Source organism: Anaerolinea thermolimosa (assembly GCF_001050195.2).
GTDB lineage: Bacteria > Chloroflexota > Anaerolineae > Anaerolineales > Anaerolineaceae > Anaerolinea > Anaerolinea thermolimosa.
Genome location: NZ_DF967965.1, coordinates 1296845 through 1402022 on the forward strand (window position 1 = coordinate 1296845; position 105178 = coordinate 1402022).

Genomic DNA, 105178 nt, shown 5'->3' on the forward strand with positions numbered 1-105178 from the left:
GGTGAGAGGCGGCAAGGGCAACAAGACCCGCCGGGTGCCGCTGAACTCCGAAGCCCGCCAGGCCCTCAAAGCGTGGCTGGACGAACGACCGCACGGCGCAGGTGATTGGCTGTTTCTCTCGCGCACCGGAAACCCGTTGAGCGCGCGGGACGTCCAGCGCATGGTGGCGGAGTATGCGCGCATTGCCGGGGTGGAAGCCACACCGCACACCCTGCGCCATACCTTTGCCACCCGTGCAGTTGAGAATGGGGTGGACATGGCCACCCTTGCGGCGATTCTGGGACACTCCCGGATTGAGACCACCGGACGTTACCTGCACCCGACCGCTGAACGGATGCAGGATGCGGTGGAGGGGGTGTAAATTTAAGTTATTCAAATCTCACTGAATCCCCATTTCTAATATCAGGCACCACAGCATTCAGGAACCAGGCAATACTCGCAGGTTTGTTGTGCCCCTCTTTTCCATTTTGAGCAGAAAAATACAAATCTGTTACCGCTCCATAAAAAACAACTTCTCCTCCAAATAGGAGAATAACCCGATCTGCTATTCTGGTAATATCTTCCACATCATGGGTAGTGTAAAGAATCAATCTGCCTTGTTGATTACGCCGCAACAGGGAAAACACCCTGTCCCTTTCTTTTACATCCAACCCGCGGATGGGCTCGTCCAGCAAAATTAACCGCGGTTTTCCCAAAAGAGCTTGAGCAATGCCTATCAAGCGCATCTCACCATGAGAGAGGGATGACAACGGTTTATTAGAAATCTTCTGCAATCCCAGTGTAATAAGCAAATCCTCAATCTGTTCTGCAGTGCAGGATTCTTTCAGTGCCGCAAGGTAATTGAGAATCTGTCGTCCACTCAAATAATTAGGAAAATGTAGTTCCTGTGGTAAATAACCCACCTGGCTACGTATCGATTGCATATTTCGCGCATAAGAAAGCTTATCGAACCAGAGGTGGCCGTTATCAGGGCGTAAAACGGTTGCCAGACAGCGCAATAAGGTGGTTTTCCCCGATCCGTTTGGCCCAAAAACGGCTACACAACCGGAAGTCAGTTCCAAGTTAACATTCTTGAGTGCAAAGCGAGTACCAAAGGATTTTGATAATTTCTCGATCTTTAGTTCCATGCGTATCTTTCGTCCGTAATGGTTTTCCAAACCAGCAAGAAGAGAAGCAAACCGAGCAAAATCAACACGCCCGAACCTACCAAAACCACCTTAGAAGAGGTAATCAACCAAGTCAGCCATGAAGGATTGAGTATTCCTTCAGTAGAACGCAAGAGTATCTCGCGCCAGCCCAGTATTACCATCCCACCCCACAATGAAAGGGGAAGAATAGTTCCAGGCAAAACACCCCAACGCAAGGTGATATAAAGCGCCAGACCGCTCAATGTCAACAATGGGCCCAGCCATGCCAGGGCTAACCTCCACAGCACAATCTGTGTACTCTCCAGATGAATGATTAGCATTAGAATAAAAGCAATCAGCATATTCCAGCCCAATACCATGGTTAGACGTGCGATGAGCAATTCGACGGGATGTGTTGCAGTGAGTAACTCTAATTCATGCAGCGTTCGAGTCTCAGGGCGGAAGAGATAAACTACACTGCCAACCGCCATTAGTGGACTAAGAACCAGTAGTAACAAAGGCAGTAACTCGTTTCCCTCTAGAAGGGTCATCAGCAAACCAAGCAGCAAGACGAACAAACCGGCTACCCAGAATGAGGTTTCAAACATAGACCACTGGCTCTGCATCAGGCGATACCACCAGCTCCAGTTTCGTTTTGGAAGATCTACAGAGCGGGAAAGATGGTGCTTAAGCATTTCCAGCAGACGGGCGCGCTGCTCGCTGTCTGGCTCAGGCAGGGTGTAACTTTCCAAAACCCTCACCACTTCGTTCAAATCTCCCAGCGCCTCACGCTGGCCCTCGTCCAAATCTGCTACTAGCCGCCGATTGATTTCTTTGATCATATTTTACCTCCTCTCGTTCTAAAACCTTGCGAGCCATTTGCAAGCCACGGTAGAGGCGGCTCTTGACCGTGCCAAGCGGCACACCCGTCACCCCAGCAATTTCTTCGAGCGATAAATCGTGGTAAAAACGTAAAATGATCACCTCGCGCTGAGGCAAGGGTAAGTTTTGTAAAAGGAAAATGGCTTTTGTTTTCAGATCTTCGCGAAATACAACGTTTTCAACTGTTTCTTCCTCGACTTGCCACTTTTTGTGCCGTTCTTCATCGGGGTCAAATTGCATTTCCCGCTGAATAAATGCCGAACGGAAATGGTCTCGCATCAAGTTATGGATGATCCGAAAGACCCATGGCCGGAAGGCATCCGGCACCTCACCATGGTATTTCAACAATCGTACAAATGTTTCCTGAACCAGGTCCTCAGCAATCTGTTTATCATTTGTGATCCTTACCCCAAAGGCTAACAGCAATGGGTAATAACGCTCCACCAGCAGTGTAAGTGCCTGGTGATCTCCACAAAGTACGCGCTGATAAATCATTTCATCGGGTTCGTCATCCATGCTCACTCATGCCCAACTTAACTTTCCAGTTGTACCAAAACAGGTTAAGTGTAAATGCTCCCACACCTGCTACTAAAAGCAGCATTTGATTAATTACCGCAGAGGTATCTGTTGTAGGCCAAAGCGGATAAAATAGAAACAAAACTCCGCTGAGTTTCCCGCGCGTCTGCAATTCAATGAACCACCACATCATTACCGAGGCAGCTGCCGCCCAATACGAGCGGGAAAGATGGTTAATCAGCATAGAAACTCCTGTAAGAAAGATCGTTGGGGAAATGGCAAGTATCACAAGGGGGACGGGATTGAATGTCGGTATTCCCCATAGCACAAAAAAGGTTAGTATTCCCAGCATCATCGCCAGAGTTATCAATGCTAATGCCATCAGCACACGGATAAGTGGTAGACGGAAACGCGATTCTGGGTAGCTCAGGCGCAGTTCCTCAAAGCGGTTTTCGCCTTCGATGGACATCAAACGGGCCGTCGCCAGACCAGAAAACAAGGGCAGAAGGATCACAAAAGATTCAAGAAATATTCCGGGGGAAAGTTCTTCATACCGTCCCCACAGAAGGCGCGTCATCAAAGCATATGCCGGTATACCCAGACAACTCAACAGAGCGCTCCAGTGTCCGCTGATTATAATTTCGTAACTGAGCAGTGATTTCATCGGATCGTACCTATCGAACGAATCCAGGCAGGGAGTGCATCGTAAGGAAGTTCTTCCAATTCGGCTGACTTCCGTGTCATTTCCCAAACAATGGTGGCAATGGCTGGTTCACCGCCTTGTTGGTAAATTTCCAGCAGGGCCTGGAGGTTTTCATTGACTACCATGCCACTCTCATTAATGTTTTGGAATCTGGTGAGCATCTTTTCGGCATTGCCTTGCTCAGTTCGATACAGATTCAGAAAACCGACCACTGCTTCGAAAGCCTGATCCAAACTAGTTACGGGACGATTGTAAGTATCCTCTAATCTTCCTCCTATCATAAACCATAGATCACTTGCAATGGTGCGGGTTATAAAAGACTGCCAGGTGTTAGGTGTCTTAACGTACCGCTGGGTTACAATTACAGGATAACCCTCTGCAGGAGGTGTATAAGCAGGCAGACCTCCTTCTTCTCCCAAGACCATAAGAATCAGCCCCTTAACATTGGCATTTGGGAAGAAAGGGACAATAGCGCGAAGTGCACGAGAATAATCAACAGCCATCTCCCGACCTGGCTGTAGGTCGGCACTTGCTGTGATCAACGTTACATCATCTATCTGTTCCACCACCAAGCGGGGAGAAGCCACTAGAAAGACCCAACTGACCTGTTCGGCTGCGAAATGGTTTTCCCCAACTGCAGGGATATTGGCAGCCACCGGCAGGCCAGGATTGTTTTCGATATGCAGAGAAAAGCGCGCTGGTTCATGATGATCAGCAAGTTGACCATTAGAAACAGCTAGCGGATACCATGCTACACCAGTTGTCAGCCGAATGCCTTGTGGGTCAATGAAATCCGTTGTCTCCACGACTCCATCGGAAATGTTTTCCACACGCAAAGCACCTTCATATTCCAGTATTACCAAGGTACTTTCTCCAGGGGCTAACGGGCGTGACAAATGGAGATCAATCCAATCTCCATCGTGTTTCACCTCAACATTGGAGCGGGTTACCGAAAATACAGGATTGAGTCGTAAGGTAAATTGTTCCAGGTTGTTTTCCCATAGGTTTAAGACTTCTAAAACGACATGGAAATGGGGAATCCGCGGATTGGCCAAATCCATCACCACCTGATAGCCTGTGATGCGCACATGAACTGGTTCGTTCAGGGTTAACTCATTCCTATTCTGAAAGGATGCCTTCTGAAAGCCACCCACATAACGTGTTCCTCCCCAGCCTGCCAGAATCGAAGCGATGACTATTAATCCAATTGCGATTTTTGATGTGCTGTGAAAACGGCGCACAGAAACGATTTGCATCATTCCTGCCAGACAAAAGAGGAATAATCCAAAGTAGAAGAGATTGAACCATATTGGTTGAGTGCCGTATATCAAGCGCCCCCAAACGTCAGAATAGAAGCTAACCCCTTGACGCATGAAATTCAACAAACTAGCAGGTGGGAAGTGGCTGGATAACATACTCGGACCAAGTAGAAAAGCCAGCCAAACCGCGGCTAGAATCAGATACCCCCAACGATCAATATTTCTCCTGAGCAAAAGCATCCATGCCAGCGCATTGACAAATGCAATGGTTAGCCCGGCATCAAAGAGAAAAACGGAAACACCTTCCACCCAGGATGTGAGTGGTCCTTGATAGGCAGCAATCACCAAAGGTTCAATCAGGAAAAGGATGAGCGTAACAAACACCGCCATCCAACGTCCCCCAATCACCTCAAAGCCGGTTGGATAGGTTTCTTCTATTTCCTGAAATTGAAACCGCTTCGATCGAGAAATACTGACACCAGCCATGAACAAGCCTATGAGCGATATCAACCCGATTGTCAGTCGTCCAACTGTTGTTTCGAGCAAGGCCTGCGCCGAACGGTTATCCTTCCCAATAAAAAGTTGAAAGAACAAGGCGCCCCAAAGTACATGCAGCAAAGGATATAGCCAGTTGAGCGTCAGCAGGCGTAGTTCGGTACGAAAAGAAACCAGAAAACGAGAAAACATTGCTTTAAGCATAGCTTTCCTCTCGTTGTTTTTGATGATTCTGGATCACCGCTACGTATCCGTCCTCAAGGCGGGGGGAAAGCGGTTGTGCATCCGCCAGCGGCCGGTCGCTTGCCAGCAAACGCGCCTGTACCATACCATTTGTCATTTGAGTAGCCAGTACGGTATAGCGTCTTTCCACTTCCGACCATTGCTCCATAGGAACTTTTACCTGCCACACTGCGTGACGTGCCCGATTTGCCAACTCGGATGGACTACCAATGAAAACCACCTTGCCTTGTTCCAGCACTGCCAGACCATTACAGAACTCTACATCTGCCACAATATGAGTTGAAAGCAATACTGTACTTCGTTTAGACAGGCCCACCAGCAAGTTGCGAAAACGGATGCGCTCTTCGGGGTCCAATCCAGCGGTTGGTTCATCTACAATCAGCAATTCAGGATTCCCTAACAACGCCTGAGCAATTCCTAACCGTTGACGCATACCGCCGGAAAAGGTGCCTACTTTACGTTGCGCCTGTTCGAGTAAATTCACCTCGGCCAGCACCGCCTCTACTTGCGCTTTACGTTGCTTGGGAGGGACATTTTTCAGGATGGCAATATATTCCAATAATTCAAACGCCTTCAGACCTGGATAAAAACCAAACTCCTGTGGCAAATACCCCAACCGCTGACGAATGCTGGAGCCTTGACGAAGGACGTCAAAACCACCAATCTCAACCCTTCCACTGGTTGGTAACAGTAACGTTGCCAGAATGCGCATCAGTGTGGTTTTTCCTGCGCCATTTGGCCCTAACAAGCCGAACATCCCGCCTGTGATGTGTAAAGAAATATGGTCTAGCGCTCGAAATTGGCCATAATCCTTGGTCAAATTCTCCACTATAATTTCCATTATTCACTCCATACGTCGAGAAAGCATCCTCGCATTTATTCAATAAAACGAGAAAGATGAAGAAAAAGTTTAAGATCTGATTTACCCCACATTGAATCGTGAGGCCCCTTACTTCTTTTGTTATTGTGGAAAGCACTGCGAAAAGGCGGTGAGACTAGTGAACAGGCAGAGTGCGTAACAGGTAGTGTACCAACAAGCCGAGCTCTGGTAAGCCCGGCTTGTGGTTTTGCGGTCGGCACATGCCCTTTTGGCATTTTGTAAATGATGACACCATTTGAGTTGCAGTATCTTTTATCCCGCGACAGATAGAAATTATCCCTGAATAAATACTAATCTGCCATCGTCCTTTATATTGGTGAACCACAGGGTCATTCGGCTGGCTCATGTTAGCGAGTTTTGGATTTCCCGTTTTTTACAAGGAGAAGCTAGTGCGATTGAACATCCAGGCATGCCAACTGCTCTTCTCGATACCCACACTAAAAGCGCCGTAAGGGTTATAAAAATGCAATTATTTTTTTAGTAAGAATGGGTAATTCTCTTCAGCGCAAACTTGTGATTATTCTTTACTCCTCTTTAACTTTCCAGTCTTCGGGTGTGAGTCCAGCCAGCGTGATCAAGTTTACTGCCAGACAATTGAAATGAGCATCATGAAACAATCCATTTTGGCAGGAAGTTATCCACCCCCTGGCTACTCGCGCTTTCACTCCAAATTCGCCGTTGATACTTTTTAGCAATTCGCAAAAGTGAATTTCACCGAAATAATTCTCTTTCTTCCTGTGGTGTTCCAAAACACTTATAACATTTGCATAATTTCTCAAATTTACAAAGAGCAATCGAATTAATAACCAACCTTTATTTGCTTGGGGTTCGCTTTCTTCATCGTAAACAAAAAACTCCCCATCTCGATGGACTTTTTGAACAAACAAATCTACTTCCATATGCGTCATATCTCCCCTCGAAACGCCGCCGCCAGAATAGACTGCTCCAATTGCTCAATGGCACGCAGATCGGCTTCAAGCAATTTTGGTGCGCCTGAATGCCGTCCAGATAGGCAACAATGCGGCGCTGCTCAGCGAGTGAGCGAGGTGGATCACTAAGAAACAGTATCGGAATACTTGCCTCTTTTAGCGCTTTTTTTGGACATTCTTGGCATTCTAACGCCAGTCGCAATTTTTGTTTAATGGCTCAAGAATTGTGATGAACGAAAATAAAATTCCGGTAATTTTCTCTTTAAAATATTTGGATCTGGTTTAAGAGAAACCCATTCAGTTGACCCTATCCCGCTGACTGAAGGAGATTGTCACTTAAACAGTGGGTTTAGCAGGTAACAGAGAACAGGTACCTTTCTATAATGAGATTGCGAAAACCGGTCATATTTCTTCGTCATGACACACCTCCCTTGCCATCGGTAAAAGCAAATGCCCGTGCAGTCGGTTCGCTTGCGCGGGCGGCAAAAGTTTGCTATGCTCTTTTTGCCGCAACGCACCGCAACCGCATACCCTTTCGGGGCACTATAGTTGCCATCTCAGCCTCGCCAATCTCCGCGGTGAGGCTGAAATTTAATCTGGTTTCATTGTATCCGGGCAAAGAATTGTGTCAAGCCAATTTAAGATTAGCCCAGAACTGGTGTTTTTTTAATTTGAATAAGTTCTGGATACTTTTAAAGTTGAGTGGGCTGTTATGGCCTGGAGTTTGCCATGATAATGTAAAGTGTTTTGTATTTCGCATGGTTCTGGTTTTTACCCATGAATTTACGGGTGGCTTTAGCCCTCTAGATGGGATTGTGTTAAAATATCATCAAGGATTCGGTGGTCGGAAAAGTGAAGTTTTTTCCGGCGTTGGATAGCGTTTTATCCATCGAAAAGTACCGCCCCTGAAGACCTCCATTGACTGGAGAAATTTACTGTGAGATCCACCGATCCAACGATTCAACAAGTCAACTGGGATATTGTATTTAATGTTTACCGGCGTGGTTTTTTAGACCTCGCCGGTTTGGATTCTTCGGGAGAGGAATATGTTAATTAACCATGCGAAGATTATCTCCAATACAGCCCATACCCCTATTTTGGAGGATTACAGCCTCTTGATCAGAGAGGGAATCATTCAAGAACTTGGCCCCACGAGCGACATGGCAAAACGATATGATCGTGAGGAGGTCCTTGATGCCAGGGGACAGTACGTCATGCCGGGGAATATTTGTGCTCATACCCATTTCTATGGGGCATTTTCCAGAGGCATGCCCATTCCTGGAAGTTCTCCGAAAGATTTCCCGGAAATTTTAGAGAAACTCTGGTGGAATCTCGATAAAGCATTAACGCTGGATAATGTTTACCACTCAGCCCTGGTGTGTATGCTGGAAGCCATTCGCCATGGGACTACCACATTGGTCGATCATCACGCTTCCCCAAATGCCATTCATGGGTCACTGGATAGAATTGCCCGGGCGGCTGAGGAGACAGGCTTGCGGGTGTGCCTGTGTTATGAGGTGACAGATCGAGATGGAGAAGCACGTTCCCAGGCCGGTATTGAAGAAAACATCCGGTTTATCCATCGAATCCAGTCTGGTGATGATTTGAATGGGAAATTGGCCGCTTTATTCGGCCTGCACGCCAGCCTGACATTATCGGATGAGACGTTGAAGAAATGCCGGAAGGTGACACATGATGGACAGGGTTTTCACGTGCACGTTGCTGAACACCCGGTAGATCAATACGACTCGGTAAGGAAAAGTGGAACCCGGGTGGTGGATCGCTTAAATCAATATGGGATTCTTGGAGATCGTACCATTGCCGTACATGCGGTACATGTGGATGCCAGAGAAATCGAAATTCTTTCAAGAACAGGAACGTGGGTTACTCATCAGCCCCGCTCTAATATGAATAACGGAGTGGGGCTTCCAGAAGTTGAATCGATGGTTCGCGCTGGAGTTAAGGTGTGCCTTGGTAACGATGGCTTTTCGAATGCGATGTGGGAGGAATGGAAGACTGCGTATCTGGCTCATAAACTTTACCATCGAGACCCCCAAAAAATGAATGGCGCTTTGCTGCGGGAAATTGCATTGCAAAATAACGCTCAACTGGCAAGTGCCCTGTTTGGTAAAAAAATCGGGGTTATTAATACAGGAGCTCAGGCTGATCTCATTTTTGTGGATTATCATCCCTATACGCCCCTGGATAATCAAAACCTGCCATGGCATATCGTCTTTGGCTTTCATGAGAGTATGGTTACCACAACGATGGTTCAGGGAAAGGTCTTAATGTTGAACCGTGAACTGGTAGGTATTGACGAAGAAAAGGTGAATTACCAGATTCAAAAGACCATTCCTGAGGTATGGAAAAGGTATCAGGAATATTGTAAATTGACATACAGGGAGTAAATTATGGAAGAGCATGGAATTAAGAGTTTCTCTATAGGTATCATAGGTGGAACTGGAAAAGAAGGAAAAGGCCTGGCGTATCGCTGGGCAAAAGCCGGGTACACCATTTATCTGGGATCAAGAGTGCGGGAAAAGGCGGAACAGGTAGCGTCTGACCTGAATACGTTGTTTCAGGGAAAGCTTGCAGGAACAATCCTTGGGATGGAAAATCGTGAAGCGGCCCAAAAAGCGGATATTGTTGTTCTAACCGTTCCTTACAGTGCCCACCGCGAAACCCTTATGGAATTAAAAGAAGTCATTTCAGGAAAAATTCTAATCGACGTAACTGTCCCTCTGGTACCTCCAAAAGTTACCCGGGTGCAAATGCCCCCTGAAGGAAGTGCGGCACAGGCCGCTCAGATGATCCTGGGATCCAACGTTCAGGTTGTTTCGGCCTTCCAGAATATATCTTACGAGCACTTGCTTCGTGATGAGCAAATTGATTGTGATGTCCTGATATGCGGAGGGTCGAAAGCGGCCAAACAAGCAGTGCTTGAACTGGTTCGGGCAGCGGGTTTACATGGATGGGATGCCGGGCCGATCGAAAACTCCATGGTGGTGGAAGGGCTCACTTCCATTCTCATCGGTATCAATAAACAATTTGGCACACAGTCGGCAGGTATCCGAATTACGGGTGTGCCACGGGAGTAATGTGCGAGGGATTTCATGACTTTGACGATCCATCCAATTCCGGGTATTCCAATCATCTGTCCGGGGGATTCATTACCGGAGATCATTCTGGAGCATTTAGAAAAGAACGCATTAACCTTACAGGATGGAGATATTCTTGTTCTTGCTCAAAAAATTGTCTCCAAGTCTGAAGGCCGTTTTGTCAACCTGAATACAGTGATTCCTTCTGAAAAAGCCCATGAATTAGCCCAGGTGACGAAAAAAGATCCGCGCTTTGTAGAACTGGTTTTACGGGAAAGCTCGAGCGTTTTACGGGCGCGAGAGGGAACATTAATTGTGGAACACAAACTGGGTTTTGTGTGTGCAAATGCAGGCATTGATCATTCCAATGTGCAAGGGCTCTCAGGAAATGCAGAAGATTGGGTTCTGTTGTTACCAGAAAACCCGGATCGGTCGGCAAGGTTGATTCAAAGTGAAGTTTTCTCCCGCACCGGTAAAAAAATTGGGGTTTTAATTATCGATTCCCATGGGAGAGCCTGGCGTCTGGGTACGGTAGGGGTGACGATCGGGCTGGCTGGCGTTCCTGGACTGGTGGATTTAAGAGGGAAACCCGACATTTTCGGGTATCACTTGAGAGTCACAGTAATTGGCGCAGCAGACGAACTGGCTGCTGCGGCCTCTCTGGTAATGGGGCAGGCAGATGAAAAGATTCCCGCAGTCCTGGCGCGAGGGTTCCCTTATCCGTTACGAGAGTCCAGTTTAAGCGAGATATTCAGGCCTAAGGAGCAGGACTTATTCCGATGACTCGGGTGTTGACGGTTGCTTCCATTGTAGATACTGTTGGGACTCAAACGAATGCAGTCCTTTGGGAGGTTATTGGCCGAATTTTCCATGAGGCAGAGGCGCCGTTGACTATCCTCCCACACTTATCATGGCATGTGGCGGCGCATTACGACCAGGATTTGCTCGACGAATACCTGCGCCGTCTGGCGGGCAAAATTGGCCCCATCCCATTAAAAGTAGTGGGAGTAGGAGTGTTTAGTGGGAAGAGTCCTGTCATTTATCTAACGGTCACAAAGACACCCGGTATTGCAAGGCTGCATCATCTGTTGTGGACTGAGCTGGGTGCGATATCTTCAGAGGTGAATCCTAATTATGATCCTGTGATATGGATTCCTCATGTCTCTCTTAATTTTGGAGAGGTTAACCGCGAAGTGATCTGTAAAGTGGTCGCTGAAATGGCATATCTGTCGATGGATTTTCAGTTAGTGGCGACGAATATTGCTGTTCTGTATAAAGACCCATCGGGCAGTGGTGTTTTTAACCAATATTCTCTGGAAGGTGGAGAAATGGGAATATGAAGGTTGTTGCGCTTGCCGGAGGAGTGGGGGGAGCAAAGCTTGCTGATGGCCTTGCACGGGTGTTAAAACCTGCAGAGCTTACGATTATTGTCAATACGGGAGATGATTTCTCCCATTTTGGTCTACGAATTTGCCCTGATCTGGATACGGTCTGTTATACCCTTGCAGGGATGGCTAACCCACAAACGGGATGGGGACGAAAAGACGAAACCTGGAATGTGATGGAACATTTACGGGAAATTGGCGCCCCCACGTGGTTCAACCTGGGCGATCGTGATTTAGCTACCCATCTTGAACGGACCAGGAGGCTTGCACAAGGGGAGAGACTCAGTGAAATAACCCGTCAGTTTTGCGATCTCTGGGGAATCCAGTGTTCGGTAATGCCGATGAGTGATGACCAAATGGAAACCTGGGTTGAAACTATGGAGGCGGGGTGGATACCATTTCAGGAGTATTTTGTCCTTCATCGGTGTGAATTGAAAGTAAAGGGGTTTGAGTTTCGGGGGCGTGAAAAAGCGAGGCCTGCGCCAGGGGTCATGGATGCAATTCAGAAAGCAGATAGCATCATCGTTTGTCCATCAAATCCATGGGTCTCAATTACCCCGATTGTGGAAGTTCCGGGGATCATGGAAGAAATAACCAGAAGCGATGCCATTCGCATAGCCGTTTCTCCAATTATCCAGGGTAAAACCATTAAAGGACCGGCAGCGAAAATGTATGCGGAGATGGGAATCCAACCTTCTGCAACTACTGTTGCCAGGCATTATTCTTCCTGGATTCATGGGTTCGTAATGGATGTGCTGGACCAGCAGGAAAGAGATGATGTGATGAGGTTAGGGGTTGAAGTTCTATTAACGGACACTATTATGACAGATGTTGAAAAACGTGTAGAACTGGCACAGGCTGTCCTTGAATTTTCTGAAAAACTCTCCAGGGAGATAGTGAAATCATGAGCCTCTGGGCATTGGTGCCGGTGAAACCTCTACGGAAGGGAAAATCACGTTTGGCGAACATTTTGCCTGAAGAGGAACGGGCATTATTGAATTACCAGTTACTCACTAATACCCTGACAGCGTTGAAATCAGTTCATGGAATCGATCAGGTATTAGTTGTTAGCAGAGATACGGCTGTCCTCTCATTGGCAAGGGAGTTTGGTTATAAAACCTTGCAGGAAGATGATGAAAGTTCGGACCTCAATATAGCGCTCTCTCGGGCTACTGTGGTAGCTCAGTATTATGGAGCGACTGCTTTGTTGATTATTCCGGCTGATTTACCGCTATTGAAATCGTCCCATATTCAAAGTATTCTTAGAGATGCCAGGGGTTCACCGTTAATGGTGATCGTACCAGATAGGCACCGAGAAGGGACAAATTTGATGTATATTGCACCTCCTGGATTGGTGGAATACCGTTATGGGGCCCATTCCTTCCAGGCTCATTTGGAAGAAGCCCGAAAGCATCAAATACCTGTGGTAACGATTGAAATCGAATCGGTGATGTTAGACCTTGATGTCCCTGAAGACCTTGATGAATTAAGTAAAGTGCACAATCTTGGAGCATTTTCATAAAAAGGCAGGAGGAGAAATGGCGAATCGGGTGGCTTTATACCTTCAGGATGCCCATGATTTACGAGAAGGGTTGAAATATGTGAAATACGCGGAAGAGCATGGGTTTGAGGCGGTGTGGCAGGCAGAAAGCCGGCTGGTGAGAGATGCTATTGTTCCAATGGCAGCATATGCGGCAGTTACAGAACGTATCAAGGTGGGTTCGGGTGTTATTAATAACTGGACGCGGAATATTGGATTGCTGGCTGCCACTTTTCTGACCCTGGATGATCTTGCTCCGGGTCGAATTATTTGTGGCATTGGAGCCTGGTGGGATCCACTGGCCAGAAATGTTGGGATCGAACGTAAAAAACCACTTGTAGCCATGCGAGAGACGGTTCTGGTTTTAAAACGTCTTCTGGCTATGGAGAGAGTCACTTTTCATGGAGAATTCATCCATGTGGATGGTATTGAATTGGATGTGGTTCACGGACGAAGGGAACCCCGCCACGTCCCTATCATGATTGGTGCAACCGGTGACCTGATGATGGAGTTGACCGGAGAAATAGCGGATGGGGTGGTTTTAAATTACTGTGTGGCTCCTGAATATAATCTACGAGCCCTTGAATTGCTGGATAAAGGTGCCAGAAAAGCAGGCCGTTCTCTGGATGAGATTGATCGCCCACAGCTGATTGTATGCTCGGTACATGAAGATCATGATCGGGCCATCGACACTACCCGTGAGTTATTAACCCAATATCTTGCTCAACAACCACACATTGCGAAAGCATCGGGGGTTTCAGAGGATGTTGTTCATGAGATACAGTCCATTTTGGGATGGCCAGCTACCCATGAACAGATTCAACGGGCCAAGCATCTTGTCCCGGAAGATTTAATCCATCGGATTACGGCGTCGGGAACCCCTGAAGAAGCCAGAGCAAAAGTGAAGGAGTATATTGCCAATGGTTGTACCTGCCCAATTTTGTATCCGGTTGGGGGAGATGTTCAATTGTTGATTGATACCTTTTCTCAGCCATTGGTTTGATACAGGAGCTTCTATGATTATTGAATATCATCGACCAAATGAGGTGGAAGAAGCCATACGGTTGCTCGGGCGAGAAAAACCAAAAACTATACCTTTGATAGGTAACACCAGGGTTAACCCATTGCCTGGGGAAGATATTGCGGTCGTTGATCTCCAGAATTTACCTCTTGACCAGGTTGAAATGGTCGGCAATGCCCTTGTCCTTGGCTCGATGGTTCGGCTTTCTCGTGTTATTGAGGAAAATATTGGAGGAAAAGCGCTCCAGGAGCTTATCAGGAGAGAATTTTCTCATAATATTCGAAACATGGCCACGGTTGGAGGAGTCATCCTGGGTGGAGATGGAAGATCCGAGCTGCTCGCCGGGTTGTTAGCCCTTGACGTACAATTGATCTGGTTACCGGGTTTAAATGAGAGCCATTTAGGAGATTATTTAGCCTTACGGGATCACTGGGAAATGGGGAGTCTCCTCAATGAAATTCATTTACCTGGAAATGTACAATTCCGAAGTGATTCTGTGAGAAGAACCCCCGTTGATCAACCCCTAATATCGGTTTCGGTTTGTCGTTGGCCTTCTGGAAGAACAAGGATTGTTGTTGGGGGATTTGGTAATGTGCCTCAGTTAGTGCTGGATGGGCCAACCAGCGAAGGAGCAGAAATAGCGGTCAGGAGTATTCTACGCCAGGCAAATGATGAGTGGGCTTCTGGAGAATATCGATTGGAAGTTGGGGCAATCCTTCTCAGAAGATTAATGAACTCACTCAATGAGGAATAAATCTCATGAACATTTCACTCAGAATCAATGGTGTCCTTTGTGAATTTGAGGTTTCTCCACAGACGACTTTGCTTGAGTTATTAAGAAAACAGGGCTATTTCAGCGTGAAATTTGGTGGCTGTAAAAGTGGAGAATGCGGGGCGTGTGCTGTGCTCTTAGATGGGAAACTGGTTAACTCATGCTGTATTCTTGCAGCTCAGGTAGCTGGTCATGAGGTCAGGACTACAGAATCGGTTGGAGAACACCCCCAGTTAGGCTGGAGAAAAACCGCTGGACTTCATCCTGTTCAACAAGCATTGATTGATGTAGGGGCCATTCAATGTGGCTACTGTACTCCGGCTATGGTGTTGGCAGGGATCAACCTCATTGAGAGAAACCCCAATCCAACTGAGGAACAGGTGCGAGATGCGTTGAGCGGCATTCTCTGCCGTTGTACGGGATATGTCAAGCCTGTTCAGGCCATTCTACGCGCTGCGGCGATTCTTCGAGGTGAGGTTGTCCCTCCGCTGGATGGTTTACCCGTTTTTCCATTTGAACCAACAGATATGCCAGATCATCTGGAGGGAATTTCTGAATCATCCAATCGGGTTACAGAGGTTCAGGAAAGGGTTTTACCGAAAATCTGGGTTTCTCCCGAGGTAAAGACCCGTGTAACCGTTGGAAAACCCGAGAGAAAAGTAGATGCGATTAAATTAGTTCAAGGGAAACCAGCCTTTACAGATGACATTGATTTACCCGGAATGTTAATTGCCAAAGTATTGCACAGTCCGCATCCACACGCTGTAATAAAAGAGATCGATGTATCTGAGGCGAGAGCACTTCCTGGAGTGGCGGCTGTGTTGACCTGGCAGGACCTTCCTCGAGTCATCTATTCAACAGCAGGTCAGTCTGACCCGATTCCGGGGCCACTGGATACGTTTTCTCTCGATCGCAAGGTGCGTTTTGTGGGCGATCGTGTTGCTTTCGTGGCGGCTGAAAGTGAAGAGATTGCTGAAAAAGCGCTTGGGTTAATCCGGGTGGAATATGAGTGTTTATCATCTGTTCTGGACTCGCGTTTGGCAATGTCTCCCGATGCACCAGTGATTCATGATGAACCCGAGTACCAGAACTTTGCCGGATCCGATCCTTCACGAAACTTAGCCGCCGAGATTCGTATTGATATTGGAGATGTGGAACAAGGTTTCCGGGAAGCAGATTTCATCTTTGAAGAAGAATATGAGGTTGCTAAAGTACAACAGGCGCATATTGAACCCCATGTTGTTATCACTTACTGGGACGAGGATGATCGACTCGTCATTCGTACCAGCACCCAGGTTCCCTTTCATGTGCGCAGAATACTTGCACCTGTACTGAATCTCCCCGTTAAACGGATCAGGGTCATCAAGCCGAGGATTGGCGGGGGATTTGGTGGTAAGCAAGAGGTTTTAATTGAAGATGTGGCTGCTCATCTGACCATAGCTACAGGGCGGCCGGTGAAATATGAATACACTCGCGAAGAAGAATTCATTGCAGCACGGTCACGGCATCCGATGAGAATTCGGATGAAAACAGGGGTTAAACAAGATGGCACAATTACAGCGAATGAAATGAGAGTGCTGAGCGATACGGGTGCCTATGGTTGCCATGCATTAACAGTCACTGGAAATACAGGGCATAAAGCAATGGCTCTGTATGTAGGTGATGGGAAATATCGAGAGTCGCCAAATATCAGATTTTATGCGGATGTGGTATATACCAACACTCCACCCGCGGGGGCATTTCGGGGGTACGGCGTGCCCCAGGGGTTTTGGGCGGTGGAACGCCATATGGAGAAAATCTCCCGGAAATTGGGAATCGATCCCGTTGAGTTCAGAATGAAAAATGCGATCCGGCAGGGTGAGTTACATCCTTTCAGTACTGCCTGGAGTGAAGGTAGAGAACCAAGACCAGAAATAATCCAAACCGTTGGACTGGAGGAATGTATCCGTCAGGGAAAAGCAGTTATTGGATGGGATCAAAAATTTGGAAACCCGGACTGGCATAAAGTGCCCGGAAAGCCCCATCTACGACGAGGTATTGGAATGGCGGCTGTAATGCAAGGCACAGCAATCCCTTACCTGGATATGGGCGGTGCCAGTATAAAAATGAATGATGATGGATCCTTTAACCTTCTGGTCGGTGCCACCGATTTGGGAACAGGATCCGATACAGTTCTGGCACAAATGGCGGCTGAAACCCTTGGAGTGCCTGTGGAAGATATTATTGTTTACTCCTCAGACACCGATTTTACACCTTTTGATAAAGGGGCATACGCATCGAGTACTACATATATTTCCGGGGCGGCAGTTGTGAAGGCAGCTGAACAGGTGGCGGAAAGAATTCGGATTCGGGCTGCGGCAATGTTCTCTACTGGCCAATCTGAGAGTGTAGACCCGTCGAGTATCGTGTTGAGGGAGCGAACCGCGTTTGCACCTGATGGTCGATCCATTTCTTTCAGGGACATTGCCCATAATGCTCTGCACCACGAGAACCAGGAGCAAATAATGGCGGTTGCCTCATATATGTCTCCGGTTTCTCCTCCTCCGTTTGCCGCTCAATTTGCGGAGGTTTGTGTGGATATTGAAACGGGCCAGGTGACGGTAGAACGATTGGTGATGGCAGTTGATTCTGGCGTAATTGTCAACCCATTAACGGCATCCGGCCAGGTAGAAGGGGGGATGACCCAGGCGCTGGGGTATGCAGTTTGCGAGGAAATGGTATATGATACTTATGGGAACCCTCGTGAGCGCGATCTGGTGGACTATCATATTTTCAGGGCGAATGAAATGCCTGAGTTGAAAACCATTTTCGTTGAGACCTATGAGCCTTCTCATCCGTACGGGGTTAAAGCGGTAGCTGAGATACCCATGGATGGGGTAGCTCCGGCAGTGGGAAATGCGGTGGTTGATGCCTGTGGTGCAGAAGTAAATTCTACACCTGTAACTCCTGAGAAGGTCTGGCGGGCATTGAGAGGTGCTGGGTAGAGGATAGGAAATGTCCGTATTTAAGGCGCTGGCTGAGCTTGAAGAAAAGGGGCAAGGGGGAGTTCTTTGTACGATTCTATCCAGCCAGGGGTCGACCCCACGGCACTCTGGTAGCAGGATGCTGGTATATCCGGATGGGACGATCATTGGCACAGTAGGTGGGGGTGAACTGGAAAATCGGGTTATTCAGGAAGCCATCGAAGCTTACCGGGAGGGAATTTCCAAGAGGCTGGTATATTCTATGGTCAATCCATCGGAAGGAGATCCCGGGGTATGTGGTGGGACGGTGGAAGTCTATGTGGAACCCATTTTCCCCAAGGCGAGGTTGTTAATTGTAGGCGGAGGGCATGTTGGACGGGCCGTTGCGCACCTGGGAAAGTGGCTTGGATTTCGCGTAGCCATTTCAGACGACCGCATAGAACTATGCAACTCTAAGAACATACCAGAAGCAGACGAGTTCTACCCAGTGCCAATTCGAGAACTTCCAGCAAAAACATCGATTGGTCCGGAAACCTTCTTAATCCTTGTTACAAGGGGGGTGTCCGTAGATGTTGAGGGATTACCGGCATTGTTAAAATGTAACCCGTCATACCTGGGAATCATTGGCTCGAAAAAACGCTGGCTAACGACGGTCAAAGCGCTTCAAGAGCAGGGAATTGATTCAGCGTTGTTAGAGAAAATTCGTTCTCCGATTGGTCTGGACATTGGGGCTGAGACTCCGGAAGAGATTGCCGTAAGCATTCTGGCTGAGGTTTTAATGATTAAAAATCAGGCCTCTGGAAAACCGAAACAATACAAGGATTTTTCATAAAAGCATGTGGAAAAATTATATCCTTTCACCAAGCGTTGAAGAGACCCTGGAGTTGCTGGGGAATGGTATTGGCACCAGTCGTTTAATTGCCGGGGCGACCGATCTTATCCTGGAGATCGAACGGGGGGTGCGTTCCGCAGAGACGATCATCGATGTTTCCCGAATCCCGGGTCAGAACCAGATCACTCTAGATCACGAGGGAATGATTCATCTGGGATGCCTGGTAACGCATGCCGATTGTATTGCCTCGACACTCCTTCAACAATATGCCTACCCCCTGGTTAAGGCGGCCAGCGAGGTTGGGTCTCCACAAATTCGGAATCGAGGTACCATAGCTGGCAATATTATCACTGCATCGCCGGCAAATGATACCATCACTCCTCTCATGGCGCTTGGAGCTAAAGTGCGATTAAGGTCGAGGGAGCATGAACGGATCGTCTCTTTGAGCGATTTTTATCTTGGAGTCCGTAAGACAGTCATGAATGCGGATGAAATGCTCATCGAGATCATTTTTCCTGCCATGCAAAACAATCAACGAGGAACTTTTATTAAATTAGCTTTACGGAATGCCCAGGCCATCTCTATCGTAAATATTGCTGCCATCATAACTTTCGACCAGGCGGAGGTCATTCAGAAAGCGTCGATCACTCTGGGGGCAGTTGCACCTACGATTATCCATGCGGCTGAGGCTGAGGCATTTCTTTGCGGAAAGACCCTTGACGAAGCCACCATTCAACAAGCCTCTGAATATATTGCGTCAAGTGCCATGCCCATTTCTGATGTTCGGGCCTCTGCGAGTTACAGGAAATTCATGACGCAGGTGATTGGGAAACGAGCTTTACTGGAAATTGCCAAAAATTCTACTCATAAAACAATCCAACTCCCCCTGTTGCGAGGAAAAAGTTTTCAACCGCCTGCAATTCAAAAAGTCCATGTTTTTAACAACCCATCTTCGACTATTGTGACTTCTATTAATGGGGAGATTAAAGAGTTCCGTGGAAGCCACCAAAAGTCTCTCCTGCGGTTGCTTCGAGAAGACGGCTGGCTTACTGGTACCAAGGAAGGTTGTGCAGAAGGTGAATGTGGGGCCTGCACTGTATTTTTAGATGGGATGGCGGTGATGAGCTGTATGGTTCCAGCTGGACGTGCCCATGGGGCAGAAATTATTACCATCGAGGGGATTGGTTCCAGCGATCGGCTACACCCGGTGCAAGAAGCTTTTATTGAAACAGGTGCAGTTCAATGTGGTTATTGCACTCCGGGGTTTATTATGTCAGCAGTTAAGCTTCTAGAGGAAACAGATCGACCACAGATCGACACTATAAAACAGGCAATCACAGGAAATTTATGCCGGTGTACAGGATATTATAAAATTATTGAAGCAATCGAACTGGCGGCAACCAAAAATGGTTCATAAATCAGGGAGGTGAAGGATGCCAAAATATGGTGCATACCAGAAAGAATCAAGCCGCGAGGAACGAGAAGCACGACGACAGGTACACCCAATCTGGAGGGGGGTGGGATTTGCCTTGATTATCCTGATACCGATTTTGTCGTATGCAGCAACCGAGGTTATTCTGCAACAAAATGCGATTAATCAATGGTTCCCAATGCCCTATGATCTGGTTGCGAAAAGGGGTGATTTTCTTTATAACGGGGATCCATGGTTGTATTTCAAGATCATCCTTACCATTACTCTCATGCTCATTTTTTATGCAGTGTTAACCATGGTGACATTCATTGTAAACAGCCTGTTCGCTCCACCACGATATGGGCCGCTGGATGCTCCGCCGATTAAAGCCAGGGTTCGAAAGCGCGCCCGATAACTACTCATTATCGATCGTTAAGGAGATCGGATGAAATTCGTTGGCCAATCTATTCCAAGAGTTGATGCACTCAGCAAAGTAACCGGACAGGCCCTGTACCCTGGGGATATTAACCTGCCCAATCAGGCTTACATGAAGATTCTCTTCGCTGGGCGACCTCATGCCATCATTCGTTCCATCGATACCAGTGCAGCTGAGAGTCTGGAGGGGGTGATCGCGGTTTTAACGGCCAGAGATGTGCCTAACAATGAATACGGATTGATATACCCCGATCAACCTGTTCTCTGTGGGCCGGGATCTACCAAGCCTTTTGCAGACCGGGTTCGCTTTGTCGGTGATCAGGTGGCCCTGGTAATTGCAGACACTGAAATAATCGCTGAGAAAGCCCGCGATTTAATTCGCGTGGATTATGAAGATCTGCCTGTTGTCAGTGATATTTTCGAATCTATCCAGGATAATGTTATCCTTCACCCGGACCGGGGAACGAATACTTTCTGTCATTATCGTATCCGGAAGGGGGATATTGATCGCGCATTTGAAACAGCCGATGTTATTGTAGAAGGCGAGTATCGTACTCCAGCTCAAGAGCATGCCTATTTGCAACCGGAAGCCGGTCTGGGTTTCATTGATGAAGAGGGGCGGGTTACCATTTATGTGGCTGGTCAATGGACGCATGAGGACCAGGAACAAATTGCTCATGCATTGGATCTCCCTCTTGACCGTGTACGGGTGATTTATCCAGCAATTGGTGGGGCTTTTGGCGGTCGAGAGGATATGTCGGTTCAAATTGTACTTGCTCTGGCAGCGTGGCGCTTACATCAAAAAGGGGTGGATCGTCCGGTAAAAATAATCTGGAGTCGAGAGGAATCGATCATCGGCCACCATAAACGCCATCCTTATTATTTCAAGACTCGTTGGGCGGCAACCAGAGATGGAAAAATTACCGCCGCTGAGGTTAAGTGTATTGCTGATGGCGGGGCTTATGCCTATACCTCTACGAAAGTATTGGGAAATGCAACCTTGATGTGCACCGGCCCTTATGAAATTCCCAATGTCAGGGTAGATTCCTACGCGGTTTATACCAATAACATCCCCAATGGAGCGTTTCGGGGTTTCGGTGGGCCACAGGGAGCCTTTGCGGCTGAAATGCAGATCAATAAACTAGCTCTGGCTCTGGACATGGATCCGGTAGAACTTCGAATGCGAAACTTACTCAAAGAAGGATCCTTGCTGTCGGTTGGTACACCCTTACCTCGGGGAGTGAGTATTACTCAGGTTTTGGAAAAGTGCGCTCTGGCGGCGGGTTGGAAACATACCAGGGAGGGATGGAAAAAAACCGATTTCAATACCCGAGACGAAACGAATCCTGTTATACGTAAAGGACTGGGAATCGCCTGTGCGTTTAAGAATGTGGGGTTTTCTTTCGGCGCGCCGGAACAATGCTGGGCAACGGTTGAACTTCAAGGACGGGATGAGATAGAAAGAGCCATTGTTTACCACGCGGGGGCTGATTGCGGGCAAGGGGCTCATACTGTATTCCTACAAATGGCTGCAGAGGCGCTTGACCTGCCAATTGATAAGATTTCTTTGGTCGTTTCTGACACGGCATTCACCCAGACGTCGGGCTCAGCCTCAGCTTCGAGGATGACTTTCATGGCCGGCAATGCGATTCGGGGTGCGGCACAGGCGGCCCTGGCTAAATGGAAGGACGAAGAGAGACCGGCCAGAGCTACTTATCAGTATCGGCCTCCGAAAACTACTCCCTACGACCCGGAAACGGGTAAATCGGAACCCAACTTTGCCTATGGTTATGTAGCCGAAGCGGTGGAAATAAGCATTGACATGGAAACCGGGCAAATTACACTGGATAAAGTTATTTGTGCGGATGATGTCGGAAAAGCGGTTAATCCACAACAAGTTCAAGGGCAAATAGAGGGTGCTGTAGTGCAAGCCGCAGGATATGCCCTGATGGAAAACTTTATCCAGGAAAATGCGGTGCCGAAAACAACAACCCTATCTACTTACCTGATCCCGACTGTGCTGGATATACCCAAGAAGGTGGAGTCCTTAATATTAGAATATCCTGATCCTATAGGCCCTTATGGGGCGCGGGGAATGGGTGAAATGCCTTACCTTCCATTGACTCCTGCGATCATCGATGCGATTCACCACGCCACGGGAATATGGTTTCATGAATTTCCGGTGTTGCCTGAGAAGATGATTTCGGCAATTAAAAAAAATCAGGCTTCTTGAGCGCAGTATAATATACACTCATGAAGCGGCTTCGGATCATTGTGCGCGGAGGTGGAGACCTGGCCAGCGGAGTGGCTCTACGCTGTTTCCGCGCTGGCTGGAAGGTGCTGGTTACAGAACTGGAGAAACCTCTGGCGGTGCGACGTCTGGTTTCTTTCGGCCAGGCGATTTATGACCTGGTTTCCTTTGTGGAAGAGGTACAGGGGGTTCGGGTTGAATCGATGGATGAGGTCGATCGGGTGATTGCATCTGGCAATTTACCTGTAGTCATCGATCCTGAATGTACTATGCGTCAATTCTTTCATCCAGATGTAATTGTGGACGCCAGGATGCAAAAGAAAGATCCTCTCTTCCCGTTCGACGAAGTTCCTTTGTATATTGGTCTCGGGCCAGGTTTTGTTGCGGGTAAGAATTGCCATGCTGTGATCGAAACAGTGAGAGGACCATTTCTTGGGCGGGTTATCTGGGAAGGGGCAGCAGAGGCAGATACCGGTTTACCTGACCCAGTTAATGGCATGCGAGAAACACGTGTATTACGGTCTCCCACGGATGGAATCTTGACTCCAATAGCGCGTATCGGTGATCTGGTAGATCAGGGAGACCCCATTGCTGAAGTTAATGGCCAGGTAGTATTGAGCCCATTCCCGGGAGTGTTACGAGGTTTAGTCCATGAGGGGGTACAAGTTACTCGCGGGATGAAAATTGGAGATGTCGATCCAAGAAAAGATCCTCGTTTATGTCAACTCGTCTCTGATAAAGCTCTGGCTGTGGGTGGTGGTGTTCTGGAAGCCATCCTGATGACCTTCAATCATGAGGAAAAATAACGCAAATCTTGCGGCTGTGGTAGTTGCAGCGGGTCAATCCAGGCGAATGGGAAGACCCAAATTAACCCTTCCATGGGGAAATATCACCATTATTGAACAGGTGGTTGAGGTACTGATTCAATGTAACCTCCATCCGATTGTTGTGGTAACCGGTGGCAACGATCGTGAAATTCGGGAAGTCATATCTGCCAAACCGGTTCTGTTTGTAAAGAATACTCGGTATGAAGCATCAGAAATGGTGGATTCGGTTAAGATAGGAATAAATTCTCTGCCACCTGAAACTGATGCGGTGATGATTGTCCTTGGAGATCAGCCGCAAATTCATCCGTCGGTGGTTCAAGCCATTATCGATGCATTTCACTCTACGCATTCGTCATTGGTAGTGCCGAGTTACCGGATGCGAAGAGGCCATCCCTGGTTGGTAGAAAAAAGCCTGTGGCAGGAAATTACCAGGCTCCCAGAAGAGTTTACCTTGAGAGATTTTTTAAACCAACACAACGAATTGATCCATTATATTTCTGTTGATACATCTTCTATCTTGAGCGACATTGATACCCCAGATGAATATTCCCAACAACGCCCCCAATAAAAAGAAATGGATTAGAGTTTTTCGAACCGTCCCGGGAGGACAACTGGAGGATATTACCCACCTGTTCTCTGACAAGACCTCCTTGAATGATATTCAAATGAGCCTTCCAGAAGGAGTATATACTACCTTAAGAACGTACCAGAAGACAAAGGTAATCATTTTCGAGCAACATATAAAACGTCTTGTGGATTCTGCGCAAAGATTAGGAAAGGTTGTGTCGGTTCGTGAGGGGGAGATAAGGAACGCCCTTCGGCAGATCATCCAGACTCAACAGTATGAGGGTGAATTACGATTTCGAATCTATATCGACCTGGCAGATCATTCAGGACAAACATTCCTTTTTGTGGAGCCTCTTGAGACCCCTCCGGCTGAAGCATATACCCGGGGGGTGAAAGTAAAGACTGAATCCATGAAAAGGGAACATCCCGAAGCTAAATCCACGCAATTTATTGCCGTTGCTGAAGCGCTTCGTAAAGAATGGATCAATGGTTTCAATGAGATTATCATGGTGGATGAGACCGGGGAAATGCTTGAAGGCTTGAGCAGTAATTTTTTCGCTGTTCAGAGTGGAGTAGTATGGACAGCTGGAAAAGGGGTCTTACCTGGAACGACACGCGAAATTGTGCTGGAAGTCCTGCATGAATCGGGAATCCCGATACATTTACAGGGTTTCAGTTGTCATCACCTCAGGTTTCTGGATGAAGCCTTTATTACCAGCGTCAGCCGAGGAGTACTGCCGGTTGTAGAGATTGATGGCTTAATCATTGGGAATGGACGGCCTGGAGAAATGACTCGAAAAATAATCCAGGCCTTTGAACAAAAAATATATTCTCTGGCAGAAGAGATTTAACCGGGTACTGTTCTGATCATGGTCACCCATCGTTGTCTTCAGGATGGGGTGGGGGTTCCAGATCTCCGCGTTCCATAGCAAGAATGAGCTGGCGGGCATCCTCAGCCTGGTCTTCGGCTACCATTACGGTGACTTCGCCCATTGGCCCAATTGTGAATCCATAGGCGGCCCCTGCGCTTTCTTGTAAAAGTATAGATTGGATGCCGAATGATTCCAGCATGAGTCGAATCATTTCCCCCGCCAGATTCCCCTCCGCGGTATAAACCGGTACAAATTTGGGAGTTTTCATTGACTTTCCTGTTTCCTCTTATCACAACAAAGATCGGTTCTCCTGGTTATCTTTGTGTTTAATCTGGCATTGCGATGGTTTAAATCATTCAGATACTCCTTACGCAAGTATCCTGGGAGAGAAACGTCAGATTGAACTCGCTCAATCGCACGGTTTACCCATTCCAATGCCAGAGATAAGTTTTGAGAATGATGTTCGTGAATTTTAGCGAGTTCAATATGAGCAGGAATGTATCCACGCTCGGCTGCTTTCATCCATAAAATCGATGATAGTTCAATGTGTCCCTGTTTTTTACGCATCAGAGCATAACGTTCGATGGTTTTTATATAAGCAGTTGAAGGGAGTCCTCGATCAATACAATATTCGTATAGAGAGGCTGCCTCCTCGAGCTTGCCAAGACCTTCAAACAACCGGGCTAATGCGGCAACGTCCAGAGAGGGAATATTGTATTGCAGTGGATTCTCTATAATTTGTGTGATGAAGAGGAAGAGGGCTGCCATGGAAACAATATCAATAGCATTGTGGTAGAAAATGCTCCTGAGAGGGGTTGCATTTCCGGTTTTCAAATAGTCAAAATACAATTGAGGGATGAGGTAGCCTGGAACGTCTTCTTCCTCGCGAGTAAATGCAAGGATTTCCCTTTCTAATTCTCCCAGTGAGCGATTTACCAACCGGTCTCTCCAGATTTTTCTAGCCAGCTGGAGTAAATCAAGATGAAATTTAGCTTCCAGAGGCGATGTTTTCTGGTTCAGGACATATCTGGTATTGAGCAGTGGGATATCAAAAGATTTGCCGTTAAAAGAAACCATGAGTTGAAATGGGTTGAGAAACTCGTCGAGCGCCGTCAGGAGCCCTGGCTCTTCAACCGGAGTACGCATGAATATCTGTATAACCTTAAAGCCGTTTTCTATAAAAAAACCAAGACCAATCATGAAGGCAAAAACCCCAGACCCTCCTGCAAGACCTGAGGTTTCAGTATCAAGAAAAACAATTTGCGGGTAATCCACTTCGGGGCCGATGCCAAGGTAGTGGTGAATGATTTCAAGGATTGGCCGACTGGAAAGGGTTTGAACACCATGGAGATATTCTTGAGGGAATGTCTTCTCAACAAAAAATATATTTCCGTCCTTTGTTGGATATTCGTTTCCTTCTATTACTTTGGTAATAGGAAAGGCAGGGACGGATTCTGGAACTCTCCCTTCCTGTTCTTTCAAAGGAACACCCAGGATTTTTAAACGATCCAGCAAGGAAGACATATAATCACCCGTCCTCATTATCCATCAATTTCTGGAGGATAGCCAGGGTTTCTTCTTTTCCACCCGAGCCATTCTCTCCACCTGGCCCTACACAGGATGGACACCCATTCTGGCATGGACAGGAAGTAATTAAATCTATGGCGTCTTTTATGACAAAATGATCTATCTCGAAGAGTTTTTGAGACAATCCAATCCCCCCGGGCACCTGATCATAAATGACTACAACCGGCTGATTCCCGGCAAGAGGGGATTGTGGGTCTGAACTTGCGCCAAGGTCTCCAGCATCGCACATGAGAAATAAAGGAGTCAGATGGTGGAAAAGGTAACTCATCCCGGCCAATCCGCTCTTAATGCGGAGATTCGCCTCAACCAACCGGTGGCAGTTTTTACAAAGAGTAATCAGGTTGTGTGGTCGGTTTGCTTCCTCAGCTGAAGAAAAGCTCCGAAATGGAATTTTATGATGCACATGGTGAGCCTCATTCTTCTCAACCGCGCCGCATATCTGGCAGGTGAAGTGATCCCTCGCGCGAATTTCATTCCTGATTCGGTTCCAACCGGGGCCGTAATCATTAGGATCATTGCTCCATAAGCCGGAATTACGTAAGCTATCAACAGTCTCTGTGTTGAGGCTTATCCAATAACCGGTTGTATATAGATAAGAAGGGGGTAAATTTAAAGCTCCTTCCCCAAGGTTTTCATGGGTATACCATCGAATTTGCTTGAATCCGATTACCTGAGTGGTCACTTTAATCTCTCCATAAAATTTCTGGCCACCGGTAATGGTTTCGGATTGGATTTCAGAAATTTTCTCGATTTCTGTATGGATCTGAGGCTTGGTGTAATAATCAACCTCTTTTTTCGTGAGCCAGGCAATATTCTGCTCCAGGTCAAGGGTATTTACCAGATAGGACGAACCATCATGGAGGTACACGGCTCCAGGGTGAACCATCCAAGGTGCGCTTTCACGGTCTACAATACCAATGGTTTCAACTTTACCATCTAATTCAACCTGTAATTTCACTGAGGTTGGAGAGGAATTTCGCAAAGATACCTGGCTGGCAGGGTATTGTTCTGAAACCCAAAAATATCTTCCTCCAGAAAGGTGAAGCTTTCCGGAATGGGAGAGAATTTCAAGTATCTCTTTCAATGTTTTGGAATCCAGGTTTCCAAACCTCTCATTCTCTTTGAAAGGGAGTTCAAACGCTGCGCATTCGAGCTGCTGAAAAAGGATTAATGGGTTGTTGGGATCGATCAGGGCTTGCTCTGGCGATCGGTTGAAAAGGTAATCCGGATGTCTGGCAAGGAATTGATCGATGGGATCAGAAGAAGCTACCAGCGCTGCGATGGATGGCGCGTCGGTTCTCCCGGCTCGCCCTGCCTGCTGGCGAAATGAGGCAATCGTTCCCGGGAAACCCACTATAACCGATGCGTCCATAGAGCCAATATCAATTCCGAGCTCTAAGGCATTGGTCGTAATGACAGTTTGTAGAGTTCCCGAACGGAGGCCTTTTTCGATTTTACGGCGTTCGTTGGGTAAATAACCACTACGGTACCCGGAGATTCGATTTCTGGTTTGCGGATTGAGATCAGAAATGTATTTTCTAAGAATTTCTACTAACCGGCGGGTCCGAGCAAATACGATGGTTTGAATTTCGCAGGAAAGTAGATCGCGTAACAGTCGTTGACTTTCCTGCATGGCACTGGCACGTATTCCAAGAGAAGGGTCGATGACAGGGGGGTTGTAGATGAGAAATAATTTCTCGCCCTGTGGAGCACCATCATCATCGATCATCGCTACAGGTTGTTCGGCTAAACGGCTGGCATGTTCTGCGGGATTTCCAATGGTGGCTGAAGTGAATATAAATTGGGGAGAGGAGCCGTAAAATCGGGCAATGCGTTTTAGTCGGCGTAACAGGTTTGCAAGATGAGAACCAAATACGCCCCGGTACGTATGAACCTCGTCAATCACTACAAAGCGAAGATCCCGAAACAGAGCCTCCCAGCGTGTATGGTGGGGAAGGATCCCCATGTGGAGCATATCGGGATTGGTAAGTACGATGTTTGCCCTTGAGCGAATGGCGCTCCGCTGATGGGTTGGGGTATCACCATCGTAGATTGCTGTAGTAATGGAAGACCCCTCTAGCCACTGGACGAGTTTATGATACTGGTCTTGCGCCAGGGCTTTTGTGGGATAGATATATAATGCACGGCTTTTTCCCTGGTAAAAGCAAGAATTGAGTACCGGTAGATTGAAGCATAATGTCTTTCCACTGGCTGTGCCTGTGGCAATCACAACTGATTTTCCTGCCAGGACTTCGTCCCAGGCGTGTTTTTGATGGAGATATAAAGCATGAATGCCTTCTCTCTCCAATACTTGTCTTAACTGGGGGTGTATCTCATCCGGAAGAGGTACATAGATAGCAGGCCTGGGGGGAACGCGTAACACCTTCCAGATGTTTTGTGAGATTGTCGAATCAGAATTCCATAAACGAAAGACGTGCTCAACAGGTTGCTCTATTGAATGATGTTCTAATGGCTCAGTCATAAGTGTGTTGTACCCGAACTTAGAACAAATATCAAGGTTTTAAGGATTTTTCCCTGTAAATGAGAGTGTTATACAATTAACTGGATTGATGGAGATGAACCTGAGATTTTGAAGGGACAAACCAATGATTTTACTCAGAGGAATTTTTATGTTGATTTTGGGGTGGATTACCGGGTTAATGGTCAATTACCTGGCAGATCAACTTCCCTTTTTTCGATCGCTCCATCAACCCAGATGCTGGCGCTGCAGCGGTTTACAACCCTGGTTGGGGTTCTTCTTTCGGGAAGATTGCCCAATTTGTGGTGCTACCCAGACTGGTCGATCTAAAGCGGTACAAATCGTATACCCCTTACTCTTTATTGGAAGCCTCTTCTGGATACCTGACCGCCTTTTACTTCTGGAAGCCCTCTTTATTCTTGCTTACTTTGGACTGGTTTTGATCATTGATCTTGAGCATCGTTTGATTCTCAATCCGGTGGTCTACATGGGTGTCCTTTTGGGATTATTTACAGGCTTTCGGTTACATGGCCCAGGTAGCACCTTACTGGGAGGGATCGCTGGATTTGTCATGATGTTGATTCTCTACTGGATAGGGGAATTATTTACTCGCTATCTGTCGAAACGCAGAGGTGAGCCCATTGAAGAAGTGGCTCTGGGGTTTGGTGATGTCAACCTTAGCGGGGTTCTGGGATTATTTCTGGGGTGGCCGGGAATAACCCTGGGACTTTTTGTGGCCATTTTGCTGGGGGGAATTGCCAGCGCACTCTTCCTGATCATTATGACTATTAAACGAGAATACAAAGCGTTCACCGCTTTACCGTATGCCCCGTTTCTTCTGTTCGCTACATTATTTCTGTTATTTCGCCCTTAGGTTGGAGTTTTGTTTAAATTATCCGGATGAGGGCCGGCTTTCCACACCTTTTCATCGACCATATCGGCATATTGGATGAAATTCTTTTCGAATCTACTCAATAAGAGTTGGGCTTGGGTGTGATACTCTTCCGGGTTACTCCATGTCTGGCGTGGATCGAGGATATCTGCGGGGACACCTTGACAGTGCAGGGGGATTTCAAGGCCAAAGTACGGCTCTTTACGATACTCTTCATGATCAAGAGACCCGTTAAGAGCCGCTTTGATCATGGCCCGGGTATAGCGAAGGGAAATTCGCTGGCCTACGCCGTAAGCTCCGCCAGTCCACCCGGTATTGACCAACCACACTTTAACTGAATGATCCCTGGTTTTCTGTCCTAAAAGATTGGCATATACTGTTGGACTTAAGGGAAGAAATGGCGCACCAAAACAGGCTGAGAACGTTGCTTGTGGTTCTGCCCCTAACCCTGTCTCTGTACCGGCCAGTTTTGAGGTGTATCCGGAAAGGAAATAATACATCGCCTGTTCATGGGTTAATCTCGCGATGGGTGGAAGGATGCCAAAAGCATCAGCGGTCAGGAAAAATATATGCCTGGGGTGATTGCCAATTCCGCCAGGCACGTGATTTGGAATAAATGTTATTGGATAGGCTCCACGTGTGTTTTCTGTGAGATGATCATCATCGAAATCGAGCTCTCGACTGATTGGATCACAGGTGACATTTTCGAGCACTGCACCAAACCGATGGGTGGCTGACCAGATCAGTGGTTCTAATTCCTCTCTAAGATGAATGGTTTTTGCATAACATCCACCTTCCAGGTTGAAAATCCCATCGTTATACCAGGCATGTTCGTCGTCACCAATAAGGTAACGCTCAGGGTCTGAGGAAAGAGTGGTTTTTCCTGTTCCCGACAGGCCAAAAAACAGAGCCACATCTCCATCAGAACCCTGATTGGCTGAACAATGCATGGGCAGGATCCCCAGTGGAGGATAAAAATAATTTAAAGCGGTGAATACCGCCTTTTTAATTTCCCCGGCATAGGAAGTTCCAGCGATGATTAAAGTTTTCTTTTCAAAATCCAGGGCTATTAAAATATTCGAGCGCGTTGAATCAAAAGATGGGTGGACTTGAAAATCGGGGCAATGATAAATAGTCAGTTCGGGTATATGTTGAATTAATTTATCCTGTGGTAAGCGAATAAATAAATTATGAGCAAATAACGCAGCCCAGGCTTTTTCGGTAATTATTCGAATGGGAAAACCGTAATCGGGGTGGGCTCCTGCCTGGAGGTCCTGTATATAAACCTCTCTTCCCTGAAGATATGCCCGAATTTTATGGAGAACCAGATTGAACTTTTCGGGTTGAAATGGCTGATTGACCTTGCCCCACCAAATATTATCGGTGACATGGTTTTTTACAATAAATTTGTCGTCGGGAGATCGTCCGGTAAATTTACCGGTTCGAACTACAATGGCACCGGAACTGGAAAGGACTGCTTCCTGTTTTTGTACAACTTTCTCAATTAAAGCGGATGGTTTAAGATTCCAGTAGACTCTACCTAAATTGTACAAACCGTGATGCTCAAGAGGGTATTTTCCAGGCATCCCGTCTATTTGCATGCAATGCTCCTTGTATCGCTTTTATTTTGGGTGAAACTGGTTGAACCAGAACCATAATACATCTGCCGCTGGTTTCCCGTTTATGGATACAGATTGATCGGCTATTCCTACCGGTGGATAAAAGCCTGCCGAGAAAACACCCGCAAGCCAATCGTTACGGCTGATTACGTGAAGTATGGCATTGTAAATCACAGCCTGGGTACGAATATCCGTCTCTACAGAAGGAATCTCCAGCCCTCCCTGGTAAAATACTGTAGCCGGAAGGCAGGTATCGGCAGATCGAACACAACCGCTTGCGGCTCCCCGAACAGAGGGGTAAGCAATACCAAGAATCATTGGCTTGTCAAACCGATCCCGCAGGCTACGCAAATCCGTTTCGAGGAGGCGTTCGACATTCGAAGCGATTTCTGCCTCTTCAGGAGGGTCCTGGTTACTCAAAGGTGCATCGAGAAGTACGTAGAGTTGATCGACCTCGTTGAGAAAAGCTGGAATGGTTTTAAACCCTTCGGGATATGGCATGAACCAACCGATTTGACCTTTATAACGCTCTCTTATCTTTGCGATCAAATTTTGCCAGCGCAGGTCTGCATCTCCGGGGGCATTCGAACCTTTTCCGTCTGGCAGGACTCCATTCGGAAAAGCAGGTAAGATGTTTGACTCACCAATGATTAAAATATCGACATGGTTTCGCTGAGCCAGATCTGCGTGGTGAAGGAGAAAGGCTTCATAACGGTCAAACCAGGTCTGCCACCAATTGCTATCCCGAGGGGCCTCGTTCCACCATAAAAGCGCGGGTTTATCCAGGGAGGTAGTTGGATGAATTGCTACCTCTAACCCTTTCTGTTTGGCCAAATTGATCTGCTCGGAAATATCATACCATGAGGCATCGACTCCTGCGATCTGTTGGAGCATGGGGGGCACATTCCCGCTGTAATGCCAGGTGGGTGAAAGGATAACCCGCCTGGCGTTTATTTTTGATATGCCTTCAAAGGTTTGCGAAAAATATGGTTGCCACGAAGGATGGTAATCTGGGCTCAATTCTACGGCGGTCATAAATGTTTCTGGCTTCGGGGGAATACTTCCTCCCGGTACAGTGACTGGGTCTACCGCACCAGCCATCCAATTCCACTCGGTCACTTTGATTTCAAATACCTGTGAATCGGGTTGAGGAATAAAGGTTCGACTAAGCCCTTCTGTTCCTTTCGTTTGAAGATCATCGGCGATCCCGCATTGTTCGTTCCTGCAAATTCGATAGGAAGTTTCACCAATCATGTCCAGCGGACTATAAAGGATGTATAGCCAGCGATTGTTACCCAGAGGCCACATGGGAATGGGTTCAGTCCACCCGTATGGATTAAATTGAATGGAAATAGTCTCGCCGGGTGGCGTAGAGCCCGGGACTTCAACCCGAAAAGTAACAGAGCCTTTTCCTGGAGAAGACCAGCTGAAGATCTGGTCCTCAATGGTGACGGGAGTGGATGGAACGATCAGCTGACGAGTTACCCACTGCCCTGATCCATCTCTCTCTGCGTTCCAAAAGCCATCTCCAATGGTGTACTTATAGCGAAGATCAAGACCTACAGGCAAGCGTAATTTAATTTCGTACTTACCATCTTCTCGCAGTTTGAGAAGTGGCGCGCGAGACGCCAGAACATTCATTCCGCCACGAAGATTGGCGTAGGTGTTTCCCAGCGAATAAATATTACCTACCAATCGAATGGGTAAACCCAATAAACTATCCTTTGGGGGGGTTGCGATAAATGTAACTTCTGAAAGTGGGGTCGAAGCAATGCGAATATCAGCCGGTGTGGCTGAGTTCTCTGCCACTTCAGCTTCTTGCTGGAATACCGGATAACTGCCATCCAGGCTATAAACGACCAGGTTGTGAATGCCGGGTGGAAGATGGTCTATGGTAAAAGTTCCATCGGATGCCGAAATGGTCTCCTGTCCGCAGACAGTAACCAGGCTGGGAGAAACCGGCGCTCCAGTCCCTTGATCTAAAATTCTGCCAATAATACGACCATACGGTCCTTCATAGGGCAGGTTACTCCAGGCGGTAATGGTATCATGAATGACTGCCGGAGCGGATGCCAGCACCATACGGTATCGAACCTGTTTTCCAAGGCTGTTGTACTCATAAACAGGAATGTTCCCATCTCGAACATATCGATATTTAATAACCGAGCCCGCACTCACTGTTAACTTTAATGAATAGGTATCAGCGCTTTGAACATTCATTTTCGTCCGGGTAGGATTGAAAGCAAGTCCGGTAACTTCATCCAGTACTTCCAGTGCTACCGATTGCCCGGTTTCTACGGGTGAGGGAAGCTTGACAATGAACTCCAACTCGACAAGCTTTGAGGTATTGGCAGGGATTTGATTTTCGGAGGGTGGAGGAGCCACCTGTGGAATATCTACCCACGTGCATGCATTGACAAGGAAAGGAAACACCACAAAGAGGGTGAAAAGTAAAGTTCTTCTTTTCTTTATCATGGTGCTCCTGTGTTTAGTAGGGATGAGTTAAGTGGGTTGGGCTCCAAACTCGTTTTCGATTTCAGTCTGATGATCAGCCAGACTGCCCAGCACTCCGTTGACGAATCGGGGTGTGCTATCAGAACCGAAAATTTTGGCGAGCTCTACAGCTTCGTTAATGGCAACTTTAACAGGTGTGCATTTTTCTACAGCAAATTCCCAAAGGGCCATCCTGAGAATATTGCGGTCAATCACAGCTACCTGATCCAGCGGCCATTCAGGTGCATGCTGGGCGATCAGATGGTCGAGTTTTGATGCAATGGGTAATACACCGAAAACAATTTTTCGGCAAAAATCTGAAAGCTTATCATCCAATGGTTCATCCATCAACCGCTGGTTTAAAGCCTCCAGGGGCGGATGGCCTGTTAGATCAACTTCGTAAAGAACCTGCAAGGCCACACTTCGGGCCTTGGTGCGTAATTTCATGGGTCAATTCTCAGGTATGTTGTATTCGATATCTTCAACGTGGATATTAACTTTACCTACTTCCATGCCCACCATTTCGGAGATGGCACGGGAGACCTTAGCCTGTATCGCTCGCCCCACCTCACGGACATTCACATCTTTTTTCATGATGACGTAAATATCAGCGTATACCACGCCGTTGTCCACAGTTATTCGCACTCCTTCATTGGGGTTCCGGGAAAAAATCCGGTTTACGTCTGCAGGAGGGGTTGCCAGACGATGTACGCCGGGCACGCTGAGTGCGCTCAATCGAGCGATGGACAGCAAGACTTCTGGCGCGATGGTTGTTTTCCCTGGAGGTTGTTTATTCGTATTCATATCCACGTAATTCCTTAGGTATATTCTAACTCATTCTGGGCCAGAAGGGGAGCAATCGGTGCTTTGATGAAACACGAGAGTAGTCGTGGCATGAGGTAAGATCCCAATTTTTGGGGAGAAAGGATAGCTTTTAAGCACATTTTGGAATGCAATCTGAATATTCGGCGCAGATTGTAAGAGAAGACGTTGCACGCGTTTTTCATCGATGTTCGACACCAGAATGATGTTGAATTTTTCCAATAAACGGGCAACCTGATATGCCTTATGGGGACCTACCTGAAAGCCCAGCGTTTGAAAATGAGAGTAAATTTCATGGATGGATTGCTTCCCTTCCATAAACTGCTCATACGCTGTACTGCCAATTCCTTCAGAACATTCGGCTAAAAGAACAATTGTGCCGCCAGGTTTACAAAACATAGAAGCATGGGTGATGGCTTTTTGGGCCTGATAAAAGTTAATGTCCTTAGGATATCCCCCGGCAGAGGCGATTACCAGATCAAAGAGTTCAGGGCAATCGACCCCCCATAAAGCTCTGGAGGCGGTAATCCCTTCACGAATGATTGCTTCAGGGTGACCGGCAAAAACCCTTACGATCTTTTTATCGTGGTTTAAAATGGCATTGACTGCCAGATGCACCCCGATTCTGGACCCAATTTCTTCGATATCCTGTCGCAGTGGATTTTTCTCAAATTTGCCGATCCACGCATCAGGGTGGGTTAATAGAGCGTGGTTGGCATTGATGGTGGGCCAACCGGCAAGGCCAATCGCTGCTGTTTTATATCCTCCAGAGAACCCGGCGAAGTGATGAGGCTCAATGTCGCCAACCACTATCTTGAGGTCAGCCTGATAGAACTGCCGATTAACCCAGACAGGGGTTCCCCGGCTGGTTGTTCCAAGATAGATCAGATTCTCTTTATCTTCGATATTATGAGAAAAGACTGGATACTGCTCTACAATGGATAAAGGAAGAATGGAAAAAAATTCTTCCGTTGTCATTGGTAAATGTGAACCGGTGGCAACCCAGATCGAAATCTGTTGCCGGGGAATACCTATGGAGCGCAGCTGTTCCAGCAATGGAGGAAGCAGTAAATGGTTGGGGACTGGTCTGGTTTTGTCATTAATGGCAATGGCTACTTTTTGATTTTGAAAAACAGAGGCCCAAAAATTATTTTTTTCGGGAGATAAACTGAGAGGGGCTTGTAATGCCTGTTTTACCAATTCCAAAGGATCGGAGGCTGGTTCGAGCGCCGGAGGAGCGATCCACTTCTGAGGGTAATCCTCAGAAATATCGAGTTGTTGAAATGATTTACCAAAAGGTAATGAATATAGAGCCATGGGTTTATTTTACCGCAGGGAATGGTTAATTAAGCTCGGTTAACCCCTGAGCAACCTCCCAGGAGGTCTTACTGAAATGAGCATGGAGGGCCTGTTCTCTTCGATAAATACGGAGAGTTGTTCGCAGTAACTGAGGAGCAGGTAATATTTCCAGCAGCTTTTGTTTTTCAAAAGCAGGAATTTGTAGTATTTCACAGGCCATAAAAATCAACAAAGTCGGGTCATCTGGGAGTTGAAACTGGTGTAAATGGTTTTGAATGGATTCAGTCTCCCTATTGTTACTTGCTTCACTGATGCACTGGATGTAGGATTTTACCATTTTATAAAGAAGGCTTGCTCCCCTGACCACTTCCAGGGTCCGGGGGGATTCCGTGGGGAGAACTTCGACCTTCCCAACAGGAAAAGGATGGTAGCTCATAACTTCGGAAATTCGAAACCGATCCTGTCCTACAGCAATGAGATCAATCTGCCCGTCAGGAAGTGTTTTTAAGTGGATAATATGGGCAATGCAACCAATTTCAGATGGGGTGAGGGGAGGTATGGGGTATGGTTCTATTATTTGATACAAAGTGCCCAGGAGATGATCGGCTGCCATTGCTTTTTGCACCATTAACCGGTATCTTTCTTCGTGAATGTGCAGGTGTATGGGCATTCCAGGAAATAATACGGTATTTATTGGAAGTAACGGTAAAGTTAACATAAAAATATTCTAATACTTTCCCATCCATCCTGGTGGAAAGTATATAACCTCTATTGAGTTGACTGGTTGTGGCTATTGCCCGATTCCCGGCTCAAGGCGCAAGCTTGGGATCTACGAAAATTTCTACATAAAATGTGCAACGCACCAGGGAGCCTTCGGTGAGTGTCCAGTAGGTAAGATAATAACCGGGGTCTTTGGGGGCAACCATAGATATCGTAAGGTCGAAATTACTACCTGAGACCACGTTGGTTGGAAAATCAATCAGGTTCTTGCTGGTATGCATTGGCGTACCTCCCCCGAACCTGACATCAATATTATCTTTCGTCCAATCGCGGTCGCTGGTGTTTTGCAGAGTCCACAACGTGGTGAAGGAGGCACCTGGAGCGACACTGGAACCATCTGCTGGTGATTGATTAATGACTTTGCATTTTCCAGCCAGTGGTGGACGTTCATTCGTGGGATAAATGGTTTTGGGAATCGGGGTTAATGTTGGGAGAACAAAAGGTGTAAAAGTTGCCAGAGGCGTTGATGTTGGTCGACGAGTGGGAGTAAATACTTCGGTGGGGAGGGATGTGGGAGTCCAGGTAGGGGGTAAACGGCGAGGGGTGGGAGTGAAGGTTGGAATGAACAAAGAGGTGATCCCACCTCCGTCTGGCGGAAAAGGGTTGAACGGCATATTGGGGTTGATGAAGATCACCAAGAAGATGATTACCATCCCAATCATTCCAATGATCAGGAGGAAAGTTAGTATATCCCAAACTGATGTTTTCATAGCCAGATCCTCATGTGGACTACAATCTTCATCCGTTCCCTTACCTGATTATATAGGAAGTTTTTATAATCATATCCTAACGTGCAAGAAATACACCAGGTGATTTCCCGCTATTAAATGAGCAGATTAATTCTCCTATGTAGTATAAGAAAACAACCATGATAGTCAGGCGAAGCGATGGAAGAGTGGCAACGTCTGTGGCGAGGAATGGGCGGACATTTTACCAGAAAGAATTCTCCATCTGGGGGAGGGACATAAAAATTAACTCGTCTTATCGCCGTTTAATGCTTCGAGCGAGTAAGAGAATAACTCCACCAACCAAACCCGCTGCAGCCCCGAAGAGAAGTGCTTCTCTAGACCCAAAAAGCGGCGTCAATTCACCTTCTACGTTTTGGGCGATCAGGAAAACCACACTGCTATCTTTGAAGACAGCATTTCGGGTAACCATCACTGCTGCAGCACTCTGGTCCATGTTAACATCGGAACCGGCAACGATTACTTTGCTGGAAGACTGATCCATGACTACACCTGTTCCAGCTACCACTGCACCGGCAGAGGAGTTGCTCAGATGGGCATCTTTCTGGGATTGAACGAGGCCCAGCTTACTTCCATTCACATCGGCACTTTCTGCGTTTAGTTTTATCAGCGCGGTCTGTCGTAAAGTTGCGGTATTCGCTTCGGCGGATTGCACGATGCCCTGTCGCACGGTAATGTGGTTGGCGATCAACCGCTCTGAACGCTGCCCTTTTATCTCCAATTCAGCATTCCAATCGTGGTTTTGATTTTGTTGTGGATACATAAGCTTTTCTCTAGACCTTACACTTACATGGGGAACCAGAAATCGCCTGTGTGAAAAACAAACCGTAACAGAAGACTCCCTACCAGGATGAGTATAGATATCCCAATCATAAGATAATCTATCTCCTGGTATTTCAGGGATTCAACCCAGGTTCTCTTTTTTAATCCGAAACAACGCAAATCCATGGCATTGGTAATATCTTCTCCGGCTAAAATGGCATTCATGGTCACCGGAACAAACAAAGGAGCCATTCTGCGGATTCGGGTAAAAAGATTACCTTCTATTTTTTCCACCTCGTAACCTCGAGCACGCTGAGCGTCCAGAGTAATCTGAAAATCCCGGGCGAGTGTTGGTATAAAACGGAAGGCTAAATCCATGGTAAAGGCCAGTTTGTCGGGTAATCCAATCCCGCGAAAAGTCACTCCGTACTTTCGCGGATCCATGGTGAATGGAATAACCAAAAATAACGAGCCAATGGAAATAATGCGTAAAAACTGGGCTAATGCAAACCATACCCGTTCTCGGGTGAGTACATAATGGATGATCCACCCTGTGACCGGAATTTTGAGCTGGAACTGGAGTAAGGGTTTTCCACCGCTAATAACTCCCCCGATGGTTCCACCGCCGGTGATAATGGTGTTAACCAGAATCATCATCGTGGAGAGTACGAGGATAAATAACCATGCCCGGCGGGTTTCCTGCCATGTCAAACGTGCCAGGAATACCTGGAGGATGGATAAGACAAAGAAAAAAGATAGAATACGAATGTCCCAGAAAAGAACAATGGAAAATAACAACGCAAGAGACATGATCCACCGGGCGCGTGGATCAAAGCGTTCTATGAAGCTATGCCTTGGGCGGTAACTGAAACTAACCAGCATGGAAACCTCCTGCTGATCCAGTTTCCAGGGCAAATCGTGGAAACTGGATCAGCGTAAGGCCTGGAAGCTAACGGCCGGACCGGGCTACTATGGCACTATATGCAACCATGAGGATGGGAACGAGGATTAATCCATTGATGACGTTGGTAATGAATGCAGGGACGAAATTGAGCGAAATCGCGGTTGCCAGATCTATCCCCGAAACCCAAATTTCCGAGAGAGAAGCAACTCCCATTCCCAGGGCAACCCCGAGGACAACCATGCCTTCTGCTTTTAAGAGATCTCCCCAGCTGCGAAAATCTTTGATGCTCAGGTAAATCAAACCTGGAACCAGGGCCATCAGGCCGTTTCCAAGATCCCACCAGGGCCAAAAACCATATCCTGAAAGCAAGTCTGAGAGGATGTTCCCAATGGCTCCAGAAAGAAACCCGACGATTGGCCCAAAAGCTACACCGAAGAACATTGGAATGGCTACAGCAGGGCGAAGGGAGACGTTACCAGCACCGGGAATCTGGAGTAAATTGGTTGCATAAGACAGGACTCCATAGAGAGCAGCGCCGATGGCTGCAAATACGACTTCACGAGTACCAAAAGTCCACAATGATTTTTTCATCGTAACACCTCCGAATTTGAAGAACTGAATCAAAGATAGTTAACCAGAGCTTCCGCCCGCATGAAGCGCCCGGTCCGCGGAAGGAGCTCAAGGTTCAACCGTAAGAGAGAAGTGGGTAACACATGGGTACTGCGAAGCAACTCTGTGTCACTTAACACTTCTTCGGGCCGTCCATCGGCCATGATCTGGCCATCTTTAAAGAGGAGAATACGGTTGGAATAAATTAAGGCCAGGTCAAGATCATGGGTGATAAATAAGATGGCATCAAACCCCGGCATTTGAATGATTGCATCCATAAAAGAGAGATAATTCCAGTAATCCTGGCCAGTAGTTGGTTCATCCATCATCAAGATTCTAGAGCGCATGGCCAGAATGGCAGCAATGCTTACGCGCTTTTGCTGGCCAAATGAAAGTGCCAGCGGCGGAGACTTTCTTTCATGGAGAAGATTCACACTCTTTAATGCCCAATCAACATTTTGTTGAATCTGTTCGGGGGGATGCTTCAGGTTTTTGGGGCCGAATTCAAGTTCTTCCTGCACGGTAGGAGCAAAAAGCATCTGAGAAGGACTCTGGAAGACATATCCAAGGGTGGCGGCTGCCTGAGCTACCGAGAGCTGTTGTGTGGGCTTCCCTTCCAGAAAAACGGTACCTCGGGTTGGTTTGAGAAGGCCAATGGCATGTTTCACCAGAGTAGTTTTCCCGGCACCGTTGGGTCCCAGAATCGCAATAATATCTCCCTGGCGAACGGAAAAATTGACGTCCTTCAGAACCAGGTCGCTTTCTGGTTTGTATCTAAAATTCACATGATCAAAGCGAACCAGTTCTCTGGGGTCTGTCGGGGGTGCAGGCGGACAAATTGATGGGAACGAACCGGGTGTCAACCGCTTCACCACAACCTCAGCGGGAAGTTTTACCCGGTTTATTTCGATTGTGTCGAGCATCCCCTGGGGATCTCCAGAATATATTACCTGGCCATCCTCCATATACATCACACGATCAGGATGGATTGCCAGCACATCTTCAACACGATGTTCTACCATGATAATGGTTATTCCATCGTCTGCAAGTTTCCGGAACATTTGTAATGCATCAGCGGCAGAGACAGGATCAAGGCTTGCAAGGGGTTCGTCCAATAATAAAATTTTTGGTTGCATTACCAGAATGCCAGCCAGGGCTACTTTTTGTTTTTCTCCACCCGATAAACTGAAAGTTTCACGATCTCTCAGGTGAGATATTTTCAGGTATTCCAGGGTTTCTTCAACCCGATAAATGATCCTCTGTCGTGGAACTGCCAGGTTTTCTAAACCGAAAGCCACTTCGTTAAATACATGACTGGAGACAATTTGCCGCTCAGGATCCTGAAGTAAAGTGCCTACCTGCTGTGAAAGCTCAGACATACTGAGCTGTTGAACTGATTTACCGAAAATGGCGATTTCTCCCGTTAAGTCTCCCGAATATACTCTGGGAGCAAGTCCATTGATGCAACGTAACAGGGTGGTCTTTCCACATCCACTGGTACCGGCAATGAGGAGAAGCTCACCTGGTTTTACCTCCAGATTAATGTTTGTGATGGAGGGTGTGTTTCGCCGATGATAGCGGAAAGTCAGGTTTTGGATATACAGAGGAAGTTCTTGGTCCATCCGCATGGTGGTTTATCGATTGTCAGGAAAATTTCACAGTGATTTGATCCCCAATGCCCAGGCCGAGCCTCTTTTGGGCTGAGCCGTTAACGACGCCTATTGAAAGAAACCCTGCGCTATCCACCAGGGCTACCAGTTCCCCTGGCTGCCTGTCTCCAAAAGCTTTTGAAATTCCATCAATGCGGGCTGTGCCCGCCAGAATGATGACTTTTGATTCCTCTCTGAGCAAATCTCCGGCTAAATTTGTGGATAAATTCCCGAAATGATCCACATGAATGATATGAGCAAGGAAGCCATCCTCTGTCTTTTCGGGTTCGGGAAGTGACAGTTGAACAGGGTCGTACACCCGGGTTCCCATCTGGTCTGGCGAAATTCCCCGGGCAATGTATGCTGCAGCAGGGGCAAAGATATCGCGACCATGGAAGATGGAGCTGACCTCTTTGAGCCAGAATTGTGGTTGGTCAAGATGGAAATACTCAACAGGATGACCCCTATTCTCAACTTGCCTTGCGGCAACAGAGACCAGTCCGTTATCAGGGCCGACGAAGAATTGATTTCCAAGTCTCACGGCCAGCGGACGTCGATTTGTACCTACACCGGGGTCAACTACCACGACATGGACTGTTCCGCCAGGAAAGTAGGGGAGAGCACGGTCAAGAACAAGTGCCCCAGCCAAAATATTATGACGGGGCACATCATGAGTTAAATCAACCACTTTGGTTTCAGGCGCAATAGACCATATCACCCCGTGGAGGATGCCACAGGCATAATCGCTGTGGCCAAAATCGGTCGTTAATGTGACGAGGCTCATTTTGTTGATTTTCCCTCAACAGTGATTGTGTCGCCGACTTTGACACCGAGTAAAGAACTTGCATTACCGTTAACGACCGAGATAGATAGATCGTGATCGGTCCCGATTAGGGCAATTAGCTCTCCTGGAGGGCGCTCTCCAAAAGTTTTAACAAGCCCGTTAATCGTGTGCCCGGCCACGTTTATGGTAATTTGTTCCATCTCAGCCAGGTGAGTGTCCATGATATTAGTACTCAGATTACCAAAATGGTCTATAGCAATAACCTTGCCTATCCAGCCTTTTGGAGTACGAACAGGTTCGTCCAATTCAATCAACACAGGGTCGTCGATTGGATCACCCAGTTCTTCTAGCGGAACACCGGATGCCAGGTGAGCAGCGACCGGTGCAAAAATATCTCGTCCATGGAAAACGTAGCTGGGTTGCGGCAGCCAGAATTGTGGGCGGTTAAGGTGGATGATTTGTACAGGGTCGTTTGATTTTCTGGCTTCGCGGATCACGGGGGAAAAAAGGGCGTTATCCGGTCCGACGAAATAGTAACCCCCGAGCTTCAAGGCAATCGGACGCCGGTTTGTACCAACTCCCGGGTCAATCACAGCAACATGGATGGTATTTGTCGGGAAATATCGATAGGAGCGAAACAGGACCAGAGCTCCTTCTTGAATGTTCTGCGGTGCGATGGAATGAGTGATATCGGTGACCTGAACAGAGGGGGCGGTGCGATAGATCACCCCTTTCATGATCCCCGGATAGCCATCGAGGTAACCAAAATCGGTTAAAAGGGTAATGTGCCTCATTGGAATCATTATACAATGCAATGACAGATTTAAAGTCCTGATGAAGATAGCCAGCGAATCCCTAAAAAGCCAAGAATAAGGCATAATATGCCAGTCGCGGCAAACATGGGCTGGATGCCAATCCCATCCGCGAGAGCGCCGCTGATCCAGGGTCCGGCGAACATTCCAAATCCATAAATGGCCTGGTGTAATCCCATAGCGGTGGAACGCTGTTGATCGTCTACCCTGGATATAGATAATCCCATGAGCAGAGGATGAGAAATCCCTGCTCCAAGGCTTGAGATGAATTGAGCGAGAAAGAGCCAGCCCAGAGAAGGTGAGAAGGCGGCTAAAATGGTGCCTGCAGCAAGGAATGTAAAACTCGCAGTGGTCAATCGGCGATATCCAAACCGGGCTACTGCGGTTGCCACCATGTTCCCGATCATGACAACAGCGATGCTGCCACTGGTAAGCCCGCTTTGAACCCAACCACTGGCACCCAATCGGCTTGCCAGGATAGGAGTAAAACTAAACGTCACAGACCAGGTTACATACTGGGCAAGGGCTCCAAGCAATGAGGGGCGTAGCACGTCCGGGCGCTTCGCCAGGGAGAAGATTGAAGAGAGCGAGGGGGAGAAACCGGCGCGGCGAGCTTCAGGAACCGGGATAATGGCCAGGACAGCCACCAGGGCAAATATAATTGCGACAAAAAAAGCCAGCAGGTAACCGCCACTGATCTCATTCAACCAGCCTGTTAACGCAGTTGCAGTTAATCGTCCCACTGAATTCACGACTGTTAACATTGCTGTAGCCCGAATGGCTTCTTCGGGTGGAAATAACGCGCTGAAGAATACTGTCAGAGGAACCCACGTCCCAGCTGCCAGTCCCGTGATCGCACGACCAACCCCCAGGCCCAATCCGTTTTGAGCAGAGGCCATCACCCAGGCGCCCAATCCGGAGAGGAGAAAGCCACCAATGATGAAAGGTTTTCGTTTGCCTACCCAGTCGGATAGAATCCCTAGAGGAAATCTGATTAATGCCTGCCAGAGCCCGTACATGGATAGAATAACACCAACAACTGCAAGGTTTTCTACTTTACTCTTCACATAAACGGGCAAGGTGGGTAGGTAGAAGTACAGACTGGACCAATAAAGAGCCACTGCAAAAAACAGGAGGCTTATGGTGAATTTCCTTGAGCTCCGTAGGCTGGAAATTCCGGATGTGATCTTTTCCGATATTTGCATAAATAACCTCGGTGGATGGATGGCTTGAGTATATCATGTTCGAGAGTGTGTCATAGAGCCGTTAGGGTTTGAGTGATTATCCTGTAAACAGGGAGTGTCTGGGACGGATGATTTTACACAAGTAGGTATATTGGACGAAACGTGGAAGATGATGAAGAAAAAATTGAGTCGATCAAAACGTTTAAAAAAACAGGACGCCGGATGCCCTCTCCGACGTCCCGGGCTTTCTTGTTAGATTGTGGGCTAGGGTACAATTTGTGTACCGGTTTTCCCGGCGAGAGCGCGTAACATATTCTCTGGATTGGTGATCAGCGCACGCTTCCCACCATTTTCCAGGTACTGGATTACGGCCTGGATTTTTGGTTCCATGCTCCCTTTGCCAAACTGTCCTTCAGCGAGGTACTGTCTGGCTTCGGCCACCGTCATGCGGTCGAGCCAGCGAACGTCTGGCCGGTTGAAGTTCAGGGCTACCTTTTCGACCTCGGTGGAAATGAGAAATAAATCGGCCTGGATGGTATGAGCCAGGAGAGAAGAGGCTAGGTCTTTGTCAATTACGGCTTCCACACCCACCAGGTTCCCCTGCGCATCTTCTACCACAGGGATTCCACCGCCACCCACGCCAACCACGGTAAAACCCGCCTGAACCAGTGACAGAATGGCTTCCTGTTGGACGATGCGGATAGGACGGGGGGAGGGAACGACTCGCCGCCAACCACGCCCAGCATCTTCAATCACAGACCAGCCATCTTCGTCGCGGTGTCGCAAGGCTGTAGCTTCGTCCATAAATGAGCCAATGGGTTTGCTTGGGCAGTTGAAGGCCGGGTCTTGAGCATCAACGAGGGTTTGTGTAACCACGGTGACCGCGCGGTTGGGCATATTCCGCCGCTTAAATTCGTTTTCCAGAGCCATCTGAAACATATATCCGATGGAACCCTGTGTATTTGAGACACAATAGTCCAGTGGAATGCCGTGCAATTCTCTGGCGGCAATTTCAGACCGGCGCAGGATGAACCCAACCTGAGGGCCATTTCCATGAGTAACAATCACATCCCAGCCACTGGCTACCAATTCGACCACGTGGGGCATAGTCAGGCATGCTGCCGCGTACTGGTCAGGCAGGGTCTCGCGGCCTTTTTCACGGATCAAGGCATTACCACCCACAGCTACTACGGCGAGAGGTCGTTTTCGTTCATTCATATTTACTCCGGAATAACGTTAATTTGTTTTGCAAGAGACAGGATAGCTCCGATAAAGCAGGCCAGAGGGGCGCGAGTGATACCGGCTCCTACCTGGCCGATCCCCGCTTTGCGGTGAGCAATACCCGTGTTGATCACCGGGGTAATCCCTGTGTCGACCACACGACGAGCATCGATGCCGGCGGGTGAACCGCCAAAATTTAGCTGAGGTAGTGTAAAACTGCGATGACTTCCCAGGGTGATATGGAACATTTCGCGAGTGGTGGCCAGTGCGTCTTGCGGAGTTCCACCGACAAACTGCACAATGGCTGGTGCAGCAGCCATGGCAAAACCACCAATACCGGCTGTCTCGGTGATGGCGCTGTCCCCGAGGTCGGGAGCGGCATCTTCTTTCGTATAACCAGGGAAAAACAGTCCATCCACCACTGGTGCTGGAGCAGTGAACCACGCATCTCCCGTGCCACTCATGCGGATGCCAAATTCGACACCGTTGCGAGCCATGACTGTCACCAGGCTGGAACCAGCCACCCCATGAGCCGCATCGAGCATAGCCTTACATGCTGCCATGGATATGTTAAGAAAGAAATGGTCATTGGTGGCCATGAACTCAAGCAAACTGGCTGCTATGGTGGGGTCGTTGCCGCTGCGGAGAAGAGGGCCCGCCAGGCGCTTAAAGAGCAGAGATGAGGCGGCGGCGTTGCGATTGTGGCATTCATCACCCATGTGTAAGGCCTGAGCGATGATCGGTTTAAGCTCCAGACCGCCCAGAACCTGTAATGCGCGGTGAATGGCTGGAGCGAGCGTACTCGACATCCACCGCAGGCGTTCGAGCACTTCAGCGTCATACGCGCCAAAGCGGAGCACCCTTCCCAGCCCTTCGTTCAGGTTGCTAAAGGCGGTGTTTTCTCCAGCGATATTTTTTACCACCCAGACTGGCAATAGAGCAAATGGGGGATGTTATCGGGCAAGTTGCGGATGATCCGGCGGACTTCATCCATAGTGACCTGCCAGGCTTCACCTAACGCCGTTTCGCATTCTTTGAGCCTCAACATCATACGTCGCAGTGCGTGGAATCGGCAAGCTTGTTGTTTGATCTCTGGCTCATGAGCTACGACTGGATAACTGACCAGATCGTCCGTGACGATGACCTCTACGCCGCATTGGGTCACTAAGGGCTGAAGCCATTCCAGCAAGCTCTCCGGGTTGGCTTCCTGCACTTCGGTTAGTTCGACCGGCTGACCATTTCCCATGTCCAAGTATGACCATCAGCCATTGTCTTTCCCTTTCACTTTGGTATAAAACCCATCCAGACCCACCATATGCACTTTGTTCTTCTTTGAATGTTGCAAGGCAGCCCATTGCATATCACGTCAAACCGTCATGTGACACACAGGTGTTTGCCGGACCCCCAGAATCCCAGTGGTTTATCACAGACTGGCTCCGATTTTCCAGATTGAGGTACATAAAAAGCGCATCTGTTCGCTCTGATCCCCTATGGATAGTCTCGAAAATTTCTTCGATATTGTGTGCACCAGTAGCGGTATATCACAACCCATATCACCTGTGGATCGAACACCGGCTTATTGACATTCCCCCACTGCTGTAAGATCGAACACTCATTATATAATTGACTCGCTCGTTTTTCGGCTGCAGCTTTGACTTCAGGAAAATGAAGCGTCACAATGATAATGAGCAGGTTTCCTTTTCTATGACTTGTTTTTCCAAACTCATTCTAGAAAGGTGTCTGCTCTCTGTTACCAACCAAACCCACCGCTTATTGTGAAAATCGCTTTCTACTTTTTTCGCTTTGACGAATAGAAAAGAAGGCTGGGTTTCTGATTTCCTGAAATAGAGAATTTCAGCTGCCGCCGATGGCGCGAAGAAGGACCAAGATCCAAAGGCCGAACACGGCAACTATCGTCTCAATGGGTAGGGAAATGATGGCAGCCAATGCTCCTACCCACGCATGTAATAATACATAGGGTGAAAGACAGGGTGATGCAGCCATGGCATACCGTATGTTTCGCTTGCGGACTGAACTGGCGAGTAATGTTAAGCCAACCGGAATACTTATAGGCCATAAACTTGCATTATAGGTACGTGTAAGCGATAGGGTATCAAAAAAACGTAGTGGCCAAAAACCAAATACAATCCATGAGACCAGGAGAGCGAGAGATATCGGCCAAAAGACGCGTACAACTTCTTTGAAACCACCGTTTCGCCATGCTTCTACTAGCCAAAATATGCCCACACCAATTCCGATCTGCGGCTTGATAGAGAGAAAGAATAATCCAATCTGGGGTGGAAGGACAAAGCCTAACAAGGGCATCCATTCAATATTCGAATTTAATAAACAATGCAATACAGGAGGAGAAAGCAGAAAAGCAACACAGGATAAAGGTGTCGCACCCAATCGGCGAGCGGTAAAAGTGAATAATCCTAGCCCAAGTAAAAATAAGATGGCTCGACCTATATTTTCTGGTAACACCGCCAAGGGAATGAGAGGAAGAAGACTCCATGGGGCGCTAAAAAATATATCTACGCTGTACGGTGATTTTCCAGATAAAAATGCAAGTGCTGCCGGGCGATATGTATAATGCCAATCAATCCCATCAGGCAAATAGAGAGAGCCCAGAACAACCAGAAGAATAGCTAATAGGCACCCTGATAGAATTAACAAAATACGAGGAAAAAATTTATTAGTTGTTTTTAGGTATGGGGATGAATTCATTGAGGTTATCTGGCTAATCAGTGAATTTCTGCTTATTCTCTTGGATTAGTAAACCTAGTATCGAGTATTTCTTCGATGCCGTGATATTGCCTAATGACAGGGTCAACAAAAAGTACCTCAAAAAGAGTCCAGCAAACCAACGTGGTATGATCCCGTTGGCTTCCACCTTGGCTAGGTATCTTATGTAAAAGTGGCAGAAATCCAAAAAGGTGATCAGTGATATCGTAAGCCCTTTGGATGTACATCAAAAAAGAGGAGAAGTCAGATGACCCCCCAGGATGCGTGGCGAGAAGTAATGCGGAGAGGCGATTTCGTAGCAAAGGCAAGGGGATTCTATACAAAGGGTTAACTTGTAGCCTGTGGAGCAGGTTTGCCATGATAGTGGATAAACGCTGACTGTGGTGGTTTGAAAGAGGAAAAAGGGGGAGCTTTCAGGAATTGTTTTTCAACAGAGCGGCGGCTGGCGCATCCAGCAGCCAGGTAAGGTTCCCATCAGACGGATTTACAGCCCCGGCAGGTAATTCGGTGGATGAGGAGGCATGGCCAAGGATTTGTGCAACCCGCTCGGCCTTCGCAACGCCGGAGACAAGGAATAGAACCTCGCGTGCACGGTTGATGACGGGTAGAGTGAGGGTGACGCGCGGTACAAGTGGTGGCGGTGGCACGTTGTGAGAGACAGCCACTACCCAGCGGAATTGTTCATGGAGCGCTGGAGAGGAAGGGAACAGTGAGGCGGTGTGACCGTCCTCGCCAAGGCCGAGGAGGACCAAGTCAAAAAGGGGTGTATTGCCAAAGAAAGTGCGTAATTCCTGCTCGTAAAGCGCGGCGGCTTCATGGGGGGAAAGTTCCCCGGCGATACGATGGATATTTGCGCTGGGGATGGAAACCTGCAAAGATTCCTTCACCATGCGGTAGTTGCTTTCCGGGTGATCTGGCGGTACACACCGTTCATCACCCCAGAACAGGTGAACAGCTCTCCATGGGATTTGCGTAGAAAACTCCGGGTCTGCAAGACGGATGTAAAGCTGACGAGGGGTGCTGCCACCCGAAAGAGCCACCACAAATTGCCCTCGTTCCTCAATAGAGGTACGTGCCAGGGCTGTAAACAGCTCTGCCGCGGTTCTGGCAAGCGCCTTTGCATCGGGTGCAATGATGATTTTCATGCCTCTGGCTTTTTCATTGTGCCAGTTTTGATAAACGTCAGGCCCGAGGAGCACATGCTGACCTGCGTTCTACCAGGTTGCCCAGAAGTACCATGCGGCAGGGAGGAATGGCTTTCCCATGGATCAGATCATGGAGCATATATACTGCCGACCGACCCAGTTCGTATTTCGGCACGCTGAAAGTGGTCAAGGGTGGTGTGCTGAAAGCGCTATCGCGGACATCGTCAATCCCAACGACAGAAATATCCTCTGGAACTCGCAGGCCAGCATCTTTTATGGCATCCATCGCGCCAAAGGCAGCCCGATCGCTGACTGCAAAAACTGCTGTGGGTGGTTCCGGCAGAGCCAGTAATTGCTGCATTTGAACATAGCCTTTCCGTGGGTTACCCGAAACCGGTGGCGGTTGCAGGGCTGGATCGATGTCTATACCATGCTCGAGTAGAGCAACCCGATGGCCACGCATTCGATCGCGAAGACTGCTATATTTTAATGGCCCACCAATCCCTCCGATCCGCCGATGACCCAGTCCGATCAAATATTCCGTCATCATTCGTCCGGCAGTAAAATTGTCGGCGGTCAAAGAATGGATAGGGAAGGATTGGTAGTTTTCTATGAGTACAATGGGCACACCGACATTTGTAATTTTCTGGATGACCTGGGGGGTAACGTCTCCGTCGTTGGCTACGATCAGCCCATCAATATCTCGGCCCATCAGCTCACGCAGAGAGTTTAAGGGGTCAACATCAGGACGGTAAACGTGTAAAAGTACCTGATACCCCAGCTCATAAGCTGTGTCTTCAATTCCTGAAACTATACGTGTGTAAAAACCCTCACTCCGAGATGCTTCGGATAGTGATTCCATTAGCAATCCGAGCACCCTGGTTCCCGCGGCCAGGTTCTGACGGCTGCTGGCAATGTAGCCGAGGTCCTTCATGGCCTTGAGGACTCGCTCACGGCGGGCAGGGGCAACACCTGATTTTCCATTTAAAACCAGCGATACTGTCGAAAGGGAAACGCCCGCCGCAGCGGCAACATCACGCATGGTGGGGGATTTATGGCCAACTTTGATATTCACAAGAAAGTCAATCTTTCTTTATGAGAGTGATGGATTATATGATACCAAACAACAAAACAAAACCGAAGGGCAAAAATCATTAAAATAAAAAATGTAAAATTTTGTTTACATTTTAATAGATTGTTCTAAAAATTTCAATATCAATTCCAGGGCAGTTACAAACCAATGGTATTGGGATCTGGATAGCGGAGCCGTCAACCCCGGGTATTTCCGGGAATCAAGGGTAAATTTAGCCCTGTGAAGGGCGGTAATCCCCAAAAATATGGAATTGTTTTTAAACTTATTTCAGGTTTTTGTTTGATATTTTTATTGACATCATCAATTTGTTCGTGCTATAATTTGATTAATGTTTTATTAACAACGACCATCTCCCCGGCACTTAATGGTAACTGCTTTTCAATCTTTTTCACAGGTGACACGGGTGCTTGTTCCAATGGCTCCGGTGGTTTTTGCCAGTAACTCGTCCAGCAAAGAACGGCCGGCTTTGTCCAGAACGAACAAACACACAGGTCATAACTTTCCGCCCTACACATTTCCTTTTTGAACCTTGATGGAGGAAAAAATGAGTAACTATCCAAAGACGAGACGTGAGTTTTTAAAGCAGGCCGCGATGTTTGTTGCTGGGGCCACGCTGGCATCTTGCGCACCGGCCACAACCACGCAGGCGCCCCCTCAGGGTGAGGCCACTCAACCCGCTGCGGCGCAACCATCGGGTGCTGGAGATGAAGAGATTCAGCCGGGGGTTTTACGACGAGAATGCCTTATCCTGGAAGACCCAACCGGCACTGCAACCCCGGCGGACGACTTCAACCGCTGGCGCCCCGGTACACGTACCTACTCTACTGGCCTGCAACAGCTAGCCCTTGATGCTCTCTGGTATATTGATCCAGATGCAGGTGTCAATGGGGTATGGGATAACGCTGTTGCAGCTGAGAAGCCAATCTACAACGAAGATTTCACCACGATGACGGTCAAACTCCGCCAGGGATTGTACTGGAGTGACGGCGTGGAATTCACCGCAGAGGACCTGTATTACACCGTCGATGTCCAGATGAAAAATGATGGATGGAGTTACACGGGCCAGTTCCGTGGGAATATTGAGTCGATGGAAATGCCCGATAAATACACTGTGGTGTTCCATCTCAAGGCTCCTAACTCTCGTTTCCACTCCTTCTTCACGGTGCGCTGGGGAGCCTGCTTTATGATGCCAAAGCATGTCTTCGAGAAACAGGAAGATCCGCTGGCGTACAAGTTCAACCCTCCTGTATCTCTTGGTGCATACACTCTGAAAGACTTTGACCCCAATGGCAACTGGTTCCTCTGGCAGCGGCGTGATGACTGGCAACGGACTTCTCTGGGTCTCCTGGGTGAACCCAAGGTGAAATATGCCATGTATATTGCCCCTGGCCCGAGTGACAAGCGTGTGATCGCTCAGATGGAACACAAATTGGATGTCATTCACGACATCACTCCTGAGGGGCGCATCACATTAGCACAAAAGAGCCCGTCTTCTATTGGCTGGTTCAAATCCTTCCCCTGGGCGCATCCTGATCCAACCCTCCCCGCGGTGATTTACAACAACGAGAAACCCGGCCTGGATAAGAGAGAGGTCCGCTGGGCGTTGACACTGGCGATTGATATCGTGCGGGTGGCTATGGCCTCATACAAGGGGGCAGCAACCATATCAGCGATCCATGTTCCGCCTACGGGAATGTACCCCAAGTACTATTTCGAACCCCTGGAGGACTGGCTGAAGAACTTTACCATTAAAGTGGGAGGCCAGGATTACAAACCATTCGACCCAGATGCATGCAACCGCATTGCTGAAGAAGCTCGAAAGACCCTGGGGGACCTGGTGCCTACCGACCCGGCTGAGATTCGCAAGTCACTGGGGGCTGGTTGGTGGAAATATGATTTGAAAGCCGCTGAACAGCTCATGCTGGATGCTGGCATGAAACGGGGTAGTGACGGTAAGTGGAAACTCCCCGATGGTTCTGATTGGAAAGTTCCCATGATGAGCATGAATCAGAGCAACCCAACCATGAACCGCTGTGCCAGCATGGTTGCTGAATGCTGGTCGGAGTTTGGTGTTGATACGATGCTGGATGCCCGCGATAATCCCTGGGATATTATGAGCCTGGGAGAATACAGCGCTAACCTGGCCTGGACCATCGAGACCTGGGGCGGTCACCCGGATTTGTTCTTCTTCCTCTCTTCATGGCATTCCAAGTTCTATCAGCCAAGTGGAACGCGCGCTTCTGGAAGCAATAGCATGCGCTGGAAGAACCCGGAATTAGACCGGATCATTGAGAGCATCCAGAAACTCGATTTCGATGATCCCAAGGGAATCGAGCTTGGGCAGGAGTTTATTAAACTTGCCGCTCAGGAGATGCCAATAACTCCGCTGATGGCGTATAATGTATTTACGGTCTGCGATACCACGTATTTCACCGGGTATCCTACTGCGGAAGATCCGTATACCGATCCAGTACCTAACTGGGCGAATACCAAGTACATGTTCATTAAGATCAAGCCAAAGGCGTAGCGCGATTTTGGTTTGACCATGGACGGGCCCTCCCTTCTCATTTCATGGGAGGGGAGGGCCAAAAACCTTAAAGGCTATTGACTATTCATCTCCGGAAAGTTATGTTGCTGGTAGTTCTAATCCTGAGATGAGGAGTAAATTTCACAAAAACCATTGGACCTCGTTGAGGAATGATCGACTTAAAACAAACAATCCCTTGAATTTTCTCCCCCACAAATGGCTTCTTAACCCATGAATATTGTGGGGGTTTATTTTTCTAGGAGGTCGCAAAATGCGAAAATTCCTGTTACATTATCTTCTTCCCCGAATAGCACAATATTTAACGGTTATTTTTATAGGAATCACGGTAACTTTTATCATCCCCCGACTCTCACCGACGGACCCGGTTGAAGCGCAGGTGAGTATGATCCTTTCAAGTGGTTCTGCTGTAGACCCGGAGGCTATTGAACATATGCGACAGGCGCTCACGGAGATGTATGGCCTATCAGGTAGCCCGTTGGAGCAGTATATTGCTTTCTGGGGGCGACTGTTACGCGGGGATCTTGGGCCTTCTCTATCCACATTCCCAACCCCTGTAACACGGCTGATCGGCCAGGCTCTGCCATGGACTCTGGGCCTCATGCTTACCGCGGTGATTTTATCGTGGATTATCGGTAATGTTCTTGGTGCCCTGGCCAGTTATTATCCAAAAAGTAAGCTCATCTATGCTATCGACCTGATGAGCCAGGCTGTTCGCCCTATCCCTTATTATGTGGTGGCTCTGGTACTTCTTGTGGTTTTTGCTTACCTGATCCCCATTTTTCCTTTCAGTGGGGCATATCCGGTTGGCACCCGGCCCAGTTTAACTCCCAGCTTCGTTTTAATTTACTTGAAGCATTCGGCACTCCCGGCACTCACTTTGATCCTGGTAGGATTTGGCGGGTGGTTTATCGGGATGAAATCACTTACCTCAAACATTATTTCTGAGGATTATGTGGTTTATGCAGAGACCACAGGTATTAAGGAGCGTAAAATTCTCACGCAATACGTGATGCGGAATGCTATGCTCCCGCAAATCACCGGCCTGGGTCTTTCGCTTGGGACGGTGTTCAGTGGGGCATTGATTATGGAAGTGGTTTTTCAATATCCTGGCATGGGGATGTTGACCCTTCAGGCGATTTTCCGTAATGACTATTCGCTTATCATGGGTATTGCGATTTATTCCATTATCGGGGTTGCCACCTCGGTATTTCTGATGGATCTGATTTACCCCTTATTTGATCCGCGGGTTCGTTATCAATAGGGAGGTTAGCCATGACCATTCTACGAATTATCCGTGACCTTCTAAAATACGATAGCCGATTTCGTCTTGCGTTTATATTTTTGTCCACCATTCTTATCATGATGCTCCTCTCGCTGGTGTCTCCATACAATCCCAACAAGACTTTCGTAGTTGCTATGGATACCCCGCCTTCTCTTGAGCATCCGTTTGGGACCAGTTCACGAGGACAGGATATTTTCTGGTGGATGACGTTTGCAGTGCGAAATTCATTTCTACTGGGTATGGTCACAGCAGCTCTGTCCCGCGTCATTGCGATCATTGTCGGGTTAATAGCCGGATATGAAGGCGGGTGGCTGGACAAAGTCCTCATGGCCATTAACGACAGTTTTGTCGTCATGCCTTTGCTGCCAATCCTAATCCTGCTCGGCTTTCTGCTACGCGGCAAGATGAATTTCTTCACTCTGGGATTAATTTTGGGGGTATTCGGCTGGCCCTGGGACGCCCGATTAATTCGTTCTCAGGTGCTGAGTCTCAAGGAACGGGCTTTTACACGGACAGCGGTTTACTCTGGTACTCACCCCTTCTGGATTACGATTCACGAACATCTTCCCTTTGTGTTGCCCATAGTCTTTGCCACTACTATTAATAACATGTTGTGGTCGATTGGAATGGAAGTTACTCTGAGTGTGCTTGGCCTCTCGGATGTCAGCACCCCGACAATTGGTACGGCACTCTTCTGGGCCAATCAGCATGGAGCACTGGTGGCAGGGGTGTGGTGGTGGATTGCGGCACCAACACTGATCGCTATTATCCTCTTCCTTGGACTTTACTTGTTGTTCTCAAGCATCAACGAGTATATTGACCCACGGACACGTCTACGTTTAATTGGAGGTTAACTGTGGCCATTCTCAGTGTACGTGATCTCCGAGCCTATTATCGGACTGAAGCTTACGGGATTTCTCGAACCGTACACGCCGTGGATGGGGTTTCTTTTGATCTACACCCAGACGAGATATACGGGGTGGCCGGTGAATCCAGTTGTGGTAAGAGCACGCTCATTAAGGTAATTTCTGGAAATGTCAAACCTCCGTTAAAAGCCTATTCGGGGAGTGTAGAGTATGACAATGGTCTGCAGAAAGTGGATATGCTGACCATCTCGCCTGAAGAAATGCGGCGGAACATTCGCTGGAAAGAAATATCCTACGTCATGCAGGGTTCGATGAGCGTTCTCAACCCGGTTCGGAAAATTATTAAGACCTTTGAAGATATTGTTGAATCGCATCGAGGAATACAAGATAAGAAGGTATTTCGAGAGCAGGTTGAAGCGCATATTAATCGCCTTGGTCTCCCAACTGACGTGCTCAATGCCTATCCGCATCAACTCTCTGGTGGAATGAGGCAGCGGGTAGCAATTGCTCTTGCAACCATGTTCCAGCCGCGACTGATTATTGCTGATGAGCCAACTACTGCGCTCGATGTGGTGGTCCAACGTGGTGTATTGCAAATGCTAAAGGAGATTCAGGCCGAAAGCAAGAATACAGTTTTGCTTGTTACTCACGATATGGCTGTTCATGCGAACGTGGCTGATCGGGTGATGATTATGTATGCAGGTCGGATTGTTGAAGAGGCTCCTACCAAAACGATTTTCAAGTCGCCTTTGCATCCCTACACCAAACATCTGATCAGTTCGCTTCCTATGATCGGTGTCCGAACCACTAAAACCAGTCTGCGTGGAAGCCCTCCCAACCTCGCTAACCCGCCAAGTGGCTGCAGGTTCCATCCTCGCTGTCCTTTAGCCATGGAAGTGTGCCGGACTGAAATTCCAGAAATGGTTGATGTAGAGTCCCGGCATCGGGTAGCCTGTCATCTGGTAAAAGGAGGTGCGCTATGAGTGTGGATGGAAACCTGTTCGATGTTCAAAATGTTTCGGTTGTTTTTCAGATTGGCGGATTGCTTGGGGGTGTAAAACTGGTGGCCGTCAATGACGTTTCTTTCACCCTCTCACGAGAAAAGGCAGAGATTTTTACCATTGCGGGGGAAAGTGGAAGCGGCAAGACGACCCTTTCCCGCTTGCTTCTTGGTGATCTCCATCCTACTTCAGGAAAAGTGTTCTTTGAAGGCCGGGATTTATCGGAGTTCCGCAGCCGGGCTGAATTGAAGTCTTTTATAAAAAAGGTGCAACCGGTATTCCAGAATCCATTTGAAACCTTTAATCCCCTTCGAAGAGTAGAAGCTTATCTGTTTGACACAGCCATCAATTTTGGGGTGGCAAACAATGTAAAAGAGGCGGCGATGGTTGTGGATCATGCCCTGCAACAAGTTGGATTGTCGCTGGCAGAGGTGAGTAAACGTTATCCGCATGAGCTTTCGGGGGGACAAATTCAACGGATTTCCATCGCTCGGGCACTCATACCCAGGCCGCGAGTCATTCTGGCGGATGAGCCCGTTTCCATGGTAGATGCATCATTACGGATGGAAATTGTCAATCTTTTCCGTACTTTACGCGATGAAGAGAAAGTGAGTGTTATTTATATTACTCATGATCTGGCTACGGCTTACTACATTAGTGACCGGATTGCCATTATGCTCCGTGGAAATATTGTCGAAGCGGGGCCAGTGGAGGAGGTTCTTGAGCGCCCGATGCATCCCTATTCACAGTTATTGAAAGAATCGGTACCTGAGCCTGAGCCAGAAGAAAAAGATGCATGGGTAAAGCACATTTCTCTTGGGGTTACGGAAGTCAATGAGTATAACCAGGTCGGGTGTAAATTCGCCGGTCGTTGTCCCCATGTGATGGATGTTTGTCGCCAGGCTGACCCACCCAATATATCAGTGGGCCCAAGAACGGTGAAGTGTTACCTGTATACAGAACAAGCTCGGGAAGCTGCCGGACATCCTGAGATGGAAGAGGCCAGGAAGTAACTTATTCTAAACCATGGAGACAGGCTGAGATGCTCCGCCATTACCCTGGCTGGTTGGCCGCAATATCAACCTTCTCCCAACGAAATACTCAGTGAGGATTTTCCATGTCTACAACACGCATCACAATAAACCCAACCGACACCATTGCCACAATCAATCCCAATATTTATGGTCACTTTGCAGAACACCTTGGCCGCTGTATCTATGATGGCATCTGGGTGGGAGAGGAATCGCCGATTCCGAACATTCATGGATTTCGCAAGGATGTTATTGAAACGTTGCGGCGGATGAAAGTCCCTGTGATCCGTTGGCCTGGCGGGTGTTTTGCTGATGACTACCACTGGCAGGATGGTATTGGGCCACGAAGTCAACGCCCGCGCCGGATTAATATCCACTGGGGAGAGGTGATTGAAACCAACCAGGTGGGTACGATAGAATTTGTACAATTTTGCCGTCTGATTGGTGCAGAGCCATATTTCTGTGGTAATGTAGGCTCCGGCACACCTCGCGAACTGCGGGATTGGATTGAATACTGCAACTTTCCCGTATCTGACCTATCTGGCTCTACCTGGGCGCAACAGCGTGCCGCCGATGGAAGCCCGGCACCGCTTGATGTGACTTACTGGGGTGTTGGAAATGAAAACTGGGGTTGTGGTGGCAATTTCTCGCCAGAAGATTACTGCACCGAGTTTCGGCGCTTTGCTTCATTTATACGCGGGTTCGGAAAGAAACTGAATGTCATTGCCTGTGGCCCGGCTAATAACGATGTGGAATGGACAGATCGATTCTTCCGAAAACTCCATAAGGATTATTGGCCTTTCAACAATATCGATGGCTTCGCTGCTCATTATTACTGCGGTACAGCTGGCACGGCTACCCAGTATACAGAAGAAGAATGGTACCGCCTGCTGGAAAAGGGGCTCCGAATGGAAGAACTGGTGGTACAACAACGGGCGGCAATGGATGCCTGGGATCCTACACGAAAGATTGGTCTCATTATTGATGAGTGGGGAACGTGGCATCCTGTGGAAGAAGGAACCAACCCGGCTTTCCTTTATCAGCAAAACACCATACGCGATGCGATTGTTGCGGCTAATACACTGGATATCTTCAATCGCCATGCCGATAAGGTAGTGATGGCCAATATTGCTCAGATGGTCAATGTGCTTCAGGCAGTGATCCTCACCGAAGGGGAGAATATGCTAGTCACTCCTACCGGGTATGTGTATGAAATGTATGCTCCTCATCAGGGGGCACAGTCGCTACGTCTGCGGGTTGAGACGCCCGAGATTCACTTCCAGAAAACGAAGATTCTGCAAACCTCGTGGCAGAGCGCCCTGCAAAAAGGCGAGAAAATGGAAGGGAATATCCCCGCTGTGTCGGGAAGTGCCTCTATACGGGAGAATGTACTTTTCATCAGTCTCACCAATAGTCATGTCCATGAAGAGGCCGAGATTGTAGTGAACCTCCTTGGAGATGCCAGAGCAGAGCGCGCACAGGCCAGGGTGTTAAGTGGTGAAATTCATGCTCACAACACTTTTGATGCACCACACCAGGTGGTCCCTCAGCCCATGACGGTGGATGTAAAAAACCAGCAGCTGCATGTTGTCCTACCACCGGCTTCAGTGGTTACCATCACCGTGGTGCTTTCAGGTTTTTGAGTGATTGAGGAGATGAAGTGACGTTTTCTGGATCATGAGGTAAAGTGGCTAGTCGAGGAGGGCCGGTTATTGCCGGGCCGGCCCTCATGGTATGGAGGTAATACTACGATGGAAAAAACCTGTGTCCTCCTAGACCCTGGTTATATTATCGCTCCGGTTGACCCCCGAATCTTCGGGGGTTTTTTAGAACATCTGGGTCGGGCTATATATGGGGGGATATTTGATCCTCAGTCGAGCCTCGCAGATGAGCATGGGTTTCGCAAGGATGTTCTGGCTGCCCTGCACAATTTACACCTTACGACAGTACGTTATCCCGGCGGTAATTTTGCCTCGGGCTATCACTGGATGGATGGCATTGGGCCAAAAGATAAGCGCCCAAGGGCGCGTGAACTGGCCTGGCAATGTATTGAACCCAACCAGTTTGGCACCGATGAATTCCTCGGGCTGGCTCGAAGGATGGGCTGGCTTCCAATGATCACGGTTAATCTGGGCACAGGTACACCAGAAGAAGCCTGTAACTGGGTTGAATATTGCAATAGTCCGGCAGGAACGCGCTATGCTGATTTGCGGGTCGCGAATGGCTCTATTGATCCTTACGGGGTCAGGCTTTGGTGCCTTGGGAACGAAATGGATGGCCCCTGGCAACTGGGGCATCTACCTGCAGAACAGTATGCTCTTCTCGCTTCGCAAACGGCGAAAATGATGAAGGATATCGACCCGACCATTGAACTGGTGGCCTGTGGTTCGTCTACCATGAGCGGGCCAACATATATGGAGTGGGATCGCATTGTGCTGGAATATCTGGGACCGCAGGTAGAATATATTAGCCTGCATCGCTATGTGGGTAACCCGCGCGGAGATACAGCTGATTATCTTGCTGTTACCAACACCATCGACCGGCGGATTGAAGACCTGGACGCTGTCTGCCGGTTCGTACAGGCAAAAACACGCAGTAAGAAACGACATTATCTGTGTTTTGATGAGTGGAATGTCTGGTATCGAACGACGGGGGTTGAGGATTCCAGAGGAAAGGGGCAGGTGGCTCCACCATTACTTGAAGAATTCTACAACCTTGAGGATGCGCTGGTGGTTGCTGGCTTTCTAAATAGTTTTATCCGTCACGCTGATGCAGTAAAAATTGCCAACATTGCCCAGATGGTTAATGTCATTGCACCTATTCATACCCGGGGAGATCAGATACTTCTGCAAAGCATTTACTATCCATTGGCTATGTTTTCAAATCGGCGAGAGGGTGGAGAAGTAGCTCTTCACCCGGTGGTGAACGGACCGGCATATGAGAGTCCTTCGTATGGAGAAGTTAAATATATTGACGTGAGCGCGATCCTCGGTGATGGGATCATGCATGTTTTTATGATCAATCGCTCTTTGAACGAGGATGCGGTAGTAGAGATTAACCCCGGGGGCAGTAAATTCGAGTCAATTCTCTCAGCCGAAGTGGTGACTGGATCGTCGCCACAGGATAGAAATACCTACGAGGAGCCTTATCGCGTCATCAGCCGTTCCTTTGGGGCAGGTAAAGTGGTTGATGGAAAAGCGCTCGTTTCTCTTCCACCGCTGTCTTTTGTGGCTTTCACCTTGAGCATACAATAGGTTTCTGGAAGTTGGAACGCAGATGAATCGCATAGCCAATTCTCGGACTGCGGATAGGGTGAGCCATCCCTGCCTAGACGTTCTGGAAAAGGCAGGCATGGGTGTGTGGAACTATGACGGTTACGGGGCCTTGAGAAACCCTATCCGTACCTGATCGCAGGTTGTGGCGCAGTGGACATTCTGAGGAATGTATGTGGATGTGACAGCACGGTATGCCACAATAGTCTGGGGACTTGAGAAAAAGCCCGTCATTAGTGTGCGGACTGTTAACCATCCTGGCAGGCGTGTGACCGGGGCTATCTGGTGGGGCACGAACGCTTTAGTAGGCTGGGCCTGGAAACATTGTGAGGGAAACCGAGCTGAGATCGAGGTTTATGCTGATGCCTATGCTGTGGAGCTGTTTCTCAATGGAAAATCTCTGGGGAAAAAGCGGATCAGGGCTTTAAAACCGTCTTCAAGAAAGACGCGGTATATTACCGGTACGCTCAGAGCTGTGGCTTATGACCGAAACAGATATTCCCTGGGTGAAAGTGAGGTGAACTTTGCTACGGGCATATTGCGCATAGCCATTATCCCTGAAGAATCCCAAATCCAAGAAGTCCACCTCATCATAAAAAACTGCGTAGTAGAAAGCAACGACAACTGAGAACCTTCGGTGAGAGTAGAGGGGGGAACTTCTGGGTTTTGGCAGTGCTAACCCTTGCACTGAGGAGCGTTTCAATAGCAGAAGTTACACCACGTATTATGGGAAGGCTCTTTTAGCGGTTTTTTAGCGGTTAAAGCAGGGCTGGCTGAAAAGTTGAGGATGCATGTCAATGGCGGTGGTTCAGAACCTGTGGTAAAAGAGATTAAGATCACAGATGAAAAGCAGTTTGTATAAGGAGTAAACTCATGAAAACCGAAACAATTACTCTGAAGAGTAACCCCAATGTTACGCTTACTACCTATTTGCTCGATACTTCACCAGAAATGCCCAATACCAAAGTACGGCCTGCGGTATTAGTTTTTCCCGGGGGTGGGTACTTCATGTGCTCAGACCGGGAAGCCTAGCCGGTTGCAATGGCTTTTCTGGCTCAGGGGTACCATGCCTTCGTGTTGCGTTATTCGATCAAAGAAAATGCAGCCTTCCCTGCTCCTCTTCGAGATGCAGAGGAAGCGCTAGAGTGTATCCGCGCCAATGCGGGGCCGTGGGGTGTTCGCCCTGATAAGATCGCTGTCTGTGGTTTTTCGGCAGGTGGGCATCTTGCTGCGGCACTTGGAACGATGGGACGTGTATGCCCAAATGCGCTTATCTTAGGTTACCCTGTAATTCTTGACAGCCTTTCTCACATTCTGGCTGTTTCTATCCCTTCCCTGGAAAAGCACGTAGATTCCCAAACCCCACCGACATTTATCTTTACTACTGCTAATGATTCTGTAGTACCGGTGAACCACTCGCTCAAGTTTGCCGAGGCGCTCGATCAGGCTGGTGTACCCTTTGAGTTGCATATTTTCCAGGATGGTGCTCATGGGCTTTCTCTGGCAAAGCCGCACACCTCGAGCGGGTTTAAGGAACTGGTCCATGCAGGGGTTGCACGATGGGTGGAACTATGTGCCGTCTGGTTAGAGAATCTCTTTGGCGGGTTTGCTGTTGAACACGAGATGCCCTCAACGTGATGGTTTGATAAGGATGTTTCTACGGTAGGTCTCTGCATGGTAATTGCAGAGACCTACCGTTTTATGCACCTTTTACGAAGAGACTAGTGGATGTTGAATTCAGCCTGTAGAGCCTGTTGGTCCAGTGAGTGCTGGCCGACAATCAACCGATAGGTAGCGGGTTCTACCGTCCAACCGGAGTGAGGGTCATAATAGGCGAGGTCTCTCGCCGGGATGGCCACACGCACGGTTTGCGTCTGTCCGGGTTGAAGTTCTACCCGTTTGAAAGCCTTTAATTCTTTGGGGGCACGCTCTACTCGCGAGCCGGGAACTGCCACATAGAATTGCACCACGGTGGCACCGGGCAGGGAGCCGGTGTTGGTTACGTCCAGGGTGCATTGGAGAGTGCTCTGGGTGCTAAGAGCGGTTTCATTCAGTTTCAAGTTAGACAGGCTGAAGGTTGTATAGCTGAGACCAAATCCAAACGGGAAGGCCGGCATAACCCCGTCGCGTTCCAGCTTTCGGTAACCGTGCCAGAGATCGTAGGTGATAGTGCGGGCGTTAATATCGTAATACGGCAGGTCTTCGGGGCGTCTGGGGAAAACGCAAGGGAGCTTACCACTGGGGTTAATCTTGCCAAGTAGAATGTCGGCAAAGGCGTGCCCACCTTCCATACCCGGATACCAGAGCATGAGGATGGCAGGGACATGATGGCGCCAGTTTTCGGTGATGATAGCACTGCCACCCATCATGGCTACCACAACCCGCCGGTTCGCACCCGCTACCACGCGAATCAGTTCCTCGTCTTCTGGGTGGAGGGTTAATAATCGGCGGTCTCCACCAGGGGGCATAGCGTTGGGCACGCTATTGGTGGCGGTCATGCTGGCCATTAATTTTTGGGCAATGGGTAGCTCTTCAGGGGTGGGTGGGGGAAAGTTTTTCGCAAGTTCGGCCATCGAATCGGGCGAGACGAACTCACCTTCGTCCTGGCTGGTGTAACCCAATACCATCACAACCGCGTCGGCTTCACCAGCAAGGCGTGTGGCTTCGTTCGGATCAGTGCCATCAGCATACAGGATTTCTGCCTGCCCATGCAGGGCTTCCTGTAAGCCCTCGAGCGGGGTGATGACGTATTCTGGCCGGGTGTTGGAAGACCCTCCATCTCCGGTGTTGGGGGTGGCGGCTAATTTACCAATTACAGCCAACTTCTTTACCCCTTTCAGGGGTAGAAGCCCGCCGTCATTCTTGAGCAGGACAATGGACTTTTCGGCAGCTTCGCGGGCAATCTTGCGGTGAGCTTCACATCCTACCACGTCCAGGGTGTAGGCTTTGGGGTCGCGCCCCTGGGCAAAACGCACCTGCTGGCGGAGTACGCGAAATGCTGCGTCTTCGATGCGCTCCAGTGGTACCTCACCCTCCTCCACCAGACGTCTGAGGTGTTGCCGGTGAATCATGTCAAAAGGCATTTCTACATCTTGCCCGGCGAGGGCAGCCTTTTTGGAATCGCGCATGCCGAATATGAAGTCGGTCATTACAAAGCCCTGGAAGCCCCACTGTTGCTTGAGGATTTCGGTGAGCAGAGTGTAATTCTGTCCACAATATTCCCCATTGACACTGTTGTAGGCGCTCATGATAGAGGCGACCCCCTCTTCGACCACGCGTTTAAAGTGTCGCAGGTAAATTTCATGCAGGGGGCGGGGTTCGATCCTCACATCCACGGTGAAACGGGCGTTTTCCATGGAATTAAGCGCGTAATGCTTTGCACAAGCCATCACGTGCCTCTGTACGCCACGGGCCAGAGCTGCCCCAAATTCACCCAGATGGATGGGATCTTCACCATAGGTTTCCTGAGCGCGTCCCCAGGCTGGATGACGTAGGAGATTAATGCATACACCGCCAAAGAAGTTTCCCCCCATGGCACGCAGTTCGCGCCCGATGACATCTCCAATGCGTTCTTCCAGTTCCGGGTCAAAGGTTGCCCCCCGCGCCATAGAGACCGGGAAGGTGGTAGCGCCGTCAAGAATAACCCCGCGTGGGCCGTCCACAAAACGCACACCGGGAATGCCCAGACGTGTTGCCGGTGAATCATGTCAAAAGGCATTTCTACATCTTGCCCGGCGAGGGCAGCCTTTTTGGAATCGCGCATGCCGAATATGAAGTCGGTCATTACAAAGCCCTGGAAGCCCCACTGTTGCTTGAGGATTTCGGTGAGCAGAGTGTAATTCTGTCCACAATATTCCCCATTGACACTGTTGTAGGCGCTCATGATAGAGGCGACCCCCTCTTCGACCACGCGTTTAAAGTGTCGCAGGTAAATTTCATGCAGGGGGCGGGGTTCGATCCTCACATCCACGGTGAAACGGGCGTTTTCCATGGAATTAAGCGCGTAATGCTTTGCACAAGCCATCACGTGCCTCTGTACGCCACGGGCCAGAGCTGCCCCAAATTCACCCAGATGGATGGGATCTTCACCATAGGTTTCCTGAGCGCGTCCCCAGGCTGGATGACGTAGGAGATTAATGCATACACCGCCAAAGAAGTTTCCCCCCATGGCACGCAGTTCGCGCCCGATGACATCTCCAATGCGTTCTTCCAGTTCCGGGTCAAAGGTTGCCCCCCGCGCCATAGAGACCGGGAAGGTGGTAGCGCCGTCAAGAATAACCCCGCGTGGGCCGTCCACAAAACGCACACCGGGAATGCCCAGACGTGGAATTGCCCCGGCCACCCAGGGATGGTCAGCATAACCACCGCCGAGCATATCGGCCATGCCCACCCAGAAAGGCAAATCGCCTGACATCATTTTGATTTTTTCCTCGAGGGTGAGCTGCCCCAGGAGTTCGCGAGATCGTGCATCGATCTGGGCATCGCTCAATGGCTCGGGGATTTCCAGCCCGCCAAACGCAGGGCCATGATACTTGGCTTTAGCACTCATACGGCATCCCTCCGAAAAAGAAACAAAGCAGGATCAAAAAATTGGGTGTAACTTAGTTATTGACATTATAGTGAATTTTTGCAATAATGACTATAACGTTTCCGGTACCAATACCGGAAACGTTATCCCCAAAAACATGAAACGAAACTCGAAGAAAATTACGATCCGCGATGTTGCCAGAGCCGCCGGTGTTTCGGTCTCAACCGTATCCCGCGTTCTGAACCATAAGGATGATGTTTCGGAAGAAACCGTTCAGAAAATACGGAGCATCGTTCATGAATTGGGGTATGCCTCCAGCCTGGCGGCGCGCGGTATGCGTAGCCGTCGCACCAATGTGATTGGGCTGGTAATGCCCGACGTGGCCAGCCCTTATTGTCAGCACATTATGCTGGGGGTTAATCGGGCCATTTCCCGTTTAGAAAAGAACCTCATTATTTACACGAGTGGTAACTGGCCCAAAGAGAATATTGCTCAAAATGAGCGTTCTTATGTTTCTTTGCTCAATGGGGGAATTACTGATGGGTTGATTGTTGTTACACCTACCGCGACTGACTTTGCCACACATGCACCGGTGGTTATTATTGACCCCAATACTGAAACCCCCGATTATCCAGCCGTCATTGCGACTAACCGTGAAGGTTCTCTGGCTGCCATGAATTTTCTGACCGGGCTTGGGCATCGGCGAATTGGGCACATCACTGGCAGGTTGAACCTAATTAGTGCTCACCAGCGTTTGCAGGGATATAAAGACGGCCTGGCAGCTGCAGGTATCCCCTTTGACGAAAACCTGGTGGCCATTGGTGATTACAACACTGATACAGCCATCTGCTGTGCCCGAAAGCTGCTCTCGCTGCCCGACCGCCCAACGGCTATCTTTGCAGCCAACGACATGACTGCGCTCGGCGTTTACCAGGTTGCTAAAGAGATGGGATTACGAATTCCTGAAGATTTGTCGGTCGTCGGGTTTGATAACCTTCGTGAATCGGCGCTCATGGTGCCTGCGCTGACTACGGTAGACCAGTTTATCGAAGAGATGGGGTTTGTCGCCACTGAGATGATCGTGAAACTGGTGGACGAAGAACTTTTATCGGAGAATTTGCGAGTATTTCAAACCCAGCTGATTGTGCGGGAATCCTGTACTTTACCAACTGAAAAAGTTACTCAGTTATCCATTTAGAGGCTAGAAGCTCTCTGAGAGTCTTCTTTGTGCCCATTCTGCCGGTGAGAGAGTGTGCTGAGGTGCTTGTTGAGAAGGAAGGAGGTGGAACGGAACAAGGCCTGGTTATTTTCTGTATAACGTTCATGTATTGAACCCGATCGTTTGTCATCCTTTCTGTTGATTTGGGAGAGAAGGAAATGAAAAAAAACTTTGACCGCCGAAAGTTTCTGAAGATGGTGGGTGCAGGGACTGCAGGAGCAGTTCTTGCCTCCTGCGCGCCATCCGCCACCCAGGTTGTTGAGAAGCCTGTTGAAGTCACCCGCATTGTCGAGGTTCAGGGTACGCCCAAAGTGGAAGTGGTCACCGCCACGCCAGCTCCGACGAAACCCCCAGAGGCCGTGGCTGATGTGTTGGGTACCTTCCCCCGCCGCGAGACTCTCATTGCACGCATTCTTACCGGGCGCGTGGGCACTCCCGATAACTTCAACCAGTGGGTGGGCTGGAAGTGGCAGGATCGTGGCATGCAGAATCTGGCCGATGAGCCCTTCTGGTCGGTAGATTTTGCTACAGGCAAGATTATCCCCGGTGTGGCCGATGGAGACCCAACTTACACTTCTGATTTCACCGGCCTGACCGTTAAACTGCGCCAGGGAGTTAACTGGTCAGATGGAGAACCTTTCACTGCGGCCGATGTGGTCTACACCGTAGAAACCATAATGAAATACGAGGGCTTCAATGCCCACTCCTTCTTTGTGGATAACGTGGAAAGCGTGACCGCAGTCGATGATTATACAGTCGAGTTCAAGCTGAAACAGCCAAACTCCCGCTTCCATACTACCTTCCTCGATCGCTGGGGTTGCACTCGCTTCTTCCCAAAGCATATTTTTGAGAAAGTAGACGATCCTGTGCAGTTCCCGTTCAACCCCTATGTAGGGTGCGGCCCATACAAACTTCATAGCTATGATCCTCAAGGAAGCTGGACGGCGTGGGAAAAACGTGAGGACTGGGATAAAAGTCCTACCGGTATCATGTACGGCGAGCCCAAACCCAAGTACGTTATCTATCAGTACTTTGCCGATGAGGGTGCGCAAATTCTGGCTCAACTGACTCACCAACTGGATGTGGCTGAGCTTTCAGCTGATGGTCTCAAAGCTCTGTTGGCGCAGTCGAAGACCTCCCGTGCCTACCAGCCGACATTCCCGTTTGTGGTCAACAATGACCCATGCATCACGGGTATTCTCTTCAACACTGCTCGCCCGCCCTTCGATAATGTGGATGTCCGCTGGGCGCTGCTGTTAGCCATCGACATTGTGGAATACACGAGCATTGCAGTCGATTCTTCGGGTACATTGAGTCCGGTGCACATCCCGCATCTTGGCCCGTACCCAGAGGATTACATCCGCCCCATGCAGGACTGGCTGAAATCCTTCACTATTGACATCGGAAATGGCGAGACCTTTGCACCCTACGACCCAGAAGCCCCCAAGCGCGTGGCGGCCTACGCCCGAAGCCGAGGATATGTCTTCCCGGACGATCCGGCCTTCATCGAAAAAGCTTTCGGGCTTGGCTGGTACAAGTATGCCCCCGATGTGGCTACTAAATTGCTGGAGAAGAACGGATTCAAGAAAGATAAGGACGGAAAATGGCTTAAGCCCGATGGTACGCCCTGGAAGATCTCCTTCATGTGTGGCACGGTGCTTTCGAACCACGATGCACGCAACGCGGCGGCGGCAGTTCAGCAGTGGAAGAAGTTTGGCATTGACGCCGAGATGTACACCACCGAGAACGGCGATGGCCTTGGAGCCACTGGAGACTTTGATGTGAGTGGTGCCTGGCCGGCACAGGAGCCATGGGGTGCAGGCCCCGACCTTTACCGTGTGCTCGACCGCTGGAATTCAGCTTACAAGCGGCCTGTTGGGGAACGGACTCAGGGAATTTACTCGCGCTGGTCCAGCCCGGAGATGGACGCGATCATCAAGAAACTACGCGAGACCGACCCCTTCGACACCGAAGCCGTTATTGCCATTGGCACCGAAGGCCTCAAGGAAGCTGTCAAGAATATGCCCGGCATTCCTACATACGGGTATATCGGGTTCGTGGGCTGGGATGAATACTACTGGACCAACTGGCCCGGCAGCGAAAATCCCTACAATGAACCCTATACTCACTGGCCAAACTTCAAGTATACGACCCCCTTCCTGAAGCCAACCGGCGCGTAGCGATCTGGCAGGTTTGACCTAGAACCTTTCTACGATTCTCCTGGGCGGACAACCCGCCCAGGAGATCGCAGGTTTATTCTGAGGTAATAGGGGTATACTGTGAGAGAACACAAGGTTGAATTCCTCAAACTTTTCTTCTTAATGAGGGTAAGGCCGTGGCATTTGTAAAACGATATCTCATTCCCCGTTTGATCCAATATTTTCTGGTAATCTGGCTGGGTATAACCGTGGTTTTTCTTATCCCAAGGCTCACCCCCAATGACCCAATTATGCGAGTGATCGGAGAACTACGGGGGCGCGGTTCCACCCTGGAACCAGGTGCTATGGATGGAATCATCCGCGACCTGACGCAGTTATATGGCCTGGAGGGATCGTGGCTTGATCAGTACTGGGCGTTCTGGGGCAGACTATTCCGTGGTGACCTGGGCGTGTCATTCTTTCAATTCCCTGCTCGTGTGAACCAGCTAATTGCTGTGGCCATGCCATGGACGCTGGGCCTTTTACTCACCACCACGGCGATTTCGTGGATTGTGGGTAATATTATTGGCGGGCTGGCAGGGTACTATTCACGGAAAAGCTGGTCTCGTATTCTGGACGCCATCGCCATGGTAGTGCGCCCCTTGCCATATTACATCTTTGCTTTTGCATTGCTCTTGCTTTTTGCATACGTGGTTCGCTGGTTCCCCATTACCGGTGGGGCTTCTCTTGGGGCGGTGCCTACTTTCACCTGGGCCTATATCAAGGACGTTCTCTGGCATTCGTTTTTGCCAGCTCTGTCGCTGTGTGTTCTAGGAGGAGCGGTTACCTTCCAGACAATGAAGTTAATCGTGCAGAATGTGAATGCGGAGAATTTTGTCCAGTATGCCAAGATGGGGGGAGTCACCGAGGATCGCATTGTTGGCAAGTATGTCATTCGAAATGCCGTTTTACCGCAAATCACTGGCCTTGCGCTTTCCATCGGGCAAATTTTCAGTGGGGCGCTGATCACTGAAATTGTTTATGGGTACCCGGGCCTGGGCATGTTGCTTTACCGTGCCATTGTCAACGGTGACTACAACCTGATCATGGGAATCACCCTTTTTTCGATCATCGCCATTACTACAGCGATCCTGATCGTTGACCTGACGTATCCATTGTTCGATCCACGGGTCCGATACAAGTAGGAGGTCAGAGCCGTGAAAACCCTTCGAGACCTTTTTAGAGATTATCGCTTTGCTTTTAGTTTCGGAGTGCTGGTCATTATTGTGGTTATGGCCATTCTCTCCATCTTCTCACCATACGACCCAACCCTGTGGAATGTGGTACCCAAGGATCTAAAGCCCTCGGCTGAACACTGGCTCGGTACCGATTCCAACGGGCAGGATATCTTCTGGCAGGCCACTTTCGCTGTGCGCAATTCGTTGATCATCTCACTCATCGCCGGACTGGTTTCCAGAGTGATAGCTATCCTGGTAGGCATGATCGCCGGGTATCAGGGAGGGATGGTAGACCGGGTGTTGATGTTCGTTGGAGATAGCCTGCTGGTGATCCCTCTTTTCCTGATCATGGTCATGCTGGCTATGCTGGTGCGGCAGTATATGAATCTGGTAATTTTAGGATTGATGCTCTCGTTCTTTGGATGGGCATGGGATGCGCGGGTGATCCGCTCGATGATCTTAAGCCTCCGAGAGCGAGATTTTACGAAAACTGCCATCCTTTCTGGTACAGGAACGGTGAAACTGGTGTTGAATGAGTACATGCCTTTTGCCATGCCTTTGATCTTTTCTACTTTGATTAACAACATTGCCTGGGCGATTGGCCTTGAAATTACTCTGGCTATTCTGGGGTTAGTGAACCTGAATGTTCCCACTCTGGGGACGATGTTGAACTGGGCGCTGTTTTACCAGTCTATCCTGTTAGGTCGCTGGTGGTGGATTTTAACGCCGGTCGTGTTGTCGCTCTTCCTGTTCATTGCTCTGTACTGGATGTCTGTCAGTATCAGTGAATATCTCGATCCGCGTACCCGCATTCAACGGGTTGGAGCATCATAGGGGGAGCCATGGAGATACAGACTGAAACCATTCTGCGCACTGAGAATTTGAAGGCGTTCTACGTGCTGGATATGCACGGCACGCAAAAAATCGTTAAGGCGGTCAATGAGGTAGACCTGGCGATCAAAGAGAACGAGATTTATGGAATTGCCGGCGAGAGCGGGTGCGGCAAAACTACTTTACTAAAAGCGCTATTCAATGTCATTGAACCCCCTCTGCGATTGATAGGCGGAAAAATCTATTATCGGGTCAACTGGGAAGAAGTGGAAGTGACTTCGCTCAGCCCTGAGGAGAAACGCAGGCTTCGCCTGGAATATATATCGTACATCCCACAAGGGTCGATGAGCGTTCTGAACCCGGTTCTCAAAATCAAAGAGAGTTATCAGGATTTCATCGCCAGTCACGTGCCGGAACAATCCCGAAAGGAGACCATGGAGCTTGCTCAAAAGCAGATTGTAGAACTTGGTCTCCCTAAAAATATCCTGAATGCGTATCCGCATCAGTTATCCGGCGGTATGCGTCAGCGAGTGACCATTGCCCTCTCGGCGCTGCTCAGCCCTCGCATCATGATCGGTGATGAGCCCACCACAGCCCTGGATGTGGTAGTGCAGCGCGGGGTTATTCAGATGTTAAAGGAGATTCAGAGGAAATTGCAAAACACGATTATACTGGTAACCCATGATATGGGTGTACACGCCAATGTTGCCCATAGAATCGGGATCATGTATGCAGGGAAAATTGTGGAAGAAGGTACTACGATCCAAATTTTTGACAATCCTCTGCATCCTTACACCCAGTTTTTAATCAATTCGTTACCCAAGTTTGGCGATAAGATGATGCGTGAAAGCGTGCCCGGCAGCCCACCCTCTCTGGCCGATTTGCCCAGAGGGTGCCCTTTCCACCCGCGATGCCCATATACAAAGGATATTTGCCGAGAAAGCATGCCAGGTTTCTCCTACCCGGATGAAAAACACCGTGTTGCATGCTGGCTGATTGGGGAGGGTGAACATGGAAAAGCTTCTTGAGGTTAAAGACCTTACCAAACAATATGCCCTGGGCAGTCTGATCGCCAGAATCCTGATCACCGCTGTTGACCGTATCAGCTTCTATATGGACCAAGCCGAAATTTTCACCCTGGCTGGCGAAAGTGGCTGTGGTAAAACCACTACCGCGAAGATTGTTCTGGGGTTTGAAGAGGCCACCTCTGGCACCATTTTACACAGTGGTAAGCCACAAACGAGAAAGGAGAAGGTATGGATTACGGAGGGTGTACAGGCCATTTTCCAGGATCCGTTCAGTACGTTTAACCCTTTGCGCACGGTGGACTCCTATTTCTTTGAAACGGTCAAAAATTACCGGCTGGCAGAGTCCAAGACAGATGCTATTGAATTGATCGACCAAAAATTGCGCTCTGTAGGACTCACATATGGCGAGTTCGCCGGAAAATACCCCAACGAGTTCTCCGGTGGACAGTTACAGCGTATCTCCATCGCACGGGCATTAATGACCAACCCGAAACTGATCATTGCGGATGAACCGGTGTCTATGGTGGATGCCTCGCTGCGCATGGCTATCGTCAACCTGTTTAAAAAGCTACGGGATGAACTGGGGGTGAGTGTGCTCTATATCACCCACGACCTGGCTACAGCCTATTACGTCAGCGACCGAATTGCGATCATGTTCCGTGGGAATATCGTTGAGATGGGAACGGTTGAGCAGGTGCTGATGAATCCCCGTCATCCGTACACCCGCCTTTTGCGCGAATCGATTCCACAGGCCGATCCCCGGCAAACCTGGTCCGATACAGTAACGCTTGCAGAGTTGGAACACGATGAATACCTGCGGGAGGGGTGTAAATTTGCTGGGCGCTGCCCCATGGTAATGGAACGTTGCAGGAGAGAGGTTCCGCGCGATCTCTTTGTGGGAGATGTGCTTGTAAAGTGCCATCTTTACGAGGGCAGTGGGGAGACATCGCCTTCCTGAAAGCTCTGTCTGTACCCTTTCGCATTCCAACTAAAGGAAAACGAAAGGCTATCTAAAAAAACCGCCCTGGAGCCTTCAGAACTCCAGGGCGTTTTTTTAGTGCGGATGATGACAGGCCAGAAGGAGTTCTTTTGCCTGGAGAGGATTCCCAAGCAAAATTGAGGACTCTGTGGTTAGTTCTCACCATGCACCAGTTTTTCGGCGGTGGCACGGTCGGTGATAAGCACATTGATCCAACGGCCGTTAAGTGCTCCCAGAATGCCCTGGTACTTGCGGGGCCCGCCTGCAATGCCTACCGAACGCTCAGTACGACGCAATTGCTCCAACTGCATTGAAATAACACGATGGTCGAGAGAGCTATCGACTGGCTTACCCTGGATATCGTAAATCGGTAAGGTTCAATGGCTTCTCGCAAACGGTTGAGTAAAGGAAGGAAAGTTTTCCGGGTACAATAGGCAAGGAAATGCTCTCAGTAAGGAGTGGAAAGTGCCTGCACCTAAGATTCTCGTGATTGACGATGAGCCTTCAATCCACAATGTGATTACGGCATATTTAAAGGCGGAAGGGTATGAATATCAATCGGTTATGGACGGTCCATCAGGTCTCGCGGCAGCCCGTTCCTTTAAACCAGATGTGATTATCCTGGATGTAATGCTGCCCGGTATGGATGGTATCGAACTTCTGGCCAGGCTGAGACGAGAATCAAACGTGTATGTCATCCTGCTCACAGCCCGCTCCGAAGAGACCGATAAGATTGTGGGGCTCACTGTGGGGGCCGATGATTACCTCACCAAGCCCTTTAGCCCGCGCGAGCTGGTTGCTCGCATTAAGGCAGCCCTGAGAAGAGTCCAGAGCCCGACTACCCCGACAGAGGAGCCCGTGATACTCAGGTTCCCCCATCTCCAAATTGATACAGCTTCACGCCGCGTGTGGATGGGTGAGAGACAGGTCGAGCTTACAGCGATTGAATTTGATTTGCTGTTAACGCTGGCTCAGCACCATGGCATGGTGTTGAGCCGTGAACAACTGCTGGAGAAGGTTTGGGGGTACGATTTTTATGGTGACACACGGGTGGTAGATGTGCATATCAGCCATCTTCGGCAGAAGCTGGGGGACGACCACCTTATTGAAACCGTTCGTGGGGTGGGGTACCGTTTTGAAGACAGGTAGGTGACCGGGATGATCCGTTTTTTACGTTCGCGTCTCGCGTGGAAGGTTTTTCTTTCGTATGTGGTGGTCGTTCTGGTAGGGGTGGTAGTTCTGGCCACTGCCATCCGCTGGTCGGCACCGGTGGCTTTTGAGAGGCACATGGCAAGGATGGGGGCAATGATGTCGGGTGGGGGAATGATGGGAAATGGGCGCCTAACACAGACGGAATTGTTTACAAACTACACCGCGTCGGTGAGAGAAGCGCTCACACTGGCAACTTTTGCCGCACTGGCGGCTGCTGTGCTGGCCAGCTTCTTTATCAGCCGGCAGGTAGTTATCCCAATCCAGAAGATGATGCGTCTCAGCCAGCGTATTGCTGACGGAGAATTTCATGAAAGGCTGAACCTGTCAGGCGGAGGACAACTTGGTCAGCTGGATGAACTGGACCAGCTGGCCCTGAGCTTTAACCAGATGGCCGAGAAGCTGAAAAAAACCGAAACCATGCGCCGGCAGTTGATTGGTGATGTCACTCACGAGCTCCGTACCCCTCTGGCGGCGGTCAGGGGGTATATCGAGGGAATGATGGACGGGGTATTTCCGGCGGGGCCAGAAACTTACCAGTTAATGCATGGGGAAATTGAGCGGCTTCAGCGCCTGGTGGATGACCTGCAGGAACTCAGCCGTGTGGAGGCGGGGGCTTTCAAACTTAATCCAAGACCGGTCTCCATAAATAACCTGGTCGAAACAGTGAGAAGACACTTCGAACGACAGTTTGAGGAAAAAGGGGTGGTACTGGAAACCCGGGTAGAAGCCGGGCTTCCCGAGATAAAGGTAGACCCGGACCGCATCCTGCAGGTTTTAACAAACCTGGTAGGAAACGCCCTGCAATACACTCCTGCTGGCGGTAAAGTACAGGTGTATGCTTTCCGAGATAAGTCCGAAATCCATGTTTCAGTTGCTGATACGGGTATTGGCATTGCCCCGCAACATCTTCCGTTCATTTTTAATCGGTTTTACCGTGCTGATCCTTCCAGAACACGTACCAGCGGCGGAAGCGGTATCGGTTTAACCATTGCCCAGGCACTGGTCAAGGCGCATGAAGGGCGCATCTGGGCCGAGAGCAAAGGCGAAGGCCGGGGTAGCACATTTCATTTTACCCTTCCAATAAATCTGAATAGCCCATTTACAAAAACTTTACATAGCCTTTAAAGTTTCTTGATTCTTCCCTGGTATGCTTGCCTTGAAAATAAAAAGGATTTGTAACCGGAAAGGGAAGATGCGTATGTGTCTCTTTGGTTTTGGCGGATGGAATACTGGTTTTGGTTGGATCGGAATGGTCCTGAATTTGGTTTTCACCCTGGTTGTGATTTTGGGGGTGGTGTTTCTGGTAGTGTGGACGGTTCGTCGGGTGAGCGGACCACATTTGCCTGCTGGTTCATCTGGCCAGGGTGCGCTTTCGGCTAAAGAGATTGCTCAGCTCCGGTACGCCCGGGGAGAGATCAGCCGAGAAGAGTATCAGCAAATCCTGTCAGACTTGAATCATTAAACAGGAGGCTGCCATGATGGGGTTTGGAATGCTTGGAGGTATGGCATTGTTCTGGCTGCTTCTGATTGGTCTGGCGGTATTAGTGGTGCGGCTGCTTTTCCAGTCGGGCTCATCAGGAAGGAACAACCACGCTCATACGCCAACCTCGGCGCTTGAGATTCTTGAACAGCGGTACGCCCGGGGTGAACTTACCCGCGAGCAGTACCAGCAGATGCGGAAGGAGCTTCAGGAATTATTCCCTCAGGGATGATCATGAGGTTAATCTGCGAGGAAGCACTGGTCCGGCTTCGTTGACCGGGCAAGGGTGACGCGTTTTTCATTCTACACTACGCTTTCCTATCCGGTCGTTTATTAAAGATTTCGTGGTAGTCCTGGTCGAGTTCCGGGTCGACTTCGGCGTAGAGCTGGGTGGTAGTGATGCTGCGATGACGTGCCAGGCGGCGGGCTTTTTCAATGTTATTGGTAGCCAGCAGCACGATAGTAACAAAATAATGCCGGAAGGAATGAGGATGAATACGCCGAGCGGCTTCCTGTCCGAGAGCTTCGGCAGCGCGTTCACGGACAATGTCCCACGCTGAGGAAGGGTCGAGTGGGGAAGGGGAAGCTGCTCTGGCGGCCCGATCATGACGTACGAATAAGGGGGTGTGATGCCCGGCAGAAAGGGGGCGTCCCCGGCGCGCCGGGGTAGATGATATAGCCGCCTGGCGCGCATTGAGGTAATCACGGATAGCGTTCAAAGCACGTTGAGAAACACGTACCAGGTCATCTTTGTTTCCTTTACCCAACACATGTACGTGTCCTTCGAAGAAGTTAACATCCTCAAGTGTGAGTGAACAGGCTTCAGATACGCGCAACCCGGTATCAGCCAGGAGGAGGATCAGCGCACGATCGCGTAAATGTCGCAAGCGAGCGCGTTGTTGGGCAGCGTGACGGGCAGCTTCACTTTTTAGAGAGGCACCGATAGTGTCCACGGGAATGGTGGAAAGGGACTCGGCGTAGGCGATGAGTTGCTCGATTTCCTCCCGGGGAAACTGTGGTCGGCGGCGGGGTGCTTTTCGGGCACGTTCGGCAATCCATTGTTCAATACGTGGAATATGAGGAGACGCAAGGCGTTCGGCAAGAAGAAAGCGATAGAAACCCTTGACTGCTGCAAGATAGAGGTTCTGGGTGGCCGGGCTAAAGTCCTGCAGATTGGCAATAAAGGTAGCTACCCAGTCTTCATCCAGGTCGGCAGTTTCGGCTGTGGCTGGGTCAAGAGAGACATGAGAACCATCGGAAAGCGTTCTCCCGAGGCGCAAGGTATCGAAGAAAGCGTTTAGGCCATTGCGATATGAGGCCAGGGTACGTGGGCTGGCATTTTTCACCGATAGAAAGCGTTCCATTGCTTGCTGAAGAGTGATCATATATTAGAACAACCGTTCTCGGGTGGGGTGGGGGAGGGGACTCTCCCAGGCAAGATTGGTTCAAGAAACATCAATATTTCAGGAATGTTCGCTCTTATTTCAACTAAAACAATAGAATGAATAATGAATATGGTTAAGAAAAGATATAAAAAAGACGCTTGTTTAAAGAAGTATAGCTCAAGTCTGGCAGTAATACAAGCCCAATATAATTGATCTTATCTTGGGCTATTTATCGGCTTTCAACCAACCCAAGGTTCCTTCTGACCTCTCTTGGCCTGTCACCAGAATACATAATTTATTCTATAATGAATGATTGAGAAAACCCCCATCTAACAAGAGCAGAGAACAATGGCCCAAGTCTTTCCCGATGAAGTCCTCTTTGATATATCTTCCCAGCGCTGGTACGATGCCTCCTGTAGCGAGGCGGCCTTCCTTATTGGGGGTATTGGCACGGGAAACTTTTCCATCGGTGCACGCGGCGAATTGCGCGACTGGGAACTGTTTGGTACTCCAGCCAAAGGCAATCTCCTGCCCAACACCTTTTTTGCCATCTGGATATGCTCACCAGAGCACCAGCCTGTTGCCCGGGTGCTCGAAAGTCAGATCCGCCCACCCTTCCGCCGCTCACACGGATTTGTAGATTACGAAGTCGGGGGGTTGCCGCGCTTCGGGCATTCCCGGCTCAAAGCGGAATATCCTTTTGTTACTGTTGAGCTGAGTGACCCAACCCTTCCGGTGACCGTCACGCTTGAGGCCTTCAACCCGTTCATTCCCCTCAACGCGGATGACTCGGGTATTCCCACGGGTATCCTGCGTTACCGGGTGAAAAATATCACCGATCACTCGCTATCGATCTCGGTAGCTGGCTCACTATGTAATTTCTCGACATTCCAGGGATATGAACACCACACCTGGAAAGCTGTAAAAATGGCCGACGAAGTAGTCAACGAATACCGCGACGATGGGTTGATCCGCGGGCTATTTTTCAGGCCAAAGAATCTTCATCCGGGGCACCGCTATTACGGCACCATGGCGCTTACCACCCGCGATACCTCTGTCTCACACAAACGTGCCTGGCTTAATGGTGGCTGGTGGGATGGTCTGCAAGATTTCTGGGATGATTTCCGCCAGGATGGCTGCCTGGAGCGTGAAGCGCACTACACTCAAAAAGACGCTCCCGCAACCTTTCCGGATAAGGTGGGTTCCCTGGCTATTTACCACGAGGTGCCTCCTCACGAAGAAACGGTGTTTGAATTTCAGATTAGCTGGTATTTCCCTTACCGGGTGAACTCTTGGAGTGTTCAAATGTACCGCGAAGCCCGTGCCCGCGGAGAGAAGGTAGCCACCTGTGCTTGCGGTGGAGAGAATTGTTCTTGTGATGAAATCCCTTTCATCCGGCAGTATTATGCCACTCGCTTTAGCGATGCCTGGAACGTTGCCCATTACACCATGACCAACCTGGAGCGTCTGGAAGGCACCAGCCGACTATTCAGGGATGCCTTTTTCAATTCTACCCTACCCTCTTATGTTTTGGACGCAGTGGCTTCCAATATCACTGTTTTACGCAGCCCAACCTGTTTCAGGCTGGAAGACGGTACACTTATGGCCTGGGAAGGGTGCTTCGATGAAGAGGGGTGCTGTGAGGGTAACTGTACCCACGTCCTTAACTATGCGCAAACCGTAGCCTATCTTTTCCCCGAACTGGAACGCTCCATGCGCCGGGTAGAATTTGCCACAGAAACTGAACCCTCTGGCAAGATGAACTTTCGCAGTTATAAGCTCTTCGGCATGGAAGGTCAGAAGCACATGCCCGCCGCAGATGGCCAGCTTGGGACGATTGTGCGTCTTTATCGCGAATGGAAGCTTTCGGGAGATGACGATTTTCTTCGATCGCTGTGGCTACCAGCCTGCAAGGCATTAGATTTTGCCTTTGAAGTGTGGGACCGTGATGGAGATCTTGTGCTCGACACGGACCTTTTCAATACCTATGATATTGCTTTTCAGGGCCCCACTTCGATGATTAACTCCCTCTTCTATGCCGCCTTGCTGGCTGGCGCTGAGATGGCCGAATACCTGGGCGAGACAGACCAGGCCGCACGTTACCGCGCCGCCTTTGAAGTGGGTTCCCGGCGCATGGATGACCTCCTCTGGGGAGGCGACTATTACATTCAGAAATTGGATGACGTGAACCAGTTCCGTTACCAGTATGGTGCTGGTTGCCTGGCTGACCAGCTTTTCGGTCAGACTCTTGCCCATTTAACGGGCCTGGGTTATGTTCTCCCAGAGGAACATGTGAAGAAGGCTGTCCGGGCAATTTTTGACCACAACTTTGTGACTGATTTCTCAGATCACCATAATACCCAGCGCACCTATGCCCTCAATAATGAGAAAGGCCTGCTTTTGTGTACATGGCCGAATGGAGAACGCCCTCGTCTGCCATTCCCTTACTCTGATGAAGTCTGGAGCGGCATTGAATATCAGGTAGCTACCCATCTGATCTATGAAGGTTATCTGCGTGAAGGGCTGACACTGGTGAAGGCTGTACGCGACCGCTACGATGGTATCAAACGCAACCCGTGGGATGAAATTGAGTGCGGACATCATTACATGCGCTCACTGGCCAGCTACGGGGTACTGGTGGCGCTTTCTGGCTTTCAGTGTGATCTTCCCCGCCGGAAGATTTCCTTTGCTCCACGCATCTTTGCCAACCACTTTCGTTGTTTCTTCTCTGCCGGAACAGGCTGGGGTGTTTATAGCCGGTTCGTTAATTCCCAGGGGCAGATAGAAGAGCAAGTAGAAGTACTCTACGGGGATTTGAGTGAGATTGAACTGGTGAGAGTTGGTTCTTAAGAGGATTGTGTTTTGCGTAGATATGATCCGGTCTGCACCTATTGCGTCCTGCGTCTTGCTGAAGAAATTCCGAACCGTGTGTAGTTAGGCACATAGCCAGGCTTTTTTGTGTAATACAAATCGATCTATTATATCTACCAACTACAGTAAAGAAATATGCTAAAATGAAACTACACACCCCTGGTTCGACCCGAAAGTTTCTGCCGTGTCTTATAAAGTCTTTCTCGTTGAAGATGAAGTAACTACCCGAGAAGGCATTCGCGACAATGTCGACTGGCATTCGGTGGGATTTGAATTGTGTGGTGAAGCTTCCGATGGCGAGGTCGCCCTACCGCAGATCGAAATTATCCAGCCCGATGTGCTGATCACTGACATTAAAATGCCCTTCATGGACGGCCTCCAGTTGTGCCGCATCATACGCCAGCATTGGGCATGGATGAAGATCATTATCATCAGCGGCTACAACGATTTTCAATACGCTCAAAGCGCGATTAAACTGGGAGTCAGCGAATACGTCCTAAAGCCGGTCAGTGTACAAGACCTGCAAACCATCCTTGCCCGGATGGCCTTCATCCTCGATCAGGAAAAGGTGGAACGTGCCCACCTCAAGCAGCTCAGCCGCCAGGTGCAGGATACCCTGCAGCTCCAGCGCGAAAAATTTCTCCTGCGTCTGCTGACAGGTGGAGAGAGCGCCGTTTCGGCCATCGAACAGGGGCAAGAGCTGGGGCTTAACCTCATGGCACCATGCTACCAGGTCTACGTTCTCTCGGTACATCTCTCCGCCAGCTCTCGCCCCCTCCCTTACGAAACAGCTCAACAGGTAGAAAATATCATCAACGGGGTGATCGGCGGCAATCCCTGGGTTTTACTCACCAGGGTGGGACCGGGGCAGTTTGTTTTCCTTTTTAAAGCCGAAAGCATGGAGCAAATCGAACAGGAAAGCGCTTTTCTGGCCGAACTGGTGCGAGAGGAGATTGAAAAATCTACCGATTGCAGTGTTGCGCTTGGTGCGGGTTCACCCCAGCGCCGTCTGGGCGACCTGTACCATTCTTTTGCCCAGGCCTGGATGCTGGCCGAAAGTGGCCCGGCTGCACCTCCAGCTGAAGAGATTAAGAAAGCCGATCCTTCTCAACTCTTCCAGTTTCTTCAGCATGGAAATATTGAAGAGCTTGACGCATTCTTTGATGCTGTTTACCGTCCTTTGATCGAGCCCCCTACTCCTTCTGGCCTGATGCTCCATTACCTTCTTATAGATGCCACGCTGGCTACAGCCAAGTTCCTAAGTGAACTTGGGGGGAATGTGGGGCAGTTATCTGACTCTATCCTTACTACGGGAGAATCGATATCTCCTGCAACGCCCGATCAGTTTAAAAATCGGCTCCAGAAGCTGGCCGAAACCGCCTTCGCATTTCGTGACAGCCTGGCTAAAACCGATCGCTCTTCCATAATCCAGGCGGCCAGAGCCTACATCGCAGCCCACTACACCGATCCCAATTTATCTCTCGCCGAGGTTGCAGCGCACGTTCATTTTAGCCCCAACCACTTTTCTGTGGTATTCAGTGAAGAAACCGGCAGTACATTTAAAGACTATCTCACACAGTTGCGCATCGAACAGGCTAAAAAACTGCTACGCATGTCGCACTGTAAATGCTCAGAGGTTGCCTGCCAGGTTGGGTACAACGATCCTCATTACTTCAGCCTCATCTTCCGCAAAAAAACCGGCCTCACACCGCAACAGTACCGTACGAAAACCTGAGCTGTTTACAAACAACCTCAAATCAACAGGGTGGTGACCATGGATATCGAAACACCTATCCCCCGGAACATTCCCGGCTATCTGGAGAGGTTCATCGCCTTCTTTTTACGCATCCCTATCTCATTACAGACGAAGATCCTCGTTTCTTTTTTCACCGTTATCATCCTTCTCTCGGCGATGAATGGTCTTCTCGCCCTGGAGTTGATGAATTTCAATCGTAAATACGACGCCATCATCACCAATATCACCACCGCCAACAGCATTAATGGTTACATTAAACCTGCCATCGACCGTGAAATGTGGGACATTGTTGCCGGGAAGAAAAGTTTCGCTGAAGGCCAGCAGTATCAGATCATTGACGAGGTCAACCGGCAACTCCAGACCATGATGGCGAACACCAGCTCCGATAAATCGCGCATTAAGCTGGATGTCATCCGCCGTACCATGGACACCCTTACCCAGTACGTAGACAAACTGGGGCGCCAGATGGAACAGGGTAGCCGGGTGGCGGAGAACGAAAAAGTACTCAACGACATCCGCGGTGTATCCGCAGTGGTCGAATCGACCACACAGGATTATATGATCTTCGAAGTCAATCAGGCTAAAGCCGAGTACATTCAAAATAAAGAGCGATTTTCTCGTTTGGGGATCCTCTACCTAATTCTACTTCCCTGCGTGGTAGGATTTTCGGTGGCTGCTACCTGGCTCATATCGGCCAGTATTTACACCCCCATTAAAAAACTTCATGACGTCACCACCACAATCACTCGAAACGATCTTCAGGCTCTGATCACCGGCCATAACGTGGATGAAATCACCGAACTGGGGTTGAGCTTTAACATTATGATTGGCAAGATTCGTCAACTCCTGGACGCCAAAATGAAAGAACAGGAATCGTTAAAGAAAGCAGAGATGAAGGCGCTCCAGGCTCAGATTAACCCGCATTTTTTGTACAACACGCTGGATACTATTTTATGGATGGCTCAGGACCAGAAGACCGATAAAGTGATCGAAATTGTACAGGCCCTCTCAAACTTCTTCCGGATCGGGTTGAGCAAAGGACAGGACTGGATTCCCATCGAGCAGGAAATTGAACATGTTCGCTGCTACCTGGCCATTCAGAAAATGCGATACCACGATATTCTGAATTACCGATTTGAAATCGACCCCGAGATTCTCTCCGGCACTATCCTGAAGCTCACCCTCCAGCCGCTGGTCGAAAATGCCATTTACCACGGCATCAAGGCTAAACGCGACGGCGGCACAATCACTGTACGAGCGCACCGGGCCGATAAAAATCAGGTGCTCCTGGAAATTATTGACGACGGCGTCGGATTGACCCCCTATAGGTTGGGAAAAATTCAAGAAGCGCTGAAAAACGGGTCAGGAGAAATTTCCTTCACTGAAACTGGTTTCGGGCTGGAAAACGTCCATCGGCGCATTCAACTTTACTACGGTGAACAGTATGGCCTGACCATCGAATCTACCTACCGCGAGGGCACGCGGGTAACTGTCAAAATTCCTCTCTTGCGAGAGACTCCATCTTTCGTCGAGGAGGTGACAGCATGAGAACACAACAGGGAACGCCAAAAATTTGGAAAATGCTCCTCCTGTTGCTCCTTATATTCCTGGTAGCATGTAGCCAGCAGAGCACGCCACCTTCCATGGCCACCACCCGCCCTAAAAAAACCTACAGAGATCTTGTAGTCGGTTTTGCCCAGGTAGGTGCAGAAAGCGAGTGGCGCACAGGCAACACCGCCTCGATTAAAGAAGCTGCCGAAGAACTGGGAGTGGAGCTCATCTTCGCCGATGGCCAGCAGTCGCAGGAAAACCAGATTAAAGCCATCCGCACGTTCATTGCCCAGCAGGTCGATGTAATTGGCGTTTCACCGGTAGTCGAAAACGGCTGGGATTCGGTCTTTCAGGAAGCCAGAGATGCCGGAATTCCCATCATTTTAGTTGACCGCCGTGCTAATGTGGATGAAAGTCTGTATGCCACCCACCTTGGATCTGACTTTGTAGAAGAAGGCCGCAATGCTGCTCGAGTGATGGCCAAGCTGCTCAACGGTAAAGGTAATATTGTTGAGCTGACCGGCACCACTGGCTCAGCCCCGGCTATTGACCGTTACAAGGGCTTTCGCGAAATTATGCAGGAGTATCCCGAGATACACATTATCGCCTCAGTTGACGGAGATTTCACCCGTGCCAGAGGGAAAGAAGCCATGGCCGATCTGTTAAAGCAATATGGCTCACAGATCAACGCCCTTTATGCCCATAACGATGACATGGCTATCGGCGCCATTAAAGCCATTGAGGAATATGGCCTTCAACCGGGGGTAGATATCAAGATCGTATCAATTGACGCCATTCGCGATGCCTTCCAGGCTATGATCGATGGGAAATTGAATGCCACTGTGGAATGCAACCCTCTCCTGGGGCCCAAATTCTTCGAGCTGGCGCTTAAAGTGGTTAACGGAGAAGCTGTACCCAAGTGGATTCCATCCAGCGAAAGCATCTTCTATCCCGAGAACGCCAGAGAAATTTTGCCATCGCGTAAGTATTGAAGGCGCATCGGAAGAAAATTAACTTTTTTCGAAAAAAAGACGACCTCTCCAGCATGGGCCGTCTTTTTACGTTAATTTTTTAACCAGGTTCGTAAAACCAACACTCTCTCCTGACCAATCTTTTTTCTATCATAAAAAACAAATCAGGTCGCCCGCGCGGGCCGTTTCTATCCACTCATTTGTTCCCCAAAGGAGAATGAAATCCATGAAGAAGCTTGTACTTTCCGTAATCATCTGTCTGGTGCTGGTCAGCCTTATCGGCTGTGCCGCACCGGCTGCGCCGGCTGCTCCTGAGCCGACGGCCACCAAAGCGAAGAAGACCTATGCCGACATGACCCTCTGCTATCCGCAGTTAGGAGCAGAAAGCGACTGGCGTACAGCTAACTCAGCTTCCATCAAAGAAACGGCCCAGCAGCTGGGGATTAAAAAGCTGGTCTTCTCCGATGCCCAGCAAAAACCCGAGAACCAGATCTCGGCTATCCGCTCCTGCATTCAACAGGGGGTAGATGTTATCGCCCTTCCCCCGGTTGTTGAGGATGGATGGGATGCCGTCCTGACCGAAGCTAAAAATGCGGGTATTCCGGTGATCATCGTTGACCGTTCCGTCAGCGCTGACCCTTCACTCTATGCTGCCCATATCGGCTCAAATATGAAACTTGAGGGTGAGCGCGCTGCCGCCGAAATGAATCGCCTTTTACCCAATGGCGGGAAGATTTTGGAAATCTCGGGTACCACGGGATCGGGTGCAGCAGTTGGCCGCGCTGAAGGCTTCCGCGCCAAATTGAATAGCAACATACAAATCATTGACACCCAGACGGGCAACTTTACCCGTGCCGAAGCTAAACCCGTCATGGAGGCCTTCCTGAACAAGTATGGCACTGATATTCAAGGCCTATTCATCCACAATGACGATATGGCCATCGGCGCCATTGAAGCTCTCAAAGCCGCAGGTGTGAAACCCGGCGATATTAAGATCGTCTCAGTCGATGGCACCCGTGGTGGTTTCCAGGCGATGATCGACGGTTGGATTCAGGCTGATGTAGAATGCAATCCCTTGCTCGGTCCACAGGTGTTCGAACTGGCACTCAAACTGATGAACGGTGAACCGGTTGAGCGCGAAATTCTCACTAATGAGACCGTGTACTACCCCGAAAATGCCGCCGAGCTTTTGCCATCACGCAAGTATTGACCCATCACTGATTTCATCCAGGGGCTGACCACTGACCCCGGGAGGGCGGTGTTTACAAAACGCCGCCTTCCCGGCAGGGTCATAGAAAGGGAAAGACCATGGACGATCCAAAAGTCATTTTGTCTGCAAAAGGAATTACCAAATCCTTCCCGGGGGTCACGGCACTGGAAGACGTGGATTTCTCGCTCCGTCGGGGTGAAATTCACGCTTTGATGGGCGAAAATGGAGCGGGAAAATCTACACTCATTAAGATTATCACCGGTGTGGAACATGCCGACCGAGGCACCCTGGAATATGACGGACGTCAAATCGAAGTTCACTCTCCCCTGCATGCTCAGCAGATCGGCATCTCCACAGTGTATCAGGAAGTGAATCTGTGCACCAACATTTCAGTGGCCGAAAACATTATGCTGGGGCGGGAACCCCAAACATGGTTTGGAGCCATTCACTGGCGAAAAATGAATCGACTCGCTGCAGATGCTCTCCATCGTCTGGGCATTGATATTGATGTTACCAGGCCATTGGGCAGTTATTCAGTGGCTATTCAGCAGATGGTTGCCATTGCCCGTTCCCTCGAGATTTCCTCCGCTCAGGTTTTGATTCTCGATGAGCCCACTTCCAGCCTGGACGTTCACGAAACCCGACAACTCTTTGATGTCATGCTGCGCTTGAAAGAACAGGGCATTGGCATCATTTTCATCACCCACTTTTTAGATCAAGTCTATCAGGTGGCCGATCGCATTACCGTCTTGCGTAACGGACGCCTGGTGGGCACCTACCCTACCGAAATGCTCCCACGCATTCAGCTAATCGCCAGTATGCTGGGGCGTTCCTCCACCGATCTGGAAGAAGTTTCCAGGGTTAAATTTCATCGTGAAACTACTCCCCAAAACGGAAAGCTCCTCGAGCTTCATGGCCTGGGCCGAAAAGGCTCTCTGGAGCCCATTGACCTGGAATTGAGAAGCAGTGAAGTGGTGGGCATTGCCGGGTTGTTAGGCTCAGGGCGTACCGAGATGGCTAATCTGATCTTTGGCATCGATTCCCCAGACCTCGGGTTCATGACCATCGAGGAAAAAAAAGTCACCCGCTTTTCACCACTGGAATCGATTAATGCAGGCGTCGGCCTGTGCCCTGAAAACCGTAAGGAGGAAGGGATTGTAGGTGATATGACTCTTCGAGAAAATATCATCCTGGCGCTCCAGGCCCGGTTGGGATGGTTTAAACACCTCAGCCATGCTCGTCAGGATGAAATTGCTTCTCATTTCATTCAGGTGCTGGGTATCGTCACACCCTCAGCTGACCAGCTGGTGAAAAACCTGAGTGGTGGAAATCAACAGAAAGTGATCCTGGCGCGCTGGCTCGCTACCAATCCTCAGGTCTTGATTTTAGATGAACCCACCCGCGGAATCGATGTGGGTGCCAAAGCTGAGATTCAGCGTCTGGTACTGGAACTGGCTGAGGAAGGGAAATCCTGTATCTTCATTTCCTCTGAACTTGAAGAGGTGATGCGCTGCAGCCACCGCATCGTCGTCCTGCGCGATCGCAAGAAAGCTGCTGAGTTCCCCGGCAATGTGGACGATGAAACGATTATGAAAACCATGGCAGGCAACCTATGAAAAAGTCTCCTTTTTTTAAACAGATTCGAGAAAGTCGCCTGTTCTGGCCCGTTGTTGCGCTGGGGCTGATCTTTTTATTCGATGCCATCTACGCACCCGATTTCTTCAAAATAGGCGTTCTGGACGGTCATCTTTATGGGAACCTGATCGTTGTGCTGAACGATGGTGCACCCCTGGCGCTGGTGGCCATGGGTATGACACTGGTCATCGCCACGGGTGGGGTTGATCTCTCAGTTGGAGCGGTGATCGCCATATCAGCTGCTATGGGCGCGGTGTTGATTAACCCGGCATTGGGGAACCAGTTGATCACCAATGACATTCTGACCGCCAATAAAACCAACACTCCCCTGGGTATCATTATTCTGGCTGATCTGGCCGCCGGTACCCTGTGCGGGTTATGGAACGGCTTCCTGGTATCACGTGCCAGAATTCAACCTATGGTAGCCACATTGATTCTGATGGTTGCCGGACGCGGAATCGCCCAGCTGATTACCAACGGGCAGATTATGACCATTTACTACACTCCATACTTCTGGTTCGGCAACGGGTTCATCCTTGGCCTGCCGGTTTCGGTTTACATTGTAGGGGTGGTACTTCTGCTGGCTACATTACTGGTACGTAAAACGTCTATCGGAATGTTCATCGAAGCGGTCGGGCTGAACCCAAAATCTACCTTTTACAGTGGCATTAACGAGAAAAATATAAAGCTCTTCGCCTATACCTTCTGCGGCTTCTGTGGCGCAATCGCCGGACTTATCCTCAGCTCGTATGTCAAGAGCGCAGACGCCAATAACATCGGTCTTTCATATGAGCTGGATGCCATTCTGGCGGTGGCTATTGGAGGCACCTCCATGCAAGGAGGGAGGTTCTCACTTTCGGCAAGCGTTGTGGGGGCCCTCGTCATCTGGGCTTTCACTCTGACGATGTATACCGTGGGCGTACCTGCAGATGCACTGAAAGCCGCCAAAGCTCTGCTGGTGCTGGTGGTCATCCTGATGTATTCCAACCAGGCGCGCACCTTGCTGACTCGCTTAGCTGAACGGAAAGGAGCTCAACATGGCATCGCAGACTGATGTGTTTTCTCCTACCAGAGCAGAACACCTCTGGCTTCGAGTCCGACCGTTCCTGTTGAATAATGGCCCTCTGCTGATCACCATCCTGGTTTTTATTCTGGGGTATACCCTTGCCGGGCTGGTCTACCCTAATATGCAAAAGCCTCAGGTCTTTTTCAACCTGTTTATCAACAATGCCAGCCTGTTGATCATATCCATTGGAATGACCTTTGTGGTTTTGCTCAAGGGCATCGACCTTTCGGTGGCTTCGGTTCTTGCTCTTACCACCATCGCATCAGCTGTTCTTCTCAAAAATGGGATGAGTCCCGCCCTGGTAATCCCGCTGATGCTGCTCATGGGCATCACCTTTGGTTTTGTGATGGGCAGCATCCATCATTACCTCAAGGTAGAATCCTTCATCGTCACCCTGATGGGCAGTTTTTTTGCTCGCGGGATGGGCGCTATCATCAGCAATCTCTCGGTAACGATTAATGACCCATTTTACCGCGCCCTTGCCCTCACCCAGATTCCCATCCCATTGATTCCTAAAGCTTATGTATACCCCTATTCAATTGTTGCTATTGTGCTTTTGCTGGTAGCCATTTACCTGGCATTTTTCACTCGTTTTGGCCGCACTGTTTACGCCATTGGTAACAACGAGCAATCAGCTATGTTGATGGGATTGCCGGTAGCACGCACCAAGATCATCGTTTATTCCTTCAGTGGGTTCTGCTCGGCCCTCGCCGGGATCGTCTTCAGCATTTCGCTGAGTTCAGGCTACGGTTATTACGCCCCAGCTATGGAGATGGATGCTATTGCCTCGGTGGTGATGGGTGGAACCCTGCTTACCGGCGGTGTAGGTAACGTCATCGGCACCCTTTTTGGTGTTCTTATTAACGGAACAATTATCAGCATTCTTCAATTTAATGGCACACTCAGTTCATGGTGGACCAAAATCGCCGTAGGTGTTCTGACACTTGCGTTCATCGGTATCCAGAGCACCTTCTACAGTCGCAGAAAACGGGTCGGGTAAATAAGGCTCCTACCACTTGCGGTTACTCACCCGGCGTCTTTCTGGGAGCATAAGAATGCGCCAGGTTCTGAAAACTCACGACGCGTCTGACCGGTGAGTAAATTCAACCTCCGTTCTCCATTTTTATAGATTTCACTCTCCCCTCTCTCTAACCCAAGAGAATGAGAGGGCTTTTAAACTCTGCGTATCTTTTTGGTTCATAAAGAGACTATACAAGCATCAAGACAATATTTACCTTTAAAGGAGTTATATTCTCAATGTTTTCAAAACCTTTACGTATTTTTATGTTCCTCACTTCAGCCATTCTGGTACTGACTTTTACTGCTGGAGTAACCCATGCAGCTGGCCAGTTCCTGGCGCAAAACGTGCTTGCAAATACCCGCCAGGTCGCCACCTCGGCGGCCAGTCCAACTGTTGAATCCAGCCCAACAACTGTGCTTTCCACTACTCCAACTCCCAACCTCACGCCCGACTCCACCCGCCAGAATCCCTCTAAAATAGAGTTCAGCGGGGTACTAACCACTATCGATCAGGATTGGTGGACAATCGGAGATTATGTGGTACGGGTCACCGCAGCTACCGAAATTGAAGGCCAACCAGCAGTGGGCAATACACTTTGGGTAGAGGCTTTCCTCCAGCCTGATGGTTCTTACATCGCGCATGAAATTTCAACTCACTCCAGTAAGATGGAAGATGATGATTCTCACGAGGGACTTACCCTGACAAAAACACCCGAGATCAACGACTCGTCCAATGACCAGGACAGGCACTCAGGTGGCCAGGACATGCATGATGATGACTATAAAGTCAGTAATCATTCCCGTGGGAGTGAATCGGGGACTGTTGAAGACGATCATGATCATCACGACAAAGGCGGTTCTCACGAGCATAGCGGAGACGATTAACATTATCTGCAAATGAGGAGAAAGATGTCTCCCTCCCAGGAAAGTAAGCCGGGAGGGAGCTTTTTTATTCAAGATAACAATTCAGGTCACTCTTTGGGCTCACCAAAACGGTATAATCAAAGAGACATGCTCTCCCCCCTCCTGATTTCCACCAAGCTCGTTCAGCCCATAACTACCGGGGTAATTCCCCGTCCACGCCTGTATGGATTGCTCGACACAGGAGTTGCCCAGCCCCTTACATTGATCTCCGCCCCGCCCGGCTTTGGGAAAACCATGCTGGTGGCGGACTGGTCGTATGCACACAGACAAAAGGATATTGCCTGGCTCTCACTCGATGAAAGCGATAATCAATTGTTTGGTTTCTGGCGCTATTTCATTTCAGCTTTGCGCAGACTCCATCCTGAACTTGGAAATATCGCATTGGAATTACTATCGGTTCCATCTCCACCTGCTATCGAGCAGGTGGTCGCCACGCTGATTAATGACCTGGTCGAGTTTTCTAAAGAGCTTATCCTGGTGTTGGATGATTACCATCAAATTCAGTCTCTCGAGATTCATAACAGCCTGGCTTTCTGGCTCGATCATCAACCGCAGAATTTTCATCTTATCATACTCACTCGCGAGGATCCACCCCTTGGGCTGGCCCGCCGACGTGCAAACCGGCAAATGGTCGAGATCCGCGCCACGGACCTGCGCTTCACTTTAGAAGAATGCGAGGCCTTTCTTTACCATGTGATGGGTCTGCAACTGACTCCTCAACAGGTAAGCTTGCTGGAGCAGGCCACTGAAGGCTGGATTGTAGGTATTCAGATGGCAGCTCTCTCATTGCAAAAGTCCGACGCTCATGCCTTCTTTGAAGCTTTTTCGGGTCGCGATCGTTACATTGCCGATTACCTGATAGAAGAAGTGTTGCAGGTTCAATCCGAGAAAGTGCGTAATTTCTTACTGAAGACATCCATTCTCGATCGCATGTCTGACTCGCTATGCACTGCGCTCACCGGAGAAACGGATATCTCTCTGGCCGATCTTGAGCGTACAAACCTGTTTGTCATTGCACTGGATACAAACTGTACCTGGTACCGTTACCATCATCTCTTCGCTGACCTTTTACGTCAACGGCTGGTTGCCACCTTTCCAGCTGAGGAAATCGCTCTTCTCCGCCGCACTGCCAGCATCTGGTGCGAAAGCACAGGAGACATTCTTCAGGCCATCCGTTACGCCCAGCAAATTCCCGATGCAGAGCGGGTAACTCACTTATTGGATCGGCACGTGGTGCTCTTTTTCTATCAGAATGAACTGCCTCAGTTAGTAACATTGGCGCGCACCCTGCCTCAAGAGATACGCACACACTACCCACACCTCTGCATGGCTATAGCCTGGGCTGTAGTAGCGCTTTATCAGAACCCACAGGAATGGCTGGCTGAGATTGAGCGCTTCTTTGGACAATGTGCAGAAGCGGCTCTAAGCGACCTCTCTCTCGACCAGAATCGCCGTTCTGCCCTGCTGGAAGTGCTCATCGCACGGTTGCAGTCGTCATTGCATGATTTCACAGCCATTCCACAGGATACTCTGCGCGCCATCTATGCGCAATTTGAGCACCTGCCGGATGACCAGGTATGCCTGTTTAACACCGTTGGTAACCTGCGGCCAGTTTTGATTTACAACCTGGGGCTGGCCGAGGAGGCCAACGGCAATTTGGCTCAGGCTGTGAAGCACTTTCGAGAAACCGTATCACTCTCTCGGCGGCTACAAAACTTTCACTTGCTTCATTTTGCCCTCGGGCACCTGGGCAACCTGGAAATAACACAGTCACACCTACAGGCAGCGCGGCGTACCTTTGAAGAAGCACTCTCTGAACTGCAAGCCGGAAGTGTGTCTCCGTATGTTTGTGTGACACAGGTCGGCCTGGGTGACCTGCACTACGAATGGGGCAACTTAACGGAAGCTGAACAGTACTACCGGGAAGCGGTCCACGTTGCACGGCTGTGGAACCACTGGGATTCGATGGTGCCGGCACTCTGTGGGTTGGCGCGCATCCGGCACAGGCAGGGAGATACCCGGGCGGCCCTGGACCTGTTAAGTGAGCTTGAGAGTGTCCCGTTTGCCAGTATGCGCCTGAGTATTGAAGCCTTGCGTGTGCTCTGGCAGGCTCAGCGCGGTGAGTGCCATCCGGCAGAAGCCTGGCTGACGACGAATCTACCCACGCTAAAGGCTCAAGTTTCCCTCACGGCAGAAGCAACCATGCTCGATGCTGCCCGGCTTATGCTTTGTATCGGCCAGGTGGAAACAGGTACCCAGCTCGCTCAGCAATTGGCCGAGACTTCTTTCTCTAGAGGGCACATTCGGATAACCATCCAGGCCCGGGTGGTACAGGCACGTGGGCTGTCATTGCAGGGATTGGAGCCCGAAGCACTTTCCACACTCAGCGAGGCGTTAAAACTGGCTGAGCCAGAGCATTACTTAAGCAGTTTCCTGGACGAAGGTGAACCTCTGAGTGCCTTACTGGCAAAATTGAACACAAATCCGTATGCTTTGCAGTTACTTGTCGTGATGAGAAATCCTATGGAACACCCATATAAACGAGAGACAGGTGGTTTACTTACTGAACGTGAAATTGATGTTCTTCACCTGGTCTCAGAAGGGCTTACAAACCAGCAAATTGCAAGTCACCTGGTGATTTCTCTCCCAACCGTTAAAACCCATATCAGCAATATTTATAATAAACTCGGCGTCGAAAACCGTACTCAGGCAATTAAGCGTGCCCAGGACCTGGGATTAATCCCCCGCAGTTAATATTCCAGCAGACAATCCTTCTTTCTAACCATACTTTTTCCCGATGTTTCCCTCAGCGGGGCGGCATATACTACAAGGCATGGATGATGATCCCCATACCCCCCCACTTGCTGAATTTCCTGTGCGCTACTGCCTGCGTATGCAGGGACATATCACCTTTGATTGGTCCGACTGGCTACCCGATGCCGAGGTGCGCTTCGAGGGTGAAGGGGTACACAGCTCAACCACCGTCATTGGTACGGTTCGTGATCAAGCCGCACTCTCGGGTCTATTGAGTTTTATTCGCAACATGGGCATCTGGCTGGTGTCCATACAAATGGAGTAAAAACACCTCTTTCCTGGTTCAAAGGACTGGCCAGATGGAATTTATATGCCGATATGTTCAGCGGTAAAGGATAAGTAACAATGTATGCCATACAGGTCGCTAACCTCAAGAAAAATTATGGGAGTTTCTCCGCCCTCAAGGGCATCAGTTTCGTCGTAGAGCAGGGCGAGATACTCAGCCTGCTTGGACCAAATGGCGCAGGAAAATCCACTACCATCTCGATTCTTTGTGGATTAATCCAACCAACAAGCGGTGAGGTTACCATTTTGGGGCATTCAGTACAGAATGAACCCATGGAGACCAGGGCTGCCCTGGGAGTTGTGCCGCAGGAAATCGCGCTCTACCCAGACCTTTCGGCCCGTGAAAACCTGAATTTCTGGGCGGCCATGTATGGGCTGAGAGGCGCTACACGTAAACAACGTGTAGATGAGACGTTAGAGATCATTGGTCTGACTGACCGCCAGAAAGATAAAGTGAGCAAGTTCTCGGGTGGCATGAAACGGCGTGTCAACCTCGGTGTGGCTTTGCTTCACCGGCCTCCTGTGGTAATCATGGATGAGCCTACGGTAGGGATCGATCCTCAGTCTCGTCGATACATCCTGGAAAATATTAAACAATTGAACAAACAGGGTATGACCGTGCTCTATACTACCCACTATATGGAAGAGGCAGAGGAACTGTCAGACCACATCGCGATTATCGACAACGGTATGCTGATCGCTTATGGTACACACCGCGAATTGATCCGTCTGGTAGGCGAGCAAACCCGCATTGATCTGACAGTCACACTTGAACCCGAAAAGGTCATCCCGGCCTGGAAGCAAGTGGAAGGTATCTCGCAGATTGACCGAACAGATGGGCGAATCTCAGTGCTGGCTACAGACAGCAACCGGGTTCTGCCCTATTTGTTCGAAGCCACTGCCCGGTTGGGAGGGCGCATCACTTCTGTAGACATCCTCGAACCCAACCTTGAAGCCGTGTTTTTACATCTGACCGGCAAAGCATTGAGGGATTAACCCCTATGATCATCATCCTTGCGATTGCAGTAAAAGATCTCCTGCGTTCACTACGCAATACTTTTTTTCTGGGCATGGCAGTGGTTGCTCCACTCTTGCTCACCGGCCTGATGTATTTTGCCTTCAGTGGCATGACCAGAGAGAAGGGAGAAATGCCCTCGCTGAAGGTGGGAGTAGTGAACCAGGATAGCCTTCCCCCGGATTCACCTCTTCAGGAACCTTTAGGAAATATTATTCACTCAGTTTTCTTCGATGAAAGCTTGCGCTCGTGGATCAGTGCATCAGATTATTCCAGTGACTCCTCTGCTCGCCAGGCCGTTGACCGCCGCGAAGTTGGTGTAGCGGTGATTATACCGCCCGACTTCAGTGCCGGCTTCCTCGCAGGTGATCCTCAGGCCGTAGTAACTCTTGTGCAAGACCCCACTCTCAGCCTCACTCCACAGGTGGTACACAGTATCCTCGTCTCGCTGCTGGATGGGTTCTCAGGAGGAAGAATTGCCTATCAAACTTTTATCGATCGGCGTACAGCACTGGGGCTTACGTTCGAGCCCACCCGGATAATATCCCTTCTGAACGATTATCAGGCCTGGTACATTGCTTTCGAGCGGGACTTGTTCCATAGCCCCGAGCAGGCAGCTCTACGCCTTCAGACACAGAACTCTGATGCTTCACAACAGTCAGGCAACCTGGCCGGATTGATGAAGTTTGTTATGGCAGGACAAATGATCTTTTTTGCCTTCTTCACCGGCGGTTATGCTATGATGTCTATTTTACAAGAGCAGGAAGAGGGCACATTGGCACGTCTGTTCAGCATGCCGCTTCGCCGAATCACTATTCTGACAGGTAAGTTTCTCGCTGTCGTGCTGATAGTAACCCTGCAGGGCCTTATTCTGATGGTAGCTTCTCATTATGCATTTCAGATTGACTGGGGTACACCAATAAGCGCTTTGCTGGCCCTGAGCGGACAGGTGGTGGCATCCACAGGGCTGGGAGTGATGCTCATTTCATTTATTCGTTCTACTCGTCAGGGCGGGGCAGTACTGGGCGGGGTACTGGCCACCCTGGGCATGCTGGGAGGGTTGTTCACAGTGGCTGTGCCATCTGCAGCGAAGCTCTTCGAACAAATTTCCGTCGTTACCCCTCAGGGATGGGTGCTGGCTACATGGCGAGCGGCCCTGAACGGTGAACCTCTCAGCCGTGTATGGATACCTTTCGCAGTGTGTCTTGCCTTCGGGCTGGTTACATTTGGAATAGGTAGCGCTTCGTTTCGCCACCGCTTCACTCAGATTGCGAGGTAAGTATGATGCGTCTTTTCACCATCGTACTCAAAGACCTGAAACAAATCTATCAAGACAAGCGAACTCTCATCTTTCTGCTCCTCATGCCAGTCGCCTTCACTCTTTTTATGGGATTTGCTTATGGCAGCAACCAGGGTGATGAGAACACTACTCCCCGTCTGGCACTTGCATGGGTGAACCTGGATGTGGATGTAAACTGGCAACCGCTTGAGGTATTAAAAATCAAACTGTCAGCCACAAACCCGCTGCAGCTGGAAGACATGAACGAGACCACCGCCCTTAATGCCCTGCATATGGGTAAGGTAGAGGGAGTGCTGGTCATTCCAAAAGGTTTCAGCCAGAGCGTCAATGGCGGAGATCCACTTCCTCTCACTCTCATCACCGCTCCGTCCTCGAGTAATGGCACATGGCTTTACCAGATCATCCGTCAGCCGGTGATACAGTGGATGAGCAGCCTGAGAATTGCTGAGCTGGATATGCGTGATTTTCAAGGGAATGAATCTGCCGTTGAGTTTGAGAAGGCTTTTCAAGCAGCATGGGAACGCTGGGAGCAAACTGACAATACCGCACGCATACAGACCGAATTCGCCACAACTGCAACCGGGGAAACCACCGACCCTTTCGGCGGCAACCCTTACAACCAGGCCTCTCCTGGCATCTTGCTGATGTTTGCCATGTTTGGCCTGATGAACTCGGCCCAGGTGCTGCTAAACGAGCGTAAGAATGGTACCCTGGCACGTATGCTCACCATCTCTGTTAGGCCGCCGGTGGCCATCGCTGGGCACTTTTTGGCCATGTTCACCCTTACCTTATCGCAGCAAGTTCTGCTTGTAAGTTTTGGGCAAATATTACTTGGGGTCAATTACCTGCGCGCGCCTCTGGGGGTTATTGCAGTGATGGTGGCGCTTTCGATGGCAACCGCCGGGCTGGGTTTACTGATCGGCACCATCGCCAGAGAGGAACAACAGGCCACACTCTACTCATTAATTGTGATGTTCATCTTTTCAGGACTGGGTGGTGCCTGGTTCCCTCTGGAAGTAGCCGGTAAAACCTTTGCCGCTATTGGCCAGTGGACTCCCACCGCCTGGGCGATGACCGGCTTTCAGAACATTCTGATTCGCGGGCAGGGGCCTTCATCGACGATCCTGCCCTGCGGTATCCTGCTGGGTTATGCAGTTGTATTTTGCATACTGGCAGTCTGGCGCCTGCGCAGGAGTATGGAGTAAGAGAAAATTCGCTTGCACTTATGCGTTTTCCAGCAAAGAATATCCTCTTCCTGGGTATTTTGAGCACCCTGATGATCTCCTTTGCAGTAGTCATGGTACAGTACATTACCTGGTCAAAACCTGGCTGGCTGGATATGGCCGCAGGGAAGGCAATCAGACTGCTTTTCTACTTTCCCTCTCCAGGGGCTGCAGAGAAGTTGATCATCCGGTCTTCCGGGTAGTAGGCATGGAAGAACAGGGAGCGAGAAGGGACAAACCCTTCCTGCTCCACCCAGACCGTGACCATCATACGTACCGGCAGTCGGACAAACCCCTCGTAATATCCGTTGAAATCAGTGGGGCCAATACGTTGGAGGGCATCGGAATTGCCCATCTGAACCAATATATAAAGCCCCGGCACTCCTCGGCCCTCATGGTCGATCACTCTGCCGTAAATATGATTCTGGTCATCGCGGTCTGGCGGAGTAATTGTCCCCCAGTATGAGTAGAAATCATACGTCCAGCGGGTTACTCCTGTCTCTGCCTTCCACTCATAATATTCTGGTTCAAACCGGTCCTCAGCACCACTGGCCGACAAACGTAAAACATCACCTGCCTGCAAAGATGGCAGGTCGATGGTATACGCTCCGTCGATCATACTGCCCGCAGAGGACTGGGGTACACCATTAATACTCAGGCTTAATTTTCCCCCACCCACACCGGCCGGTTCTGAATCTGGGAATAGCCGCCAGAGGTGCCCCTCAATTCTCCCGTAAGCAGTTGCGGGAGGTGTCCTGGCCGGGAATGAGGGAGTAGGGGTGGACACCGGAACGGCTGTTGGGCTAGAAAAAGGTGTAGGCTTTTCACTGGCAGGCACAGGCGTGCTCGTAGTAGTAGAGGTAGGCATAACTACAGGCGATGATTGGACCACCGGAGCTTCACTTCCGTAGAACACCACATGGTGCGAACGGGCAGACTCTGGAACAACCCACGTGGTTTGACGCGGAATGAAAACATAATTATGCTTCGCTGCCCAGAATACTACTTCCTGTCCGACAGGTACATCCACCTGGCGTGAGATGCCCCCAAGCCGGTTGGTGGTGCCAAGTAAAACGGCAGGCCTTATGCCTACCTGGTAAAATACTTCTACCCCTTCCATGGGCAAAGGAACGAGTCCCGTTCTGAGCCACACTCGGGCCAAGAAACGCACAGTTCGCGTTTCAGGCGTAGTTTCCACTGGGGTATACACTGCGCTGAGGGTATAAGGGCGGGTAGACTTTTTACCATCGATGGAAGCAATTCTCAAGTAATATCCATTGTTGTCTTCCAACAGGCTGGACAATTGAACAACCTCTGTATTCCCGGATGAAACGGCGCTCTGGAGGTTATACCCACTGGCATTTAACAGCGATATGCGAACTCGAACCCCCGAAGGCAGGTTGCTCACTATAAAAGTCACCGAGCCATGATCTTTCGTCCGCGGGGCAACCAGCCTGTAATAATCTGCATTACCCCGAATACCATCCCACAGATACCCCTGCACCGGCCCCTGAGAAACCTCCCAAAAAGTGGCCTGTGAACGCTCATCGTTGGGTTCGGAGGGGTCTGGAATTTCTTCCGTTACCATCAGGCGGTAGCGGTTGAGTGCGTCAAAGGCGCTTCCGCTGGAAGAGACCTTGAGAAAGAATTCTTCTCCTGCCGAAGCATCAAAAGTAAGATTGACTTGTTCGCCTTTTGCCCTCGCATTGGTCGATACCATCACTGTTCCATCAGGGCTCAACAAGACCAGGGATAATTTCTGGGTCTGGCCTTCATCGATTGCGCTAATGGTATAAATGGCCGACCGGGTAAAACGTATTCGTAAAAAATCCTGGTCAAACCATGTTCGGGAAATATACCCCGTATACTCTGCAGCCAGGTCCCAATTCGTTGCCTGGGCACGCGTGTTATTAGGTTCATCCGGGTCAGGGATGAACTCTATCAGTTCGATCTGATAAGCCTGGGGTGGAAGGGTAGCGCTCAGATCCATAGCATTCGCCGAGAGATAATATTGTTCCCCTGCAAGAGCTGAAACCCGCATCACTACCCTGTCTCCCTTATCCTGGGCTCTTGCTGTGTAAAGCAAAGAACCTTCTGGAGCATGATATAGCCGAAGGACCGGTTTCAATTCTGCTCCGAGGGGTGTTAGAGCGAAGACATAGCTTCCTGATTGCGAGAAACTCACCTGGATAAAATCCACGTCCTGCCGGGTCAACCGACCTGTAAATGGACTCCGAGCATCCCAGGAATTAGCAGTTTGTCGACGGTTATTCTCTTCCACCTCGCTGAATTGAGTCACTTCTAGAGACGGAAGAGGCGTGCTTTGAGGAGAAGGGGATGCCCCTACTGTTAATACCGGGGTGGCAGTGCGCAGAGCCCATTGAATTTCCAGCCGAAAGGCGTTTCCCGGCGCGCCAATCACACCTACATAATACTCCCCCGTCATCGGATTGCCGTAGGGGCAAACATCTGCAAAGAACGAGTCCGACTGCATCCAGCAATCGTAATCCTCGTTGATAGTCGGATAATCGGGTACAGGAATTTCACCATACCGCACAAAGGAGTTCAGGTGCTGGCCCGTAAGCAGTAAAACACGGAAGGTTAGGTTCTTCACACCAGTCGGCACGAAAACGCGGAACATGCTCCCTGGTGATGCTTCTGGGATAACCTCATCATAAATTCCAGCTCCCGGCAAATCGATGACTGGCAAGTCACCAACCCGGATAGCTTCTCCGGACTCTTCACCACCATTTCCGCCCGTGCTCTGTCCCCCGGGTGAGGCAGATGCGTCATAGGCATAGGTTACTCGATTATCGTTGACATTCTTGTCATGCTCAATCTCTGCCACCACCTCCACCCGGTACGTCCCTGACAGCATTTTCTCCGCCGGTCCCTGGAGTGCAAAGACATATGTATCCACTTCGGTACGGTCACCGGTAATCCAGCAGGTCGAAAACAGGGTATTGCATTCATGATTGGTGATGGTCACTGCCCCCTGGCGCGCATCCCACGCCACCACTTCCTGAGTATGAGTGTCTTTTGATGTATTATGTGTCTTAATCCATGCCAGCCCGGCAAAATCTCCTTGCCTGATAGTAAGACTATCTCCATCTCCAAGCAAACGGACGTAGCCATCCTGGCTGAACGAACCCTCAGCATCATTAAGGCTGACTACCTGACCGGTCAGATCATAAAGCGCACCGTTCATAAATTCAATCGAAGCTGTAACCTCATCGGGAATGAGAAAGGCACTTAAAATAGAACAACGCCGGTCATCGATGCCAAACGAGCTGACACAGTCGTTATATCCGCTTCTCCCAATCCAGTTCGGGAAGCTGAGGCTGGCCATCTCCTGGCGGTGAATAAGCAGAGGGGTACCATCCTCAAGCTGCAGATAAGCATCAAGGCGATACTTGCGGCTATATGCATTTACCGAGAGCTCCGGTAGGGCGTCCAGGTTCGTATGGTTATCCACCTTAACTTCTGCATGCCCCTGCCCACCTGATAGCAGGCTGAGTTTGATGTTCGGGGCATATTTCGCATCGGGAATAAAATATTCCCGACACGCTCGATCGCAAACGTCGGCCTGCCCCATCACTCCTTGCCAACACTGCAAGGTTGGCGCCCCGGGAGCACCAACAATTTCTCCAATCACATCCATCAGAAACGAGAACCGGCTCCCCCAGCTGGCATCACAGCTGGTTAATTTATAGTAGGTATCGTACCACCGATGGTAGACCTCTTTCGCTACAGAATCTCCCATTTCTGAATGGAGAAAGTAGACATCTACCACACAGTTTCCCACACATGCCGAATGCGTTACCCTCGCCTGAGATCCAGCCCCGGCATCTATCTGATGGGTCATGAAAAAGAAAGTAACACCCACCCCCAGAAAAAGAAGAAGATATACTATCTTCTTACCCACGGTGCCCCCTCCCCTGCTTATTACAACAAATGGCCCTTCTACCTCATTTAACGGGCAGCCCTTAACTAAAATTCCCGGGCCAGCCCCGGTTTCTTAATGTACAGCACCCCAAACCACTCCTTTCTCCCGGGTATCTTTTCCATTTTCCCTACCAATCCAGCCATTCATCCTGCCCTTCTGCATGGCTGATGTTCCTCAGGTTCTGGCCATCGGCCCCCAGGACATATATCTCTGTGCCGACGCGGGTTACTTCGGGGCCAGTGCCATAAAAAGCAAGCTGTGTACCATCCGGCGAAACCCGCAGAGAATGATCGATGAACAATGTGCCCATAAGATGCGAGATCTGCCTTCGCCCACTTCCATCGCGGTTAACCACCCAGATTTCCACCTGCCCTGTTTCATTGGAAAGGAAGTAAATTTTGCTTCCATCCGGAGACCAGGCAGGCTCGTGCCCGCCCGGGGCAATCTCGCGTAAACCACTTCCATCCGGATGAATGACATAAATCCCCGTGCCCTGACCCTTTCCCGGGTTAAAAGTGAATGCGATCTCTTCACCATCTGGAGACCACTGCTGCCATTGCACATATCCCCCATCTGCCCTCGCCAAAGAGCTTTTATCTGTTAACTGGTGCTGGTTCGTACCATCGGCATTCATGACATATAGATTCCGCGAGCCATCCTGGTCTGAAATAAAGGAGATCTGCCTGCCATCGGGCGACCAGTCAGGGAATATTTCCCTTGCGGGGCTTGTTGTCAGGCGGCGGATGCCGCTCCCATCAGCGAACATGAGAAAGATATCTTCATGACCTTCCTCTGTAAACCTTACATAGGCAACCTGGCACCGTTCTGGCGACCATGCCGGCATGGTGTCAGTTCGAGCAAGCTCATCCGAAAGGCGAACCCGATTTCCGCCATCTGCATTCATGCGGTAAATGCCATAACGAACAGAGTCGTGGTCTCCCGGGTCATAGGAAAAAACGATACTCCCCAGGTTATCAGGGCAATGCTCTACCAGTGCAGGTTCATCTCGTTCAGGGGTAAGCGACGGTTCGGATAAAGGTAAAGAGACCACAGCTTCTGGTGTGGGGATTGGCTCTGGTGTGGTCAGATCTCTGGCAGGTTGCGCAGGGGATGTTACCAGAGCGGATGGGGTGATAACGGAAGGAGAAAAAAGCCCGCACGCCAGCGTGGTAACTACCAGCCAACCTGCCAGAACCGAAAATAGAAGCCGCAGCCTGCGCATGGATCCCCTCCAGTTTTCTGCGGATTTCGATGTATTCAGTATAAAAAGCAAATCGACGTTTTTCAATCAAAGAGTGTAATATTTTCGTTGCAATTTTCAGGTGTTTTTACTCCACTCCCGCACTACAGAGTTAGATAAAAAAGCTCCTGTGACCCCACTGCCAGATTTCCCCTCGTCGCCAAAAGAACGGCTTCTCAAGCGGTGCGAGTTTTCTCCATACCGTAAGGGGGTGGTTCAAACCTGCCCGGCGGCAGGAGCAGATGGATAATGCCGGGCAATCCAGAGCGTGCCCCACAACCCGACAATACCGAAAAGGGCAATTACAACCTCGATCGTCCAGATTCTGGCAGCAGTGCCTATACCCCAGAAGGCAGTAAACCCAGCCGGGGTATCCAGCAGAGTCTTATAAAGAATGGCCAGCCAGCCCCATCGGGCTTCACGCCGGGCAATGGCAAAGAAGATCAGCGCACAGGAAAAAATATGAGCCAGGATAACTGACAGGCGCTCAACCACCGGAGCCAACCCCATGACCAGGGTGGCCTGCCCGGCAAGGCTTCCCAGGGTCGGAACGGGTAACACTTCAGGAGAAAGAAGGCCAACCAGGGCACTGCCCAACCCGGAAAGGCCAAGGGTGAGCGCTTCAATAACCCCAAAACCCATACCAAAGGTCAATGCCTGTACCCAACTGGCCCTGCCCCAGTGGCCTTTGCTTAAAATGAGCCATGATAAACCCGCCTCGAAGATACCCGTCAGTGCCCCAATATAAAGATACGCTGCCAGGTTGCCGGGTGAAAAGGGCTTTTCACTGTTAACCCCCAACGTCCTAAAGACCAGCGGATTCAGAGGGATACTTACAGTAAATTTGGCTGCTACAGTGAGCACCCAGAACATTGCACCCAGCAGAAGATAGCGCCAGTTTAGGAGCTGTCGCCACCTGGCGTAAAAGACAAAAGCCAACCCAACCAGGATCATCCCCAGCCCGGGCAAGAGAATGACCGGCCCCAGCCGGAGGGCATGCCAGCTCAGATTGTAGGTGACCGCCGTTTGCTCAGTATAAACCAATCCCAGAGTATAAGTGCCGGTTTGCCCGGTGGGTAGAACGTATTCGGTGCTCATAGAAAAATCCCCCGGCCCGATTGTCCCTGAGTTCCACACCACCTGGCCGTCGGGACGCCGTAATTCAAATCGCACCGAGCCGCTGACGACATTACCACTCACTTTTATGGTGAGAGGTACTCCTTCGATTATCAGGCCCTCGTCTACCGGGATATGAAAGGGAAATTGTTCACCGGCACGGGTCTCTTGAATCTGTCCGCCCTCCACCGAAGCCCAGCGCTCGACCAAAGGTACGCCTGAGCGTTGCACGGCGCAACCGGCCAGGAAAATAAGCAAGAACCCGAACAGCAGACAACTGAATGTGCTCCGCATCCTTTTCACATGCCATCGAAACAGGTTGTTCATAGTTTTCCTTTCCAGGGTTAAGGCCCGCAAATTCACCGGGACGCATCAAACGCGGCACTTCAGCCTTCTCCCGGTAGTGAATGGATATTCAAAACAGTCAGGCAGAGTACTGTTTTTCCCCGCGATCCGCCCGAAAAATGAAACCTTCAAGAGCCCTGGTTCATTTTCAAAAAAAATCTACTCTCTTTCTATTTGCATTTAGCCTCTGGCCACTTATTCTCTTCACTCCGGAATGCACCTGCAGGGTTATTCCAATCACCTTTCATTTCGGTTGATCCTTAATATGTTTGAGCAGGAGGATCGTCATTCCTACCCCTACCAGCGCCATTGCCGGGAAAACGATCAACTCTATCGGGCTCACTGGTACACCTACCCGTGCCATATTGAGTGCCATCAGACCCACAGCGGTACCCAAAGTCAGAAATTTCACCAATCCCACCGATGCCAGCAGGTAGCCCCAGGCACTTTGTCGCAAAAGCAGAACTCCCGAAAGCCCACAGAGGGGTACAATGACCCCCAAGTCCAACGCCTGGATGAACATGCTGGTGGTATTCTCAAGAGCAGGGACGGCTCCCGGTGTAAAAGTGGCGGCGACCCGCCCCAGCCACGCCAGCGAGAGGAAAGCCGCGGTAAAGAAGAGCAGTCCGGCAATCCAGCGGCGCGGTAATTTCTCTGAAAAATGCATCGGCAGTCTCTTCAGGTCAAAAGACATCATGCTCAGGATGAAGGCAAACAGGCTCAGGCTAAAGAGCGCAACATACACCAGGAAGAGCTGATTATAGGCCGTGCCAAAGCACATGGAGGCATAGGTATAGAGGATGAAACCCAGTGTACCTGTCAGGAGAAGCTTGCCGCGCAGAGAATTCTTTTGAGCCAGCCAGAATGAAACTGCCAGCAGGGGCAGGCCCAGGAAGAGAGTCACCGCATCGTTCGCCTGCATCTGTGCAGCAGAACTGAGCGTATCCCAGAAGTACAACCCTCGGGCGTTAATCATGACTTCCTCGCCGCGGAAGGTGGTCAACGGATAGGAAGTGCCTTTTGCGGGCCACAATCCGGCCAGTGCGGCGATGAGCGCCAGGAGAAAGATGGAGGGTATCAGCCAGAAGAGCGCTCTGTTCATAACACGTTAACTCCACTAAACACACTGCCGGCCCAGTCACGAATTTGCCCCCAATCGCGTTGATCTGACTCGACGGCCTTAACCATCCTGGCAATGAATCGGTCGAAGAAAGAAAGGCGCGAGAAGTCCATTAATCCGGCAAAGAAGGCCTCAGAGGCATCAGGCAAAAGCGCCCGGACGCTCGCTGTGTAACCGGCACGGGCAGTGCGACTGGCTTCATCTTCGCCGATGTTAAGCATATGCACGGTAAACAGTGCTATCGGCATGCCCTGCAGGGCACTCTGGTTGGTTCTGACAAAGGTGAGAGCTTCGGGAAGCCAGCTACCCATGCGGACAGCGCTTCCCAGCACCACAGCCTGATAACCCGCAAGAACGGGTCTTTCTTTTAAAGACTTCATCTCCACGCTAAAACCACGTGCAGAGAGGACCCCGCCAACCTCAGTGGCAATCTCAGCGGTAGAGCCGGCTCGGGTGGCATAAGCCACCAGAATTTTTAAAGACATAGCAGTTCCCTTCCCCAATCAGAATTTGGTGACATCGTTGTAAGACCTTTCATTATTAAGCACAAATGATATGGCACGTCAATCACAATACGCTTGCCATTTCCACATGTATAGAAGTATTGCAAATGAGTTGAGTTGCCTGGTGAGGGCAAACCTCCTGTAAGACGCTGTTGAAAATGGCAGACAGGATACTATGATCGAACAGATTCGTATCAATTGTAAGGTAAAAAGGGATAATCTGCAGATGATCTCTTACTCCAAACAGATGAGCTCTCGAAACTTTACGGGAGCGACACTGTCCTGCACAGGTGGTCGGCCAGGGCCAGGTATTTCTCGTGAATCCCCTCTCCGGTCTCTTCGTGTTCCAGGTGTTCAAAGCGCTCTCTCAAACGGGGTTGGTCGGATTCGGGAATAACTCTCTCGGCCAGTGGAAAAAGGATGTTATTTTCTTTGTAAATAACGTGAGTTCGGGTTAGGCGGGCAAGGGCAGGCAATTGTCCAAGCCCAAAGAAGGTTTTGACGGTCGGCGGCAGTAAGCGATCAAGCCGCACAGGACATTAACAAAGAAGTTGGTGATACTGCGATGGCGCGAATGCTCGATTTGGGAGATATTC

90 protein-coding genes and 3 pseudogenes are annotated in these 105178 nt (G+C 49.6%); 53 read left to right on the forward strand and 40 right to left on the reverse strand.

Translation table 11 applies throughout. From position 1 onward, the window contains the following. The coding region (locus ATHL_RS05870) for a tyrosine-type recombinase/integrase (RefSeq protein WP_162787608.1) at window positions 1-361 on the forward strand (361 nt) is incomplete at its 5' end. A 7-nt stretch (window positions 362-368) separates the two neighbouring features. Here the strand turns inward: ATHL_RS05870 and ATHL_RS05875 are convergent. The 7 genes from ATHL_RS05875 to ATHL_RS05905 form a co-directional block, all read right to left on the reverse strand. Beyond that, window positions 369-1127 (reverse strand): ABC transporter ATP-binding protein, encoded by a 759-nt coding sequence (locus tag ATHL_RS05875; protein ID WP_062190759.1) that lies wholly within the window; start codon window positions 1125-1127, stop codon window positions 369-371. Beyond that, window positions 1118-1969: a hypothetical protein gene (locus tag ATHL_RS05880; RefSeq protein WP_062190761.1), complete on the reverse strand. Its 852-nt coding sequence runs from the start codon at window positions 1967-1969 to the stop codon at window positions 1118-1120. Before ATHL_RS05880 ends, ATHL_RS05875 begins: the two co-directional genes overlap by 10 nt. After that, window positions 1914-2525, reverse strand: a complete 612-nt coding sequence (locus ATHL_RS05885) for an RNA polymerase sigma factor (protein ID WP_062190763.1) — start codon at window positions 2523-2525, stop codon at window positions 1914-1916. The genes ATHL_RS05880 and ATHL_RS05885 overlap by 56 nt, the downstream gene beginning before the upstream one ends. After that, entirely contained in the window at window positions 2518-3189 is a 672-nt protein-coding gene (locus tag ATHL_RS05890) for a hypothetical protein (protein ID WP_062190765.1), read from the reverse strand. Before ATHL_RS05890 ends, ATHL_RS05885 begins: the two co-directional genes overlap by 8 nt. After that, a complete protein-coding gene (locus tag ATHL_RS05895) occupies window positions 3186-5186 on the reverse strand; it encodes a hypothetical protein (protein ID WP_062190767.1) in 2001 nt (666 codons plus the stop codon). Before ATHL_RS05895 ends, ATHL_RS05890 begins: the two co-directional genes overlap by 4 nt. Further along, entirely contained in the window at window positions 5179-6066 is an 888-nt protein-coding gene (locus ATHL_RS05900) for an ABC transporter ATP-binding protein (RefSeq protein ID WP_062190769.1), read from the reverse strand. The genes ATHL_RS05895 and ATHL_RS05900 overlap by 8 nt, the downstream gene beginning before the upstream one ends. Before the next feature lie 563 nt (window positions 6067-6629). Then, entirely contained in the window at window positions 6630-7004 is a 375-nt protein-coding gene (locus tag ATHL_RS05905; protein WP_062190770.1) for a hypothetical protein, read from the reverse strand. Between the two features lie 419 nt (window positions 7005-7423). Here ATHL_RS05905 and ATHL_RS18825 point away from each other — a divergent pair, with 419 nt between their 5' ends. From ATHL_RS18825 to ATHL_RS05985, 17 genes are all read left to right on the forward strand, one after another. After that, window positions 7424-7912, forward strand: coding sequence for a hypothetical protein (locus ATHL_RS18825; RefSeq protein WP_162787609.1), 489 nt, complete (start codon window positions 7424-7426; stop codon window positions 7910-7912). Between the two features lie 168 nt (window positions 7913-8080). Further along, window positions 8081-9442, forward strand: coding sequence for a putative aminohydrolase SsnA (gene ssnA, locus ATHL_RS05910; RefSeq protein ID WP_062190772.1), 1362 nt, complete (start codon window positions 8081-8083; stop codon window positions 9440-9442). A 3-nt stretch (window positions 9443-9445) separates the two neighbouring features. Then, window positions 9446-10132 carry an NADPH-dependent F420 reductase gene (gene npdG / locus ATHL_RS05915; protein ID WP_062190774.1) on the forward strand — a complete coding sequence of 229 codons (687 nt, stop codon included), beginning with the start codon at window positions 9446-9448 and terminating at the stop codon, window positions 10130-10132. Window positions 10133-10147: 15 nt separating this feature from the next. Then, window positions 10148-10915, forward strand: a complete 768-nt coding sequence (cofE, locus tag ATHL_RS05920) for a coenzyme F420-0:L-glutamate ligase (protein ID WP_062190777.1) — start codon at window positions 10148-10150, stop codon at window positions 10913-10915. Next, window positions 10912-11472: a 2'-5' RNA ligase family protein gene (locus tag ATHL_RS05925; RefSeq protein WP_062190779.1), complete on the forward strand. Its 561-nt coding sequence runs from the start codon at window positions 10912-10914 to the stop codon at window positions 11470-11472. Before cofE ends, ATHL_RS05925 begins: the two co-directional genes overlap by 4 nt. Continuing rightward, window positions 11469-12425 (forward strand): 2-phospho-L-lactate transferase, encoded by a 957-nt coding sequence (gene cofD / locus ATHL_RS05930; protein ID WP_062190780.1) that lies wholly within the window; start codon window positions 11469-11471, stop codon window positions 12423-12425. The genes ATHL_RS05925 and cofD overlap by 4 nt, the downstream gene beginning before the upstream one ends. Beyond that, window positions 12422-13039: a 2-phospho-L-lactate guanylyltransferase gene (gene cofC / locus ATHL_RS05935; protein WP_062190781.1), complete on the forward strand. Its 618-nt coding sequence runs from the start codon at window positions 12422-12424 to the stop codon at window positions 13037-13039. Before cofD ends, cofC begins: the two co-directional genes overlap by 4 nt. 16 nt (window positions 13040-13055) lie before the next feature. After that, a complete protein-coding gene (locus tag ATHL_RS05940) occupies window positions 13056-14060 on the forward strand; it encodes an LLM class flavin-dependent oxidoreductase (protein ID WP_062190782.1) in 1005 nt (334 codons plus the stop codon). A gap of 13 nt (window positions 14061-14073) precedes the next feature. After that, window positions 14074-14832 carry an FAD binding domain-containing protein gene (locus tag ATHL_RS05945; protein ID WP_062190783.1) on the forward strand — a complete coding sequence of 253 codons (759 nt, stop codon included), beginning with the start codon at window positions 14074-14076 and terminating at the stop codon, window positions 14830-14832. 5 nt (window positions 14833-14837) lie between these two features. Beyond that, a complete protein-coding gene (locus ATHL_RS05950; RefSeq protein ID WP_062190784.1) occupies window positions 14838-17834 on the forward strand; it encodes a molybdopterin-dependent oxidoreductase in 2997 nt (998 codons plus the stop codon). Window positions 17835-17844: 10 nt separating this feature from the next. Next, window positions 17845-18645 carry an XdhC family protein gene (locus tag ATHL_RS05955; RefSeq protein ID WP_084001211.1) on the forward strand — a complete coding sequence of 267 codons (801 nt, stop codon included), beginning with the start codon at window positions 17845-17847 and terminating at the stop codon, window positions 18643-18645. Window positions 18646-18649: 4 nt separating this feature from the next. After that, window positions 18650-20062 carry an FAD binding domain-containing protein gene (locus ATHL_RS05960; RefSeq protein WP_084001212.1) on the forward strand — a complete coding sequence of 471 codons (1413 nt, stop codon included), beginning with the start codon at window positions 18650-18652 and terminating at the stop codon, window positions 20060-20062. Between the two features lie 16 nt (window positions 20063-20078). Further along, complete coding sequence (locus ATHL_RS05965; protein ID WP_062190788.1) at window positions 20079-20471, forward strand: hypothetical protein; 393 nt, start codon at window positions 20079-20081, stop codon at window positions 20469-20471. Between the two features lie 30 nt (window positions 20472-20501). Continuing rightward, window positions 20502-22724, forward strand: a complete 2223-nt coding sequence (locus ATHL_RS05970; RefSeq protein ID WP_062190790.1) for a xanthine dehydrogenase family protein molybdopterin-binding subunit — start codon at window positions 20502-20504, stop codon at window positions 22722-22724. A 20-nt stretch (window positions 22725-22744) separates the two neighbouring features. After that, a complete protein-coding gene (gene yqeB, locus ATHL_RS05975) occupies window positions 22745-23548 on the forward strand; it encodes a selenium-dependent molybdenum cofactor biosynthesis protein YqeB (RefSeq protein ID WP_062190792.1) in 804 nt (267 codons plus the stop codon). Further along, window positions 23535-24137 (forward strand): nucleotidyltransferase family protein, encoded by a 603-nt coding sequence (locus ATHL_RS05980; RefSeq protein WP_062190794.1) that lies wholly within the window; start codon window positions 23535-23537, stop codon window positions 24135-24137. The genes yqeB and ATHL_RS05980 overlap by 14 nt, the downstream gene beginning before the upstream one ends. 97 nt (window positions 24138-24234) lie before the next feature. Next, the gene (locus tag ATHL_RS05985; protein WP_162787611.1) at window positions 24235-24987 is read left to right on the forward strand and encodes an aminotransferase class IV; all 753 of its coding nucleotides are present in this window, start codon (window positions 24235-24237) and stop codon (window positions 24985-24987) included. A gap of 22 nt (window positions 24988-25009) precedes the next feature. On the opposite strand, the gene ATHL_RS05990 is transcribed toward ATHL_RS05985, so the two are convergent. The 3 genes from ATHL_RS05990 to ATHL_RS06000 are packed head-to-tail and all read right to left on the reverse strand — an operon-like array spanning window position 25010 to window position 29077. Next, window positions 25010-25276 carry a putative signal transducing protein gene (locus ATHL_RS05990; protein WP_062190798.1) on the reverse strand — a complete coding sequence of 89 codons (267 nt, stop codon included), beginning with the start codon at window positions 25274-25276 and terminating at the stop codon, window positions 25010-25012. Further along, window positions 25273-26532, reverse strand: coding sequence for a ribonuclease H-like domain-containing protein (locus ATHL_RS05995; protein ID WP_062190801.1), 1260 nt, complete (start codon window positions 26530-26532; stop codon window positions 25273-25275). Before ATHL_RS05995 ends, ATHL_RS05990 begins: the two co-directional genes overlap by 4 nt. A 4-nt stretch (window positions 26533-26536) precedes the next feature. Continuing rightward, complete coding sequence (locus ATHL_RS06000; protein WP_084001214.1) at window positions 26537-29077, reverse strand: DEAD/DEAH box helicase; 2541 nt, start codon at window positions 29075-29077, stop codon at window positions 26537-26539. Between the two features lie 148 nt (window positions 29078-29225). On the opposite strand from ATHL_RS06000, the gene ATHL_RS06005 reads away from it, so the two are divergent. Further along, window positions 29226-29948 carry a prepilin peptidase gene (locus tag ATHL_RS06005; RefSeq protein ID WP_162787612.1) on the forward strand — a complete coding sequence of 241 codons (723 nt, stop codon included), beginning with the start codon at window positions 29226-29228 and terminating at the stop codon, window positions 29946-29948. Here the strand turns inward: ATHL_RS06005 and pckA are convergent. From pckA to ATHL_RS06100, 20 genes and pseudogenes are all read right to left on the reverse strand, one after another. Continuing rightward, window positions 29945-31567, reverse strand: a complete 1623-nt coding sequence (pckA, locus tag ATHL_RS06010; protein ID WP_062190807.1) for a phosphoenolpyruvate carboxykinase (ATP) — start codon at window positions 31565-31567, stop codon at window positions 29945-29947. The two genes, ATHL_RS06005 and pckA, sit on opposite strands and share 4 nt — an antisense overlap. 21 nt (window positions 31568-31588) lie before the next feature. Further along, a complete protein-coding gene (locus ATHL_RS06015) occupies window positions 31589-34060 on the reverse strand; it encodes a glycoside hydrolase family 113 (RefSeq protein WP_062190810.1) in 2472 nt (823 codons plus the stop codon). Between the two features lie 27 nt (window positions 34061-34087). Next, on the reverse strand, window positions 34088-34525 hold the full coding sequence (gene nusB / locus ATHL_RS06020) for a transcription antitermination factor NusB (RefSeq protein WP_062190813.1): 438 nt from the start codon (window positions 34523-34525) through the stop codon (window positions 34088-34090). A gap of 3 nt (window positions 34526-34528) precedes the next feature. Next, entirely contained in the window at window positions 34529-34882 is a 354-nt protein-coding gene (locus ATHL_RS06025) for an Asp23/Gls24 family envelope stress response protein (RefSeq protein WP_062190816.1), read from the reverse strand. Window positions 34883-34912: 30 nt separating this feature from the next. After that, entirely contained in the window at window positions 34913-36217 is a 1305-nt protein-coding gene (gene larAH5, locus ATHL_RS06030) for a nickel-dependent malate racemase, LarAH5 family (RefSeq protein ID WP_062190819.1), read from the reverse strand. 25 nt (window positions 36218-36242) lie between these two features. Continuing rightward, window positions 36243-36917 (reverse strand): LON peptidase substrate-binding domain-containing protein, encoded by a 675-nt coding sequence (locus ATHL_RS06035; protein WP_062190822.1) that lies wholly within the window; start codon window positions 36915-36917, stop codon window positions 36243-36245. A gap of 91 nt (window positions 36918-37008) precedes the next feature. Beyond that, entirely contained in the window at window positions 37009-37689 is a 681-nt protein-coding gene (locus ATHL_RS06040) for an NBR1-Ig-like domain-containing protein (protein WP_062190825.1), read from the reverse strand. A gap of 271 nt (window positions 37690-37960) precedes the next feature. Next, the gene (locus ATHL_RS06045; protein WP_062190828.1) at window positions 37961-38488 is read right to left on the reverse strand and encodes a hypothetical protein; all 528 of its coding nucleotides are present in this window, start codon (window positions 38486-38488) and stop codon (window positions 37961-37963) included. Between the two features lie 23 nt (window positions 38489-38511). Continuing rightward, entirely contained in the window at window positions 38512-39369 is an 858-nt protein-coding gene (locus ATHL_RS06050) for an energy-coupling factor transporter transmembrane component T family protein (RefSeq protein ID WP_062190831.1), read from the reverse strand. A gap of 67 nt (window positions 39370-39436) precedes the next feature. Continuing rightward, window positions 39437-39982: an ECF transporter S component gene (locus ATHL_RS06055; protein ID WP_062190834.1), complete on the reverse strand. Its 546-nt coding sequence runs from the start codon at window positions 39980-39982 to the stop codon at window positions 39437-39439. 29 nt (window positions 39983-40011) lie between these two features. Next, a complete protein-coding gene (locus tag ATHL_RS06060) occupies window positions 40012-41622 on the reverse strand; it encodes an ABC transporter ATP-binding protein (protein ID WP_236822339.1) in 1611 nt (536 codons plus the stop codon). A 22-nt stretch (window positions 41623-41644) separates the two neighbouring features. Continuing rightward, window positions 41645-42433 carry an SAM hydrolase/SAM-dependent halogenase family protein gene (locus ATHL_RS06065; protein WP_084001215.1) on the reverse strand — a complete coding sequence of 263 codons (789 nt, stop codon included), beginning with the start codon at window positions 42431-42433 and terminating at the stop codon, window positions 41645-41647. Next, window positions 42430-43227 (reverse strand): SAM hydrolase/SAM-dependent halogenase family protein, encoded by a 798-nt coding sequence (locus ATHL_RS06070; protein WP_062190843.1) that lies wholly within the window; start codon window positions 43225-43227, stop codon window positions 42430-42432. The genes ATHL_RS06065 and ATHL_RS06070 overlap by 4 nt, the downstream gene beginning before the upstream one ends. A gap of 29 nt (window positions 43228-43256) precedes the next feature. Then, window positions 43257-44450 carry an MFS transporter gene (locus tag ATHL_RS06075; RefSeq protein ID WP_084001217.1) on the reverse strand — a complete coding sequence of 398 codons (1194 nt, stop codon included), beginning with the start codon at window positions 44448-44450 and terminating at the stop codon, window positions 43257-43259. Window positions 44451-44693: 243 nt separating this feature from the next. Beyond that, window positions 44694-45647 carry a carbamate kinase gene (gene arcC, locus ATHL_RS06080; protein ID WP_062190849.1) on the reverse strand — a complete coding sequence of 318 codons (954 nt, stop codon included), beginning with the start codon at window positions 45645-45647 and terminating at the stop codon, window positions 44694-44696. Between the two features lie 2 nt (window positions 45648-45649). Further along, window positions 45650-46585 (reverse strand): annotated as a pseudogene (locus tag ATHL_RS06085) (YlbE family protein); the annotation flags it as partial. Next, window positions 46567-46896 carry a hypothetical protein gene (locus tag ATHL_RS06090; protein ID WP_062190855.1) on the reverse strand — a complete coding sequence of 110 codons (330 nt, stop codon included), beginning with the start codon at window positions 46894-46896 and terminating at the stop codon, window positions 46567-46569. The gene ATHL_RS06090 and the pseudogene ATHL_RS06085, both read right to left, overlap by 19 nt. A 608-nt stretch (window positions 46897-47504) precedes the next feature. Next, the gene (locus ATHL_RS18830) at window positions 47505-48377 is read right to left on the reverse strand and encodes a hypothetical protein (RefSeq protein ID WP_162787614.1); all 873 of its coding nucleotides are present in this window, start codon (window positions 48375-48377) and stop codon (window positions 47505-47507) included. Between the two features lie 431 nt (window positions 48378-48808). Continuing rightward, a complete protein-coding gene (gene pgl / locus ATHL_RS06095) occupies window positions 48809-49540 on the reverse strand; it encodes a 6-phosphogluconolactonase (protein WP_062190975.1) in 732 nt (243 codons plus the stop codon). A gap of 37 nt (window positions 49541-49577) precedes the next feature. Beyond that, on the reverse strand, window positions 49578-50582 hold the full coding sequence (locus ATHL_RS06100; protein ID WP_162787615.1) for a LacI family DNA-binding transcriptional regulator: 1005 nt from the start codon (window positions 50580-50582) through the stop codon (window positions 49578-49580). Between the two features lie 595 nt (window positions 50583-51177). Here ATHL_RS06100 and ATHL_RS06105 point away from each other — a divergent pair. From ATHL_RS06105 to ATHL_RS06145, 10 genes are all read left to right on the forward strand, one after another. Further along, window positions 51178-53160 carry an ABC transporter substrate-binding protein gene (locus ATHL_RS06105; protein ID WP_062190862.1) on the forward strand — a complete coding sequence of 661 codons (1983 nt, stop codon included), beginning with the start codon at window positions 51178-51180 and terminating at the stop codon, window positions 53158-53160. 271 nt (window positions 53161-53431) lie between these two features. Next, window positions 53432-54442 (forward strand): ABC transporter permease, encoded by a 1011-nt coding sequence (locus ATHL_RS06110; protein WP_062190865.1) that lies wholly within the window; start codon window positions 53432-53434, stop codon window positions 54440-54442. Between the two features lie 17 nt (window positions 54443-54459). Further along, a complete protein-coding gene (locus tag ATHL_RS06115) occupies window positions 54460-55317 on the forward strand; it encodes an ABC transporter permease (protein WP_114679516.1) in 858 nt (285 codons plus the stop codon). Between the two features lie 2 nt (window positions 55318-55319). After that, a complete protein-coding gene (locus tag ATHL_RS06120) occupies window positions 55320-56312 on the forward strand; it encodes an ABC transporter ATP-binding protein (protein ID WP_062190871.1) in 993 nt (330 codons plus the stop codon). Then, entirely contained in the window at window positions 56309-57343 is a 1035-nt protein-coding gene (locus tag ATHL_RS06125; protein ID WP_062190874.1) for an ABC transporter ATP-binding protein, read from the forward strand. The genes ATHL_RS06120 and ATHL_RS06125 overlap by 4 nt, the downstream gene beginning before the upstream one ends. Before the next feature lie 104 nt (window positions 57344-57447). Then, window positions 57448-59004 (forward strand): alpha-N-arabinofuranosidase, encoded by a 1557-nt coding sequence (locus ATHL_RS06130; protein WP_062190878.1) that lies wholly within the window; start codon window positions 57448-57450, stop codon window positions 59002-59004. A 108-nt stretch (window positions 59005-59112) separates the two neighbouring features. Continuing rightward, complete coding sequence (locus tag ATHL_RS06135; RefSeq protein WP_062190882.1) at window positions 59113-60615, forward strand: alpha-N-arabinofuranosidase; 1503 nt, start codon at window positions 59113-59115, stop codon at window positions 60613-60615. Window positions 60616-60808: 193 nt separating this feature from the next. Next, complete coding sequence (locus ATHL_RS06140; protein WP_162787616.1) at window positions 60809-61261, forward strand: DUF4982 domain-containing protein; 453 nt, start codon at window positions 60809-60811, stop codon at window positions 61259-61261. A gap of 245 nt (window positions 61262-61506) precedes the next feature. Beyond that, entirely contained in the window at window positions 61507-61665 is a 159-nt protein-coding gene (locus ATHL_RS19125) for a hypothetical protein (protein WP_201797941.1), read from the forward strand. Window positions 61666-61674: 9 nt separating this feature from the next. Then, a complete protein-coding gene (locus ATHL_RS06145; RefSeq protein ID WP_201797942.1) occupies window positions 61675-62271 on the forward strand; it encodes an alpha/beta hydrolase in 597 nt (198 codons plus the stop codon). A gap of 83 nt (window positions 62272-62354) precedes the next feature. Here the strand turns inward: ATHL_RS06145 and ATHL_RS06150 are convergent, their stop codons facing one another. Both ATHL_RS06150 and ATHL_RS19255 read right to left on the reverse strand, forming a co-directional pair. Then, window positions 62355-64304, reverse strand: a complete 1950-nt coding sequence (locus tag ATHL_RS06150) for a glycoside hydrolase family 3 C-terminal domain-containing protein (RefSeq protein ID WP_084001219.1) — start codon at window positions 64302-64304, stop codon at window positions 62355-62357. Between the two features lie 86 nt (window positions 64305-64390). Continuing rightward, window positions 64391-65182, reverse strand: a pseudogene (locus ATHL_RS19255) (glycoside hydrolase family 3 protein); the annotation flags it as partial. Window positions 65183-65318: 136 nt separating this feature from the next. On the opposite strand from ATHL_RS19255, the gene ATHL_RS06160 reads away from it, so the two are divergent. From ATHL_RS06160 to ATHL_RS06185, 6 genes are all read left to right on the forward strand, one after another. Further along, on the forward strand, window positions 65319-66359 hold the full coding sequence (locus ATHL_RS06160; protein WP_062190894.1) for a LacI family DNA-binding transcriptional regulator: 1041 nt from the start codon (window positions 65319-65321) through the stop codon (window positions 66357-66359). A 179-nt stretch (window positions 66360-66538) separates the two neighbouring features. Next, window positions 66539-68560: an ABC transporter substrate-binding protein gene (locus tag ATHL_RS06165; RefSeq protein WP_084001220.1), complete on the forward strand. Its 2022-nt coding sequence runs from the start codon at window positions 66539-66541 to the stop codon at window positions 68558-68560. A 155-nt stretch (window positions 68561-68715) separates the two neighbouring features. Then, entirely contained in the window at window positions 68716-69723 is a 1008-nt protein-coding gene (locus tag ATHL_RS06170) for an ABC transporter permease (protein WP_062190897.1), read from the forward strand. Window positions 69724-69735: 12 nt separating this feature from the next. Continuing rightward, on the forward strand, window positions 69736-70590 hold the full coding sequence (locus tag ATHL_RS06175; RefSeq protein WP_062190899.1) for an ABC transporter permease: 855 nt from the start codon (window positions 69736-69738) through the stop codon (window positions 70588-70590). 8 nt (window positions 70591-70598) lie between these two features. Beyond that, window positions 70599-71615: an ABC transporter ATP-binding protein gene (locus tag ATHL_RS06180; RefSeq protein ID WP_062190901.1), complete on the forward strand. Its 1017-nt coding sequence runs from the start codon at window positions 70599-70601 to the stop codon at window positions 71613-71615. Beyond that, on the forward strand, window positions 71599-72573 hold the full coding sequence (locus ATHL_RS06185) for an ABC transporter ATP-binding protein (RefSeq protein ID WP_062190903.1): 975 nt from the start codon (window positions 71599-71601) through the stop codon (window positions 72571-72573). The genes ATHL_RS06180 and ATHL_RS06185 overlap by 17 nt, the downstream gene beginning before the upstream one ends. Before the next feature lie 173 nt (window positions 72574-72746). Here the strand turns inward: ATHL_RS06185 and ATHL_RS06190 are convergent, their stop codons facing one another. Beyond that, a complete protein-coding gene (locus ATHL_RS06190) occupies window positions 72747-72962 on the reverse strand; it encodes a sugar-binding domain-containing protein (protein ID WP_084001221.1) in 216 nt (71 codons plus the stop codon). A gap of 97 nt (window positions 72963-73059) precedes the next feature. Here ATHL_RS06190 and ATHL_RS06195 point away from each other — a divergent pair, with 97 nt between their 5' ends. The 4 genes from ATHL_RS06195 to ATHL_RS06210 all read left to right on the forward strand — a co-directional run bounded on the left by ATHL_RS06195 (window position 73060) and on the right by ATHL_RS06210 (window position 75518). Beyond that, on the forward strand, window positions 73060-73743 hold the full coding sequence (locus ATHL_RS06195) for a response regulator transcription factor (RefSeq protein WP_062190906.1): 684 nt from the start codon (window positions 73060-73062) through the stop codon (window positions 73741-73743). 9 nt (window positions 73744-73752) lie between these two features. Further along, complete coding sequence (locus ATHL_RS06200) at window positions 73753-74931, forward strand: sensor histidine kinase (RefSeq protein ID WP_062190909.1); 1179 nt, start codon at window positions 73753-73755, stop codon at window positions 74929-74931. Between the two features lie 124 nt (window positions 74932-75055). Further along, window positions 75056-75268 carry an SHOCT domain-containing protein gene (locus ATHL_RS06205; RefSeq protein ID WP_201797943.1) on the forward strand — a complete coding sequence of 71 codons (213 nt, stop codon included), beginning with the start codon at window positions 75056-75058 and terminating at the stop codon, window positions 75266-75268. 13 nt (window positions 75269-75281) lie between these two features. Next, complete coding sequence (locus tag ATHL_RS06210) at window positions 75282-75518, forward strand: SHOCT domain-containing protein (RefSeq protein ID WP_201797944.1); 237 nt, start codon at window positions 75282-75284, stop codon at window positions 75516-75518. A 76-nt stretch (window positions 75519-75594) separates the two neighbouring features. Here the strand turns inward: ATHL_RS06210 and ATHL_RS06215 are convergent, their stop codons facing one another. Further along, complete coding sequence (locus ATHL_RS06215) at window positions 75595-76671, reverse strand: tyrosine-type recombinase/integrase (protein ID WP_062190916.1); 1077 nt, start codon at window positions 76669-76671, stop codon at window positions 75595-75597. 348 nt (window positions 76672-77019) lie between these two features. Here ATHL_RS06215 and ATHL_RS06220 point away from each other — a divergent pair, with 348 nt between their 5' ends. The 14 genes from ATHL_RS06220 to ATHL_RS06285 all read left to right on the forward strand — a co-directional run bounded on the left by ATHL_RS06220 (window position 77020) and on the right by ATHL_RS06285 (window position 96294). After that, the gene (locus ATHL_RS06220; RefSeq protein ID WP_062190919.1) at window positions 77020-79521 is read left to right on the forward strand and encodes a GH116 family glycosyl-hydrolase; all 2502 of its coding nucleotides are present in this window, start codon (window positions 77020-77022) and stop codon (window positions 79519-79521) included. 205 nt (window positions 79522-79726) lie between these two features. Continuing rightward, window positions 79727-81277 carry a response regulator gene (locus ATHL_RS06225; protein WP_062190922.1) on the forward strand — a complete coding sequence of 517 codons (1551 nt, stop codon included), beginning with the start codon at window positions 79727-79729 and terminating at the stop codon, window positions 81275-81277. A 39-nt stretch (window positions 81278-81316) separates the two neighbouring features. Then, a complete protein-coding gene (locus ATHL_RS06230; RefSeq protein ID WP_062190925.1) occupies window positions 81317-82846 on the forward strand; it encodes a sensor histidine kinase in 1530 nt (509 codons plus the stop codon). A gap of 95 nt (window positions 82847-82941) precedes the next feature. Then, window positions 82942-83841: an ABC transporter substrate-binding protein gene (locus ATHL_RS06235; RefSeq protein WP_062190984.1), complete on the forward strand. Its 900-nt coding sequence runs from the start codon at window positions 82942-82944 to the stop codon at window positions 83839-83841. Between the two features lie 205 nt (window positions 83842-84046). Then, entirely contained in the window at window positions 84047-85030 is a 984-nt protein-coding gene (locus ATHL_RS06240; protein ID WP_062190928.1) for an ABC transporter substrate-binding protein, read from the forward strand. A gap of 98 nt (window positions 85031-85128) precedes the next feature. Continuing rightward, window positions 85129-86646, forward strand: a complete 1518-nt coding sequence (locus tag ATHL_RS06245; protein WP_062190930.1) for a sugar ABC transporter ATP-binding protein — start codon at window positions 85129-85131, stop codon at window positions 86644-86646. After that, complete coding sequence (locus ATHL_RS06250; protein WP_062190933.1) at window positions 86643-87719, forward strand: ABC transporter permease; 1077 nt, start codon at window positions 86643-86645, stop codon at window positions 87717-87719. The genes ATHL_RS06245 and ATHL_RS06250 overlap by 4 nt, the downstream gene beginning before the upstream one ends. Then, window positions 87703-88731 (forward strand): ABC transporter permease subunit, encoded by a 1029-nt coding sequence (locus ATHL_RS06255; RefSeq protein WP_084001223.1) that lies wholly within the window; start codon window positions 87703-87705, stop codon window positions 88729-88731. Before ATHL_RS06250 ends, ATHL_RS06255 begins: the two co-directional genes overlap by 17 nt. 257 nt (window positions 88732-88988) lie before the next feature. Then, window positions 88989-89636 carry a DUF5666 domain-containing protein gene (locus ATHL_RS06260; RefSeq protein WP_062190936.1) on the forward strand — a complete coding sequence of 216 codons (648 nt, stop codon included), beginning with the start codon at window positions 88989-88991 and terminating at the stop codon, window positions 89634-89636. Between the two features lie 126 nt (window positions 89637-89762). Continuing rightward, window positions 89763-92429, forward strand: a complete 2667-nt coding sequence (locus tag ATHL_RS06265; RefSeq protein WP_162787618.1) for a winged helix-turn-helix domain-containing protein — start codon at window positions 89763-89765, stop codon at window positions 92427-92429. 79 nt (window positions 92430-92508) lie between these two features. Continuing rightward, window positions 92509-92754, forward strand: a complete 246-nt coding sequence (locus tag ATHL_RS06270; protein WP_062190943.1) for a hypothetical protein — start codon at window positions 92509-92511, stop codon at window positions 92752-92754. An 80-nt stretch (window positions 92755-92834) separates the two neighbouring features. Further along, window positions 92835-93770, forward strand: a complete 936-nt coding sequence (locus tag ATHL_RS06275) for an ABC transporter ATP-binding protein (RefSeq protein WP_062190946.1) — start codon at window positions 92835-92837, stop codon at window positions 93768-93770. Between the two features lie 5 nt (window positions 93771-93775). After that, a complete protein-coding gene (locus ATHL_RS06280) occupies window positions 93776-95068 on the forward strand; it encodes an ABC transporter permease (protein WP_062190949.1) in 1293 nt (430 codons plus the stop codon). A 2-nt stretch (window positions 95069-95070) separates the two neighbouring features. Beyond that, window positions 95071-96294 carry an ABC transporter permease gene (locus ATHL_RS06285; RefSeq protein ID WP_062190952.1) on the forward strand — a complete coding sequence of 408 codons (1224 nt, stop codon included), beginning with the start codon at window positions 95071-95073 and terminating at the stop codon, window positions 96292-96294. Window positions 96295-96460: 166 nt separating this feature from the next. On the opposite strand, the gene ATHL_RS06290 is transcribed toward ATHL_RS06285, so the two are convergent. From ATHL_RS06290 to ATHL_RS19660, 6 genes and pseudogenes are all read right to left on the reverse strand, one after another. Beyond that, window positions 96461-100237, reverse strand: coding sequence for a hypothetical protein (locus tag ATHL_RS06290; RefSeq protein ID WP_062190955.1), 3777 nt, complete (start codon window positions 100235-100237; stop codon window positions 96461-96463). Between the two features lie 148 nt (window positions 100238-100385). Continuing rightward, the gene (locus tag ATHL_RS06295) at window positions 100386-101480 is read right to left on the reverse strand and encodes a TolB family protein (protein WP_062190958.1); all 1095 of its coding nucleotides are present in this window, start codon (window positions 101478-101480) and stop codon (window positions 100386-100388) included. Window positions 101481-101714: 234 nt separating this feature from the next. Then, window positions 101715-102941 (reverse strand): YhfC family glutamic-type intramembrane protease, encoded by a 1227-nt coding sequence (locus tag ATHL_RS06300; RefSeq protein ID WP_062190961.1) that lies wholly within the window; start codon window positions 102939-102941, stop codon window positions 101715-101717. A 262-nt stretch (window positions 102942-103203) separates the two neighbouring features. Continuing rightward, window positions 103204-104061 carry a hypothetical protein gene (locus ATHL_RS06305; protein ID WP_062190964.1) on the reverse strand — a complete coding sequence of 286 codons (858 nt, stop codon included), beginning with the start codon at window positions 104059-104061 and terminating at the stop codon, window positions 103204-103206. Further along, window positions 104058-104564, reverse strand: coding sequence for a flavodoxin domain-containing protein (locus ATHL_RS06310; RefSeq protein WP_062190966.1), 507 nt, complete (start codon window positions 104562-104564; stop codon window positions 104058-104060). The genes ATHL_RS06305 and ATHL_RS06310 overlap by 4 nt, the downstream gene beginning before the upstream one ends. A 472-nt stretch (window positions 104565-105036) precedes the next feature. Continuing rightward, window positions 105037-105178 (reverse strand): annotated as a pseudogene (locus ATHL_RS19660) (IS982 family transposase); the annotation flags it as partial.

What these genes read in the sequence shown, in the direction of transcription:
- ATHL_RS06180 (WP_062190901.1), top strand. Translation starts at nt 70,599, where the DNA reads ATGGAGATACAGACTGAAACCATTCTGCGCACTGAGAATTTGAAGGCG.
- ATHL_RS05885 (WP_062190763.1), bottom strand. Translation starts at nt 2,525, where the DNA reads ATGGATGACGAACCCGATGAAATGATTTATCAGCGCGTACTTTGTGGA.
- ATHL_RS06145 (WP_201797942.1), top strand. Translation starts at nt 61,675, where the DNA reads ATGGCTTTTCTGGCTCAGGGGTACCATGCCTTCGTGTTGCGTTATTCG.
- ATHL_RS06310 (WP_062190966.1), bottom strand. Translation starts at nt 104,564, where the DNA reads ATGTCTTTAAAAATTCTGGTGGCTTATGCCACCCGAGCCGGCTCTACC.
- ATHL_RS06305 (WP_062190964.1), bottom strand. Translation starts at nt 104,061, where the DNA reads ATGAACAGAGCGCTCTTCTGGCTGATACCCTCCATCTTTCTCCTGGCG.
- ATHL_RS06135 (WP_062190882.1), top strand. Translation starts at nt 59,113, where the DNA reads ATGGAAAAAACCTGTGTCCTCCTAGACCCTGGTTATATTATCGCTCCG.
- ATHL_RS05925 (WP_062190779.1), top strand. Translation starts at nt 10,912, where the DNA reads ATGACTCGGGTGTTGACGGTTGCTTCCATTGTAGATACTGTTGGGACT.
- ATHL_RS06205 (WP_201797943.1), top strand. Translation starts at nt 75,056, where the DNA reads ATGGTCCTGAATTTGGTTTTCACCCTGGTTGTGATTTTGGGGGTGGTG.
- ATHL_RS18830 (WP_162787614.1), bottom strand. Translation starts at nt 48,377, where the DNA reads ATGAATTCATCCCCATACCTAAAAACAACTAATAAATTTTTTCCTCGT.
- ssnA (WP_062190772.1), top strand. Translation starts at nt 8,081, where the DNA reads ATGTTAATTAACCATGCGAAGATTATCTCCAATACAGCCCATACCCCT.
- ATHL_RS05995 (WP_062190801.1), bottom strand. Translation starts at nt 26,532, where the DNA reads ATGTCTTCCTTGCTGGATCGTTTAAAAATCCTGGGTGTTCCTTTGAAA.
- arcC (WP_062190849.1), bottom strand. Translation starts at nt 45,647, where the DNA reads ATGAATGAACGAAAACGACCTCTCGCCGTAGTAGCTGTGGGTGGTAAT.
- ATHL_RS06265 (WP_162787618.1), top strand. Translation starts at nt 89,763, where the DNA reads ATGCTCTCCCCCCTCCTGATTTCCACCAAGCTCGTTCAGCCCATAACT.
- ATHL_RS06165 (WP_084001220.1), top strand. Translation starts at nt 66,539, where the DNA reads ATGAAAAAAAACTTTGACCGCCGAAAGTTTCTGAAGATGGTGGGTGCA.
- ATHL_RS06300 (WP_062190961.1), bottom strand. Translation starts at nt 102,941, where the DNA reads ATGAACAACCTGTTTCGATGGCATGTGAAAAGGATGCGGAGCACATTC.
- ATHL_RS06065 (WP_084001215.1), bottom strand. Translation starts at nt 42,433, where the DNA reads ATGAGCCTCGTCACATTAACGACCGATTTTGGCCACAGCGATTATGCC.
- ATHL_RS05880 (WP_062190761.1), bottom strand. Translation starts at nt 1,969, where the DNA reads ATGATCAAAGAAATCAATCGGCGGCTAGTAGCAGATTTGGACGAGGGC.
- ATHL_RS06160 (WP_062190894.1), top strand. Translation starts at nt 65,319, where the DNA reads ATGAAACGAAACTCGAAGAAAATTACGATCCGCGATGTTGCCAGAGCC.
- ATHL_RS06185 (WP_062190903.1), top strand. Translation starts at nt 71,599, where the DNA reads ATGGAAAAGCTTCTTGAGGTTAAAGACCTTACCAAACAATATGCCCTG.
- ATHL_RS06100 (WP_162787615.1), bottom strand. Translation starts at nt 50,582, where the DNA reads ATGCGTGATGTTGCCGCTGCGGCGGGCGTTTCCCTTTCGACAGTATCG.
- ATHL_RS06045 (WP_062190828.1), bottom strand. Translation starts at nt 38,488, where the DNA reads ATGTATCCACAACAAAATCAAAACCACGATTGGAATGCTGAATTGGAG.
- ATHL_RS06255 (WP_084001223.1), top strand. Translation starts at nt 87,703, where the DNA reads ATGGCATCGCAGACTGATGTGTTTTCTCCTACCAGAGCAGAACACCTC.
- ATHL_RS06055 (WP_062190834.1), bottom strand. Translation starts at nt 39,982, where the DNA reads ATGAAAAAATCATTGTGGACTTTTGGTACTCGTGAAGTCGTATTTGCA.
- pgl (WP_062190975.1), bottom strand. Translation starts at nt 49,540, where the DNA reads ATGAAAATCATCATTGCACCCGATGCAAAGGCGCTTGCCAGAACCGCG.
- ATHL_RS06220 (WP_062190919.1), top strand. Translation starts at nt 77,020, where the DNA reads ATGGCCCAAGTCTTTCCCGATGAAGTCCTCTTTGATATATCTTCCCAG.
- ATHL_RS06070 (WP_062190843.1), bottom strand. Translation starts at nt 43,227, where the DNA reads ATGAGGCACATTACCCTTTTAACCGATTTTGGTTACCTCGATGGCTAT.
- npdG (WP_062190774.1), top strand. Translation starts at nt 9,446, where the DNA reads ATGGAAGAGCATGGAATTAAGAGTTTCTCTATAGGTATCATAGGTGGA.
- ATHL_RS06050 (WP_062190831.1), bottom strand. Translation starts at nt 39,369, where the DNA reads ATGCTGGTTAGTTTCAGTTACCGCCCAAGGCATAGCTTCATAGAACGC.
- ATHL_RS05980 (WP_062190794.1), top strand. Translation starts at nt 23,535, where the DNA reads ATGAGGAAAAATAACGCAAATCTTGCGGCTGTGGTAGTTGCAGCGGGT.
- ATHL_RS19125 (WP_201797941.1), top strand. Translation starts at nt 61,507, where the DNA reads ATGAAAACCGAAACAATTACTCTGAAGAGTAACCCCAATGTTACGCTT.
- ATHL_RS06295 (WP_062190958.1), bottom strand. Translation starts at nt 101,480, where the DNA reads ATGCGCAGGCTGCGGCTTCTATTTTCGGTTCTGGCAGGTTGGCTGGTA.
- ATHL_RS06025 (WP_062190816.1), bottom strand. Translation starts at nt 34,882, where the DNA reads ATGAATACGAATAAACAACCTCCAGGGAAAACAACCATCGCGCCAGAA.
- ATHL_RS05890 (WP_062190765.1), bottom strand. Translation starts at nt 3,189, where the DNA reads ATGAAATCACTGCTCAGTTACGAAATTATAATCAGCGGACACTGGAGC.
- ATHL_RS06260 (WP_062190936.1), top strand. Translation starts at nt 88,989, where the DNA reads ATGTTTTCAAAACCTTTACGTATTTTTATGTTCCTCACTTCAGCCATT.
- cofE (WP_062190777.1), top strand. Translation starts at nt 10,148, where the DNA reads ATGACTTTGACGATCCATCCAATTCCGGGTATTCCAATCATCTGTCCG.
- ATHL_RS06105 (WP_062190862.1), top strand. Translation starts at nt 51,178, where the DNA reads ATGAGTAACTATCCAAAGACGAGACGTGAGTTTTTAAAGCAGGCCGCG.
- ATHL_RS06285 (WP_062190952.1), top strand. Translation starts at nt 95,071, where the DNA reads ATGATGCGTCTTTTCACCATCGTACTCAAAGACCTGAAACAAATCTAT.
- ATHL_RS05965 (WP_062190788.1), top strand. Translation starts at nt 20,079, where the DNA reads ATGCCAAAATATGGTGCATACCAGAAAGAATCAAGCCGCGAGGAACGA.
- ATHL_RS05905 (WP_062190770.1), bottom strand. Translation starts at nt 7,004, where the DNA reads ATGGAAGTAGATTTGTTTGTTCAAAAAGTCCATCGAGATGGGGAGTTT.
- ATHL_RS05955 (WP_084001211.1), top strand. Translation starts at nt 17,845, where the DNA reads ATGTCCGTATTTAAGGCGCTGGCTGAGCTTGAAGAAAAGGGGCAAGGG.
- ATHL_RS05985 (WP_162787611.1), top strand. Translation starts at nt 24,235, where the DNA reads ATGAGCCTTCCAGAAGGAGTATATACTACCTTAAGAACGTACCAGAAG.
- ATHL_RS06270 (WP_062190943.1), top strand. Translation starts at nt 92,509, where the DNA reads ATGGATGATGATCCCCATACCCCCCCACTTGCTGAATTTCCTGTGCGC.
- ATHL_RS06060 (WP_236822339.1), bottom strand. Translation starts at nt 41,622, where the DNA reads ATGGACCAAGAACTTCCTCTGTATATCCAAAACCTGACTTTCCGCTAT.
- larAH5 (WP_062190819.1), bottom strand. Translation starts at nt 36,217, where the DNA reads ATGGCTCTATATTCATTACCTTTTGGTAAATCATTTCAACAACTCGAT.
- ATHL_RS06000 (WP_084001214.1), bottom strand. Translation starts at nt 29,077, where the DNA reads ATGACTGAGCCATTAGAACATCATTCAATAGAGCAACCTGTTGAGCAC.
- ATHL_RS06280 (WP_062190949.1), top strand. Translation starts at nt 93,776, where the DNA reads ATGATCATCATCCTTGCGATTGCAGTAAAAGATCTCCTGCGTTCACTA.
- ATHL_RS06075 (WP_084001217.1), bottom strand. Translation starts at nt 44,450, where the DNA reads ATGCAAATATCGGAAAAGATCACATCCGGAATTTCCAGCCTACGGAGC.
- cofC (WP_062190781.1), top strand. Translation starts at nt 12,422, where the DNA reads ATGAGCCTCTGGGCATTGGTGCCGGTGAAACCTCTACGGAAGGGAAAA.
- ATHL_RS06250 (WP_062190933.1), top strand. Translation starts at nt 86,643, where the DNA reads ATGAAAAAGTCTCCTTTTTTTAAACAGATTCGAGAAAGTCGCCTGTTC.
- ATHL_RS06210 (WP_201797944.1), top strand. Translation starts at nt 75,282, where the DNA reads ATGATGGGGTTTGGAATGCTTGGAGGTATGGCATTGTTCTGGCTGCTT.
- ATHL_RS06005 (WP_162787612.1), top strand. Translation starts at nt 29,226, where the DNA reads ATGTTGATTTTGGGGTGGATTACCGGGTTAATGGTCAATTACCTGGCA.
- ATHL_RS05960 (WP_084001212.1), top strand. Translation starts at nt 18,650, where the DNA reads ATGTGGAAAAATTATATCCTTTCACCAAGCGTTGAAGAGACCCTGGAG.
- ATHL_RS05895 (WP_062190767.1), bottom strand. Translation starts at nt 5,186, where the DNA reads ATGCTTAAAGCAATGTTTTCTCGTTTTCTGGTTTCTTTTCGTACCGAA.
- ATHL_RS05945 (WP_062190783.1), top strand. Translation starts at nt 14,074, where the DNA reads ATGATTATTGAATATCATCGACCAAATGAGGTGGAAGAAGCCATACGG.
- ATHL_RS06040 (WP_062190825.1), bottom strand. Translation starts at nt 37,689, where the DNA reads ATGAAAACATCAGTTTGGGATATACTAACTTTCCTCCTGATCATTGGA.
- ATHL_RS06125 (WP_062190874.1), top strand. Translation starts at nt 56,309, where the DNA reads ATGAGTGTGGATGGAAACCTGTTCGATGTTCAAAATGTTTCGGTTGTT.
- ATHL_RS06235 (WP_062190984.1), top strand. Translation starts at nt 82,942, where the DNA reads ATGGCCACCACCCGCCCTAAAAAAACCTACAGAGATCTTGTAGTCGGT.
- ATHL_RS06015 (WP_062190810.1), bottom strand. Translation starts at nt 34,060, where the DNA reads ATGATAAAGAAAAGAAGAACTTTACTTTTCACCCTCTTTGTGGTGTTT.
- ATHL_RS06200 (WP_062190909.1), top strand. Translation starts at nt 73,753, where the DNA reads ATGATCCGTTTTTTACGTTCGCGTCTCGCGTGGAAGGTTTTTCTTTCG.
- ATHL_RS06230 (WP_062190925.1), top strand. Translation starts at nt 81,317, where the DNA reads ATGGATATCGAAACACCTATCCCCCGGAACATTCCCGGCTATCTGGAG.
- ATHL_RS05875 (WP_062190759.1), bottom strand. Translation starts at nt 1,127, where the DNA reads ATGGAACTAAAGATCGAGAAATTATCAAAATCCTTTGGTACTCGCTTT.
- ATHL_RS05900 (WP_062190769.1), bottom strand. Translation starts at nt 6,066, where the DNA reads ATGGAAATTATAGTGGAGAATTTGACCAAGGATTATGGCCAATTTCGA.
- pckA (WP_062190807.1), bottom strand. Translation starts at nt 31,567, where the DNA reads ATGCAAATAGACGGGATGCCTGGAAAATACCCTCTTGAGCATCACGGT.
- ATHL_RS06035 (WP_062190822.1), bottom strand. Translation starts at nt 36,917, where the DNA reads ATGTTAACTTTACCGTTACTTCCAATAAATACCGTATTATTTCCTGGA.
- ATHL_RS06090 (WP_062190855.1), bottom strand. Translation starts at nt 46,896, where the DNA reads ATGGGAAATGGTCAGCCGGTCGAACTAACCGAAGTGCAGGAAGCCAAC.
- ATHL_RS06130 (WP_062190878.1), top strand. Translation starts at nt 57,448, where the DNA reads ATGTCTACAACACGCATCACAATAAACCCAACCGACACCATTGCCACA.
- ATHL_RS05990 (WP_062190798.1), bottom strand. Translation starts at nt 25,276, where the DNA reads ATGAAAACTCCCAAATTTGTACCGGTTTATACCGCGGAGGGGAATCTG.
- cofD (WP_062190780.1), top strand. Translation starts at nt 11,469, where the DNA reads ATGAAGGTTGTTGCGCTTGCCGGAGGAGTGGGGGGAGCAAAGCTTGCT.
- ATHL_RS05940 (WP_062190782.1), top strand. Translation starts at nt 13,056, where the DNA reads ATGGCGAATCGGGTGGCTTTATACCTTCAGGATGCCCATGATTTACGA.
- yqeB (WP_062190792.1), top strand. Translation starts at nt 22,745, where the DNA reads ATGAAGCGGCTTCGGATCATTGTGCGCGGAGGTGGAGACCTGGCCAGC.
- ATHL_RS05950 (WP_062190784.1), top strand. Translation starts at nt 14,838, where the DNA reads ATGAACATTTCACTCAGAATCAATGGTGTCCTTTGTGAATTTGAGGTT.
- ATHL_RS06240 (WP_062190928.1), top strand. Translation starts at nt 84,047, where the DNA reads ATGAAGAAGCTTGTACTTTCCGTAATCATCTGTCTGGTGCTGGTCAGC.
- ATHL_RS06275 (WP_062190946.1), top strand. Translation starts at nt 92,835, where the DNA reads ATGTATGCCATACAGGTCGCTAACCTCAAGAAAAATTATGGGAGTTTC.
- ATHL_RS06215 (WP_062190916.1), bottom strand. Translation starts at nt 76,671, where the DNA reads ATGATCACTCTTCAGCAAGCAATGGAACGCTTTCTATCGGTGAAAAAT.
- ATHL_RS06245 (WP_062190930.1), top strand. Translation starts at nt 85,129, where the DNA reads ATGGACGATCCAAAAGTCATTTTGTCTGCAAAAGGAATTACCAAATCC.
- ATHL_RS06110 (WP_062190865.1), top strand. Translation starts at nt 53,432, where the DNA reads ATGCGAAAATTCCTGTTACATTATCTTCTTCCCCGAATAGCACAATAT.
- ATHL_RS05970 (WP_062190790.1), top strand. Translation starts at nt 20,502, where the DNA reads ATGAAATTCGTTGGCCAATCTATTCCAAGAGTTGATGCACTCAGCAAA.
- nusB (WP_062190813.1), bottom strand. Translation starts at nt 34,525, where the DNA reads ATGAAATTACGCACCAAGGCCCGAAGTGTGGCCTTGCAGGTTCTTTAC.